Origin of the sequence: Bacillus sp. SDLI1 (assembly GCF_001553895.1) — a bacterium.
GTDB lineage: Bacteria > Bacillota > Bacilli > Bacillales > Bacillaceae > Bacillus > Bacillus siamensis.
Genome location: NZ_CP013950.1, coordinates 57,672 through 169,506, shown reverse-complemented (window position 1 = coordinate 169,506; position 111,835 = coordinate 57,672). Strand labels below are relative to the sequence as shown.

131 protein-coding genes, 1 other RNA gene and 8 pseudogenes (2 of these 140 only partly in view) are annotated in these 111,835 nt (G+C 42.4%); 39 read left to right on the top strand and 101 right to left on the bottom strand.

Annotated features, from left to right (window positions below; translation table 11 throughout):
* The 22 genes from gp17 to AUL54_RS00980 form a co-directional block, all read right to left on the bottom strand.
* Positions 1-205 carry the 5' portion of a tail completion protein gp17 gene (gp17, locus tag AUL54_RS01080; RefSeq protein ID WP_060962596.1) on the bottom strand. It extends 182 nt beyond the left edge of the window, so the window shows 205 of its 387 coding nt (coding positions 1-205); the start codon lies at positions 203-205; its stop codon lies off the left edge, out of view.
* Positions 202-588 carry an HK97-gp10 family putative phage morphogenesis protein gene (locus AUL54_RS01075; protein ID WP_060962595.1) on the bottom strand — a complete coding sequence of 129 codons (387 nt, stop codon included), beginning with the start codon at positions 586-588 and terminating at the stop codon, positions 202-204. Before AUL54_RS01075 ends, gp17 begins: the two co-directional genes overlap by 4 nt.
* Positions 588-914, bottom strand: coding sequence for a phage head closure protein (locus AUL54_RS01070; protein ID WP_060962594.1), 327 nt, complete (start codon positions 912-914; stop codon positions 588-590). Before AUL54_RS01070 ends, AUL54_RS01075 begins: the two co-directional genes overlap by 1 nt.
* On the bottom strand, positions 895-1,167 hold the full coding sequence (locus AUL54_RS01065; RefSeq protein ID WP_041482598.1) for a head-tail connector protein: 273 nt from the start codon (positions 1,165-1,167) through the stop codon (positions 895-897). The genes AUL54_RS01070 and AUL54_RS01065 overlap by 20 nt, the downstream gene beginning before the upstream one ends.
* Positions 1,148-2,446 carry a phage major capsid protein gene (locus AUL54_RS01060; RefSeq protein ID WP_060962593.1) on the bottom strand — a complete coding sequence of 433 codons (1,299 nt, stop codon included), beginning with the start codon at positions 2,444-2,446 and terminating at the stop codon, positions 1,148-1,150. The genes AUL54_RS01065 and AUL54_RS01060 overlap by 20 nt, the downstream gene beginning before the upstream one ends.
* Complete coding sequence (locus AUL54_RS01055) at positions 2,446-3,048, bottom strand: HK97 family phage prohead protease (RefSeq protein WP_060962592.1); 603 nt, start codon at positions 3,046-3,048, stop codon at positions 2,446-2,448. The genes AUL54_RS01060 and AUL54_RS01055 overlap by 1 nt, the downstream gene beginning before the upstream one ends.
* A complete protein-coding gene (locus tag AUL54_RS01050; RefSeq protein ID WP_060962591.1) occupies positions 3,008-4,219 on the bottom strand; it encodes a phage portal protein in 1,212 nt (403 codons plus the stop codon). The genes AUL54_RS01055 and AUL54_RS01050 overlap by 41 nt, the downstream gene beginning before the upstream one ends.
* Before the next feature lie 12 nt (positions 4,220-4,231).
* Positions 4,232-5,938, bottom strand: coding sequence for a terminase large subunit (locus AUL54_RS01045; protein ID WP_060965033.1), 1,707 nt, complete (start codon positions 5,936-5,938; stop codon positions 4,232-4,234).
* Positions 5,939-5,982: 44 nt separating this feature from the next.
* Entirely contained in the window at positions 5,983-6,402 is a 420-nt protein-coding gene (locus AUL54_RS01040; RefSeq protein ID WP_060962590.1) for a P27 family phage terminase small subunit, read from the bottom strand.
* A gap of 50 nt (positions 6,403-6,452) precedes the next feature.
* Positions 6,453-6,692, bottom strand: coding sequence for an HNH endonuclease (locus tag AUL54_RS21865; RefSeq protein WP_335339311.1), 240 nt, complete (start codon positions 6,690-6,692; stop codon positions 6,453-6,455).
* Between the two features lie 140 nt (positions 6,693-6,832).
* Positions 6,833-7,024, bottom strand: coding sequence for a hypothetical protein (locus tag AUL54_RS01030; protein WP_060962588.1), 192 nt, complete (start codon positions 7,022-7,024; stop codon positions 6,833-6,835).
* Between the two features lie 5 nt (positions 7,025-7,029).
* A complete protein-coding gene (locus tag AUL54_RS01025) occupies positions 7,030-7,371 on the bottom strand; it encodes a hypothetical protein (protein WP_060962587.1) in 342 nt (113 codons plus the stop codon).
* Positions 7,371-7,745, bottom strand: coding sequence for a hypothetical protein (locus AUL54_RS01020; RefSeq protein WP_060962586.1), 375 nt, complete (start codon positions 7,743-7,745; stop codon positions 7,371-7,373). The genes AUL54_RS01025 and AUL54_RS01020 overlap by 1 nt, the downstream gene beginning before the upstream one ends.
* Position 7,746: 1 nt before the next feature.
* Positions 7,747-7,998: a hypothetical protein gene (locus AUL54_RS01015; RefSeq protein WP_060962585.1), complete on the bottom strand. Its 252-nt coding sequence runs from the start codon at positions 7,996-7,998 to the stop codon at positions 7,747-7,749.
* Positions 7,999-8,002: 4 nt separating this feature from the next.
* Entirely contained in the window at positions 8,003-8,299 is a 297-nt protein-coding gene (locus AUL54_RS01010) for a hypothetical protein (RefSeq protein WP_201025257.1), read from the bottom strand.
* A 4-nt stretch (positions 8,300-8,303) separates the two neighbouring features.
* Entirely contained in the window at positions 8,304-8,483 is a 180-nt protein-coding gene (locus tag AUL54_RS01005; protein WP_060962584.1) for a hypothetical protein, read from the bottom strand.
* Between the two features lie 59 nt (positions 8,484-8,542).
* On the bottom strand, positions 8,543-8,797 hold the full coding sequence (locus AUL54_RS01000) for a hypothetical protein (RefSeq protein WP_060962583.1): 255 nt from the start codon (positions 8,795-8,797) through the stop codon (positions 8,543-8,545).
* A 159-nt stretch (positions 8,798-8,956) separates the two neighbouring features.
* A complete protein-coding gene (locus AUL54_RS21040; RefSeq protein WP_145912979.1) occupies positions 8,957-9,148 on the bottom strand; it encodes a hypothetical protein in 192 nt (63 codons plus the stop codon).
* 3 nt (positions 9,149-9,151) lie between these two features.
* Positions 9,152-9,688 carry a hypothetical protein gene (locus tag AUL54_RS00995; RefSeq protein ID WP_060962582.1) on the bottom strand — a complete coding sequence of 179 codons (537 nt, stop codon included), beginning with the start codon at positions 9,686-9,688 and terminating at the stop codon, positions 9,152-9,154.
* A gap of 2,311 nt (positions 9,689-11,999) precedes the next feature.
* Positions 12,000-12,914, bottom strand: coding sequence for a hypothetical protein (locus AUL54_RS00990; RefSeq protein WP_060962581.1), 915 nt, complete (start codon positions 12,912-12,914; stop codon positions 12,000-12,002).
* Between the two features lie 322 nt (positions 12,915-13,236).
* Entirely contained in the window at positions 13,237-13,371 is a 135-nt protein-coding gene (locus tag AUL54_RS21035) for a lysogeny pheromone AimP family peptide (protein WP_021495004.1), read from the bottom strand.
* Between the two features lie 46 nt (positions 13,372-13,417).
* Positions 13,418-14,380 carry an AimR family lysis-lysogeny pheromone receptor gene (locus tag AUL54_RS00980; RefSeq protein ID WP_060962579.1) on the bottom strand — a complete coding sequence of 321 codons (963 nt, stop codon included), beginning with the start codon at positions 14,378-14,380 and terminating at the stop codon, positions 13,418-13,420.
* 238 nt (positions 14,381-14,618) lie between these two features.
* Between AUL54_RS00980 and AUL54_RS00975 the strand changes: the two genes are divergently transcribed.
* Positions 14,619-15,170: a helix-turn-helix domain-containing protein gene (locus AUL54_RS00975; protein ID WP_060962578.1), complete on the top strand. Its 552-nt coding sequence runs from the start codon at positions 14,619-14,621 to the stop codon at positions 15,168-15,170.
* 462 nt (positions 15,171-15,632) lie between these two features.
* On the opposite strand, the gene csaA is transcribed toward AUL54_RS00975, so the two are convergent.
* From csaA to AUL54_RS00955, 4 genes are all read right to left on the bottom strand, one after another.
* Positions 15,633-15,965 (bottom strand): chaperone CsaA, encoded by a 333-nt coding sequence (gene csaA, locus AUL54_RS00970; protein ID WP_060962577.1) that lies wholly within the window; start codon positions 15,963-15,965, stop codon positions 15,633-15,635.
* Positions 15,966-16,033: 68 nt separating this feature from the next.
* Entirely contained in the window at positions 16,034-16,744 is a 711-nt protein-coding gene (locus AUL54_RS00965; RefSeq protein WP_060962576.1) for an AraC family transcriptional regulator, read from the bottom strand.
* Between the two features lie 50 nt (positions 16,745-16,794).
* Complete coding sequence (locus tag AUL54_RS00960; protein WP_060962575.1) at positions 16,795-17,361, bottom strand: TetR/AcrR family transcriptional regulator; 567 nt, start codon at positions 17,359-17,361, stop codon at positions 16,795-16,797.
* Positions 17,361-18,080 (bottom strand): MBL fold metallo-hydrolase, encoded by a 720-nt coding sequence (locus AUL54_RS00955; protein ID WP_060962574.1) that lies wholly within the window; start codon positions 18,078-18,080, stop codon positions 17,361-17,363. Before AUL54_RS00955 ends, AUL54_RS00960 begins: the two co-directional genes overlap by 1 nt.
* A gap of 224 nt (positions 18,081-18,304) precedes the next feature.
* On the opposite strand from AUL54_RS00955, the gene AUL54_RS00950 reads away from it, so the two are divergent.
* Complete coding sequence (locus tag AUL54_RS00950) at positions 18,305-18,826, top strand: CcdC protein domain-containing protein (RefSeq protein WP_060962573.1); 522 nt, start codon at positions 18,305-18,307, stop codon at positions 18,824-18,826.
* Positions 18,827-18,855: 29 nt separating this feature from the next.
* Here the strand turns inward: AUL54_RS00950 and czrA are convergent, their stop codons facing one another.
* Positions 18,856-19,188 (bottom strand): Zn(II)-responsive metalloregulatory transcriptional repressor CzrA, encoded by a 333-nt coding sequence (gene czrA, locus AUL54_RS00945; RefSeq protein ID WP_060962572.1) that lies wholly within the window; start codon positions 19,186-19,188, stop codon positions 18,856-18,858.
* A 191-nt stretch (positions 19,189-19,379) separates the two neighbouring features.
* Here czrA and AUL54_RS00940 point away from each other — a divergent pair, with 191 nt between their 5' ends.
* Positions 19,380-20,045: a lysozyme family protein gene (locus AUL54_RS00940; RefSeq protein WP_060962571.1), complete on the top strand. Its 666-nt coding sequence runs from the start codon at positions 19,380-19,382 to the stop codon at positions 20,043-20,045.
* A 63-nt stretch (positions 20,046-20,108) separates the two neighbouring features.
* Here the strand turns inward: AUL54_RS00940 and AUL54_RS00935 are convergent, their stop codons facing one another.
* Complete coding sequence (locus AUL54_RS00935) at positions 20,109-20,645, bottom strand: DUF420 domain-containing protein (protein WP_060962570.1); 537 nt, start codon at positions 20,643-20,645, stop codon at positions 20,109-20,111.
* A gap of 144 nt (positions 20,646-20,789) precedes the next feature.
* Positions 20,790-21,570, bottom strand: a pseudogene (locus tag AUL54_RS00930) (VLRF1 family aeRF1-type release factor).
* Between the two features lie 189 nt (positions 21,571-21,759).
* Between AUL54_RS00930 and AUL54_RS00925 the strand changes: the two are divergent.
* Both AUL54_RS00925 and AUL54_RS00920 read left to right on the top strand, forming a co-directional pair.
* On the top strand, positions 21,760-22,263 hold the full coding sequence (locus AUL54_RS00925; RefSeq protein WP_395941011.1) for a hypothetical protein: 504 nt from the start codon (positions 21,760-21,762) through the stop codon (positions 22,261-22,263).
* A gap of 65 nt (positions 22,264-22,328) precedes the next feature.
* Positions 22,329-23,306 (top strand): S66 family peptidase, encoded by a 978-nt coding sequence (locus AUL54_RS00920; protein ID WP_060962569.1) that lies wholly within the window; start codon positions 22,329-22,331, stop codon positions 23,304-23,306.
* Between the two features lie 33 nt (positions 23,307-23,339).
* Here AUL54_RS00920 and AUL54_RS00915 read toward each other — a convergent pair whose 3' ends face one another.
* The 7 genes from AUL54_RS00915 to AUL54_RS00885 all read right to left on the bottom strand — a co-directional run bounded on the left by AUL54_RS00915 (position 23,340) and on the right by AUL54_RS00885 (position 29,020).
* Positions 23,340-23,732, bottom strand: coding sequence for a hypothetical protein (locus tag AUL54_RS00915; protein ID WP_060962568.1), 393 nt, complete (start codon positions 23,730-23,732; stop codon positions 23,340-23,342).
* A gap of 163 nt (positions 23,733-23,895) precedes the next feature.
* Complete coding sequence (locus AUL54_RS00910) at positions 23,896-24,762, bottom strand: 3D domain-containing protein (protein WP_060962567.1); 867 nt, start codon at positions 24,760-24,762, stop codon at positions 23,896-23,898.
* A 235-nt stretch (positions 24,763-24,997) separates the two neighbouring features.
* Positions 24,998-26,776 (bottom strand): DNA helicase RecQ, encoded by a 1,779-nt coding sequence (gene recQ, locus AUL54_RS00905; RefSeq protein ID WP_060962566.1) that lies wholly within the window; start codon positions 26,774-26,776, stop codon positions 24,998-25,000.
* A gap of 107 nt (positions 26,777-26,883) precedes the next feature.
* A non-coding RNA gene (ssrS, locus tag AUL54_RS00900) (6S RNA) lies at positions 26,884-27,069 on the bottom strand.
* A gap of 224 nt (positions 27,070-27,293) precedes the next feature.
* Positions 27,294-27,920, bottom strand: a complete 627-nt coding sequence (locus AUL54_RS00895; RefSeq protein ID WP_003153791.1) for an FMN-dependent NADH-azoreductase — start codon at positions 27,918-27,920, stop codon at positions 27,294-27,296.
* A gap of 144 nt (positions 27,921-28,064) precedes the next feature.
* Positions 28,065-28,556, bottom strand: a complete 492-nt coding sequence (locus AUL54_RS00890; protein WP_060962565.1) for a TraR/DksA family transcriptional regulator — start codon at positions 28,554-28,556, stop codon at positions 28,065-28,067.
* Between the two features lie 83 nt (positions 28,557-28,639).
* Positions 28,640-29,020, bottom strand: coding sequence for a hypothetical protein (locus AUL54_RS00885; RefSeq protein ID WP_060962564.1), 381 nt, complete (start codon positions 29,018-29,020; stop codon positions 28,640-28,642).
* A gap of 92 nt (positions 29,021-29,112) precedes the next feature.
* Between AUL54_RS00885 and AUL54_RS00880 the strand changes: the two genes are divergently transcribed.
* On the top strand, positions 29,113-29,346 hold the full coding sequence (locus AUL54_RS00880) for a hypothetical protein (RefSeq protein ID WP_045926173.1): 234 nt from the start codon (positions 29,113-29,115) through the stop codon (positions 29,344-29,346).
* Here the strand turns inward: AUL54_RS00880 and AUL54_RS00875 are convergent.
* Entirely contained in the window at positions 29,333-29,815 is a 483-nt protein-coding gene (locus AUL54_RS00875; RefSeq protein WP_060962563.1) for an Hsp20/alpha crystallin family protein, read from the bottom strand. The two genes, AUL54_RS00880 and AUL54_RS00875, sit on opposite strands and share 14 nt — an antisense overlap.
* Before the next feature lie 73 nt (positions 29,816-29,888).
* Between AUL54_RS00875 and AUL54_RS00870 the strand changes: the two genes are divergently transcribed.
* Both AUL54_RS00870 and AUL54_RS00865 read left to right on the top strand, forming a co-directional pair.
* Entirely contained in the window at positions 29,889-30,161 is a 273-nt protein-coding gene (locus AUL54_RS00870) for a hypothetical protein (protein ID WP_060962562.1), read from the top strand.
* Positions 30,158-30,391 (top strand): hypothetical protein, encoded by a 234-nt coding sequence (locus AUL54_RS00865; protein ID WP_003153785.1) that lies wholly within the window; start codon positions 30,158-30,160, stop codon positions 30,389-30,391. The genes AUL54_RS00870 and AUL54_RS00865 overlap by 4 nt, the downstream gene beginning before the upstream one ends.
* A 44-nt stretch (positions 30,392-30,435) precedes the next feature.
* Here AUL54_RS00865 and AUL54_RS00860 read toward each other — a convergent pair whose 3' ends face one another.
* Both AUL54_RS00860 and AUL54_RS00855 read right to left on the bottom strand, forming a co-directional pair.
* Positions 30,436-30,780, bottom strand: a complete 345-nt coding sequence (locus AUL54_RS00860; protein WP_003153783.1) for a PH domain-containing protein — start codon at positions 30,778-30,780, stop codon at positions 30,436-30,438.
* A 373-nt stretch (positions 30,781-31,153) separates the two neighbouring features.
* A complete protein-coding gene (locus AUL54_RS00855; protein WP_007407979.1) occupies positions 31,154-31,357 on the bottom strand; it encodes a DUF6501 family protein in 204 nt (67 codons plus the stop codon).
* A 182-nt stretch (positions 31,358-31,539) separates the two neighbouring features.
* Between AUL54_RS00855 and AUL54_RS00850 the strand changes: the two genes are divergently transcribed.
* From AUL54_RS00850 to AUL54_RS00840, 3 genes are all read left to right on the top strand, one after another.
* Entirely contained in the window at positions 31,540-33,027 is a 1,488-nt protein-coding gene (locus AUL54_RS00850) for an aldehyde dehydrogenase family protein (RefSeq protein WP_060962561.1), read from the top strand.
* A 95-nt stretch (positions 33,028-33,122) separates the two neighbouring features.
* The gene (locus AUL54_RS00845; RefSeq protein WP_060962560.1) at positions 33,123-35,006 is read left to right on the top strand and encodes a terpene cyclase/mutase family protein; all 1,884 of its coding nucleotides are present in this window, start codon (positions 33,123-33,125) and stop codon (positions 35,004-35,006) included.
* Complete coding sequence (locus AUL54_RS00840; RefSeq protein ID WP_060962559.1) at positions 35,003-35,848, top strand: superoxide dismutase; 846 nt, start codon at positions 35,003-35,005, stop codon at positions 35,846-35,848. The genes AUL54_RS00845 and AUL54_RS00840 overlap by 4 nt, the downstream gene beginning before the upstream one ends.
* Before the next feature lie 39 nt (positions 35,849-35,887).
* Here the strand turns inward: AUL54_RS00840 and AUL54_RS00835 are convergent, their stop codons facing one another.
* Positions 35,888-37,225 (bottom strand): sodium-dependent transporter, encoded by a 1,338-nt coding sequence (locus AUL54_RS00835; RefSeq protein ID WP_060962558.1) that lies wholly within the window; start codon positions 37,223-37,225, stop codon positions 35,888-35,890.
* A 204-nt stretch (positions 37,226-37,429) separates the two neighbouring features.
* Between AUL54_RS00835 and AUL54_RS00830 the strand changes: the two genes are divergently transcribed.
* Complete coding sequence (locus AUL54_RS00830) at positions 37,430-38,401, top strand: bile acid:sodium symporter family transporter (protein ID WP_060962557.1); 972 nt, start codon at positions 37,430-37,432, stop codon at positions 38,399-38,401.
* A 27-nt stretch (positions 38,402-38,428) separates the two neighbouring features.
* On the opposite strand, the gene AUL54_RS00825 is transcribed toward AUL54_RS00830, so the two are convergent.
* The 9 genes from AUL54_RS00825 to cdaS form a co-directional block, all read right to left on the bottom strand.
* Positions 38,429-39,175, bottom strand: coding sequence for an MBL fold metallo-hydrolase (locus tag AUL54_RS00825; protein WP_060965032.1), 747 nt, complete (start codon positions 39,173-39,175; stop codon positions 38,429-38,431).
* 73 nt (positions 39,176-39,248) lie between these two features.
* Positions 39,249-40,496, bottom strand: coding sequence for a 2-oxoglutarate dehydrogenase complex dihydrolipoyllysine-residue succinyltransferase (odhB, locus tag AUL54_RS00820; RefSeq protein WP_047474626.1), 1,248 nt, complete (start codon positions 40,494-40,496; stop codon positions 39,249-39,251).
* Between the two features lie 14 nt (positions 40,497-40,510).
* Complete coding sequence (gene sucA / locus AUL54_RS00815; protein WP_060962556.1) at positions 40,511-43,345, bottom strand: 2-oxoglutarate dehydrogenase E1 component; 2,835 nt, start codon at positions 43,343-43,345, stop codon at positions 40,511-40,513.
* A gap of 227 nt (positions 43,346-43,572) precedes the next feature.
* Positions 43,573-45,489 carry a vWA domain-containing protein gene (locus AUL54_RS00810; protein ID WP_060962555.1) on the bottom strand — a complete coding sequence of 639 codons (1,917 nt, stop codon included), beginning with the start codon at positions 45,487-45,489 and terminating at the stop codon, positions 43,573-43,575.
* A 10-nt stretch (positions 45,490-45,499) separates the two neighbouring features.
* On the bottom strand, positions 45,500-46,390 hold the full coding sequence (locus tag AUL54_RS00805) for an AAA family ATPase (RefSeq protein WP_060962554.1): 891 nt from the start codon (positions 46,388-46,390) through the stop codon (positions 45,500-45,502).
* A gap of 77 nt (positions 46,391-46,467) precedes the next feature.
* Positions 46,468-47,058, bottom strand: a complete 591-nt coding sequence (locus tag AUL54_RS00800; RefSeq protein WP_060962553.1) for a superoxide dismutase family protein — start codon at positions 47,056-47,058, stop codon at positions 46,468-46,470.
* A gap of 78 nt (positions 47,059-47,136) precedes the next feature.
* Positions 47,137-48,378 (bottom strand): C40 family peptidase, encoded by a 1,242-nt coding sequence (locus tag AUL54_RS00795; RefSeq protein ID WP_060962552.1) that lies wholly within the window; start codon positions 48,376-48,378, stop codon positions 47,137-47,139.
* Between the two features lie 322 nt (positions 48,379-48,700).
* Positions 48,701-49,912, bottom strand: coding sequence for a macrolide family glycosyltransferase (locus AUL54_RS00790; protein ID WP_060962551.1), 1,212 nt, complete (start codon positions 49,910-49,912; stop codon positions 48,701-48,703).
* A gap of 118 nt (positions 49,913-50,030) precedes the next feature.
* A complete protein-coding gene (gene cdaS / locus AUL54_RS00785; protein ID WP_060962550.1) occupies positions 50,031-50,657 on the bottom strand; it encodes a sporulation-specific diadenylate cyclase CdaS in 627 nt (208 codons plus the stop codon).
* Between the two features lie 277 nt (positions 50,658-50,934).
* On the opposite strand from cdaS, the gene AUL54_RS00780 reads away from it, so the two are divergent.
* A complete protein-coding gene (locus tag AUL54_RS00780) occupies positions 50,935-52,296 on the top strand; it encodes an MATE family efflux transporter (protein WP_060962549.1) in 1,362 nt (453 codons plus the stop codon).
* 13 nt (positions 52,297-52,309) lie between these two features.
* Positions 52,310-53,146 (top strand): STAS domain-containing protein, encoded by an 837-nt coding sequence (locus AUL54_RS00775; protein ID WP_060962548.1) that lies wholly within the window; start codon positions 52,310-52,312, stop codon positions 53,144-53,146.
* 37 nt (positions 53,147-53,183) lie between these two features.
* Here the strand turns inward: AUL54_RS00775 and bshB2 are convergent, their stop codons facing one another.
* From bshB2 to rarD, 4 genes and pseudogenes are all read right to left on the bottom strand, one after another.
* The gene (gene bshB2, locus AUL54_RS00770) at positions 53,184-53,849 is read right to left on the bottom strand and encodes a bacillithiol biosynthesis deacetylase BshB2 (RefSeq protein WP_015417637.1); all 666 of its coding nucleotides are present in this window, start codon (positions 53,847-53,849) and stop codon (positions 53,184-53,186) included.
* Between the two features lie 17 nt (positions 53,850-53,866).
* The gene (locus AUL54_RS00765) at positions 53,867-54,217 is read right to left on the bottom strand and encodes a YojF family protein (RefSeq protein WP_016936618.1); all 351 of its coding nucleotides are present in this window, start codon (positions 54,215-54,217) and stop codon (positions 53,867-53,869) included.
* Positions 54,214-54,492, bottom strand: a complete 279-nt coding sequence (locus AUL54_RS00760; RefSeq protein ID WP_060962547.1) for a hypothetical protein — start codon at positions 54,490-54,492, stop codon at positions 54,214-54,216. Before AUL54_RS00760 ends, AUL54_RS00765 begins: the two co-directional genes overlap by 4 nt.
* Before the next feature lie 67 nt (positions 54,493-54,559).
* Positions 54,560-55,358: pseudogene (gene rarD, locus AUL54_RS00755) on the bottom strand (EamA family transporter RarD).
* Between the two features lie 151 nt (positions 55,359-55,509).
* On the opposite strand from rarD, the gene AUL54_RS00750 reads away from it, so the two are divergent.
* Positions 55,510-55,974, top strand: a complete 465-nt coding sequence (locus tag AUL54_RS00750) for a hypothetical protein (RefSeq protein WP_016936621.1) — start codon at positions 55,510-55,512, stop codon at positions 55,972-55,974.
* A 34-nt stretch (positions 55,975-56,008) separates the two neighbouring features.
* Here AUL54_RS00750 and AUL54_RS00745 read toward each other — a convergent pair whose 3' ends face one another.
* Complete coding sequence (locus tag AUL54_RS00745) at positions 56,009-56,245, bottom strand: hypothetical protein (RefSeq protein ID WP_049628635.1); 237 nt, start codon at positions 56,243-56,245, stop codon at positions 56,009-56,011.
* A 102-nt stretch (positions 56,246-56,347) separates the two neighbouring features.
* Here AUL54_RS00745 and AUL54_RS21605 point away from each other — a divergent pair.
* Positions 56,348-56,506: pseudogene (locus AUL54_RS21605) on the top strand (hypothetical protein); the annotation flags it as partial.
* 25 nt (positions 56,507-56,531) lie between these two features.
* Here AUL54_RS21605 and AUL54_RS00740 read toward each other — a convergent pair.
* Positions 56,532-56,876: a transcriptional regulator YodB gene (locus tag AUL54_RS00740; protein WP_060962546.1), complete on the bottom strand. Its 345-nt coding sequence runs from the start codon at positions 56,874-56,876 to the stop codon at positions 56,532-56,534.
* A gap of 129 nt (positions 56,877-57,005) precedes the next feature.
* On the opposite strand from AUL54_RS00740, the gene AUL54_RS00735 reads away from it, so the two are divergent.
* Positions 57,006-57,614: a nitroreductase family protein gene (locus AUL54_RS00735; RefSeq protein ID WP_060962545.1), complete on the top strand. Its 609-nt coding sequence runs from the start codon at positions 57,006-57,008 to the stop codon at positions 57,612-57,614.
* Positions 57,615-57,659: 45 nt separating this feature from the next.
* Here the strand turns inward: AUL54_RS00735 and AUL54_RS00730 are convergent, their stop codons facing one another.
* Together AUL54_RS00730 and AUL54_RS00725 are read right to left on the bottom strand one after the other, a co-directional pair.
* On the bottom strand, positions 57,660-58,262 hold the full coding sequence (locus AUL54_RS00730) for an alpha/beta hydrolase (RefSeq protein ID WP_060962544.1): 603 nt from the start codon (positions 58,260-58,262) through the stop codon (positions 57,660-57,662).
* Positions 58,263-58,264: 2 nt separating this feature from the next.
* Positions 58,265-59,188: a ring-cleaving dioxygenase gene (locus AUL54_RS00725; RefSeq protein ID WP_060962543.1), complete on the bottom strand. Its 924-nt coding sequence runs from the start codon at positions 59,186-59,188 to the stop codon at positions 58,265-58,267.
* Positions 59,189-59,373: 185 nt separating this feature from the next.
* Between AUL54_RS00725 and AUL54_RS00720 the strand changes: the two genes are divergently transcribed.
* Both AUL54_RS00720 and AUL54_RS00715 read left to right on the top strand, forming a co-directional pair.
* The gene (locus tag AUL54_RS00720; RefSeq protein ID WP_003153716.1) at positions 59,374-59,574 is read left to right on the top strand and encodes a DUF3311 domain-containing protein; all 201 of its coding nucleotides are present in this window, start codon (positions 59,374-59,376) and stop codon (positions 59,572-59,574) included.
* Positions 59,574-61,064, top strand: a complete 1,491-nt coding sequence (locus tag AUL54_RS00715) for a sodium:solute symporter family protein (RefSeq protein ID WP_060962542.1) — start codon at positions 59,574-59,576, stop codon at positions 61,062-61,064. Before AUL54_RS00720 ends, AUL54_RS00715 begins: the two co-directional genes overlap by 1 nt.
* Positions 61,065-61,096: 32 nt before the next feature.
* Here the strand turns inward: AUL54_RS00715 and AUL54_RS00710 are convergent, their stop codons facing one another.
* Both AUL54_RS00710 and bglA read right to left on the bottom strand, forming a co-directional pair.
* A complete protein-coding gene (locus tag AUL54_RS00710) occupies positions 61,097-62,575 on the bottom strand; it encodes a glycoside hydrolase family 30 protein (protein WP_060965031.1) in 1,479 nt (492 codons plus the stop codon).
* A gap of 99 nt (positions 62,576-62,674) precedes the next feature.
* Complete coding sequence (gene bglA / locus AUL54_RS00705) at positions 62,675-64,117, bottom strand: 6-phospho-beta-glucosidase BglA (RefSeq protein WP_060962541.1); 1,443 nt, start codon at positions 64,115-64,117, stop codon at positions 62,675-62,677.
* Between the two features lie 241 nt (positions 64,118-64,358).
* Here bglA and AUL54_RS00700 point away from each other — a divergent pair, with 241 nt between their 5' ends.
* Positions 64,359-65,084, top strand: a complete 726-nt coding sequence (locus AUL54_RS00700; protein ID WP_060962540.1) for a GntR family transcriptional regulator — start codon at positions 64,359-64,361, stop codon at positions 65,082-65,084.
* Between the two features lie 54 nt (positions 65,085-65,138).
* Here AUL54_RS00700 and ctpA read toward each other — a convergent pair whose 3' ends face one another.
* Positions 65,139-66,545 carry a carboxy-terminal processing protease CtpA gene (gene ctpA, locus AUL54_RS00695; RefSeq protein ID WP_060962539.1) on the bottom strand — a complete coding sequence of 469 codons (1,407 nt, stop codon included), beginning with the start codon at positions 66,543-66,545 and terminating at the stop codon, positions 65,139-65,141.
* Between the two features lie 146 nt (positions 66,546-66,691).
* On the opposite strand from ctpA, the gene AUL54_RS00690 reads away from it, so the two are divergent.
* Together AUL54_RS00690 and AUL54_RS00685 are read left to right on the top strand one after the other, a co-directional pair.
* On the top strand, positions 66,692-67,393 hold the full coding sequence (locus tag AUL54_RS00690; RefSeq protein ID WP_060962538.1) for a class I SAM-dependent methyltransferase: 702 nt from the start codon (positions 66,692-66,694) through the stop codon (positions 67,391-67,393).
* 92 nt (positions 67,394-67,485) lie between these two features.
* Entirely contained in the window at positions 67,486-67,740 is a 255-nt protein-coding gene (locus tag AUL54_RS00685) for a hypothetical protein (protein ID WP_060962537.1), read from the top strand.
* Between the two features lie 44 nt (positions 67,741-67,784).
* Here the strand turns inward: AUL54_RS00685 and AUL54_RS00680 are convergent, their stop codons facing one another.
* Both AUL54_RS00680 and deoD read right to left on the bottom strand, forming a co-directional pair.
* On the bottom strand, positions 67,785-68,603 hold the full coding sequence (locus AUL54_RS00680; RefSeq protein ID WP_060962536.1) for a M15 family metallopeptidase: 819 nt from the start codon (positions 68,601-68,603) through the stop codon (positions 67,785-67,787).
* An 83-nt stretch (positions 68,604-68,686) separates the two neighbouring features.
* A complete protein-coding gene (gene deoD / locus AUL54_RS00675) occupies positions 68,687-69,385 on the bottom strand; it encodes a purine-nucleoside phosphorylase (RefSeq protein WP_047474591.1) in 699 nt (232 codons plus the stop codon).
* 136 nt (positions 69,386-69,521) lie between these two features.
* On the opposite strand from deoD, the gene AUL54_RS21030 reads away from it, so the two are divergent.
* Positions 69,522-69,647 carry a hypothetical protein gene (locus tag AUL54_RS21030; RefSeq protein WP_003153701.1) on the top strand — a complete coding sequence of 42 codons (126 nt, stop codon included), beginning with the start codon at positions 69,522-69,524 and terminating at the stop codon, positions 69,645-69,647.
* Positions 69,648-69,687: 40 nt separating this feature from the next.
* On the opposite strand, the gene AUL54_RS00670 is transcribed toward AUL54_RS21030, so the two are convergent.
* The 3 genes from AUL54_RS00670 to AUL54_RS20330 form a co-directional block, all read right to left on the bottom strand.
* A complete protein-coding gene (locus tag AUL54_RS00670) occupies positions 69,688-70,008 on the bottom strand; it encodes a YodL domain-containing protein (RefSeq protein ID WP_003153700.1) in 321 nt (106 codons plus the stop codon).
* Between the two features lie 59 nt (positions 70,009-70,067).
* A complete protein-coding gene (locus AUL54_RS00665; RefSeq protein ID WP_060965030.1) occupies positions 70,068-70,679 on the bottom strand; it encodes a phosphatase PAP2 family protein in 612 nt (203 codons plus the stop codon).
* Between the two features lie 75 nt (positions 70,680-70,754).
* A complete protein-coding gene (locus AUL54_RS20330) occupies positions 70,755-70,928 on the bottom strand; it encodes a YozD family protein (protein WP_013352563.1) in 174 nt (57 codons plus the stop codon).
* A 119-nt stretch (positions 70,929-71,047) separates the two neighbouring features.
* Here AUL54_RS20330 and AUL54_RS21430 point away from each other — a divergent pair, with 119 nt between their 5' ends.
* Positions 71,048-71,191 carry a hypothetical protein gene (locus AUL54_RS21430; protein ID WP_014418137.1) on the top strand — a complete coding sequence of 48 codons (144 nt, stop codon included), beginning with the start codon at positions 71,048-71,050 and terminating at the stop codon, positions 71,189-71,191.
* Here AUL54_RS21430 and AUL54_RS00660 read toward each other — a convergent pair.
* The 14 genes from AUL54_RS00660 to cgeC all read right to left on the bottom strand — a co-directional run bounded on the left by AUL54_RS00660 (position 71,188) and on the right by cgeC (position 82,301).
* Positions 71,188-71,868 (bottom strand): hypothetical protein, encoded by a 681-nt coding sequence (locus AUL54_RS00660; RefSeq protein ID WP_016936639.1) that lies wholly within the window; start codon positions 71,866-71,868, stop codon positions 71,188-71,190. The genes AUL54_RS21430 and AUL54_RS00660 overlap by 4 nt on opposite strands.
* 147 nt (positions 71,869-72,015) lie before the next feature.
* Entirely contained in the window at positions 72,016-72,240 is a 225-nt protein-coding gene (locus tag AUL54_RS00655; protein WP_016936640.1) for a YozE family protein, read from the bottom strand.
* A 74-nt stretch (positions 72,241-72,314) separates the two neighbouring features.
* Complete coding sequence (locus AUL54_RS00650; protein ID WP_016936641.1) at positions 72,315-72,593, bottom strand: YokU family protein; 279 nt, start codon at positions 72,591-72,593, stop codon at positions 72,315-72,317.
* On the bottom strand, positions 72,590-74,011 hold the full coding sequence (gene ablA, locus AUL54_RS00645; RefSeq protein ID WP_049628641.1) for a lysine 2,3-aminomutase: 1,422 nt from the start codon (positions 74,009-74,011) through the stop codon (positions 72,590-72,592). The genes AUL54_RS00650 and ablA overlap by 4 nt, the downstream gene beginning before the upstream one ends.
* A 12-nt stretch (positions 74,012-74,023) precedes the next feature.
* The gene (gene ablB, locus AUL54_RS00640) at positions 74,024-74,866 is read right to left on the bottom strand and encodes a putative beta-lysine N-acetyltransferase (protein ID WP_060965029.1); all 843 of its coding nucleotides are present in this window, start codon (positions 74,864-74,866) and stop codon (positions 74,024-74,026) included.
* Positions 74,844-76,145, bottom strand: a complete 1,302-nt coding sequence (locus AUL54_RS00635; RefSeq protein WP_060962535.1) for a peptidase — start codon at positions 76,143-76,145, stop codon at positions 74,844-74,846. Before AUL54_RS00635 ends, ablB begins: the two co-directional genes overlap by 23 nt.
* A complete protein-coding gene (locus tag AUL54_RS00630) occupies positions 76,117-76,812 on the bottom strand; it encodes a 3-oxoacid CoA-transferase subunit B (RefSeq protein WP_060962534.1) in 696 nt (231 codons plus the stop codon). Before AUL54_RS00630 ends, AUL54_RS00635 begins: the two co-directional genes overlap by 29 nt.
* Positions 76,797-77,486, bottom strand: a complete 690-nt coding sequence (locus tag AUL54_RS00625; RefSeq protein ID WP_060962533.1) for a CoA transferase subunit A — start codon at positions 77,484-77,486, stop codon at positions 76,797-76,799. The genes AUL54_RS00630 and AUL54_RS00625 overlap by 16 nt, the downstream gene beginning before the upstream one ends.
* Positions 77,487-77,492: 6 nt before the next feature.
* Positions 77,493-78,827 carry an aspartate aminotransferase family protein gene (locus AUL54_RS00620; RefSeq protein ID WP_060962532.1) on the bottom strand — a complete coding sequence of 445 codons (1,335 nt, stop codon included), beginning with the start codon at positions 78,825-78,827 and terminating at the stop codon, positions 77,493-77,495.
* 231 nt (positions 78,828-79,058) lie between these two features.
* Positions 79,059-79,505 carry an AraC family transcriptional regulator gene (locus tag AUL54_RS00615; RefSeq protein WP_060962531.1) on the bottom strand — a complete coding sequence of 149 codons (447 nt, stop codon included), beginning with the start codon at positions 79,503-79,505 and terminating at the stop codon, positions 79,059-79,061.
* A gap of 129 nt (positions 79,506-79,634) precedes the next feature.
* A complete protein-coding gene (locus AUL54_RS00610) occupies positions 79,635-79,772 on the bottom strand; it encodes a YjcZ family sporulation protein (protein ID WP_047474574.1) in 138 nt (45 codons plus the stop codon).
* 76 nt (positions 79,773-79,848) lie between these two features.
* Positions 79,849-80,628, bottom strand: coding sequence for a GNAT family N-acetyltransferase (locus AUL54_RS00605; RefSeq protein WP_060962530.1), 780 nt, complete (start codon positions 80,626-80,628; stop codon positions 79,849-79,851).
* Between the two features lie 38 nt (positions 80,629-80,666).
* Complete coding sequence (locus tag AUL54_RS00600; RefSeq protein ID WP_060962529.1) at positions 80,667-81,938, bottom strand: glycosyltransferase family 2 protein; 1,272 nt, start codon at positions 81,936-81,938, stop codon at positions 80,667-80,669.
* A 63-nt stretch (positions 81,939-82,001) separates the two neighbouring features.
* A complete protein-coding gene (gene cgeC / locus AUL54_RS00595; protein WP_060962528.1) occupies positions 82,002-82,301 on the bottom strand; it encodes a spore maturation protein CgeC in 300 nt (99 codons plus the stop codon).
* Between the two features lie 208 nt (positions 82,302-82,509).
* Here cgeC and AUL54_RS00590 point away from each other — a divergent pair, with 208 nt between their 5' ends.
* Positions 82,510-82,941: a hypothetical protein gene (locus tag AUL54_RS00590; protein WP_016936653.1), complete on the top strand. Its 432-nt coding sequence runs from the start codon at positions 82,510-82,512 to the stop codon at positions 82,939-82,941.
* 6 nt (positions 82,942-82,947) lie between these two features.
* Positions 82,948-83,904, top strand: a complete 957-nt coding sequence (locus AUL54_RS00585; RefSeq protein WP_060962527.1) for a CgeB family protein — start codon at positions 82,948-82,950, stop codon at positions 83,902-83,904.
* Between the two features lie 49 nt (positions 83,905-83,953).
* Here the strand turns inward: AUL54_RS00585 and phyC are convergent, their stop codons facing one another.
* On the bottom strand, positions 83,954-85,105 hold the full coding sequence (gene phyC, locus AUL54_RS00580; protein WP_060962526.1) for a 3-phytase: 1,152 nt from the start codon (positions 85,103-85,105) through the stop codon (positions 83,954-83,956).
* A 319-nt stretch (positions 85,106-85,424) separates the two neighbouring features.
* On the opposite strand from phyC, the gene AUL54_RS00575 reads away from it, so the two are divergent.
* Positions 85,425-85,850, top strand: coding sequence for an SDR family NAD(P)-dependent oxidoreductase (locus AUL54_RS00575; RefSeq protein ID WP_016936656.1), 426 nt, complete (start codon positions 85,425-85,427; stop codon positions 85,848-85,850).
* A gap of 33 nt (positions 85,851-85,883) precedes the next feature.
* On the opposite strand, the gene sprB is transcribed toward AUL54_RS00575, so the two are convergent.
* The 4 genes and pseudogenes from sprB to AUL54_RS00565 all read right to left on the bottom strand — a co-directional run bounded on the left by sprB (position 85,884) and on the right by AUL54_RS00565 (position 88,623).
* The gene (sprB, locus tag AUL54_RS21025; protein ID WP_101605453.1) at positions 85,884-86,060 is read right to left on the bottom strand and encodes a recombination directionality factor SprB; all 177 of its coding nucleotides are present in this window, start codon (positions 86,058-86,060) and stop codon (positions 85,884-85,886) included.
* A 2-nt stretch (positions 86,061-86,062) separates the two neighbouring features.
* A pseudogene (locus AUL54_RS21895) lies at positions 86,063-86,188 on the bottom strand (hypothetical protein); the annotation flags it as partial.
* Between the two features lie 332 nt (positions 86,189-86,520).
* Positions 86,521-87,921 carry an MFS transporter gene (locus AUL54_RS00570; RefSeq protein WP_235588391.1) on the bottom strand — a complete coding sequence of 467 codons (1,401 nt, stop codon included), beginning with the start codon at positions 87,919-87,921 and terminating at the stop codon, positions 86,521-86,523.
* Positions 87,922-88,050: 129 nt separating this feature from the next.
* Positions 88,051-88,623: a cysteine hydrolase family protein gene (locus AUL54_RS00565; protein WP_060962525.1), complete on the bottom strand. Its 573-nt coding sequence runs from the start codon at positions 88,621-88,623 to the stop codon at positions 88,051-88,053.
* A gap of 114 nt (positions 88,624-88,737) precedes the next feature.
* Between AUL54_RS00565 and AUL54_RS00560 the strand changes: the two genes are divergently transcribed.
* A complete protein-coding gene (locus tag AUL54_RS00560; protein WP_060962524.1) occupies positions 88,738-89,346 on the top strand; it encodes a TetR/AcrR family transcriptional regulator in 609 nt (202 codons plus the stop codon).
* Between the two features lie 138 nt (positions 89,347-89,484).
* Here AUL54_RS00560 and AUL54_RS00555 read toward each other — a convergent pair whose 3' ends face one another.
* A complete protein-coding gene (locus tag AUL54_RS00555; protein WP_060962523.1) occupies positions 89,485-90,321 on the bottom strand; it encodes an SDR family oxidoreductase in 837 nt (278 codons plus the stop codon).
* Positions 90,322-90,417: 96 nt separating this feature from the next.
* Between AUL54_RS00555 and AUL54_RS00550 the strand changes: the two genes are divergently transcribed.
* Together AUL54_RS00550 and AUL54_RS00540 are read left to right on the top strand one after the other, a co-directional pair.
* On the top strand, positions 90,418-90,798 hold the full coding sequence (locus tag AUL54_RS00550) for a MerR family transcriptional regulator (protein WP_060962522.1): 381 nt from the start codon (positions 90,418-90,420) through the stop codon (positions 90,796-90,798).
* A gap of 802 nt (positions 90,799-91,600) precedes the next feature.
* A complete protein-coding gene (locus tag AUL54_RS00540; RefSeq protein ID WP_060962520.1) occupies positions 91,601-91,975 on the top strand; it encodes a YoqO family protein in 375 nt (124 codons plus the stop codon).
* A 218-nt stretch (positions 91,976-92,193) separates the two neighbouring features.
* Here AUL54_RS00540 and AUL54_RS21600 read toward each other — a convergent pair.
* Positions 92,194-92,674 (bottom strand): annotated as a pseudogene (locus AUL54_RS21600) (hypothetical protein).
* A gap of 330 nt (positions 92,675-93,004) precedes the next feature.
* Here AUL54_RS21600 and AUL54_RS00535 point away from each other — a divergent pair.
* From AUL54_RS00535 to AUL54_RS00525, 3 genes are all read left to right on the top strand, one after another.
* Complete coding sequence (locus AUL54_RS00535; RefSeq protein ID WP_060962519.1) at positions 93,005-94,120, top strand: Rap family tetratricopeptide repeat protein; 1,116 nt, start codon at positions 93,005-93,007, stop codon at positions 94,118-94,120.
* Complete coding sequence (gene phrK, locus AUL54_RS00530; RefSeq protein ID WP_016936664.1) at positions 94,117-94,239, top strand: phosphatase RapK inhibitor PhrK; 123 nt, start codon at positions 94,117-94,119, stop codon at positions 94,237-94,239. The genes AUL54_RS00535 and phrK overlap by 4 nt, the downstream gene beginning before the upstream one ends.
* Positions 94,240-94,309: 70 nt before the next feature.
* Positions 94,310-95,329, top strand: a complete 1,020-nt coding sequence (locus AUL54_RS00525) for a hypothetical protein (RefSeq protein WP_060962518.1) — start codon at positions 94,310-94,312, stop codon at positions 95,327-95,329.
* 60 nt (positions 95,330-95,389) lie between these two features.
* Here the strand turns inward: AUL54_RS00525 and AUL54_RS00520 are convergent, their stop codons facing one another.
* Both AUL54_RS00520 and AUL54_RS20320 read right to left on the bottom strand, forming a co-directional pair.
* Positions 95,390-95,749, bottom strand: coding sequence for a hypothetical protein (locus AUL54_RS00520; protein ID WP_045926142.1), 360 nt, complete (start codon positions 95,747-95,749; stop codon positions 95,390-95,392).
* Between the two features lie 5 nt (positions 95,750-95,754).
* Positions 95,755-96,162 carry a DUF4879 domain-containing protein gene (locus AUL54_RS20320; protein ID WP_082761584.1) on the bottom strand — a complete coding sequence of 136 codons (408 nt, stop codon included), beginning with the start codon at positions 96,160-96,162 and terminating at the stop codon, positions 95,755-95,757.
* A gap of 282 nt (positions 96,163-96,444) precedes the next feature.
* Here AUL54_RS20320 and AUL54_RS20315 point away from each other — a divergent pair, with 282 nt between their 5' ends.
* A complete protein-coding gene (locus AUL54_RS20315; protein ID WP_076982784.1) occupies positions 96,445-96,534 on the top strand; it encodes a putative holin-like toxin in 90 nt (29 codons plus the stop codon).
* A gap of 257 nt (positions 96,535-96,791) precedes the next feature.
* Here the strand turns inward: AUL54_RS20315 and AUL54_RS00510 are convergent, their stop codons facing one another.
* From AUL54_RS00510 to AUL54_RS00495, 4 genes are read right to left on the bottom strand one after another with little or no spacing between them, the layout of a single operon-like run.
* Positions 96,792-97,388 carry an SMI1/KNR4 family protein gene (locus AUL54_RS00510; RefSeq protein ID WP_060962516.1) on the bottom strand — a complete coding sequence of 199 codons (597 nt, stop codon included), beginning with the start codon at positions 97,386-97,388 and terminating at the stop codon, positions 96,792-96,794.
* A 55-nt stretch (positions 97,389-97,443) separates the two neighbouring features.
* Positions 97,444-97,902, bottom strand: a complete 459-nt coding sequence (locus AUL54_RS00505) for an SMI1/KNR4 family protein (RefSeq protein ID WP_060962515.1) — start codon at positions 97,900-97,902, stop codon at positions 97,444-97,446.
* 14 nt (positions 97,903-97,916) lie between these two features.
* Positions 97,917-99,716 (bottom strand): T7SS effector LXG polymorphic toxin, encoded by a 1,800-nt coding sequence (locus tag AUL54_RS00500; RefSeq protein WP_060962514.1) that lies wholly within the window; start codon positions 99,714-99,716, stop codon positions 97,917-97,919.
* 36 nt (positions 99,717-99,752) lie between these two features.
* Positions 99,753-100,187 carry an SMI1/KNR4 family protein gene (locus tag AUL54_RS00495; RefSeq protein WP_101605609.1) on the bottom strand — a complete coding sequence of 145 codons (435 nt, stop codon included), beginning with the start codon at positions 100,185-100,187 and terminating at the stop codon, positions 99,753-99,755.
* A gap of 268 nt (positions 100,188-100,455) precedes the next feature.
* Between AUL54_RS00495 and AUL54_RS21890 the strand changes: the two are divergent.
* Positions 100,456-101,426, top strand: a pseudogene (locus tag AUL54_RS21890) (thermonuclease family protein).
* A 137-nt stretch (positions 101,427-101,563) separates the two neighbouring features.
* Here AUL54_RS21890 and AUL54_RS00485 read toward each other — a convergent pair.
* Both AUL54_RS00485 and AUL54_RS00480 read right to left on the bottom strand, forming a co-directional pair.
* A complete protein-coding gene (locus AUL54_RS00485; protein WP_060962512.1) occupies positions 101,564-101,884 on the bottom strand; it encodes a hypothetical protein in 321 nt (106 codons plus the stop codon).
* Between the two features lie 23 nt (positions 101,885-101,907).
* Positions 101,908-102,510 (bottom strand): hypothetical protein, encoded by a 603-nt coding sequence (locus tag AUL54_RS00480; protein ID WP_235588390.1) that lies wholly within the window; start codon positions 102,508-102,510, stop codon positions 101,908-101,910.
* A 736-nt stretch (positions 102,511-103,246) separates the two neighbouring features.
* On the opposite strand from AUL54_RS00480, the pseudogene AUL54_RS00470 reads away from it, so the two are divergent.
* Positions 103,247-104,931: pseudogene (locus tag AUL54_RS00470) on the top strand (recombinase family protein).
* A pseudogene (locus AUL54_RS00465) lies at positions 104,907-105,527 on the top strand (polysaccharide biosynthesis protein); the annotation flags it as partial. The pseudogenes AUL54_RS00470 and AUL54_RS00465, both read left to right, overlap by 25 nt.
* Positions 105,528-105,568: 41 nt before the next feature.
* On the opposite strand, the gene msrB reads toward AUL54_RS00465, so the two are convergent.
* Positions 105,569-106,003, bottom strand: a complete 435-nt coding sequence (msrB, locus tag AUL54_RS00460) for a peptide-methionine (R)-S-oxide reductase MsrB (RefSeq protein WP_060962507.1) — start codon at positions 106,001-106,003, stop codon at positions 105,569-105,571.
* Between the two features lies 1 nt (position 106,004).
* A complete protein-coding gene (msrA, locus tag AUL54_RS00455; protein WP_047474523.1) occupies positions 106,005-106,538 on the bottom strand; it encodes a peptide-methionine (S)-S-oxide reductase MsrA in 534 nt (177 codons plus the stop codon).
* A gap of 128 nt (positions 106,539-106,666) precedes the next feature.
* Here msrA and AUL54_RS00450 point away from each other — a divergent pair, with 128 nt between their 5' ends.
* Positions 106,667-107,092, top strand: coding sequence for a MarR family transcriptional regulator (locus AUL54_RS00450; protein WP_060962506.1), 426 nt, complete (start codon positions 106,667-106,669; stop codon positions 107,090-107,092).
* A 51-nt stretch (positions 107,093-107,143) separates the two neighbouring features.
* Here the strand turns inward: AUL54_RS00450 and AUL54_RS00445 are convergent, their stop codons facing one another.
* From AUL54_RS00445 to ilvA, 5 genes are all read right to left on the bottom strand, one after another.
* Complete coding sequence (locus tag AUL54_RS00445; RefSeq protein WP_016936676.1) at positions 107,144-107,707, bottom strand: YpmS family protein; 564 nt, start codon at positions 107,705-107,707, stop codon at positions 107,144-107,146.
* A gap of 9 nt (positions 107,708-107,716) precedes the next feature.
* A complete protein-coding gene (locus tag AUL54_RS00440) occupies positions 107,717-108,472 on the bottom strand; it encodes an SGNH/GDSL hydrolase family protein (protein WP_060962505.1) in 756 nt (251 codons plus the stop codon).
* A gap of 77 nt (positions 108,473-108,549) precedes the next feature.
* Complete coding sequence (locus AUL54_RS00435; protein ID WP_029575231.1) at positions 108,550-109,131, bottom strand: SCO family protein; 582 nt, start codon at positions 109,129-109,131, stop codon at positions 108,550-108,552.
* A 98-nt stretch (positions 109,132-109,229) separates the two neighbouring features.
* Positions 109,230-109,481: a DUF2535 family protein gene (locus AUL54_RS00430; protein WP_016936679.1), complete on the bottom strand. Its 252-nt coding sequence runs from the start codon at positions 109,479-109,481 to the stop codon at positions 109,230-109,232.
* Between the two features lie 92 nt (positions 109,482-109,573).
* Positions 109,574-110,842 (bottom strand): threonine ammonia-lyase IlvA, encoded by a 1,269-nt coding sequence (gene ilvA, locus AUL54_RS00425; protein WP_016936680.1) that lies wholly within the window; start codon positions 110,840-110,842, stop codon positions 109,574-109,576.
* A gap of 184 nt (positions 110,843-111,026) precedes the next feature.
* On the opposite strand from ilvA, the gene AUL54_RS00420 reads away from it, so the two are divergent.
* On the top strand, positions 111,027-111,835 hold the 5' portion of the coding sequence (locus AUL54_RS00420; RefSeq protein ID WP_060962504.1) for a sigma 54-interacting transcriptional regulator. It continues 178 nt past the right edge of the window; the window shows 809 of its 987 coding nt (coding positions 1-809); it begins with the start codon at positions 111,027-111,029; its stop codon lies beyond the right edge, outside the window.

Sequence of the window (111,835 nt, the reverse complement as noted above, 5' to 3'; positions counted from 1 at the left end):
TAATATCACTAGCTATAGCTTTATTATCTGTGTAATCGTCATTTATGTTATTTAACTCACAAACTCTTATGTATGGATAAGACATAGGATTTCCTTCTGAATCTTCATCAGGAACAGTCTGCCTATAAATCCTGCCTCCTACTAAATCAGTAACAGCTTTGTCACTCTCAAGTGCCGACATCACTATTACTTCCATATCAATCATAGCCCCAGCCCCTTCAATAATTCTTGCCGCATTGCTTCTCTGATTTCCCCTTTAGCTTTTTCCATGGATCTCGACATAAAGGGGTTAGGCGGTTGTTTGGATGTGCCTTTTTCAATAAACTTGGCTCTCCAGTTAGTGTCTTTACCTGGAGCAATAGCAACTTGACGTTTTCCGCCTACCACCTCTACATCAAATACTTCGATATCATCCCTTATGTGCATGTGATTAATATCAGATACAGGAACTTCACTTTTCATTGATTTCTTTGCGACGTTCCCACCAGCGAGTAAGACATTTTCCTCTACACTGTCGTACCTGTATCCAATTTCTTTTATCTTTTTCTCAATGTCCATATCACCTTCAATTCGTAAGAATGCACTCATTAGATCACTTCCTTGCATTGAAGCATGATACTTTTCTTAGTTTTCAGATCAGGCTTTACTAATTCAATTGTGTACATAATGCCTTCAAACTCAACTTCATATCCACTTTTGATTTCGACATTTCTTATGTAAGGTATCTTAAAAAGAGTTGCATACTCCAAATGAGCAGCGGCCGCTTGGAAGAACATTTTAGCTGAGGTATCAATAACTTCAGCCCATGTTTTCGTTAGGAACTCTGTGATTTTTGTTGGCAGTTTTGTCTTTGGATCTTTTTGATTTAGAACTTTATAAATAGATATTCTTGTATTAAACGTCGCTGGATTCATCTTCTTCACCACCACAAATTGCAGATTGAATAATTAAGGGGGTTATTGATGCTAACGCTTGCCCCATACTTTTTTCAGTCACTCTATATTCTGCAAAAATGCCAGCCACAAGGATGGTTAGATACTCATCCCCGTGACCATCAGCGTTTTTTGTGTATTTTTCAGCTGCATTTAAATAAAACGAAAGAAGATCATCCTCGTCTTCATGTTCAATTTTAAGATGTCGCTTTAATTTATCCAGCAGCCTGTGCATCAGCGTTCAACTCCATTTTGTAAACGGAAGGTTCAAATGGAGAATAAACAAGTTGACCATCATTTAGATTCCAGATTTTAAATCCGATGTGGTTTGTATCTGAATATTTTTCAACTAGTTTAGTAATTTCCATTGTGCCAATAACATCTTGAATGTGGAAATCAGAGAAATCACCAAAATACAAACGTGAAACATCAGGAGTATCACCGTCTACATAATCAGAAACCTCCACAGGGAATCCAATTAAACGATAACCAAACCCATTTTCAATACCTTGATCTGTACGGAGTAGAGGGAATCCATCTGGAGTTTTCAATGTTTCAATATCTGTTAATGCTGCACGGTTAATCAACCAGCGGGCATTCTTAAGCTTCTCAGTCGGTACTGTATTTTTGATCTTGACAAATTTATTGTACATGTCAGTTTCAGTTGTTTTGAAATCAACTGCTTTATTTATTAATGATCCTGGATTGTCAGTTGCGCTAAACATAAACTCTGCTTCTTTACGAACATACATCTTCTTAAGTTCATCAATAACAACTTTTTCAACAGGCATATCTGTCATTTGAAGGAGCTTCTTGGTAACAATAATTAGAGCGTCTGTTTCGGAAGGGTTTAGGTAAACCTCATCAAAGCCAATATCTGATTCCGGAATTGGATTATCAAGCTTACGTTCATCTTTATGTCTAGAAGCTGTCCCTTTCTTAACAAGGATTGGGAAACCTTGACGACCTTTTGTAGTATGAGTAGTTCCTAATCTCCGTAACGGATTTTCTTGTTGTGCATATGTAATGATCTCTTTAGCAAGAAACTCTGGAACTAAGATGTTACCAGCACCATTTTCAATTCCTAGTGCACGGGCTTCGGCTGGACTAATTCTATCCAGTAATAGGTTTGCAAATGCTTTACGCTGTTCTTGTTCTTTAACACTTTTACGCTTTTCTGTTGTTAAACCCTTCATAATATTACCAACCATAGCATCACGTTTTTCTCCTGATAAAACACCGCTACGTTGTTCTTCATCTCCCTTACTTTTTTGTTCTTGTTGTTCAGATTGCTCAGTTTCTTCTTTACCTTCATCTTTTTGTTCATCATCACCAGTTAGTTTATCTAACTCAGCTTTAACACTTTGCAATTCGGCAGTTAAATCTTCAATTTCTTTCTCTAGAGCTTCAACAGCTGATTCTTCAACCTTGTCTCCTTCTAAATCTGAACGAATTTCCTGCATTCTTGCTTCAATTGTTTCTTTTCGTCTTTTTAGGATTTCTGTTAATTTCATTAATTTGTTGCCTCCTGTATTGTTTGGATTAATTTTTGTTTTTTCTTTCGTAGTTCATGATCTTTCTTAGCTTTTTGATAAATTTCTTCCCCTGAACGGAGGTGTGCTTCAGTATCTTCATAAGCTGGGATTGCTACAACGCTAATTTCAAATAGTTCAACTTCCTTTATAGTCCTTACGTTTGGTTGGGATTCGTAATCCCACTCCTCGCTAACAATATTGAAGCCAAAACTACATTGATTGATATCACCCCTCTCCATACTCTTTTTCAAATCCGAAACCCATTGAGTATCTGGAGGTGTCACTGTAAATTTAAGACCTTTTTCATCTTCTTCAAGTGATAAAGTCCCGCTCCTAGTACGTCCAAGAACGTAGTCCCAGTTATGATTAAACAACGCTCTGACATCTGATTGATTAGACAAAGCTTTTGAAAACGCTCCAGGAGCTATAACCTCAGTAAAATAACCCCCGATATCTGCAGGGCTATTAAAAACAGCCCCATAACCAGTAATCTGTGGGGCTGTTTCTCCTTCATTATTTTGTTGTCTTATTTCCAGCCCATTAATTTGAAAGGTTCTCTGTTCCTTCTTCAGAATTTTCACCTCCTTCCAAGGCTGATTCAGTTACTTTTTCTAACTTGTCAAGTCCGATTAAATCTTTACTTATGTAAAGCTTACTTGACTCTTCAGTTCCTAATCGTTCGAATCCAATCATTTCCCTCGAATCATCAGGAGTAGCAATTGAAGTTCGAACTAAATTGTAAGCAATATCAGTTTTCTGCTTCATTCCAACGTAATCAAGCAAGTTATGCTTAAATTTCACTTTCAAATTGCTGTCTTTACCGAACAAAAGTATGCTTAAGTGTTCCTCAAAGTTTTTAAATATCGGTTTTAGGCAACTATTAAATAATTTCATCATTGCTTGTTCCATATCTTTTTGTTCCAGCTTGTCCAACAAATCAATATCAAGTCCAAAGTATTTGCCCAAGTCCTTTTTATAGACGTTTAGATATTTTAAAATCTTTTCATCATCAACCGGAGACTCTAATGCTTGAATGTCATACCCTTTTCCAAGTGGAATCAACTTTGTTTTATTCGATGTAGGGATCTCTTCTAATTGGTTAAGAATAGCTTTAACTGTTTTATTCTGCATGGTATTTGTTGGAGTTAAATGAGCATCTAATTTAAGCAAAAATGCAATTAGACCGCCCTTCTTATACTTTTCAGTTAATGCACCTTCAGCATTCATTACACCTTCAAGTGTTTCTTTAGCTAATTCAAGAAGACCAACCCCATTAAGATGATTCAACCCAATATTTTTAATGTGACGAATCATGTAATTTGGGATTATTGAACCTGAATATGAAAAACATTCTGTTCCTGCTGCTGTTAATTCATATTGTGTGCCTTCCAGTATATGAAGTTGGTTTTTTTGGTCATCATAGAATGGAAATACGTCTCCTCTAAGTAAATACACATTGGTCAGAAGCTTTTTAAATTCAAATCCCGTTAAATAGTCGTTAGGATTATTAAGAGCTATTAGAGCCTTTTGACTTCTCCAATCGTTCACCGGCTTACCTGTATACTTATCCTCAACAATAAAGTCTGTCATGGCAATTTGATCACTAATTAATTTCATTAGGTTATAGGTATCTGATGACTTTAAAATGTTGTCATCGTTAAGAAAATGCCCGTAGGTGAAGTAACTGCTTCCTTGTATATCGAAGCTACGTTTATTGCTAATTTTATTTAGAAAATTTCTTATTAAACCCACTAATTCACCTCCTTATCTATAAAGGTCGTCTAACATTTCGTCGTATTCGTCTTCATTAAAATCTGTAAGCATCATCATGGTTTCTTTGTGAGCTGCAAGGAATGCAGAAAAACCATCTATTTTATTTTTACTCTGTTTTTTAGAAGGTCGTTTAAGTCCTTGAGAGTTCTTATCAGCAACTACATTTTCGGTGCAATATACAAATAACGGGTTATCTGTTTTAATCCTCTCTTCATACATTAGAACTTCAACATCATCAAACGGTGAATTTAATACTGTTGAATATTGTTTAACTTCAACACATTCGACTCCCTCGTTCTCCAAGGCCTCAACTAGTTTCTCAGATAACGCAGGGTCTAAATTCACCTGAAGAACTTCATAATTTCTTGTACATTCTATTATGAAATCTTTAACCATATCCTGATCAATGGTTTTACCAGGGCACAACGTTAAAAATCCCTTTTCGACCATTTGGCGATAAGGAATTCCTTCTAGCTTCTCTCTAGCTTCTAAATTATGCTCTGGAAGAAAATACATTTGCTTAACCTTTAGAATGGATTTTCCGCTTGAGTCATGCGTTGGGATATTGATTGAAACACAGGTTAAGTCAGTAGTCCTGGCCAAGTCTATACCTAATACAGCTTGTTCACCAGACAAGTCGCCTAAATCAGTGATAAGTTCTCCTTTATCATCTTCAATCATTCGTTGAACGATATCCTTTTCAAAATATGTTCCAGTTGTTCTTACAAAAATGTTCAGATACTTTGACAGAAATTCATCCTTCCGCTCAGCGCTCATCTGTGCTGTTTTAAACTCACTTTCTACAAAGGTCGGTTGAACACTAATTCCCCAGTTTGGATTTACTTTTTCCCAAACCTTACGATCATCCCACTTATCACCTTTATCAGGCTCTGTTATGTAAGTGAAATAAGACACATCTTCATCCTCTTCAGATTTATTGGTAAGCAAGCTTTTAGCATAATCATAAATCTGTAAACCAACTGAAGTCGTACCTTTACCGGCAGTTGAAATTATAAACATGAGTGGCTGTAAGCGTGAGCCCATTCCAGATTTCAATACGTCATACATATCTGCATTGTTTTGGGCGTGTACTTCATCGAGGAGAACAAAGTGAGGGTTCTTACCGTCTAACCCTTGAGTATTTTTAGACAGAGGAAGAAGACTATTTTCAAATTTCTTGTTATCAATCATGTATCTGTAATAAATAGCATTCACATGACCTTTTGGCCCTTTGTAAATCTGAGTATTCAATTTAAGATCAGGGCTGTTCTCAATTGTCGCAGCAATTTGTTTGGCAGCAATGTTAGCTTGCTCGGAATCAGTCGCAGCTGTAAAACACTCAGCACCTACTTCACCATCTGCATACATAGCATAAGTAGCAGCTCCTGCAGCTAAAACAGTTTTCCCATTCTTACGAGGAATTTGAACATACACCGTTCTAACAGCCCTAACAATATTTCCGAATTCATCTTTTCTATAAAAACCATAAATGTTTGTGAAGATGAATTTCTGCCATAATTCTAATTCAATTGGCTTTCCCGCTAAATTACCTTTAGAATGCTTACAGAATGTTTCTACAAAATCCATAACTTTGTTAGCTTCATCAATATCTAACCATATGTCTGACCTTTTTTTCATTCTCTCATAGCGTTCAATTACCTTAATTACTGATTTGCAATGTCTTTTTTTATTCTTCATGACATAGTCAACATACAAATCAGCGTAGTTCACACCCTTTTCAATCACTTATCAGACCTCCATTTCTTGTTGTAATTATGGAAGCCTTCTGACCTTTTTTGTTTATTAGCATCATCAGTATTCTTATTTTGAATCTTGGGTGTCAGTGATAGCTGTTCTAACAATTTTGCCTTTTTATCATTCCAATCTTTAACCTGCTGTGCTAATGGATGCTTCATTTCATTGGTAGCTCCTGCTTTATTCGTATGAACAGAAGTAGCAGGAAACCCTTCATCACGCCATTCTTCATACATTTGCGTGTAAATAACATGAGCATCCAGATAAGTTTCAATTAAAGAATTGAACTTAACAATGGATGCTCCCTCTTCTTCCAATATAGGCACTATTCTTTTTTTCTCTTCTAATCGTATCTTGTTTAGTTTTTTTGTTCTTGCTGATTTTTGCTGTGGCGTTAGCTCATTCAAACTGACACCCCCCTTACAAATTTTTCACCTTTCGATACACAAGACTCCCCCTACGATATCCCCAAACTAAAAAAATTTTTGAAAAATGGATGGGGGGGTTTAATTTTCGTTTCGTTTTCAATCTTCGCATGACATTTTGGACAAAGGAGAATTAAATTTTCCTCATCTAGTTTTAAACTCGGATCCTCTGATATTGGAACAACATGATGAACGTGTGCACTCTTTCCATAAGTGAATTTCTTACACTCTCTGCATCTAGCTCCATCACGTTGATAAATGTAATCCCTCATCCCTCGCCAAGCATCTGTCCTATAGAATGACTTATTAGCTGATTGGAACTTACCTTGTCTCTTCTTTTTTCTTTGATGATCCTTACAGTAATAGCTCCCATCTATAGCTAAGTTAACACAGCCATCTCTAATACAGTATCTCACTTTTCATCATCATTCTTTTCTTCATTCTTTTTAGTGTCATTCTTTTTAGCATCATCTTTCTTCTTCCCTGGTTTAGGATTAGTGTTATTCTCAACAAACACACTGGCTTTCTTCTTACTATCCCAAACTAATTTGCCATGCGCTGTTTCAATTGTTACTTCACCTTTCGCTCCAAACTTTACACCCATTATTATTACACTCCTTTCCTTTTAGCTTGAATTCTTTGTCGCTTTCTCTTTGAAATCACATCTTCGTATGAATAACCATCAGTATTATTTAGGTGTTTTCTATCTAAAAACAATAGCTCACCAAGTCCATACTTACTATCATCAAACTTCGGTGGGAAGTAAGACGTAGTGAAATCAAACTTAATACATGCTGCTCGTACAAAGTCTAAGCTCTCATCCAACTTCTTCTCAAGCATCTCTTTTCTTTTATTCATCTCTTCAAGCTCTTTCTTAATTCTAGGTACATTTTCCTCAAGCTCATAGCAAGCAACATCAAAAACTTTTTCTCTGAGTAAGTCCTTCCCCATTATTCAACCACTCCTTTATTAGTTCTCTTGTTATCAGCATATAGATCATAATAATAAACACCATCACGCTTACTCTTCTCTATTGCATTCTGAGTTGCTATATCAACGAGAATGGCTATCTCACTATCTGACAATCTATTAGTTTGGTTCTCGTACTCTAATCTTACATATCCATCATCACCGAACTTAGTAGCAAGTGAATCCTTAAATTTCTTTTCATTGAAGTTCACATTAATTCCAATCTCAATGAATGAATAGTTTTGTTCAATTGCTTCTAGCCGCATCTTCACGTCTTCCATTGCTTCATTGAAGTTGCTTAGTGTTTGAGATGCTTGTGTTGTATCAACAGTGATTCCCAAATGATTTGTCTTCAAGTTAAATCCCATCCTTTACATCTTCATATTGTGTACCAAACAAACGTACTCCAATTGAATACTTTTTATCTGGGTCTTCCACTTCATCTAATAGTTCTAAAGTTAAAACAAACTTATCTTCCTTAGAAAATAATGCTTCTCCTAAATCTCTTATAGCTTCTTTTGTTTGTTCGGATTCATCATTGAGTCTTAGGTAAAACTCTTTTCTCAAATCCATTATTTTATCCGCTACATCACTTAATTTTCTACTCATTTATTCACTCCTCAGAAAACGGAAATGTATTTATAAATTGCCTCAGTATCTCCATCTTTTCACGCTTTGTTACATCTATCATTAATGGCTCCATTCTTGCTTCTACATTGCTTGTCTCAGCCCACTGATTGAACTCTTCAACTCCAATGTTAATTCTCTCTACATGCAATTGTCTCTGTTTAATATTTAGTTCAATTTTCTTTTTACTCGTCTCAATATCGCCTTCAATTTGTTTTAACAATAAATCCATTTCCTCACGCCAAGACTTGAATTGTTCAATGTACATTTCTTCTTCTGTCATTTGCTCACTCCCCTTTATAAGCTCTATAGGCTTCTCTAAGATCCCAAATGTCTTTACATGAAACATCAGTCCAATAATCTTCTCTACCTGCTTTACTACCACACCGAGAGTTCTTTTCCAAAAAGGCTTCAATCATTAACTCTAAATTTTTCTTTAATACGTCCTCTTGCTTTTTATCATCCATTCAATCTCCTCCTAAAATAAAAAAGAAGATACCAAATGGCATCTTCCTAGTTTGCTAATTTATTTTTGTAAAGTGATTTCATTATCACTAATACGTCGTATTAAGTAAGGGCCATTAAAAGCACCTGATGCCCCATTTGTGTCTTCAAACTTAATACTAGTGATAATTACCTTTTGTTCAAACAAAGAGTCAAATGTTTGTTCTATATTGCCTGAATCAGCTTCAATAATTAATTCATCATCGTACCTCTCATAATAACCTTCACCATTAATTACATTCCCATTATTAATAACCATCTTACTGAAACTTTTCATAATTATCCCCCTATTACTGTTATTACTTAAATTGTAACAGGATGGACTTTTAAAGGGAATAGATTGGGATCGAACACCAATTAGGCTAATTAACCACTACTGTTATGTATGTTGTTTTCTGTCCTTGTTTAGATATTTATAGTCGCTCGCGAATCGACTTTATTTAATACGTTGCTTTTCTCGTTCATTCTTCTCACCATCACGCACTCCTCGCCAATAACCTATAGAAGAGATTAATGAAAAAATAGCGCAGAGTATCCCTAGCCTTACTCCTTCTAATAAGAAACCACCGATAAAACACAAGACTGCCATAGTAAGACAAGCAAGAGATTCAGCAATTAATCTATTCACAGTCTACTCAACCTCCACCTTGTGAGTTTTGTTATTGATGATTGATTGAACCGTCTGAAACGCACATCCATAAACACTAGCCATTTGCTTGCAGAAAGCTAATTTCGCATCTTCCCAATATGTAAATGCTTTTCGAATTTCTTGTACTTCATCTTCAGTAAGTAATTTTCTCTGGCTCATCTTCTCTCTAACACGCTTATCATATTGCAACGCCCGTGTAGTGAATTTAAGGTTAGCAAATGAATTGTTCGCTTTATTCATATCAATATGGTCAATTTCAAGATTCTTTTCTCGCCAAAAGTCTTTAGTGACTTCACATGCAGCCATCATTACAATTTCGTGCATGTAATAAGGTTTTCTTTTCCCATCATCGGATTTAAGTCCTGTCATTACATATCCAATATCGTTTGGTTGTGGGTTTAACCATTTATTCGTTACGGTGCTATACACTTTCCCTTCTTCGATATCACAGAAATATTTCGTGTGTCCTGGTACAACCTTTAAATTTCTTAAATCAACCTTCTCTGAAACTTTAATCAAATTTGTTTTCCTCCAATAATTTTAATTTTGTGTGCAAGCAGAAAAAAGCCCTTCAACCTGTAAAGGCGGGCTTAATCTCTCGCATCATCTCAACTAAAATTCAATTGGAGAGGTGTCATCACGACATGCTCATAGTTCCAATTTCCATTCACCCATTAAAAATTAATGAGTCAATGCAGATTAGAATTGTTGATTTGATCATCTTAAGTTATAATCAAAATTAAAAATGGCGTAAGTATGCTTAAATTTAGAATAAACGAGTGGGATTAAGACTGTTTAAAGGTTTCCCTTCCCACTGAAACGTTCCTTTCCTCCAATGCTCATGTGCACCTGAACACCTTTGGCGGTCTGCAACTACCCAATTGAAAAGCTTAAGGGAGATAGCGTACCGATCTATTGACCAATACGCTGGAGAATAAAAGGAGAAATGTATTTGATCTGGAGGTCATAATAACCCTTCATGTGTAAATTAAGCTTTCGACCTCCCTTAAGCTTTCCCTTATGGCATTTATCTCTGAAACACGGTTGAGCCCAGTCACAGCAAGGCTTCAAGCCACCTTTTTCACTAAACTTTTTCCGGTAAAACTGCTGTATCGCTTACCAGGCAAGGGATTGACGGGTTTCTAAAGGTGGTAGCAGACTTTGTTCCCTTATGGCGATTATCCAAAAAAGTACTAGAACATCAGTAATGACAAGGCTTCAAGCAACCTTTTCATAACTACAAAATTCGGTAAATCTTCTCTATCCCTTGGGAGAGTAAGGCTCACAGCACTTTCTATTTCGCTACCAGTTATTTTCTCTTGCTATTCCCTTATGACGATTAACTATAAAGAGGCTTTCAGTCCAGTCATATCAAGGGTTCAAGGCGCTTTATTTGTCAAACTTTTTCCGATGAAAACGCCGAATCCATTGATACGATTGGGTTCAAGGAACTTTTATTACCGTTACATTCATTTCTCTCCCTTATGGCGATTATCTCCCGAACCCCCTTCAGACCTTACGGGGCAAGGGCTCAGGGCACTTTTTCCAGCAATATTTTTTCAGCAAAATCGCTGTACCCATTGGTGGAGTAAGGACGAAGGCAGTTTCTATTTATCTCCTTTCGGTTTTTCAATTCCCATTAAATCCATTTATTGTATATTTTGTTGATATTCTTCTTCATTCCCTTATGGCGATTATCTTGAAATCACCCACGAGCCTATATGTGACAATGGCTCACGGCTCTTTTGCAGCTCATCTTTTTCCGGTAAATCGGTTACACCTGTTGGGAGAGTAAGGTTCATGACACTTTCTAAATGCTAACAGAATCTATTTCCCTTATGGCGATTACGTATTTTTATACCTCCAAGGGGTATTAACCCCTTATGAGAGTAAGAATAAATAGTCTCTTATTCCATCACAGAAGTAACTATAGACTCAAAAACTCAGCAATGTCATAGTCTCAAGGCACTTTCTATTTTATCGCTTTTTTACATACCCCCACCCTATACTTGTATATTTTCACTCTACTTAATCATTTTTCTCTCCTTTAAGGCGATTATCTTTTTTAAAGGATTAATGCTCCAAACGCTTGTGGCACAAGAGGAACAAGAGCATTGGAATAAATAAGAGTACAAACTCAAGCGGAATTTCTCTTCTTCATCCCCTTAAGGCGATTATCTCATAAATAGCCATGAAGTCAGATGTACCAAGGGCTAGAGATACTTTTTTGTTGAAACTTTTTCGGTTAAAATCGCTGTACACCGCACCACGTAAGGCGTGAGAGCTGTTTCTATTCTAGGACATTCTCGTTATCCACTCTGATAAATGGCGTGCTGTTTTCCTCTGTACCATAACTAGAAAATTTATAAATGTCCTTCAAACCCTTATGTATCAAGGACTTCAGCGTTTTTCTATTTTATTAACATTTTTAGAGCGAGTCTTTCTCATTGATTCTCTAGCCAAGATTCCCTCTACCATAACTAAAAAATTATTGAATGTGTCTCAAACCCTTACCAGTCAACAATTTCAGCGTTTTTCTATTTTTCTTCCTTTGTTCCCTTATGGTGATTATCTCTGAAACCCTTGTGAAGTCACGTGCACCAATGGTTCAAGCCACCTTTTCACAATTATAAAATTCGGCAGAAACGCTACATTCCTTGATATACGTGGCTTCAGACCACTTTCTATTTTCCTAAAATGTAAAACCATATCATTTGGGGATATACACAATAAGAGTATATATTTATTATTTTATTTATTATTAAATATATATATATTAATAGTGTAATACTTATTAAGTGTATCCCCATTTCGTATGGTTTTACATTATTCATTTAGTTTGACTCTTCAGATACTCCCCTTTAGTCATCCTTTTAGCCTTCTCATAAGTAATCATTTTCGTTGTAAATAAGCTGTGATGGTTGACTTTGTATCCATTTGCCTTACGCTCACTCTTTGGAACTGCAACAGACACGACAGGCATATTTAATACTGTCTCAATCATGTTGAATGACTTTAACACGTCAAGCAGCCTTTCAAGTGATGTTTGGGGAATCTTAATCTCTTTGCTCAGATTCGCCACTGAGACGTCATACCGTCCCTTCTGAGAGCCGTAAATGTCATTCATATGTCGTAGGTATCCGTAGAGGTAAAACCCCTTATATCCAATTTTGGAGTTACTGACACAGAACAGGAAAACTTCAAATGGAATTAGGTGAAAATCATGCGCATCAAAAAACGTTCCGTCCTCATGATTATCTTCATAGCTTTCTCTGCTGCGATAAAACCCCTTAACTGGAAATTTAACTTTAAAATTTCGTTGGTTTTTAAAGTATTCTTCTAACTCCATTCCTTTAAATTCACTAATCATATGAAAGATCGGTTCTGCTACCGGCTTATCCGTTGAAAGCTCTACAGCGTAGGGATAATCAGAGACAGTTTCTAAGTACCCTATCGCTTCCATTACGCCGTTTTTCTTAATAAGATAGTCATAAGCTTGGGTCTTCTTTCCAACCCCTAGAATACCCCTTAAAACATCTTGTGTGAGGGCTTCTTTACTTTCTTGATATTTCGCTTGTCGATACAGCCAGCTGGTAAGGTAGTAGTAGCTGTAACAAAAAGCAATGTGATTAGCATTTTTGATTGATGGTTCAGACTGCAAATCCTTAAATATTTCATTTGGTAAGATGTGATTACTCTGCCTTTCACTATATAGCAATAGCGTTTTGATTTCTTCAGATGTCAAATGACATTACTCCTCTGCTTAAAATGATTGCTTAAAATTAATGGCAACTACTTATTCAAATTATCTAATAGGTTTGTAACTTTGTCACTTCTATAATAGAGCCAAAAAATACGGTCATTAGATGATTTACCGGAACAAATGTAGCTGATCCCTTTCTTTTGAAAGTGTTTGTGTATATTGAAATCATAGCAAAAATAAAAGTCTTTTCTTGTTAACTCTTGGGTCATTTTCATTCGATCAATCTCCCTTTAATTTTTATCCTTAAATATGTATTAAAAAGGAGTGAACGAATTGCTCACCCCTTCAAATGGATATGTAATGCTTACGCACCACGTCCAAAACCTGCTACATGGAATGTTTCTTCCCCTGATGCGCTGTGAATTGTAGTTTGTTGACCCGCAACGAAACCAACAGCCAATGAAGCTACGATTGTAAGACCGATAAATACTTTTTTCATATTATGTTCACCTCCTTTCAAGTAATATCGCGCGACGTCGCGCGTTTTAGAGTGCAAGTAAATCCAAAATCTGCTCGTCCTCACCCATTTCTCTTAATTTATCCAAAGGCAAGCGTACGCTGTATAGATCACCAGACAGCTTAAAGTGTTTTATAGACTCATAAAAGAATCTCTTATCTTCATAAGCTAGTCCCTTTAGATAAAAGTGAATGCCAAAGTCATTATGAATATTCGGTTGCTTCTCTAACTTCTCCAATATTTCTTTAGCCTGTTGCAAGTTGTTTTTCTTGATGTGATAGTGTGCAATTTCTTGGATATCTGTAACTTCATTTGAATCAGGGTTTAACCAAAAGTTCTCTTGATTCCAATGGTTTTCCAAGAAACAAAGGCTTCTAGTTAGCTGTAATTTCGCCAAGGGGTTATTCTCAGTATGTTTTAAACCGGCCAGGTAATATTCCTTTGCTTTTTCATAATCATCAAGCAAATAAGTATTTCCCAAAGTTAGATAGCTATAAGCGACAAGCCTATCAATATTCGTTACATTAATGCCGTATGAGCAATAAAAACGAGCTTGAGTCATTTTATTCTGACTGAATGCTGAAGCGCCCAACAAAGCCATCAGACGGTAATAAAACGAACTTTTAATCTGTTCATTGTTTTCAATAAAATCAAGATCTACAATCATTGACATTTCCGCAAGGTTTGAGTATTCAGCCATTCTAAGGTAGTAATACAACGGAATTATGTAAGTGAATACACGCATTTCTTGAGACTTGGGATCAAGCTTCCCAATCGCTTTAAGCGCCTGATGTGCGTTTATTTCGCCTCTGTCTTGCTTACGTTTGATCTGATACACTGCTGCCCATTCACGTTCAATCGAACAGGTACTATTGATTAATTGATTAATTAATGTGTCAGTCAGTTCATACTGTTCATTAATATCTGACATTTCAAGACGTACCTTTGCATCTACTTTTGGTTTATTAGCTTCTCTCTCTTTAACTGTCAATGAAATAGCCCCCTAATTAAATCGCTCTGATAGAACATACGATCCCATTATAAATTAATTGGCAGGAATATGGTATAGGTTTTTATCGGATTATCTGGGATTGATTCAAGTATAACTTATTCAATTTTATTAATCAATATCTTTTATCTTATAATTTATAATTTATTCACTTTATTTTAATAACTTATTATTTGTGTTATCATAAAGGCAAAATTAGTCTAACCGGAGGAACAGAATAATGAGTGAACAAGTGATTCAAAAAATCGCTAAATTAATAAAAACTCATAGAAAAATGGTTAAGCAATTCTCTACTACAGAACTCGCTAACATGGTTGGGGTGAGTCAGGCTACAATTTCAAATATAGAGAATGGAAAGTTTGGCAAAAGAGCAAATAGTATAGCTACTGTTAAAATAATATTTGAAGTATTAGACATTCCCGATACTGATCCAGAAATCAGATCATTTCTGAATATTAAAGATGATGAACTTTCCAAAGGCGCAGTTAGAGGATCTGGATGGACAGTTCCAATTACCAGAACAACTAAAGTTAGGTTTGATGTAGCTGCAGAAGTAAATGCGAAGCAACTTCAATACCAACACCTAACAGATGAAGAACAGTCAGAAATAAATGAGATATTTAATTTTGAAAGTGAAGTTTTAATAAGAAGTGTCATGGACTATATTCAGGAGAACTTTGATGAGATTCAAAAAAGAGCTGTTTCAAATGTTAAAGAGAAGGTTCAGAAACTTAGCAATAAGATAAATGAAGACATCAGTAATAACATTTAATGCCTATATGATCTCTTCGCATGCATTTTTTTACACAAAAAGACCCGGATTTTAATTCCAGGTCACACTTACACCTTGCATTCACTTGATTTTCAGTACGTTTTGATTGCTATAACAATGTTTTTAACAGCTCATAAAAGTGCATTGGGGTCACACTCAGGTCACACTTCGGGTCACAGTTTGCTCTAATTCCCTCTTTCATTTGTCGCACTGTTTTATGCAAGATCATAGAATTTGAACAAAACCTTACACCAAGTAGTCATGATGATTAGCAAAACAAAGCCAGATATAACATATATTAAAATATCTCTTGCATTTCTACAGCCGCCATGCTATATTCATATAGCGATGAGCTGAATTGTGTAAGCCGATGCACATGCCCTTGCGGCGCACACGAATGTGGCGTGTGGTGTATCGCCTCAATACGCAAAAGACGTTTGCTTCTGCAAACGTCTTTTTTTATTATCCGATTTTCGTTCCGTTCGGTACGGTCTGCTCAGGCGTAAGCAGGACGACGTCTCCTTTTTCCGGGATGCCGCCGAGAACGAGCACCTCTGACTTGAATCCGGCGATCCGCCGCGGCGGAAAGTTGACAATAGCGGTAACTTGCCTGCCTGTTAAATCACCTGGCTCATACCGTTTTGTAATTTGGGCGCTTGATTGCTTTATGCCGATTTCTCCGCCGAAATCTATCGTCATCTTAATGGCCGGGACCTTTGCTTCCGGAAATACTTCTGCTTTTACGACCGTTCCTATTCTGAGATCAAGCTTCATAAAATCTTCGATGACTGCCATATCAAAAACTCCTTTTTTACAATCATGATACCAAAAAAAGACACAGTTTATTTAACCGGCCTTTGGGCTTATTTATCTGTTTGAAAGGTGTTTCGATAGGCGCGCGGCGTAATTCCCTTATGTCTGACAAACCATCTGGTAAAGGAAGACAAATTTTGAAAGCCGACCTCATGACTGATGTCTGTCAGCCGGCATTTTGTTTCAATAAGCATTTGTTCCGCTTTCTTCAGACGGAGCTCGGAAATATAAGCTTGCGGGCTTTTCCCCGTCTGACTTTTAAACCAGTCTGAATAATAAGCCGGGTGGTAATGTTCGATTGCGGCAAGCTCTTTAATAGTAAAAGTCTTTGAGAGATTTCGGCGGATATATGTGATTGAATCATTTGTACGGCTTTCTTGTATCTTTTCAGCAATATATTCTGCGAGCAGACTCAATGAATGAGACGACTGCTGCTTTGCCTCTTCTGTCAGCAGAAACCGGATCGAAGTCCAAAAGGAATCAAGCTTATTGATCACACCGGGGTCAAATGGGCCTTTTAAAAAGTATGCCGGCATGTCAAGAACGAGACATTCATTTCGCTCCAAAGAACGGAACCGGTGTTCATGTCCTGGCGGAATATACAGCATTTGATCCGGTTTTAATCTCACCTCACGTCTTTCTGTCTCCAAGTCCAGCTGTCCTTCGAGAGGAAAGAGCATTTGACAGTATGTGTGAACATGGGAATCAAAAATATGTGAATAAGTGCGCCGCTCACAAACGATGTTCTGTAATGAATCCATTTGCCCCTCCTTTAGAATAATCTGTTCCGTTTTTAGTTTACATAATAATATTATTGTTTATCTAGTTGTAAACCTCTTAAAAAAGCAACAACGGCAAACTTCCGGCTTTCCTTAATTGATTCAGTCAATTCAAATGCACTCTGTTTCCGAAGCGCAGCAAAACCGTGAAGCAGGCTTCTCAGTCCTCTTGCGGCATGGATTGCGTTTTCGGGACGTGCATAACCGTTTGCTGTCAGCAGCCTGACAACAAGATTCACAAGCCGGCTGGACAGATTCTCCATTCGGCCGTCTTTTATTTTTTGAAATGTTGCTTCATATAATCCGGGATTGGCTTCAGCGAAATTGATATAGGCATCAGCAAGTGAAAGCATGGCCCTTTCACCTGTCAGTCCTTCTGAGGATGCCGCCATGTTTTCATATAACATGGTTAAACCGGAGACGGCCAACTCTGTCTTAATTCCTTGAAGACCATTGACAAAATTATATAGGGAAGGCGGTTTTACGTTTAAGGACTTTGCCACGGCCGCAAGCGTCACTTCATTCAGCCCTTTTTCGTCAGCGATGCCTGCTGCGGCTCTCAATATCATGTCCAGGCTCATTCCGACTCTCGGTGACATTATAATCGGCCTCCCGGCAGGCTTCGTTCGGCTTCATCAGCAGCCTCAGCCATCATTTCAGCAGGATGATAGAGAACATTTCCATGACCGGCGGCCAGACAGCTTGGTTGATGAGCGATAAGCGTTCTTGCTGTTTTTACAGCAACTTCTTTATTCCAGGTGGCAAAGGCGGGAAACGGAAATCTCCATTTCAGCTTTCCTGAAACCGCAAGGCCGCCCCGTACTTGAAAGGCATCTCCGACGATCAGCATATCATCTCTCAAATCTTTAAAAGCAAGACTCCCCGGCGTATGACCGGGAGCGGGAATGACAAGCAAAGATCCGATCCGCTCGCCGCCTTTCAACAGACGATCAGGTTCGGTCTGAATATTTTTCGGCACTCCTCCCTTTATCGGCGTTTGTGCTTCATGCTCAATTAATGAAGTGTCACCTTTCAGCAAGAAAGAATCACGTTCAGAAATACAGACATCAGCATCCGGAAATTCCGCAGATAATGAGTCAAGCGAACCGATATGATCTCCATGCGCGTGGGTGAGCAATATGGTATTCAGCGGTTTCCCAAGCTGCTGCAAAGCTTGTTTGATTCCTTTATGGCTGTTGGGAAGGCCGGCGTCAATCAGGGTTACCCCTTCTTCCTCCTCAACCAAATAACAATTCACCGGGAAAAGCGCAGGAAAAAAGGTCAGCTGCCAAACGTTTCCGTATTGTAAAATTCTCATCAATATCCCCCTAAAACTAATGTTATTAGTTTCATTATAACTAATACCGTTAGTTTATCAAGCATTTTCCGTTTAAATCTTGAAAAAGGCGCGGGCGCTTCTCTCATGCCAAAAAAAGAAACACGCATACTGTGATAAAAGATGCTTTCAGCCTGCGAATAATTCAGACTACTAAAACCAGCCGGATAAGCATACACTACTCAACGGAGGGGGAGTTCCACATCATGCATATCACACTTCAAAGCATCTGCCCTGTCTTAATGATTGCCTTTTTTCTGTATAAAAAGGTGAAACGGTCCGTCGGCTTTCAGCCTTTGAAACCCCGCTGGCTTTATACAAGAATGATTTTATTTTCATTGCTGGCCGCCGCTCTGGCGTTTTTCAGCATCACACACCCGGCTTTATACGGGTATCTTATATCCGGCACTTTTTGCGGCTGGCTTCTGGTTCTGTTTGCCAAACGAAACATTTCTTTTGAAGAGCGCCGCGGAAAAATGTATTTTCGGACTCATCTGTGGATTGAACTTATTCTATTAACGTTATTCCTATCGAGATTTGTTTATCGGGTTATTGAAATTTACCGGGTCACAGCGGATTTTACCCATCCGGAGGCATACAGCCAAACGGTCGGCGCCGATCCGCTGACCATCAGTGTCTTTTATTTCATCGCTGTTTATTACAGCGGCTTCTCTTTTTATGTTTTAAAAACGAGCAGAGACCAGACAAATAACAGTCAATATGGCTGACATCCCTGCCTAAAAAGCAGGGATGTTTTTTAATCGTGCCGCGTATGATGAATCATTTGCTGAAGCACATCTAACACATGTTCATCCTCAGGAGAATAATAGATGGATGTTCCTTCTCTGCGTGATTTGACGAGGCGCAGATTTTTAAGAAAACGCAGCTGATGAGAAACGGTAGACTGCAGTAAATTCAGCTTTTCTGCGATATCATTTACCGCGTGCTCACCCAGTGACAGCAAATGGAGAATTCTGATTCTGGTCGGATCAGACAGCGCCTTAAAAGTCTGGGCAACCAAAAATAATGTTTCCTCATCTAAATCGATAGCGGGGTCATTCGTGTTTCCGGATTCGTGAAATTCAGTCATATACCTCACCCTTCTTTTCTCAAGTAGCCCAATTATACCAAATGTCAATTGATGCAGATACATCCTGCGCCTGACAAAAGAACCGTTATTTTAAATTTATGTTTCAAATACGGGTTTCTGCTTGGTTTCGCGCATTCATCTGTGTCATAATGAAAAAGTCATAATGCTCCTGAAATTGAGGGTGAAACACAGTGGAGAAAAAGAAAAAAGGCTGTTTCGCTGCTGCGGGTCTTATGATGATATGTGTTTTTGTCATGGTGTCCTTCTTTCTCATCCTGTTATTTTCAAATAATGAATGGCTCAAAAGTCTTCCGTTTGATGTCAAACCGATCGTGCTTGAACGGCTGACGGATTACAAACCGCTTGTGGAGGACGAGCTGGATGAAAAAGGGCTCACTAGATATACATCGCTGGTACTCGGCATGATATATCAGGAGTCAAAAGGAAGAGGAAATGATCCCATGCAGTCTTCAGAATCTCTGGGTTTAAAGCGAAATCAAATCAAAAACCCTCAAACCAGTATCAAACAGGGAATCAAACAATTCACTCTCATGTACCAAACAGGCAAGAAAAAAGGCGTAGACTTGGATACGATTATACAAAGCTACAACATGGGAGCCGGCTATATTGATTTTGTGGCTGAACATGGAGGATCGCATACTGAGGAACTGGCAAAACAATACTCCGAGCAGCAGGTCAAAAAGAATCCGAAACTTTACACTTGCGGAGGGAACAAAGGCAATTTCCGTTATCCCTACTGCTATGGTGATTACACGTACGCAGAAAAAGTAAAAGCAAAAACAAAAACCGTTGAACAATCCTTAAATGTAACAACACTTGAAACGCTTGAAGAGTAAAAGGCGCCCTGTATGAGGCGCCTTTTTTTCAATAGAAAAAAACCGCGCGAAGCACGGCTTTTTTTAATAATACGGCGATATCATTAAGTATACAATGACACCCGTCAGACTGACATACAGCCAGAGCGGCATCGTCCATCTGGCGATTTTTTTGTGGCGCTCCACCTGCATGCTGAAACCTCTGATCAGCGTAAACAGCGCAAGCGGCACGATGATGGCGGAAAGGCAAATATGCGTAATCAAAATAAAGAAATAAATCCCCCGAATGATGCCGTGGCCGCCGAATAAAGTATTCTCAGCTATCGAGTGATACACGACATAGCAGATCAAAAACAGCAGAGTCGTCGTAAACGCCGCTAAAATAAAGCGTTTATGCGCTTGAATATTTTTTTGCTTAATCATAAAGAGCGCTGCCAGCAAAAAGATAAAAGTAAAGCTGTTAAAAATGGCATTTAACATCGGCAGAATATGAATATTGGCAATGCTGACCTGACCTGATTTCGGCATAAAAAACAGCACCGCAATTAACCCGTTGATCAAAACGGTCAATGTCAGCACGATACCGGTATAACTTTTAGGTTTGTTTTCTGTCTGATTCATCTTATGACCTCTCTCAATTTTACTGACTATCCAAATGGTATGAGAATTCAGCTTTGATGTCAACGGTTTCGCCCGCTTCGTCAGAAATTAGACAAACTTAAGCCCTAAAAAGACCGGGCGTTTGAGGCCCGGCCTTTCGTCATATTAAGCTTCCTTCAACAGTTCTTCTATCACCTTATGTTCGTTTTCATTCAACAGATTTTTTGGAATGATCCGATCAATCGGTTTGTTCATATGCTGATCGAGAATATCGGCTGTTTCCTTATCCCCGCGATTACGAGGCGCTCCCATTTATGTGATGCGGCCTTTTGATCAAGGTTTGAAGCCAATCGTTTATACAGCCTGTTTTGATTTTCTTCGACGTGGGCTTTAGCAGCATCTTCGGCCATTGATGCGGAGCTCTCGCTTACATCCTGCGGTTTCCAGGATTCATTGATGACGTCGTATTGATAATGCTCTACACCTTCAATTTTTCCGAGTACGGTTTCGATAATCTTCACTTCATTTTGCTGGGTGAGAATAAAAGCCGTGCTCGGATATTGTTCACGGAGAAGTTCCAATTGGTCAAGGACGGCCGTTTCTTCCCAATAAAACCGTGTTTCGACAGGCACCTGCAGCTCAATCGTCTCCCAAATACCGCTTTCTCCCGATGCAAAAAATACGAGACTTCGCGGCATTTCTTTACCGAGCCCATCGATATATTGATAGACACGTTCCATGATGCGGACGAGGGATTTTTCTTCTTTTGGATCACTGACAGTCAGATACTCCTTTAATCTCCGAAAACCGGTTTTTAAAGCGATTTTCCACTCTCCCCCTGCTGATCCGGATTTCTCATATCCGTATTTACATATAAGGAAAGTATTTTATCAGGAGATTCCGTCATGACGTACTTCAATTTGCCGATGAGTGAATCAATTGCCATCATAGATTCCTCCTTTTTCCGCTGTTCCCTGTTCCTTTCCCTATCCCGGCCTCCTTAAAAACGTCAATCTGCATATATACGGCAGACTTTTCTAAAAAAGTTTTTGCAAAACCCATTTACAAACCAAGACATCATTTACTACAATGGATACTTGTGTTTGACTAAGACGTTTTACGCTGTGAAAGGAGTATGATTTTGTTTACTGCAGAAGAAAGAGATCAGAAAGAGCTGGAAAAAGAGCTTCATAAGCTTGAATTTCAGATTTTCAGAATGCGGGAGAATCTGATAGATGTATCAAAAGACGCGCGAGTGCTTGGTATTGATCAATCGAACAATGACGATTGGATCATTGTTTCCTCGATTGATGATGGCCAAACATGTAAGATTATGCTGACTGACTGTGAATCAGCCTACCGGGGAAGAGGATGTTTTTCACTGATTGCTTCCTATTATGAAAATGCCATTCATATCGGGGACATTAAAGGCCCGCCGAACCACGGCTACGGTTCGATCTGCATGAAATTTTTAAAACATATCGCCAGGGAGCAGAATATCCCGAAAGTAACGGGCGACATCGCTAAGCGTGATTGGGATCATGTCGACAGACTCGTTCATTTTTATGAAAAGCATCAATTTGATGTCTGGATTGACAAGGATACACAATCAGGCGGCATTAAATGGGTCGACCTGTAAAAAAGTGATAGAAAAACCCTCTTTTCTATGGTGTAATAGATAAAACCATATAAGGAGGGTTTTTTTTGTATCCGGAAAAACTGAAAAAAGGTGACGGCATTCGCATTGTTTCTCCGGCAACGAGCATGTCCGTTATGACAGATGAAAATATAAATGCCGCAAAGACAAAATTGGAGGAGCTGGGTTTTTGTGTCTCTTTTTCAGAGCATGCGAAAGAAATAAATGAATTTGATTCGTCATCCATTGAATCGCGTGTCCGGGATCTGCACGAAGCTTTCGCTGATCCTGACATCAAAGCGATTTTGACGACACTCGGCGGGTTCCAATCAAATCAGCTGCTCCGTTATCTTGATTATGAAAACATCAAGCGGCACCCGAAAATCCTTTGCGGCTATTCAGATATTACCGCCCTTGGCCATGCCATTTATCAAAAAACCGGGCTTGTCACATATTCCGGCCCCCATTTTTCTTCATTCGCCATGAAAAAAGGATTGGACTATACGATTGACTCTTTCTTAGCCTGCTGCGCTTCTGATAAGCCGTATGAAGTAAAGCCTTCGGCCGAGTGGAGTGATGATAAATGGTACATGAACCAGGAGGACAGACGTTTTTATCGGAATCCGGGTCCGCTCGTCATTCAACCCGGTTATGCGGAAGGAACACTGATCGGAGGAAACCTATGCACCCTGAATCTTCTGCAAGGCACGGAATACTTTCCGGAGATGGAACAAGTGATTCTGTTTATAGAAGATGATCATATGTCTGACATTCATATGTTTGATCGGGATTTGCAGTCACTCATTCATCTTCCCGCTTTTTCAGCCGTGAAAGGAATTGTCATCGGACGGTTCCAGCATGCTTCAAATGTGTCTGAAGAGGCTCTCTGCGCCGTCATCCGTACAAAAAAAGAACTGTCGTCTATGCCCGTTATCGCAAACGCTGACTTCGGCCATACTTCTCCTCTGATGACTTTCCCGATCGGAGGAGCATGCAGAATAGAAGCCAGCTCAGAAGGCGGACGGATATGGATCGGCCGGCATTAACACAAAAAGACGGGAAAACAGCCCCGTCTTTTATTATTTCGGTGTCTTATGCCCCGACGTGCGCGGAGCGATCATGAACCGGCCGTCAGCCGCTGTCGTCACCCATACGGGCGCACCTTCATAAAAACAGCTGATTTCTTCATGACACGCGGCATGTGACAGTTCACGTTTATCATGCGTTCCGTCTTGGTTTGTTACGTTTAAAATAAGTACAAGCTCGTGTCTGCCATTCTTCATCACGCCAGTACGTCTCACCTTTTCAATAACGGCGGGCCTTCCCTTCCCTCTTTCAAGCGCCTGAAACAGCCTGACAGCCGGCATAGACAATCCGATGACCAGCACAACGGCACAAGCGGTGTACATCCCTGCTTGAAATACCGGTGATTCTGTGAAGGTATTCCATAAAAATATAAGTTCGGGCTCCATTCAATTCATCCCTTCAGATGCCGCTTTCAAACTCATTCTCTCTATATCCTATTCGGGGAACGCTTTTTCTTTTTCAGCATATAACGATTATGCACAGACAAAAAAGGGAAGAAAAAAAGAACACAAAGCATTTAGCCTTGTGTCCTTTACTCTCTATATGAAACTAGTCTAACACTTTAACATTTACTGTTCTGACGCCCCAGTTGTTAGCGTCACTTTTCTTTGCAACAAATACGTCAATTTTATTTCCTTTAATTGCGCCGCCTGTATCTGCTGCTGTTGCCACTCCGTAACCTTCAACATAAACCTTGGAGCCAAGCGGAATGACACTAGGGTCTACCGCGATGACTTTTGCATCAGGGTTTTTGTTTAAGTCAACACCGGTTGCCGTTACACCGGAAATGCCGCCGTCGTTAGCGGAGTAAGCAGTTGCAGTCATTGTCAGCTGCTTTTTAGGCTCTTGTTGGTTTGTATTTGATTGAACAGGCTGCTGTTTTGCTTCGACAGCCTTCACTTCTTGTTTAGGTTGTTGTTCTTGAACAGGTTCTTGTTTAGGCTGCTCTTTTTGGACAGCTTCTTGTTTCGGCTGTTCTGTCTCGGCAGCTGGTTTTTGTTCAGGTTGCGGCTGGCTGGCTTGAGCCGGCTGTGCAGCCTGCGCCTGACCTTTCACCTTTAATGTTGTGCCTGCGTAAATGATATCTGATTGCAAGTTATTCAAGCTTTTCAGATTACCGACTGATGTTCCGAATTGCTGAGCAATTTTCCAGAGGCTGTCGCCCTGCTTCACTGTGTACTGCCCAGATGTGGTTGTTTCTACTGAAGAAATAGTCAGTTTCTCTCCTTCAATGATTAAATCAGAAGATAACTGATTCCATTCTTTTAAGTCCTTTAGGTTCACTCCGTTTTTTTGCGAGATCCCCCAGAGCGTGTCACCCTTTTGCACCGTGATTTCTTTAGCAGAAGCGTGAGCTCCGAATGCAGTTGTTGAAATTGCTGCAACTGCGACAAAGGACATAATCGTCTTCTTCATAAGTAAATCCTCCCTTGTTAGCTTTTTATTGGCGGCTAACAGGTGATATCGTAACATATGAAAATGTCAGTTCAATAACAAAACGATTTGAATTAGATTACAGTTCCTTTACATGAAACATTTCTCTCACTTGGTAAGTCTTGCTGAAACCTTGATACAGCAAGGGTTTTCAAGCTTCTGATTTTTCCGGCGCGGCTGTAAAACACAATGTGCAAATTTCTAAAAAAAGTTTTTTTCACTCTGTTTCTCTTACATAATTTCGGATTTCTTCTAAAAAAAGCGCTCCGTATTTCAATCGTTTTTGTTCCCCTACCCCTTTTACAGAAAGAAGATCATGATCCGTTTTCGGAAGTTTCGCCGACATTTCTTTTAACGTCTGATCTGAGAACACGACAAATGGAGGCACGCCCTGTTCCGCTGCGATCTCTTTGCGGAGACGCCGGAGAATCTCAAATAATTCATCATTTTCGGTGACGGCGGCGGCCTGTAAGGCTTCTTTTCTCGCGACTGCGCTCTTTCCAAGCAGAACGTCCCTTCCTTTTTGGGTGACCATAAGCGTCGGAAAAGTCCCATCTGCCATTCTGATGTATTCATCTGAAATAAGGAATTCGATAAAATCACTGATTTCCGCTGCGGTTTGATGCTTCATAATGCCGTAAGTGGACAGGCTGCTGAAGCCGTTTTCCAGCACTTTTTTATTTTTTGACCCGCTAAGCACCTGCGCCACCATCGTTTTTCCGAAACGCTCATTCATTCTGATGATGCATGACAATACCATCTGCGCTTCTTTAGTGACGTCATGCGCGCTTCTTGTATCAGTGCAATTGCCGCATGCTCCGCAAGCTTCCGCCTCATTCTCGCCGAAATATTTCAGAATAAACCGCTGCAGGCAATCTTCGGTATGACAGTAATCCACCATCTGCCTCAGTTTTTTGAGATCCTGCTTTTGTTTTTCTTCTCCGGCAGCCGATTGATCTATCAAAAAACGCTGCACCATAATATCCTGCGCCGAAAACAAGAGCACGCACTCGCTATTGAGGCCGTCGCGCCCGGCCCGTCCGGCTTCCTGGTAATAGCTCTCCATATCTTTCGGAATCTGCGCGTGCAGAACGAATCTGATGTTGCTCTTATCGATTCCCATTCCGAAAGCGGACGTAGCAACCATCACTTGTATCTGATCGTTAAGAAACCGCTCCTGCTGATCTTTTCTGTCATCATCCGCCAATCCGCCGTGATAACGGCCGGCATTGATGCCGCTGCGTTTTAATTTCTCATATAAACGGTCCGTTTCTTTTCTTGTTGCTGTATAAATAATGCCGGCTTCGTGTTTATTTCTTTCGAGGTACTGCTCGATAAACCGGTCTTTGTTTTCGCCCTTTACGACTTTGAATGTTAAATTCTCTCTGGCAAAGCCGGTATACACAGTTTGTTCTTTATTGATGTGAAGCTGCTTGCAGATGTCATCATGAACCTCAGGCGTAGCCGTCGCCGTTAGCGCGATGATGACGGGCGGTTCTTTTAATTCATTAAAAAGAATTTCGATATTCCGGTAACTCGGCCTGAAATCATGCCCCCATTGCGATATACAGTGAGCTTCGTCAATGGCGACAAGAGGAACCGTAATATTCTGCAGGATGTGAATGAATTCAGGAGAAGTCAAACGCTCCGGCGTGATGTAAAAGAGCCGGTAAGCCCCTTCCTTCAAACCGTTCAGGCGCTCATGAATGTCACGGCTTGTCTGAGTGCTGTTAATATAAGCTGCCGCGATACCCGCTTCTTCAAGCGCGTCGACTTGGTCTTTCATTAAGGAAATAAGAGGGGAAATAACAATTGTGGTTCCTTCAAACAGCAGTGCGGGAATCTGATAGCAGATTGATTTTCCGCCCCCCGTCGGCATAATGCAGACCGTGTTTTTTCTCTCCTCTGCAACTGATTGTATCGCCTGTTTTTGCCCCGCGCGAAGGCTGTCGTAGCCAAAATAATGCGCCAGAAGGGATTCGGCTTGATCCAGCATATGTCGTAAAACCTCACTTTGTCTTTGATTCTTTTATTTTATCATACTGATAAAGTACGCTGCTCAAGGTCAAGTCAAAATAAAAAGCCATCTCCGCAAGGGAAATGGCTTTCGCTACGTATGCCGTACGCAAGTAAGAAAGTTTTAAACCACCACTCCTCAAAGTGGGTGTTTGCAGAAGCGTTCCTGTCGTCCTCTGCAATGGAGGCATGACATTCCGGCTTCGATATAAAACTCCCTATTACAGCTTAAAGGTTAAAACTTAATTAACAATACGAACAATGTAGCTTCTCTTATATCCTACACCATCAGTCGTATTTTGGCAAGGGGGTTAATTCTTTTACAGAAAACCTTTTTTCTGTGCAAAAAATGCTTTTTTCTCCATAAAAGTTGTTTTTTCGACAAAATATCAATATATCAATATAAGATTGCTGCGAAAGCTGTCACCAGTTTCTTCTATATATAATAGAAAAAACTCTCACACCCTATAGGGGTGCAAGAGTTTTCGGCAATTAGATTAGAATTTTGCAGCCAGATCTTTCGCTTCTTGCAGTCCTTTTTCAATGATCGCTTGAGCGTTATCAGGCGCAGCATTGTGGCCTTCAACGACAACAGTGTGAAGATCTTGAACTCCCCAGAAGCCGAGAACAGTTTTCATGAAGTTTAATGACATTTCAAGAGAAGCCATCGGTCCTTCAGAATATACTCCGCCGCGTGCGTTTAAGAGCGCTACTTTTTTATCTCCCATCAGACCTTTAGGGCCTTCAGGCGTGTATGTGAAAGTAACCCCTGCGCGAGACAGGTAATCAACATAAGTATGAAGCACAGCAGGCACTGTGAAGTTCCAAAGCGGGAATGCAAACACGACTTTGTCAGCTTTGACAAATTGGTTTAAGTAAATGTCAGCCGTTGACGCTTGTTTTTTCTCTTCGTCTGTCATTTCAATTCCTTTTGAAGCTTTGAATGTTCCGTTAATCATATCTCTTCCGAGGTAAGGAAGGTTTTCTTTATGAAGATCAAGTTCGATCACTTCATCATTCGGATTGTTTTCTTTATAAGCAGCCAGAAACGCTTCGTATAATTTTACGGATACGCCTTCTTCAGCCGTACGGTCACTTGATTTTACAAATAATACTTGAGACATTCTAAATTCCTCCCGGTAAACTTTTAATATTTACTTACAAATAGTATGTTACTTTCTTTTTTATATAAAGTCAATGATTTTATTTCGATTCTGAGATTTTTTATGGAATAAAAAAACAGGTACATATGAATGTACCTGCTGATATTATTGTGAATCCTGCTCGCGATCCAGGATTTCGTAAGTTTGTGAGCTTTTTTGATCAACGGTTTCTTTATTTGAGAGGTCTTTCACCTGCTCGTGAAATTCCCTTTCATATGAAGGGGCGTCTGTTTCCACATCCCCCTCTGCTTCCCGCTGCGCTTCAACGGTCATTCTGGCGTACGGAACGGCTTCAAGCCTTTCATAAGGGATTTCTTTTCCCGTTTTTTCGCATATCCCGTATGTTCCTTTATCCATCCGCTCAAGCGCGGCATTCACCTCATCTAAAAGATTCTGATCGACTTCATCCAAAGTCTGATTCGTAACCCTGTCCAAATAAATGCTTCCGTGATCAGCCAAGTGATTATCTACTCCGTTTGACAGTTCTCCCGTGTCTTCGCTCATTGAATGTTTTTCTTTTGATTCTCCTTGAAGACCGTCCTTTAAATCGATTAATTTATGATAAAGGCTGTCCCACTGTTCTTTTGATAATGACATATTCAGCATCTCCTTTTTCGTCTGTATTCCTGCTGCTCTCAGTTATTACATACCCTCGAAAAAGGCGGCTGAAACAATGGGTCTCAATGTGTTCTCCCCCTGATGTTGACACTCGGTGTCTGCTGTTTTGTCTGTCTTTTTTCTTTCACAGAATCATTATCCTGGTTGTCCCTAAATTCTTCAGCGCCGGCTTTTTTAAGCTGGTGCTCCGGCGTATGGTATGTGGCGCCGATATTCAGCACACCGCTCATCTCTGTTATACTCAGCTTTTCAAAGTCAATGTTGTATTCCACTTTGTCCACTTTGACGCTCTCGATATGGACATACGTTTTTTCCCCTTCAACCATTTGGGGTTCAGAATGACATTTATTCTGAAGCTCATCAAGCTGCTCTTCCACTTTCTGAAGCCTGTCTAATTCTTCTTCACATACTTTTTTGAAAAGCTCTTTCATTATTTTTTTCAAAGAAAATCACTTCTTTCCCCGTCACTCTTGGAAAGTTCTAGGCGTCCCTCATTGCGAATATATAAACATGGTATACAAAAAGGAGGTGAATGATGATGTTTTTTCCATCCGTTATTAACTTTGAGCATATAAAAATGAACGGAATCAGCAGCGGAGCGACTTTTAACACCGGTTCTTCCGTTATACTGAGGCGCACTGCCGCTAATAAAAGAAATGAAGGATATGGTGAACAAAGCGGAGATTGCACTGTGGTCGCTATCCCCATCATGAGTATTGATGATTCAGATCTGATAGACGGCACCGCAAATAAGGTCAGCCTTCGATAATAATATGGTTTGCATCCCCCAAATGTTTAGCAATTGATATATATAAAATTCCGTCTTTGAATACCGCCTGCATCCCCTTCGTTCCCTGAGCGGAATGAGGAAGATCGAGTTTTTTTTCGAAATCGCCGTATTTTCCGGCCTTCTGTTTAAAATCCTGTTCATTGAAGTAGGATTTTCTCGTGCCTTTTACGACAATGTATTCTCCGTAGGACAAAAGCTGAACATCTTGTTTCCGATAGCCGGGCAGATACAGCAAAAATTGAAGTTCATCATGGGTTTCCACTATATCTATAAGAGGAAAAGCATCCTCATTTCTTCTCATTTGCCCATCTCCCTGTTGAAAGGGAAAATGAGAATGACCGTTTTGAAATGTTTTCAATTGCTCATCATCAAAAATGTTTTTCCAAAAATCACCGCCGGACATGTTTTGCGCCATTTCCATCCATTGCTTCATCTTGTCGAAATCCATTTTTTTATCGCCCTCCTGTCTAAGCATACGGTCATAACAGCCGGCATACACCTGTATTAAAGGAGGTTTGCCTGTGGTTCAACCAACTCCATATATCAATATTAATATTTTCATGTTGAAAATTAATTCCTTTGAAAATGCTTCAGCGGTGAATGTCGGACAGAATTTACTGGCGGAATGGCAGAATTCCGATAAAAAGAATCAAGGATACGGACAGAACTTCGGGGATGCAAGCGGCTTCATCGGCACGAACGGCAAAGTGGATGACAGAGATCAAATTGATTCTCCGTCTGCCTTCGAGTCAGCATGCGGCAAAATCCCCGCCGGGAAAGGAGACCCATTATGATGTTTTCGCCGGTTTTGGTAAATGTAGGAGGCTTTAAAGTGAATGCGGTCGACCGGGGCTCTTCCATTACGATCGGCCCGTATCAGCAAATCGATTATTTTTTATCAAATAAGATTAACTATGGATTCGGTGAAGAAAATGGTGATTTGGCGCCGATTTATATCCCCATCAGTTCTATTGCTGATCCGGATCTCATTGATTCGAACTCCGGAAAAACAAGCATTATCTAATAAAAAAGCCATCCGCCTGCATTCGGATGGCTTTTATGTCATATTTAGCTGCATAAGTATTTTGTTAAAATGGCTTGAACCTCGGTCAAGTCCGTTTCTTTTGCAAATTCCAATTCGAATGTTTTTCCCCTTGTCATTAATACGAGGCCCGTATCAGGATCAAACATCCCTGCTTCTTGAATGGCGAAGCTTTCAATTGTTTTATATGGAAGGAAGACGCGCACTTTCTTTTTGGAGAACATTTTATTATCAAAGAAAATCACTCGTTTATTTGTAAAGCATATTTGGTCAACCCGCAGTTTATAAATCGTTTCAATCCGTTCTCCCTCAACGAGCAAAGCCTCCAGCTTTTTTGTGTCGGTTGATCTGCTGACAGAAAAAATTCCCAATGAAGAACCCCACTTTCTGCTTCTATACTATATTTTATCAAATACTTAAAAAAATAAGTTCTTTATCCCTATATAAGAATACGACATAGACAGCATTTAAACCATTACGAACAGATTACATTTTCAGAACGTTCATCGGATAAGCCTTTTCGCGAAAGGTGCTCTGTTATGAAGTAATACGGTTTTGCAGAAGAAAAGGTTTCAAGAAAACCACATTTTTTTCGAAAAGTCAGTTTTTTCTTACCGCTGTAAAAAACCGCGGCCTCTGAATGCCGCGGTTTCAACAAAACATCAACGATCCGTATCTTCAATTGTTCCTTATTTGTCCGTGCCTTTTTCCGAACATGCTGAAGCAAAATAAATTCATTCAGCTTTAGACTTCTTCAAAATACTCTTTGTAGAAGCCGCCGACTTTATTTGTATTGTCCACGACAAAAATAAATTCTTCTGTTTCATTTTTGACTTCATACTCTTTGCCGGGCGTCAGTACGTTTTTGACAATGTATTTTTTCGCATCTGTATGTACGCATTTTACCTTTTTAACGCTTTCTTTTGTCTGCCAATTATTATGAATCATCTGTAAAACTCCTTTTCTTCATCGATAAGCTTATTGTAGCCGTTTTTTCTTGTGAATTGCAATAACGGTTATCAATTGATTTTACCTGGGTCTGTATTATAGAATGACTGTATGCGCTTACTTTGCGCGGACATCAAGATGCTCAAAACAGACCATAAAAAAATTCGGGAGGTTTGTTACGAATGAGTTCTTTAACGATGCAGATCACAAAAAGGCTGGAAACATTTTTGCAAGGCACGAAGAAGCTTTATATTGACGGAAAATTTGTTCCGAGCGCTTCAGGATCAACCTTTGTCACACCGAATCCGGCAACCGGAGAAACTTTGATGACGCTTTACGAGGCACAGGCAGAAGACATTGACAGTGCAGTGAAAGCGGCACGCAAAGCCTTTGATCACGGCGAATGGCGCACTATGCCGGCCGCTTCCAGAAGCAGGCTGATGTATAAGCTTGCCGATTTAATGGAAGAGCACAAAACTGAACTCGCGCAGCTTGAAACACTTGATAACGGAAAACCGATTAATGAAACGACGAATGGAGATATTCCGCTGGCAATTGAGCATATGCGTTATTATGCCGGGTGGTCCACAAAGATAACCGGACAAACGATTCCGGTCGCCGGCTCATATTTTAATTACACCCGCCATGAGCCTGTCGGCGTCGTGGGGCAAATCATCCCTTGGAACTTCCCGCTCCTTATGGCGATGTGGAAAATGGGCGCCGCCCTTGCCACAGGATGTACAATCGTTTTGAAACCGGCGGAGCAGACACCGCTGACCGCCCTCTATTTAGCTGAATTAATTGATCAGGCGGGCTTCCCTGACGGCGTTATCAATATTGTTCCCGGGTTCGGCGAGACGGCCGGGGAAGCGCTGACCAACCATGACGATATCGATAAACTTGCTTTTACCGGTTCTACAGAAATCGGCAAAAAGATTATGGAGAAAGCCGCGAAAAGTATCAAGCGCGTAACGCTGGAGCTTGGCGGTAAGTCACCTAACATCATTTTGCCTGACGCCAACTTGAAAAAAGCCATTCCCGGCGCTTTAAACGGGGTCATGTTTAATCAGGGGCAGGTATGCTGTGCCGGCTCCCGTGTCTTCATTCACAAAGATAAATATGATGAGGTCGTAAGCGAAATGGTTTCATATGCGAAATCGCTTCGGCAGGGAGCCGGTCTTCACCAAGATACGCAAATCGGTCCGCTCGTCAGTAAGGAACAGCATGAACGCGTGCTTTCTTATATTGAAAAAGGAAAAGCAGAAGGCGCCAAAGCTGTTACAGGCGGAAGCTGTCCGTTTGAAGAAGGGTATTTTGTCTCCCCGACAATATTTGCGGACGTGGATGACAGCATGGCCATCGCAAAAGAAGAAATTTTCGGCCCGGTTTTAGCCGCTATTCCGTATGATACAGTAGATGAAGTCATTGAGCGTGCGAACCGCTCGGAATACGGCCTTGCAGCCGGACTTTGGACTGAGAATGTAAAAAACGCCCATTACATTGCTGACCGTCTCCAGGCCGGCACCATCTGGGTCAACTGCTACAATGTATTCGACGCGGCCTCTCCTTTCGGCGGCTATAAGCAATCCGGCCTCGGACGGGAAATGGGCTCTTACGCACTGGATAATTATACAGAAGTGAAAAGCGTCTGGATCAGTCTGGAAGATTAATAAAACGAGAAACTGCTGCCTGCCAGCAGTTTCTTTTTTGTGTCATGCCGCCTTTTGCATATGAATATATATGCTTCTGAAGGAGTTGAGCGAGTGTGAGCACAATTCGTGAAAAAGTCAGAAGCCGTCAAAAGAAAACCATCTCCCTATTAAGAGAAAAGCAAAATGCTGACGGCTCATGGTCATTTTGTTTTGAAGGCCCGATTTTGACAAACGCCTTTCTGATCCTCCTTCTCACTTCTCTCGGAGACAATGATAAAGAACTGATCGCTGAGCTTGCAAAAGGCATCCGCGCAAAGCAGCGTCCGGACGGAACATTTGCCAATTATCCCGATGAACGGAAGGGAAATGTGACCGCCACTGTACAGGGCTATGTCGGCTTGCTGGCTTCCGGCTTATATAACCGTTCTGAGGCGCATATGATTCAGGCCGAACGTTTTATCATCTCTAACGGCGGCTTGCGGAACGTTCATTTCATGACAAAGTGGATGCTTGCGGCAAACGGCCTTTATCCGTGGCCCGCACTGCACCTGCCATTATCTTTCTTAGTGATTCCCCCCTCTTTTCCGCTGCATTTTTATCAGTTCAGTACATACGCGCGGATCCATTTTGTGCCGATGGCTGTGACGCTTAATAAAAGATTTTCACTGAAAAATCCCAACGTCCCGCCTCTCGCGCACTTAGATCGGCATATGACCAAAAATCCGTTTACATGGCTTCGTTCCGATCAGGAAGAGGACAGAGATCTCTCTTCTCTATTTGCGCATTGGAAACGGCTTTTGCAGATTCCCGCCGCTTTTTATCAGCTTGGTCTCCGTACGGCCAAAACGTATATGCTTGACCGGATTGAAGAAGACGGCACATTGTACAGCTATGCGAGCGCCACTATTTTTATGGTGTACAGCCTGCTCGCTCTTGGTGTATCACGCCACTCCCCCGTTATCAGAAAAGCGCTTGCCGGCACGAAAGCCTTACTCACGTCTTGCGGCAATATACCGTATCTGGAAAATTCAACATCGACCGTTTGGGATACGGCGCTTCTCAACTATGCGCTCATGAAAAGCGGCATTTCAGATAACGATCAGATGATAACCAGCGCCGCCCGCTTTCTGCGTGAACGGCAGCAGACGAAAGTGGCGGATTGGGCCGTCCACAACCCGCATGCAGAACCGGGAGGATGGGGTTTTTCAAACATCAATACGAATAATCCTGATTGTGATGACACAGCGGCAGTGCTCAAAGCCATCCCGCGAAAACTTTATCCCGGCTCATGGGAACGCGGACTGAGCTGGCTTTTGTCCATGCAAAACAGTGACGGGGGCTTCTCTGCTTTTGAGAAAAATGTCAATCATCCGCTGATCCGCCTGCTCCCGCTTGAATCGGCTGAGGAAGCTGCCATTGATCCTTCAACAAGCGACTTAACCGGACGGGTGCTTCACTGTTTAGGGGAAGCGGGGCTTTCTTCTGATCACCCCCAGATTGAAAAAGCCGTTCAATGGCTGTTCCGCCATCAAGAAGAGGACGGTTCATGGTACGGCAGATGGGGTGTGTGTTATATTTACGGAACATGGGCTGCGCTGACGGGCATGAAAGCTTGCGGTGTCAGCCAAAACCACCCGGCCGTAAAAAAAGCGATCCGCTGGCTGAAGTCTATTCAAAATGAGGACGGAAGCTGGGGAGAATCCTGTAAAAGCGCAGAAATCAAAACGTATGTGCCCCTTTCTTATGGAACGGTTATACAGACGGCCTGGGCTGCGGAAGCTTTGCTGCAATACGAAAAACCGCATCACCAGGCCATCACAAAAGGCATATCTTTTCTTATTGAAAACCGGCATTACGAGGGAGCTCCTTTCAGCTATCCGACTGGAATCGGCCTTCCGAAACAATTTTACATCAAGTATCACAGCTACCCGTATGTATTTTCTTTGCTTGCGCTCAGCACTTTTATGAAAGTGAGTGAAAAGGAGGAAGAAAAATGAAACGGCACGCTTATCAAACCGAGATGCTGAATTGGTGTGAAACCTTGAAGGAACAAGTCATTCAGCAAGGCCGGTTCGATCGCTTCGCGGCACAAATCGACCGGATTTTTCACACTCTTCAGGATGATGGATTAACGGAGGCGGAATGGTACGAACAGGCATCAGGACTTTACCGGGACATTACCCAATCGGAAGAGCCGGATGAGCGCAGAGCTTTTGTGCCGATCGGCAAGCATGTACTGCCTAAACTGCCTTACAGTTATTCCGCACTGGAACCGTATATTTCAAGGGAAATCATGAAACTTCACCATACAAAACACCATCAGACCTATGTTGACGGCCTGAATCATGCTGAACTGGAGCTGAAAAAAGCGCGGCAGATGAAACAGTACGACTTAGTGGCGCATTGGGAGCGGCAATTGGCGTTTCACGGCGCCGGCCATTATTTGCACAGTATTTTCTGGTTTTCCATGAACCCAAACGGAAAAAGACGGCCGACGGGGGCGCTCTTTCAAATGATTGATGTGTCATTCGGAAGCTACTCCGCTTTTAAAGAGCAATTTTCTCAAGCGGCGAAAAAAGTCGAAGGAGTCGGCTGGGCTATCCTAGTCTGGGCGCCGCGCGCCGGGCGGCTGGAGATTTTGGCCGCTGAGAAGCATCAGCTCTACAGCCAGTGGGACGTCATTCCTTTGCTCCCTTTAGATGTGTGGGAACACGCCTATTATTTACAATATAAAAACGACCGAGCGGCTTACGTGGATCAATGGTGGAATGTCGTTGACTGGCGGGAGGCGGAGAAACGGTTCGAGCAAGCGCACCGCGTAATGTGGCCGCTTTATTAAAAAAGCCCCCGTTTTGAACGGGGGCTTGCTTCTTTTCATTTAAAAAATACCGAGCACGTGCAGAAAAACGATAATAATGGCTACAGGAGACACATAACGGATTAACAGGAGCCAGACTGCAAACCATTTCCGTTTAATCCCTGAACCGCTTTTCAGTTCATCAAACAGCGCCTGTTTCGGAATTTTCAGCGGGACGAATACGGCAATTAAAAGCGCGCCCAGCGGCATTAAGACATTGCTGACGAGAAAGTCTGCGGCGTCAAAAATACTGCGGTGAAAAATTGAAACATCACTCAATATTCCGTACGACAGCGCAGAAGGCACGCCGACAATAAAGATGGCAAGTCCCCCAATCCATGCATACCGCTTTCGTTTTGCCGAATCGCCTTTTGACAAAACGGCAACCAAAATCTCAAGCATTGAAAAAGCCGATGTCAGCGTCGCAAATAAAAACAGCAGCAAAAAGGCGAGTAAAAACACGATGCCGAACGGCATATGGTTAAAGACGGTCGGCAGCACGTTAAACAAAAGCTGCGGGCCCTGATCCGGCTTTAGGCCGAATGAAAACACCGCCGGAAAAATCGCCACGCCCGCCATCACGGCAACAAGGACATTTAATACCGTCACTGATACAGCGGATTGAACAATATTTTCTTCTTTTTCTAAATACGCACTGTATGTAACCATTACGGATACTCCGACGCTTAACGAGAAAAATGACTGTCCCATCGCATATAAAATGGTATTGGCGTCCATCGCGCCGAAATCGGGCATGAAGAAGAATTTTAATCCCTTCGCTGCATCATGAAGCGTGACGGAGCGGATCATTAGAAGAATAAAGAGAATAAACAGAGCCGGCATCAGCACCTGGCTTACTTTTTCGATACCGCTGCTTACCCCCTTTGCAACAACTAAAATCGTCAGCACGATAAACAGCAGCTGGCCGAAAACCGCTGCATAAGGGTTTGAAATGGTATCGATAAATAACGTATCAAATCCGGATGTGAGCGATAAACCGCCTGTAAAGCCCTTTATAATGTAGATTAATATCCATCCCCCCACTACGCTGTAGAAGGATAATAGAATAAAACACGTAATGATTCCGAGATATCCGATCCAATGCCACTTTTTCCCCGGCGCAAGCGCCTTATAAGATTCAACGGCGTTTTTTTGCGTTTTTCTGCCGATAATAAATTCAGCAAGCAGAAGCGGCAGTCCGATTAAAACAGTAAATAAAATAAAAACGAGCAGAAAAGCGCCGCCTCCGCTGGTTCCCGCTACGTAAGGGAACTTCCATATTGCGCCGAGCCCTATTGCAGAGCCGGCCGTAGCTAAAATAAATCCCAGCTTAGATGACCATTGATTAGCTTCTTTCACTTCAGCACTCCCAATTCATTTCAGTATAAAAATCAATTGTAAGAATATATGTCTGAATAGTCAAGAAGATATTAGTTGACATAATATAATTATAAAAAACTTATATTTAATATTGAATTATTCAGAATATTATTTATAATGGAATACAGAAAAGTCAGTCAGATTTTCTGACTTGATTGATTGGATGAAAAAGGAGCTGTGTTTATGGAATGGATGAAAAAAATAAGCGGGTTTGCGGGACAAACTTTCGGCTTATGGGTGATCGTCTTTGCTGGTTTAGGATTTGCCTATCCTGATTTGTTTTCTTGGATCAGTTCTTATATGACGGTTTTTCTAGGTATTATTATGTTTGGAATGGGGCTTACTCTTCAAACAGACGATTTTAAGGAATTAATCAGAAAACCTTGGCATGTCATCATCGGAGTCGTTGCTCAGTTTACGATTATGCCGCTTACGGCTTTCTGTTTATCAGCCGGGCTCCGCCTCCCCGCAGAAATTGCAGCGGGCGTCATTCTGGTCGGATGCTGTCCGGGCGGCACCGCCTCAAATGTCATGACCTTTTTGGCAAAAGGCAATACGGCGCTTTCAGTTGCGGTCACTACAATCTCAACATTGCTTGCTCCTATTGTAACGCCGGCACTTATTATGCTGTTTGCAAAAGAATGGCTCCCTGTTTCTTTCGGCTCACTTTTTGTTTCCATTATTCAAGCCGTGCTTTTACCGATCATCCTCGGTGTGATTGTGAAGCTGCTCTTCAAAAAACAAGTCGGCCAAGCCGTTCACGCGCTTCCTCTCGTGTCGGTAATCGGCATCGTAGCGATTGTTTCCTCTGTTGTAAGCGTAAATCGTGAACATCTGCTTCAATCAGGACTGCTGATTGTGACAGTCGTCATCTTACATAACGGAATCGGATATTTGTTAGGATTCCTGACTGCAAAGCTGTTCAAAATGGATTATGCTTCGCAAAAAGCGATTGCGATCGAAGTCGGGATGCAAAACTCCGGACTGGGCGCGGCGCTTGCGACAGCACACTTCTCCCCTCTGTCAGCCGTACCTAGTGCGATTTTCAGCATATGGCACAATTTGTCAGGATCTGCTCTTGCCACCTATTGGTCTAAGAAAAAAGGAAAAAACAGCGCAGAAGAGGATGAAACGGCAAAGATTCCGCTTTCATAACTGAACAAGGATAGGGCGGCTGCCGCTCTATCCTTGTTTTTTCTGCAGATCACGAAACAGGCGCAAAAGCGCTTTTTTTACATTCCCCTGAAATAAACCTCCATGATAACAAATCAATTGGCGGATATCGTAATCGAGCAGCCGCTCTACGGAACGGACCGCATCTCCCATATGTAACGTATAGCCGGGATGAGCAAGATTCAGCTTTCCGTCTTCAATAACGACCGCATCGCCTGTGATCATTATTTTTTCGGCAGGCAGATAAAGGCTGATATGGCCGGGTGTATGACCCGGCGTGGCCACAATGCGAATGCCTCCGCACCAAGGCAGCAGCTCGCCGTCAGTAACTGTCCGGTGAACCGGAGCCGATTCGGCTGATTGAAGCGAGCGGATGAACTGTTTTGCATGAGTTTTTGCTTCCTCTGGCAATGAACAAAACGTTGATTCAGCCTGCTCAAGCCGTAAAGATTTTTTTGAGCCGTCAATATACGGCGCTTCATGTTCGTGTGCTGTCACGCTGATATCCGGATACAATCGGAGCAATGCAGCGAGTGAGCCGATATGGTCTATGTCGTGATGCGTTACAATGATTTTCGTCAATGAATGAAGCGGCATACCGCGCCGGGCAGCAGCATGTTGAAGATGGTTTGTAAAACCGGGATATCCGCAGTCTATTAAAATCGTGTCATGTTCGTCTTGCAGAAGAACCGGCGTGATAGAATGCCATTCTCCATTATGTTCAAATTCAATCTCAAGCGGATAACAGTTTTTCATCTGCATTTCTCCCCTTCCTCAATAAAAAAAGTACACCGCTTGTAAAAGCAGTGTACTTTTCATCTGACACAAATTACCCTTCCAGCAACAGCTGTTCCGGATCTTCAAGCAGATTTTTAATGGTGACAAGGAATCCGACCGCTTCTTTACCATCTACAATTCTGTGATCATATGATAAAGCGATGTACATCATCGGACGGTTTTCAGAGCGCTCGGCATCAATCGCTACAGGGCGCAGCTGAATTTTATGCATACCTAAGATCCCAACCTGAGGGCTGTTTAGGATTGGTGTTGACATAAGCGAGCCGAATGTACCTCCGTTTGTGATCGTGAAGGAGCCTCCTTGCAGCTCACCTAATGTTAATTTATTGTTTCGCGCTTTCTTCGCGAGTTCGCCGATTTCTCTTTCTATGCCGGCGAATGTCAGACGATCAGCGTCACGCACGACTGGGACGACAAGCCCTTCTTCAGCCGCAACAGCGATACCGATATCATAAAACTTTTTCACGATCAGCTCATCGCCTTGAATTTCAGCGTTAAGGAGCGGATATTTTTTCAATGCTGCCACGACGGCTTTTGTGAAGAACGACATGAAACCGAGTTTTACTTCATTTTGCTCAAGAAATTGGTCTTTACGGCGTTTTCTTAAATTCATAACGGCCGTCATATCCACTTCATTAAACGTCGTCAGCATCGCAGAAGTCTGCTGCACTTCAACCAATCGTTTCGCGATCGTTTGTCGGCGGCGGGACATTTTTTGCACTTCGACAGGTTTGTCAAAGCTTTGCTGTGTTTTTTGAGCCTGCTGTTTCGGCTGTGCCGCAGGTTTTGGAGCCGGCTTTTCATAAGCTTCCACATCATGTTTGCGTACGCGGCCGAGCGGGTCCCCCGTCGGAATTTGTGAAAGGTCAATTCCTTTTTCCCTTGCCAGCTTGCGTGCAGCCGGAGACGCAACCGTTTTTGATTTTGTTTCTGATTGTGCTTCCTGGCTGACTTCTTGAGCAGCCGGTTCAGCTTTTGCTTCCTCTTTCGTTTGTTCATTGGCTGGAGCACTTTCTGAAGGGGCAGGTGCAGAACTTTCGCCAGCGCCTTCTGTAATGGTGCCGATAATTTCTCCTACTTGGACGGTATCACCCGAATCTTTCAATACCTCTTTTAGAACACCCGATTCTTCTGCTGTCAATTCAACATTTACTTTGTCCGTCTCCAGTTCAAGCAAATACTCACCCTGTTCTACATAGTCACCGGGCTGCTTTAACCATTGGGCTATAGTTCCTTCTGAGATTGATTCTGCTAATTCAGGTACCTTAATTTCCGCCATTTTACATTTCCCCCTTAGTTTTTGCGAGTCAAGCTATCAGATACAATGCGTTCCTGTTCTTTTTTGTGGACTGTCGGATCTCCTTCTGCGGGACTGGATCGTCTTCTTCGGCCGATGTATTGAACATTTACTCCTTTCGGCGCGATTTCCGTCAGATACGGGCTGATATAACTCCAAGCCCCCATGTTCTGCGGCTCTTCCTGAACCCAAACGATCTCTTGCAGGTTCGGCAGTTTGGCGAAAAGTTCTTTCGCGTCTTTTGCCGGGAACGGATACAGCTGTTCGATTCTGGCAATATGAAGCCAATCTTTATCGCCTTCCATTTTGTTAAAGTGATCGCTGATGTCAATTGACACTTTTCCGCTTGATAACACGACGCGAGTCACTTTTTCGTAAGCGTGGGAAAGACCGGATTGCTCATAGACCGGCTTGAATCTGCTTTCGCTCAGTTCCTGCACTTCAGATACCGTATTCGGATTGCGCAGCAGGCTCTTCGGCGTCATGATCACAAGCGGACGGATTTCCTCACGAAGCAGCATTTTCGCTTGTCTTCTTAAAATATGGAAATATTGAGCCGCACTTGTCAGGTTGGCCACCGTCCAGTTGTTTTCTGCCGCCAGCTGCAGGAACCGCTCGACGCGGGCGCTGGAGTGTTCAGGCCCCTGTCCTTCGTAACCGTGAGGGAGAAGCATGACTAATCCTGATTTTTGTCCCCATTTTGCCCGTCCTGCAGAGATGAATTGATCAAAATAGACTTGAGCCGCATTGGCAAAGTCCCCGTACTGCGCCTCCCACATCACAAGCGTTTCAGGCGAATACACGTTGTACCCATATTCAAAACCGAGAACCGACCCTTCAGAAAGCGGGCTGTTATGCACCGTAAATGAAGAAGCACAGTCGTCTAAATGATGGAGCGCAACAAATTCTTCTCCTGTTTCGCTGTCATGCAGCACAAGGTTTCGCTGAGCGAACGTTCCGCGCTCTGAATCCTGTCCGGTCAGCCGGATCGGCGTGCCGTCTTTCAAAATGGAAGCAAACGCAAGCGATTCAGCCAATGACCATTCCACTTTACGATCATCATCAAACGCTTTGGCTCGTCTTTCCAAAATTCTTTTCAGCTTGCCGAACACGTTAAAGGATTCCGGCCAGTTGATGAGTTCGCCGTTCAGCTTGCGGAGAACGTCAAAATCAATGGCTGTGTCAACGTCAGGAAAACCGTTGGACACCGGTTCCGGCAATTCGATTTCCCGTACGGCGTCTTCTTTTTTGGCGGGCACCTTTTTATAGGCGTCTTCGATTCGTTTTGTCACTGCCGTTTCAATGTTTTGCGCTTTTTCCTCGCTGATCAGGCCTTCACTTACGAGTTTTTCCGCAAAGATCCGCTTGACAGTCGGGTGTTTTCTGACGGCGTCATACAGCATCGGCTGTGTCGTGGACGGCTCATCCATTTCATTGTGGCCGTACCGTCTGTAACCGATTAAATCGATTAAGAAATCTTTATTGAAACGCTTCCGGTATTCGACCGCAAACTTAACGGCTGACAGGCATGCTTCAGGATCATCCGCGTTGACGTGAACGATCGGTATTTCATAGCCCTTCGCCAAATCACTGGCATATTTTGTAGAACGGGATTCATCGCTTTCAGTTGTAAAGCCGATCATATTATTGGCGATGATATGAATGGCCCCCCCGACCTGATAGCCTTTCAGAGAGCTTAAGTTCAGCGTCTCAGCGACAATTCCTTCTCCCGGGAACGCTGCGTCACCGTGAATTAAAATGGCGAGCGATTTTGTTTCGTCTTGAACCGGGTACCCCTTTTGCGTTCTTGTTTCCTGTGCCGCCCGCGTGCTTCCTTCAATAATCGGATTGATGAATTCCAGGTGGCTCGGGTTATTCGCGAGCGTAATCCGCGCGCTTTTGGTTTCAGCATCCTGAAGCTGTCTGTCTGCACCGAGGTGGTATTTTACATCTCCCGTCCAGCCGTAGCTGATTCCGGTCGAGCCTTCAGACGGTACAAGATCTTTATTCGGCGCGTGCTGGAATTCTGAGAAAATAATTTCATATGGTTTTCCGAGCACATGCGCGAGGACATTTAAACGGCCTCTGTGCGCCATTCCGATATTGACATTGGTTGTGCCTGCTTTCACAGACTGGGCGATAATGTCGTCAAGAACCGGCACAAGCGCGTCTAATCCCTCAATTGAGAAACGTTTCTGACCGACGAATGTCCGGTGTAAAAATTGTTCAAATCCTTCTACTTCCGTCAGTCTTTCTAAAACGGCTGACAGTTTTTCCGGTGAATTTTTCCGGAACAGTTCTCCGGATTCGACCATTTTTGTAATCCATGCGCGCTCTTCGAAATCATGCACATGGTCAAATTCAAAGGAGATGGTTCTTTTATACGTATTGCGTAAATGCTGGATGGCTTCTAAGCCGTTCGTTATATTGGCAGGTGCGTCTTTACAGATGACAGACGCGGGTATTGCTTTCAGTTCTTCTTCTGTAAGCCCGTACTCGGATAACGGAAAGAGCTCGCTCTTTATTTGATCCTTTCTGAGCGGATTGACGGAAGCGTTCAGATGGCCATAGGTTCGAATATCTTCTGCAAGTTTAACTGCTGCTGCGATCTTTTGAATCAGATCTGCGGTGACGCGTCCCTGTTCCTTTGTTCCCGATGCCTCTTTTATCTGGCTTGGCGGAGCGCCGAGTTCGTCAAACATGTCTTTCAGATCCGGATCAATGCTGTCTGGATCTTCAGCATATTGGTCGTACAGCTCCAGTGCGTAGCCGAGGTTCGGTCCGTAAAAATCTTCCCAATTCATTCTTTGTTTCATATTATTTTGAAACATTTGAATATTACCCCCAACCTAGATAATCAAGTGATCATTTCACTATCTTGAAATAACTTTTGAACGCTGTGCCCAAAATTATGTAATAAAAACGCTTCCAAGGATATTTTACCACTGATTGTGTTTGGATTCTACCTTGATTGTTCACAAAATAGTAAAAAAAACAGATCCATAACGAAAAAATTAAATCATTTTAAAATAAAAAGCGAAAAAGCATAGGAAAAAGCTTATCCTATGCTTTTATGAAGCAGTTTTTTCAAGAGCGGATACAGCACATCGGGGAGCTGATCGACGTCCGGAACAAAAATACTGTACTTTCCGTACATATCCTGAATGGTTTTCATCTGGGATTCTTCTATCGCGGTATTGGACAGAAAAACATTTATGACTTCTATCCCTCTTTTTCTCGCTTCGATGACAGCCTCGCTCGTATCGACGATGCCGTTTTGTTCGTAGCCGAACGCTGCGGGCTCCCCATCTGAAAACACGATTAAAAACTTTTGTGCCTCACTCCGCCTCATCAGCTGTTTTGTCATTTGTCTGATGGCATATCCGTCTCTGTTATCTTCTTCCGGCGCAAGCTGCATGATCAAAGGACCCGCCGCCTGCAGCAGCGACTCTTCAAACGGAATCACCGTATTGAAGAAGTTCGGCTGGCTCGTTTCGGTCGCTTCGTTTGTATCCTCCCAAAAACCGACGATCTGGTGCGGAACGGACACTGATTTCAATGCTTCATGAAAAAGGACGATCCCTCTCTTTGTTTCATCCATTTTGTCGAACATGCTGGCCGAACAATCGACAAGCAATGTAAACACAGCGTCAATTTCTGAAGACGGGTCCTGCTTTTTATAGAAAAGGCGCGGATTCTGTTCTGTAAAGTAGCGGAGCAGCTTGCGATTCAGCCTGCCTGCATGAAGATCGGTCCGCGGGAGCGTTTTTTTGTGTTCAAGTGTTTTTTGTATCATCTGCTTCAGGCGCTTTTGATATGATTCTATCGTTTTCGCCTGCTCTTTATAGGACTGTTCATCTTCCAGAGACGCTTTGTGCGGTGTTTGGTAAACCGGGAAGGCAAATTTGTTTTCTTTTCCGTCAGCCAGTCCCGCTCCCTCGTGTTCATCCTGCCTGGATTCAAGCGCTTCCAGCTGGGAATAATCCTCTCTTTTTGTCTGGCGTGCTGAGCCTTGAACGGAGGCGAGCGCCTGATCACCGTCATCGCCTTCTCTGGCGGCGTCATTCCCAAGGTCTGATTTCGCGCCGTGTTCAATATCAAATTGAAGGAAACTTTTTGACGGCGCTTCAGTTTCCCGGTGCCACGTATTCATTTTCTCTTCATGGATATCTTCATCTCCGTCGGAAGACTCAGGAAGCGTGATATCGTCGCTTAATGACGGCGCTCTTTTGATGCTTTCGAATAAAGGCTCTTCAGCTGCTTTCTCGTAATCAAGTTCCGGCAGAAAGAAGTAGGTGTTCAGCATATCTTTCTCCAGCACTTCATCAAGGCCTTCCATGAGATCTTCTGTTATTTTTGCGATCTGCTGCGTAGATTCGGCCTCATACACCCGGATGAGCTGGCGTTCAATATACGGTATCATCATATCAATATCTTCCTGCATGGAGGGAATGCCTTCAAGCGGAGACTCAGCCGTCAGTTTGACAAACATCGCGCAATACAAAGCGTCGGTGAAAATACTCCGTTCTAAGTTCAATGTCAGCTGTGTTGTGAAGTATTTCCTGTACATTTCTCTCCGCTTCTGAAATACACGTTTCGTTCCCGGCCGCTCTTTTTTGATCAGCTCTTCAATTCTGATATCTTCAAGCAGCATGAACAGCTGCTTTGCAAAGCTTTGGCGTTTGAAGTGCCGGCGGACATCATTTAAAAACCCGGCAAATCCACGGAATGAGCTGCTGCGTGTTCCGACAGCGCGCAAATACACATCGCTTTTCAAGCCGGCTTCCATATCCCCGGCTGATCTGTCTTTCCAAAAGTGGCTCATGTAAATTTTCTTTTCAAAGGGATTGTAGTAAGACTGCACGCCGTATTCCACTTCCACTTCACTGCTCCTGGTCAGTGTTTTGGCCAGATCAGTCAGCATCATGAACAAAAATGAATCGATCGTGCTGTCGTTAAATTTGATAAACTTCATTGTATATCCCTCATTCGAACAGCGTTTCTGCAATATTTCTGACAGCGGCTTTCTCCCTGTCATCATCAAGCTTTTCCACGATGCCTCTTTCAATCGCCCGTTTCGGCGGAATATACGCAGCCAAGTCGCACGTATCAATGAGAGCCCTGATTGACGCCGCTTCCTCTGACACTTGTCCGTTATGCGCTTGTGCGATTAAATCAGAAGACAATGTCATGAAACGCTCAATTAATTTCTCATCTTTTAAGACAGACTGAGAGGTCAGAACCTGCTTCAGAAGGCTTCCTTTAATATACGGAACATCAATAATGACAAAGCGGTTTTTAAGGGCTTCGTTCAGCGGCACGGTGCCGACGTAGCCTTCATTAATGGCTGCGATGACACCGAATCCTTCGCTCGCCTTAATCACTTCTCCTGTAAACGGGTTTGTCATCATTTTTCTGTAATCAAGCACGCCGTTTAAAATCGGAAGGGTTTCAGGCTTTGCCATATTGATTTCGTCAATGTATAGAAAATGCCCCTCGTTCATTGCCTTTGTTACCGGTCCGGGAACGAATTCAATTGTCGCCTGCCCGTGTTCATTTTCAATCGTTTTATAACCGACAAGCGCTTCTGCATCAAGGTCTACAGAGCAGTTGACGCTGTGCATCGGTTTATGAAAATAGTTCGAAAGCGTTTCCGCCAATTTTGTTTTCCCTGAACCCGTAGGTCCTTTTAATAAGATATTTTTTCCCATTGTCAAAGCGATGATCGCATCAAATATAATTGCTTTATCTTCGGCCTCATAGCCCGATGATCCGATTAACTCCTGAAATTCTTGGGAAACGGGATGATTCTGATAAGCTTGCAGTTTGTTTTGTATATCTTGGGGCAGTGATAAGTGCTGTAATTCTGAAGTCATAGGTGATGTTTCCTTTCCATTCATATTCCATAACCGAGTATACTAAAAAAGCCCTTGTATACTCAATACAAAAGGGCTCATTCCCTGCGGGCGCTTTTTGTCAGAGGAGCGCAGGCGATTCTGGCTCCGGAATTTCCGCTCGGGTTTGTTAAATAATCATCCGTATGTTCATGAATGACAAACGCGCTCCCGTCCCGGTCAAGCAGGCTGAGTCTGCTTCCTTCTTTTAAAGAAGTCTGCGGCGCGTTCATAATGACATCCACTTTACCGTCAGCCCCCACTTCAAGATTGGGGAGATCCCCGGCGTGATGCCCCATCGGATTGTTGAAGCCGTGCTCTTTGTTCAAAGGGTTGAACGGGCCGCCGGCTGATTCGAAATCAGGTGTCTGGCATACCCCTTTTTCATAAATATGAAACCCGAGAGAAGCGCCCGGCGGCAGATGTCCTGCTGATATATGGATGTCTGACCCTTCCTCATCAGAATCTTTCACTTCAATATATCCGATGTTTTTACCTTTTTGATTGATGAGTCCGGCATGCTCGCGGTATGCTGACGCTTCCAGTGCGCGGCTTTCTTCATGTTTTTTGGGAGGAACTGGAGCGGTCCTGCCTCCGCAGCCGCCAAGCGTGATTGCTGCGAGCATGAGAAAAAGCAAGAGACGGTTCATGCTTTCTCCCCCTTATTTTTACCCATCAGTCTTGTCAAAACATAAATATGGTAAACAAAAAAAGCCCCGAAAGGCTTTTTAAAAATAACTGCGCGCTCCTAAATAAGCTTTTTTCCAATATGGATTGCTTAAGTTTGAAATTTCAACCCCGGAGGAACTTGCGTGAATGAAATCTCCTCCGCCCAAATATATTCCCATATGAGAAGGACCTGATTTATATGTCGTAAAGAAGACGAAGTCGCCTGCTGACGGCTGGCTGATTTGTTTCATTGTATTCCAGTATCCGGCGGTGCTCAGACGTGAAACAGAGCTTACCTTATTTAAAAGGTAATAGATATAGCCGCTGCAATCGAATCCCGCAGGCGTATTGCCTCCCCATCGGTAAGGCACGCCGACATATTTTTTTGCTTCGCCTATCATTCTGTCAATCTTTGACCCTGTTACCGGGGGTTCAGGAGTATGAGGTTTGTTTGGCTTTTCCGGGTTGTTTTCCGGCTGACGCACAGGGTCTTCTGTTTTTTCCGTCCCGTTTATCACGAGAACTTGTCCGATTTGCAGCACATCAGTTGTCAGTTTATTTTTTTCTCTGATGAGCTGGGCGGTGATGCCGAACCGATTGGCAATTTTCCAGAGGGAATCGCCTGCTTTTACTTTGTATGTGGACGGCTTCTCAGAAGGGTTTGGATGAGATGGCGGTGTTGTGCCGCTGTTTCCGTTATGTGGAGAGCCTTTGGTTTTTAACACTTGGTTCGGATACAGCAAGTCTGACGTTAATTGATTCAGCTTTTTCAGTTCAGCGATGGTGATGCCGATTTGATTGGCGATTTTCCAAAGCGAATCACCCGGTTTTACAGTGTAAGTCCCTGATGCGGCTTTATCAGGTTTTGTCTCTTTGCCGCCTCTGTCCGTGCCGGGGGCAGACCCTTTAATTTTCAGTTTTTGGCCCGGATAGATGACATCTGAGCTCAAACGGTTCAGGTTTCTCAGCTCCGAAACACTCATGCGGTATTTTTTTGCGATCACCCATAAGGAATCTCCGTATGTAACCGTGTAAGCGCCCGTGCTTCGTTTTTCCTTTTGATTTGTTTTATGTGTGCTGCTGCCGTCAGGAATGTTCAGCCGCTGTCCGGGGTAAAGGATCGTTGATTTCAATTTGTTTTCCGCCTGGAGGGCTGAAATGCTTGTATGATATTGTCGGGAAAGCTTCCAAAGAGAATCGCCGTTTTTTACTTGAATGGTTTTTGCTTCAGCGGGATGCACGGCGAAGGTTGAAGTCATTACTGCAGATACAGCCAGACCGGCTGCGATTTTTTTCTTCATATAACGAAAAACCTCCTATTTATCATTACTGAAAGGGGCATTCCTTTTCTTCAAACGCCGCCTGTTATACAGGATTCATGCAGAAGTCGACATCATTTCCGTTTCATTTACACCTTAAATCATCACTAATGCCACACATTTTACATAAATAGAGACCAATTCACAAAAGACTTTGGAATCATTTTCATAACATGGCTTTTTTCCGCGACATTCCACCTTTCTTGTCTGTTTTTCATACAATTCTCTTTGCGGCAGGAAAAATCCTCCCCGAAAAACAAGCAAAAAAAGCCCGCTTCCTTTAAAGGAAGCAGGTAATGAGCGATTACAGCACCCGGGTCACGGCAGTTTTCACGTCTTCTAATATCAATTCCGCTGCACGCTGTGCTCCGCCGGCCGCTTTCAAGGATTCTCCGATTTCATCAGCTTTTTTCTGGTATTCAGGATTTTCATTCAATTCTTTTATTGCTTCAGTAAGCAATTCCACTGTCACATTTTCTTTTTTAAACATCTTGCCCGCTCCCGTGTTTTCCACTTGGCTTCCGACGGCGAACTGATCTGCGCCCATCGGAATGACGATCATCGGGGTTTTGTAATAAAGCCCTTCGCTCGTACTGTTCATTCCGCCGTGCGTGATAAATAAGTCCGCTCTCTTTAAAATCTCAAGCTGCGGAACATAAGGCTTTACAATGACATTCTCCGGAATTTCATCCAGTTCATCCGGATCAAGATGTTTGCCGATTGACATGATGGCTTTCCCGTTAAAGCTTCTGGCTGCTTTTAAGCATTTATTAAACAATTCCTTCTGGTTGTTAAAAATCGTTCCCATTGAAATAAACAGGACGTTTTCCCCTTCAAGCTGTTCAAACGGGAAATCATGGGACGCCGCCCTGTCGGTTATGGACGGACCGACAAAGAGATAGGAATCTCCGAACTCTTCTTCTTTCGGCTGAAACGCTCTTGAAGTAAACACGATGGTTTTTCTGCCGTCATTTGAGAAAATATCATACGGCGTTTTAATGTCTGCACTGAATTCTTCATTGAGCTGGCTGACCGCTTCAGTATAAGCCGGATAATGGGATGATTCCTCTGATACAAGGTTTGTATTTGAGAAGACTTCTTTAATAAATGCTTCATTCATTGCAAATGTCGTACAAAGTGAATATGCCGGCAGTTTCAGCATGTTTCTCACAAGCCTGCCTGCCAGAAAATGATGATCGTACATGATGTAGTCGTAGGATTCATCTTTTACATCCTCAAGAATGCGGAGTGCGGCTTTTTTAGAGGTCTCAATCATTAATAGTAAAAACTCTGTAGCGTCCCGATGTTCATCACCCGTTGCGTTTTTTCCGAATTCATCTTTTCGGAAATCTTCGTATTCACGGAATTCCGCTCCGCTTGACGCGATTTTATTCTCATATTCCTTCACGCCGTAATATACGACATGTTCGCCCTTCGCCTTTAATTCCTTTACAACGCCTAAAGACGGATTGATATGGCCTTCTCCCGGAAAGCCGATCATCAATACATTTGCCATCTTCCCACTCCCTGTTCTTTTAAATTTTATGTATATTTAAACAATAACATCGATACAGAAAAAGGTAAAGATGTTCACCTTATTAATATTAAATGGGTACAATATTCCCATTTTCTTATTATTTCGTATGAAGCGCCCGCGGCGAAACAAGCGGATACAGCCCGCCGTCTTTAGCAAAGGACATTTTCCCCGTTTCTTCTGAAACAACGAGCACGAGCGCATCAGTCACGGCCGAAAGACCCATCGCGGCTCTGTGGCGCGTCCCGTATTTGACGCCGACATTTTTTGTTGTGAGCGGAAGCACATTGGCGGCCGATACAACCCGGTTTTCTCTGACCAATACGGCTCCGTCGTGAAGCGGATTGCCGGGGTAAAAAATACTCTCAATTAAAGCTGAACTGATTTCAGCATGAAGACTTGTCCCTTTTTGTATCATTCCGTCCAGCGGATCTGCCCGTTCAATCACAATCAGCGCTCCGTGCTTCTCTTCTGCCAGATGCTGCACGGCTCTCGCCAGCTCTGTATAAGAAGGCGTAAAATGTTCGATATATGTCTGCAGGTAAAATGACGAAGCGACAGCCTGCATTTCCTGAAACGTATGTCCAAGTTCATCTAGTTCGCAAAGCAGGCATTGATCTTTTTCATCCAATGTCCGCAGTATCATTGCGGCATCCTCCGTAATTTGTTTCAGATACGTTTGAACGGCAGCGGTAAACGCACTTTCCGTCATTTGAGTGTGGCGCATGTCACATCAGCTCCTTTTCCTTATTTTCTGCATCGCGCGCATGGATATGCGCCGCAATGCGCACGATAATCAAGAAAGGAGGCGGGATTTGTATGGAACTCACAAGGCTGTTGCAGTATATCTGCACCTTTTTAGGTGTCATTTCACTTTCATTCATTTACGCAAAAATGTTTAAAAAGCCGAAGCCGGATAAAAAAGAGTAGGCCGGGTTTCATTGCTTTTTATACATAAAATGTTATAATTTCTCTCGTTAAAATAAAGAAACGGGGAACCTAACTTGAGAGAAACGAACACGATCGGCCAAAAGGTCAGACAGCTGTTACATATCTTCATTCCGATTTTGATTACACAGGCCGGTCTTTCTTTGATTACCTTTTTGGACACGGTGATGTCAGGGAAAGTGAGCGCCGCGGATTTAGCCGGCGTTGCAATCGGTTCAAGCCTGTGGACACCGGTTTATACGGGACTGGCAGGAATTTTGATGGCCGTTACGCCCGTTGTGTCGCAGCTGTTAGGAGCAGGCAGACAAAAGGAAGCGCCGTTTTCCGTCATTCAGGCCGTTTACGTAGCGGCCATTCTCAGTGCGGCGGTCATCCTTATCGGCTTTTTCACTGTTGATGTGATTTTGGGTCATTTGGGCCTGGAGCCTCGTGTCCGGACGATCGCCAAACACTTTTTAGGGTTTTTATCCCTTGGCATTTTTCCTTTGTTTGTGTACGCCGTTTTGCGCTCGTTTATTGATGCACTGGGCAAAACGAGAGTCACTATGCTTATTACGCTCTGCTCACTGCCCATCAATTTTGTCTTGAATTATGTGTTTATTTTCGGGAAATTCAACATGCCGGCATTGGGCGGAGTCGGTGCGGGGCTTGCTTCCGCCCTGACTTACTGGTGTATTTGCGTTATCAGCTTTTTTATCGTCTCAAGATTTGAGCCGTTTGCCGGGTACTCTGTATTTCGGAAACTGTACCGGTTTTCTCCGTCTGAATGCAGAAAGCTTTTGAAAATCGGTTTGCCTATCGGTTTTGCCGTATTTTTTGAAACGAGCATTTTTGCGGCTGTCACACTGCTTATGAGCCATTTCCAAACGGTGACGATTGCAGCCCACCAAGCGGCAATGAATTTCGCTTCCCTCTTGTATATGCTGCCGCTCAGCGTATCCATGGCGCTGACCATATTAGTCGGCTTTGAAGCAGGGGCAAAGCGCTACAGGGATGCCCGGTCATACAGCTATATCGGCATTGTGATGGCCCTTTGTTTTTCTTTATGCACGGCTGCTTTCATTTTGCTGTTCAGACCGCAAATCGCCGGAATGTATACATCAGAACCGGACGTGCTTATGTTGACGCAGCACTTTTTAATCTATGCTTTGTTTTTCCAGCTTTCTGATGCCGTGGCAGCTCCGATACAAGGCGCTCTGAGAGGATATAAGGATGTCAATTATACACTCGGTGCGGCTTTTGTTTCGTATTGGATCATCGGGCTTCCTCTCGGTTACGCAGTCGGCACTTATACGAGCCTCGGGGCATACGGCTACTGGATCGGTTTAATTGCGGGACTCGCCGCAGGAGCTGTCGGATTATTCTTCAGACTGCTCAAGCTGCAAAAGCGTGATGTGAAAAAAATGATGATTTCATAGAGGAGGAACAGAAATGCCAACACATAAACTGCTGTACGATTATTTAACCGAACGGGCGGAAGAAATCAGTCAGACATGGTTTGATACCCTTCATGATACGGATCCTGATTCTGTTTATGCTTCTTCTGACCCGGCGGTAATCATGAATCTGAAAAAACAAAATCTGACGTTTAATTATCAAATCAATCGGATTTTTTCTGAGAAGAAGGAAGTTTATACAGCGGCATTGGAGAAGTGGGCGTTCGAAGCCGCACAGGATAAAGAACATTTAAAAACTCCTATCCATTACATCATTCGCGAGTTTATCAGAGTTCGTGATTTGTATGTCGGCCATGTAAAGCAGTTTACCAAACTGCATTCAGACACCGTCACAGAAGAAGATGCTGAAGATATATTCCATACGCTGATTAAATCATTTGATGTGGTCATTCATATTTTCATAGAAGAGATGTATAAAAACACACACATTCAGCTTGAAGCGCAAAAGGAGTTGATCACCGAGCTGAGTTCGCCTGTCATAGTGCTTTTTGACAATGTCGGACTGCTGCCGCTGATCGGGGATATTGACACGGCAAGAGCCAAAATGATCTTAGAAAATACGCTGCACCAATGTTCAGAGAAACGGATCACGCAGCTGTACATCGATTTATCAGGCGTGGCCATGATTGATACGATGGTTGCCCAACAGCTTTTCACTTTAATTGAATCACTCGGAATGCTCGGCGTGAAAGCGACATTATCCGGAATCCGGCCTGAAATTGCCCAAACCGCGGTGCAGCTCGGCCTGAGTTTTTCAAATTTGTCAATACGGTCTTCGCTTGCGGAAGCGATCGCTTCCGATCTGACATAAAAAAGGATAAGGCTGAAACGCCTTATCCCTTTTTTTATCAGTCTTTCCACGGATATGTCCAATACACTTCTTCTTCAAACCAGGTTTGGAGAACCGGCTCGTTATTTTTTATTTTTTCTTCCAGCTCTCTCAGCATACCTTCTGTTTGAGTGCGATGCGCTTTTAAGGCATTCATTTTAATATCGGCGACCTCTTTAATATCAAGAATGACATCAGGCTTGCCGACGGCTTCCTCCCTGTTGCGGGTGATTGCCATGCAAAGCGTGCGCGGGCGGTCCTCTTTTTTCTTTCTGTAAAGCGCTCTGATGACCGCTTCGCCGCATGCATCATGATCCGGATGGACGCCGTGTCCCGGATAGAATGTGACAATCAGACTCGGTTTTACATCGTCGATAATCTCTTCCATCATATCCGCGAGCCACTCGTCATCTTCAAATTCAAGTGTTTTATCACGAAGCCCGAGCATTCTCAGGTCAGTGATGTCCATTGCTTTACATGCGTCAATCAGCTCTTGCTTTCTTAACAGCGGCAGTGTTTCACGGTTTGCGAAAAAGGGATCCCCCATGTTTCTGCCCATTTCTCCAAGCGTTGCGCATGCATACGTAACGGGAATATCTTTTTGTCTGTGTAAAGCAATCAGCCCTGCCACTCCGTATGATTCATCATCAGGGTGAGGCAGGATGACGAGTACGTGTTCTTTCATGATTTTCACCCTTTTCTTTAAACTGTAAACGGCTTTTCGCTGATTTGAAGCGAAATCGCCAATTTTCCGCCCGGCAGATGCCCTGCCATTAACAGACGGTCTTCGTCATCTACTGTATATTCAGTCAGGCCTTCTGCATAAATCCAGCCCTCTTCAGTTTTCAAACCGACGCGGTACGGGCCGTTCCCTTTGATTTTCGCCTGATGGTACGTCACTTTTGCATTGCGTATATAGGCTACAACCGTCATATTTTTCTCATTCAGATGTGCTGAATAAGAACCGGTCGTTGTTTCCAAATGGATATATACAGGACGATCGGCAAATCGTTCTAAAGAAGTTTGCACATCTTCTTTTATGATCGCTTTCATAGCTGCTCCCCTCTTTCTTCTTTTAAAAATTGCAATCGCTTCGTATGTAGTTCAACCAATTCATATTTCTCAATCGGCTGCAGCCGGGAATCTACAATTCGCTGCACCGCCAGAGCAAACTTTTCCTCGGGCGTCTTTCGGAGCCTCGGATGTGTTCTTTGATCAAGCAGTTCCAGATCAATTGCCTTCTCCGCTTCTTCAAGGGTTGAAGCCGGGAGTGTGCGATTGTTCCACAGCGCCTGATAGGCTTTTGCGATGTCTTTATCAGTGCCCATTGTACAGCTCCTTTACATACTCGTAATGATTATACATAATTTAAGCTATCACTGGAAAGCGAAAGGCTTAGCGGCTTTTTAACGGCCGTTTCCATTTTATCTGTGAAAAGGTAAATAAGAGCAATGCTGCCCATATACAAATGAAGGTAAACGCTTTTTGCCCGGAAAACGGCTCATGATATACAAATACGCCGAGCATAAGGGTAATGGTAGGCGATATATATTGCAAAATGCCGACTTGATACAGCGGCAGTCGCTTTGCCCCCTCTGCAAACAGCAACAGCGGCAGGGCTGTAAATACGCCTGCGAAAAAAAGGAGCGCCCATGTTTCTGCACCCAAGGACCCGTAAGCGCTCCCGTCAGCGTTCCAAAGTCAGTCCGATTGTGCTGGACATGCGGGTTCTTTTTTTGCATAGGCCGTACAGGCCGAAACTGAACGCAAGCAGCAACGCGATATAAGGAACTGCGCCATACTGAAACGCCGATATGATCACGGCCGCTCCGGCAATCGAAACGGCTGCTGTTTGCAGTCTGTTCAGCTTTTCTTTTAAAAATAGGATGCCCAAAAGAACGGAAACGAGCGGATTAATATAGTAACCGAGACTTGCTTCAAGCAAAAAGCCGTGGTTAACTGCCCATATGTACACAAACCAATTAATGGATATTAAAACAGAAGCGAAAAAAAGCGCCAGCAGGCCCCCTTCAGATTTTAAAAGACACAGTTCACGCCATCCGGTTTTCCACTTTTTAAGCACAGTTAAAAGCACACACATGAAAACAAACGACCATAAAATCCTGTGAGCTAAAATGTCCAATGCGGGTATATGTTCAAGCAGCTTCCAATAGACCGGAAACAGCCCCCACATGGCAAATGAACAAGCGGTATAAATGATTCCTTTTCTTGCGGTATTCCCTTGCACGGCCTTCCCCTTCCTTTCTGTAAACAGATTATATTATATCACGGGAAGGTTATGGCGGGCATATACTATGTTGTCCGTTAAGAAAGGGTGAGATGCCGTGTTTGATTGGAACAGATATTTTCCCTTCCAAAATCAGTTCTCTAAAGAAACGTTTAAAAATGCAGATCCGAAAGATGTCGAGACATATGTCAACCGAGTAATGGAAAGCGTATTCGGCGCCGGTTATGCCGGGCAGTTCCCTTTTCGCGACCCGATGTCCCAAAAGGCCGAGCCGGTCGAAGCAGAACCGCCCAAGCCGGAAATTGACCTGTTTGAAACATCCGATCATGTTTTTGCAAAAATTCCCGCTGAGCAGGATGAACTCGACCGGATCAGGATTAAGCATACGTCACACAGCCTCGTGGTAGAGAACAGCAGTCTGGCGGAAGGAAAAAAAGAAATTGTTCTTCCGAGCCTCGTCAAACGGAAAGGAACAAAAGCAGTCTATAAAGACGGGATGATTGAAGTCATGTTTTCAAAACTGGAAGACTACAATTTATCGGAAGTGGAGATTTTAAGATAAAAAAACGGCCCGCGTGATGCAGGCCGTTTTTTCTTTAATAAAATGGCGGGTAACCGCCGACTCCCGGCCCGAAACCGCCATATGGGCCTCCGTATCCGTAACCGGCGAAACCGTACGGATACCGGGGTCTCGTAAAACCTGTGGCAATCACGCCTCCGAGAAGACCGCCTAAAAAACCGCCGAATAAAGGAGCGCCGAACAGAAAAGGACTTCTCACCGGAAATCCGGCAGGTCCGAAATTCCCGCGATACAACGCATGACGAGGGTACATGTTTTTCCTCCTTTATGTCTGACTATTCTTAAAGGCATTCATAAAGCGCGGAAATTGATTGGGCGATAGTAAAAGTGATGGATGTTGGTTAGTGAGTTGTAATGCGGATTTAAAAGATTAGATAAAAATCCTGTTTGCAATAGCGAATATCATAAAACATTTGATATTTGCTCCTGCTGCGGGTTTGAGTTCGGCTGCAGTGAGGACTATGATGTAAGATTAGGGTTTATGGTTTTGACAAAGATTGACCATTTCATTAAGAAAAGGCTGCCTTGGGCAGCCTTTGTTATTCATGACATGATTCGTCTTTGACAGGCCCCCCGGGCTCGCAAAAACTGTCTGCCCATTTTTGCATTTCCTGAAAAACGGCTTGCAGGGCCATGCCTTTATCAGTCAGCTTATAAATGACTTTGACAGGCGTTTCAGGCAGCACCTGGCGCTCGACGATTTCATTTTGTTCCAGCTCTTTGAGCCGCTCCGCAAGCATTTTTTGGCTGATCGTCGGTATGGTTTCGGTCATATCTTTAAAACGTTTCGGCCCGTCCATCAGTACATGGATAATGAGGCCGTTCCAGCGCTTTCCCAAAAGAGAAAAAGCGGATTCCATTTTAGGACACATTGTATATCCCACGTGAGTTCATCCCTTCATCTATGAATTGACAAGTTTGCTGTAATCCATTAAAATTAGTTCCCGAGTTACATTTAGTAAGCTTCTAACTTTTCTATTATAATAACACGTTTATCCGAAGGAGGAAACAAGATGACATCCGTATTAGACGTTTTGAAAGAACGCGCATCCGTTAAAGAATACGATAAAGATGCGGTCATTACTAAAGAGGAATTAACAGAACTTCTGGACATTACGACGCAAGCCCCTTCCGCCTGGAACCTTCAGCATTGGCATTTCCAAGTATTCCACAGTGATGAAGCAAAAGCTGCCCTTCTTCCGGTTGCCTTTAATCAAAAACAGATTATTGAATCTTCAGCTGTCATTGCCGTATTAGGCGACTTAAAAGCAAACGAAAATGGTGAAGACGTTTATGCTGAACTGACTGAGCAAGGCAATATTACAGAAGAGATCAAACAGACGCTGTTAAGCCAGATTAACGGTGCATACCAAAATGAACAGTTTGCCCGTGATTCAGCATTTTTAAACGCTTCTTTAGCGGCGATGCAGCTGATGATTGCTGCAAAAGCTAAAGGCTATGACACTTGCGCGATCGGCGGATTTAATAAAGAGCAATTCGTGAAGGAATTCGACGTGAGCGAACGTTTCGTTCCCGTCATGCTGATTTCAATCGGTAAAGCCGTTAAGCCTGCGCACAAAAGCAATCGGATCCCTGTATCACAAGTGTCAACTTGGCTGTAAGATGAAAGAAACCCTTAGTCCGCTTAAGCAGACTAAGGGTTTTTTTTATAGGAATCGCTCACTGTACCAGGTTCGTGCCTGCTCGGCTTCCTGCTGTGTGAGCTGATGGCCGCCCTCCTGCCAAACAAGAGAAACAGATGCATCAGCATCAGTCAGATACTGATAAAGCTCCTCCGATTCTTCTTTTGTACAAAGCGGATCCCGCTTCCCTGCACCGATAAAAACAGGAAGCCCTGCCATATCTGGGAGCTTCACTCCGCGAATCGGCACCATCGGATGATGAAGAACCGCCCCTTTCAGTACGTCTTTATAATGAAACAAAAGACTTGCCGCAATGTTGGCGCCGTTTGAATAGCCGGCAGCAATCACGTTTTCTCTGCTGAATCCGTACATTTGCGCCGCTTCATCAATAAAATTCTTTAATTCTTCCGTCCGTTCAATTAAATCTTTCTCGTCAAATACGCCTTCTTTCAGCCGCTTAAAAAAACGGGGCATGCCGTTTTCAAGCACTGATCCTCTGACCCCGAGCAAACTTGCTTTCGGATCGATAAAACGTCCGAGCGACAGAAGATCGTGTTCATTCCCCCCCGTTCCGTGCAATAGCAGCAGAACATTTTCTGACGTTCCCTGTTCAAATACATGTTTCATCATCATTCTCCTTTCTCCATTTTGGGAAGAATAGCGGTAATTTGACCGCGGTGCTCTTCCAGCCATTCCGGAAGTTTCAGCTCTGTACCGAGATTTTCAAAGGATTCATCCGTCATAAATCCCGGTTCATCGGTTGCCATTTCAAATAAAATGCCGCCGCTTTCTCTGAAATAGATTGATGTAAAGTAAGATCTGTCAAGAAAGTCAGATGAAGCAAGATGAGAATCAGCAAGAATATTCTTCCATTCCGCCTGCTCATTCTTAGTAGTGCGGAATGCGACATGATGAACTGTCCCGTAACCGCCGACACCTGCTTCTTTCGGCGCAAGGTCAACATCAATGATATGTCCGATCCGTGCCTCCGATTGCAGTCTGACAATCTGATTTTCTTCCCCTGTCTTTGAATAGCCGAAGCGTTCCATTAGAAATTGAATGGTTGCTTCAGGACGGTACGAGTACAAAAGAACACCTCTCATGCCTGTAATCGCTTCTTTTTCAGTAATGCCCGAAGGAGTCCATTCACTCTGTCCGCTTCTTTCATCTTCCATTATGGCAAGCGGCAGGTCTTCTGTATCATCAAAGAGAAGCACTTGTTCAGAAAGCATAGTCTGCTCTTTTACAGGTATGCCGTTTTCTTCAAGCCGGCGCTGCCAAAACGCGAGTGCCCCTTTCGGCACAGAGAAATAAATTCTTCCGGCCTGCCCTTTTCCCACGGTTCCCGGGCGGCTGCCCTGAAAAGGGAAAAATGTTATAATCGTGCCGGGTTCTCCGTTTTGGTTGCCGAAATAAAAATGATATGTGGCCGGGTCATCAAAATTAACGGTTTTTTTAACGAGCCGCAAGCCCAATACTTCAGTATAAAACCGCAGATTTTCAGCAGGATCTTTCGCAAATGCGGTAACATGGTGCAATCCTTGAGTAATCATTGTATTCACTCCTAAATATCTTGATTTCGAGATATTAACTATTCTAATTTACTATGAATGAAGTTGCAACTAAAGTGTTTCGGTTAAAAAAGTAATAGAATTCTTTTTTTTCTGAAAAATATCTTGTGATCTTATCTGACAACTGCTATGATAAGGAGCATTATCAGGTTTCAGGAGGAAAGTAAATGGTCAGAAAAGCACTAATTTTCGTTCTTATTTTAATCCCTTTCAGCCAGCTGGCCCTTTTGTCAGTCGCTAATCGGGTTCATCCAATCATCATCGGGCTGCCGTTTTTTCATTTCTGGCTGCTTTTATGGATCGCAGTCACTCCATTATGTTCGTTTCTTATTTATAGACTGCAGAAGAAACAAGGAGGACTGGACTGATGCCCGCAAATATAACAGCATTGATCATTACAGCCGTCATCGTTTTAACCGTTGTCTGCATCGGCTTTATAGCCGGGAGAGACAAATCATCACGCACTTCTGTTGAAGAATGGTCTGTCGGTGGCAGACGGTTCGGCGGGCTGCTCGTCTGGTTTTTAGTCGGCGCGGACCTCTATACGGCTTATACGTTTTTAGGCTTGACAAGCACCGCCTACACAGGGGGAAGCGTAGCTTTTTTTGCAATTCCGTATTCTGTTTTGGCGTATTTTATTGCTTATTTCTTTCTGCCGAAGCTGTGGAAAGTGGCAAAAATCCATAAATTAACGACGCTTGCCGATTATGCCCGTGAGCGTTTTGACAGTAAGCTTTTGGCCAGTCTTGTCGCCATTGTCGGCGTTCTTATGCTCATTCCTTATATCTGTCTCCAGCTGAGCGGCATTCAGGATACGCTTCAGGTGGCCGGAACGGGTGTCATTAATGTTAATATGGTCGTTATCATCTCCTTTATTCTTGTAGCGCTGTATACCTTTTTCAGCGGAATTAAAGGGCCGACGTTTACGGCAATTATTAAAGACATTCTGGTATGGGTGATTATGCTGTTTATGGTCGTGTCGCTCCCGCTGATCCATTTTCACGGGTGGACACCGATGATTCACACCTTGGCGGAAAAAGCGCCGCAAATGCTGACGATCCCAGACTCGGGGCCGAAAGGAATTCCTTGGTTTATCACCGCTTCCATCGTATCTGCCTTGGCGCTCTTTATGTGGGCGCATGCGGCAACTGGTGTATTCACGGCAAAAAGCGCGGAGGCCGTCCGCAAAAACAGCATGTTTCTTCCGCTTTATAATATTGTTTTGATTCTTGTTATTTTTCTCGGCTTTATCGCATTTCTTGTCCTGCCGGAAGATACTAACCCGCGGCTCGCTTTATTGAAGCTGATTCAAACGTCATACGGCGGGGTCGCCCAAGGCTTTGCTTATTCCACGATCGCTCTTGCGTCTTTGATTCCCTGCTCTATTATGGCGATCGGAGCATCAAACTTATTTGCGAATAACTTATATCGGGATTTGATTCACCCGAATGTGTCACCAAACAAGCTGACGATGATCACCCGTTCAATGGTATTTGTCGTCATCGGTCTCGCGCTTTTATTCGGCATGCTGTTCCCGACTGCGCTCGTTACGCTTCAGCTTCTCGGCGTTTCCGGCATGGTGCAGATCTTTCCGGCGATCGCCGTCAGTCTGTTTTGGAAGAATCAAACGAAAGAAGCGACAATTATCGGCCTTCTCGTCGGTCTTATCGTGACATTCACGGTAAATATCACCCAATCCGCCCACGGTATATATGAAGGCTTTTGGGGTTTGACCGCTAACATGGCAGCCGTTATTATCCTTAACCCGTTTTTTGTAAAAAAAGCAGCCTCAAACGCCGTCAAAGACGGTTTATTCAAAAAAACGCCCTCTGATAAACTGAATCAAAAAGGCGCTTAACCAAAAGCCGGCACATCGATGTGCCGGCTTTTTTACTTTTTGTGCTGCCATTTGTAGGTGGCGACGGTTTTTGCCGGGATGACGGCTTCGAACTGCCGGTTCCCTGAAACAATGCGGAATTTTTGGTCGGCGGATGTCTGGTTGATGACGATTGTTACAATAGATTGATCAGGATTAAGGAACGAGACATTCGTGACGGTGTTTTTGGAGCCGTAATTACTTTCTATCCGTTTGGCTCCGCGCTCGACAAATTCTGAAAAATTGCCCGTCATATGATAGATCGGGATATTCCAATAGCGGTCGGGGTTTTTAGCATCCTGAATAAACAGCGTCGGATCCGGGGTGCCTATCCAATGGTGCGTCTTGATTTGACTGTCGAGCATCGTCACCCACGCATTGTAGCTGGACGTGCCATTGCGGAAATACTGCGCGATCCGGTCCGCCCCTGCCGTCCCCCAGACGGACCGCTCCGTTAAGTGAATGGATTTATCGGGGTACCTTCTTCCGATTTCCGACATAACGGAAAGGTCCCCGTCATAATCATGGAAAGCAATGCCATCTGCCGCCTGATTTCCTTTTTTATCATCTAAAATCGGCGGAATGTAGTTCCACGCCCCGATTGCATTATGATCATAAATCCAAATTTTCGTGTCAATTACGTGTTTTTTCAATTCCTTTTTCACGGCTATCGCCAGTTTACGCTGCTGAGACGGCGGCATGTACATGCTCGGATAGTCGATTTCCAGCAAAGGTTCATTTTGAAGGGTCATCGCATAAATGGGGATTCCCTGCTTTTCATATGCTTCAATAAATTTGCGGAAATAAACGGCCAGCTCACCGATATATTGATCTTTCAGCTTTCCCCTTTTGAGGTTTTCATTCGTTTTCATCCATGCCGGCGGGCTCCACGGTGAGGCAATGATTTTCAGCTTCGGATTGATCGCCAGCGCTTCCTTGATGGTTGATGTAATGTGTAAATCAATATCCTTTTGAATCGAGAAATTTTTGAGTTGTGGATCTTTTTGGCCCTCAGGCATATCGTCATATGTGTAAAATTCCTGTGCCGTAAAATCTGATGTCCCTATCGTTATGCGCATGACGTCCATGCCGACGCCTTCATTGGGATCAACCAGTTTTTTTAACACTTCTTTTCTTTTTCCGGGAGACATTTTCGATAAATTATGGATGGTCGATTCTTCCAAAGATGATCCTATGCCTAACACACTTTGATAACGGTGCGATGGATCAATATACACGGCAGCGGAGTCAGAAGGCTTCTTTTTTGTCAATGTCAGGGGTGTTTGTTCGTCTAAGGCATAATTCACTTCTTTTGGCCCGTCATACCACGTACGGGAAGCCGGATCTTTTTCCGAGCTGTACCACACCCTGACTTTATTTTTGTCCGGAGCCTTCCGATCAGCCGCATGGGCTTCGGTTTCCAAGCTGCTTGAAAATAGAAAGGAAAGAAAAAGAAAAGCAACCGTAATGGACAGACCTTTTTTAATAAACATGATCATCATTCCCTTCCCGGTTTATGAATGCGCTTTCGAATATACTGATAAACAGAAGGCTTCACACAGTTGTGAAGCCTTCTCTTTTAACATACACCTTTAGGATACAAATGAGCCGTTTGTTTCAATCACTTTTTTATACCATTCAAATGAATCTTTCTTGAATCGCTTCATTGACCCATTGCCTTCATTATCCCGATCAACATAAATCATACCGTAGCGTTTTTTCATTTCACCGGTTGTAAATGATACGATATCGATAATTCCCCATGGTGTATACCCCATTACATCCACACCATCATATGTGACCGCTTTTTCCAAAGCTTTTATATGTGACGCTAAATATTCTATTCTCGCTGTGTCATGGATTGAACCGTCCTCTTCTAACGTGTCAATAGCGCCGAATCCGTTTTCCACGATAAATAACGGTACCTGGTAGCGGTCGTATAAGCGGTTTAATGTGTACCGTAAACCGGTCGGATCAATTGCCCATCCCCAATCACTCGCTGTAATATAGGGATTTTCCACACCGTTTGGCAACCCTCCGTTTACGACATCCCCGGTATTATCGTTTATCACGTCACTTTTTACGGTAGTGGACATGTAATAACTGAATCCGAGATAATCCACCCTGCCGTTTTTCAAAATCTCTTCATCACCGTCTTCAAAGCGGATCCGGTAGCCCTCTCTTTCAAACTCTTTTAACGCATAGCTCGGATAATATCCGCGAACCTGCACATCCGGGAAGAAAAAGCGCTGCCTCATCGTTTCCTCAGCCAGCATCACATCTTCCGGATTGGATGAGTAAGGATAAATCGGGACATGTGATACCATCGCTCCGATCCTGAAATCGGGGTTGATCTCCTTTCCCTTTGAAACAGCCAATGCACTTGCCAGCAATTCGTGGTGGCCGGCTTGGTACATGACTTCTTTTGCGTTTTCGTTTTCTTTGACGGCGACACCTGAGTTCGTCCATAAAAAGATCGGATTATTCACATCCATCTTGTTGTTGATTTCGTTAAACGTCATCCAATACTTCACTTTATGTTTATAGCGTTCAAAACACACTTCAGCAAACTTTACAAAAAAGCCGATTGTTTTTCTGCTTCTGAAACCCCCGTATTCCCTCGCCAAATGCAGCGGCATCTCAAAATGAGACAACGTAATCACCGGTTCAATCCCATACTTCAGCAATTCATCAAACACCCGGTCGTAAAAAGCCAATCCTTCCTCGTTAGGCTCCGTTTCATCACCTTTAGGAAAAATTCTGCTCCAGCCGATAGAGGTTCTTAAACATTTCAGGCCCAGCTCGCTGAATAATGCGATGTCCTCTTTATAACGATGATAAAAATCGATGGCTTCATGATTCGGGTAAAATTCCCGCTCTTCAATTGTATCTGTTATTTTCCGGGGCACACCATGCGCGCCCGCCGTCATAACGTCCACTACACTCGGCCCTTTACCGCCTTTGTTCCAGCCCCCTTCAAATTGATGGGCGGCTAGAGCGCCTCCCCATAAAAAGTCTTTTGGCAATGTTCCCATCGTTCATGTCCTCCTTTTTTGACCGCCGCTTGTCAAACCGAATGAATCCGCTTTGCAAGATTGGAAGAATGCTTTGCATTTACATGAAAAGTCAGTTTTCTTATTATACATAAACATTATAATTGTACCGGTACAATTTATCAATGCATAAACAATCATATTTATTTCACAAAATGGCTTTTCAAAACGTTTATGCTATAATTCTGAAAGAAGCGGGACAATAAATGAATGAGGAATGTATATGTTAAAATACCAGCAAATTGCGATGGATATTGAAAAATACATAGAAGAGCATCAGCTTCAGCAAGGGGATAAACTGCCTGTGCTGCAAACCTTAATGACCCAGTTTAACGTGAGCAAAAGCACGATCACAAAGTCCTTGGATCTATTAGAAAAAAAGGGAATTGTGTTTCAAGTCAGAGGAAGCGGCATTTTTGTCAGGCGGAACAAAAGAAAAGGGTATATCAGCCTGCTTTCTAATCAGGGATTTAAAGAATCGCTTGAAGATTTTAATGTCACCTCCAAATTATTGGCGCTGGAAGTGAGAAAGCCCACACCTGAGGCTGCGCAAAATCTGAATATGCCGTCTGACGGCGAGGTGTATTATGTCAAACGTATCCGGTATATTGACGGGAAGACATTATGTATCGAGGAGTCATTTTACAACAAATCGATTATTCCGTATTTGAATAAAGAGATCGTATCAGAATCAATATTTGATTATATTATGGAAGGTCTCGGATTGAAGCGCGGTTTTTCGGATCTATATTTATATGCGGGGATGTTAAATGAAGAAGAAGCGGAGTACTTAGGACTGTTTACAGGAGCCCCTAAACTTTGCGTTGAAACGATTTTTCATTTAACCAACGGCCAGCCGTTCGACTTTTCAAAAGTCACCTATCACTATGAACAATCGCAGTTTTTCATACAGGCGAACAGCTACCTTTTTGAACAGGAAACGACGTAAGCAGGATTGCAAACAGAAAACACCCAATGCGTGACAGACGCACTGGGTGTTTTTTTACTTCTTCATGTTCTGATTTAATGTTTCAACGGCTTTTTTCATTTGTGTATCGTTGTCTGCAAGCTGTTTTTGCAGATCTGTCATCAATTTTGCCGTTGTGTCTCCTGTTAAAATGCCTGTTTCTTTCAGTTTCTCTTTTGCCTGAAATTGTTTGACGGCCTGTTCAAATGCTTTGTCATATGTGCCGTTTACATTCACGCTGTATCCCAGCGCTTTCAGCATTTTTTGCGCATTGGTGACGTCCGTTCCGGAATCCCCGTATTTGTACGTTTTTTTCGCATCTAAAAACGGCAGGTTCGCATAATCAGGCAGCTTAACCTGATATTGCGGTTTAATGCCTTTTTTATGAATCCACTCTCCGTCCGCTGTCAGCCATTTTGCGATTGTCAGTTTAACGGTTGAACCGTCGCTGTAATCTTTTGCTGTCTGAACGGTCCCTTTTCCGAACGTTTTCTCTCCGATCAGCGGAATCCCCGATGATTCATGCAGCGCAGCTGACATGATTTCCGCGGCGCTTGCGGTGCCGTCATTGACGAGGACGACTGTCGGTTTTGTCACTTTGCGCTCTTTCGTTGCTTTCATGACCTCTTTCGTGCCGTCTTTGTATTCGACCTGCATAATATTTTTCCCTTTATCGATAAACATGTTGCTCATTTTGATGGCTTCATCCATCAGGCCGCCCGGGTTGCCTCTTAAATCCAGAATGTATCCTTTTGCTCCTTGTTTTTCGAGTTTGTCAATGGCTGAATTCAGCTCTTTTGCCGTCGATTCGGAGAAAGATGTGATTTGGATTTCGCCGATGTCTCCTTTTTTCATTTCAGAGTACACCGTTTCAACCGGAATGGTGTCACGTTTGATCGACAGGTTCAGATCGCCGACACCCGCTCTGTGCAGCACAAGCTTGACGCTTGTCCCCTTTTTGCCGCGGATTAACGCGACGGCTTCGTTTACATTCAAGCCTTTGACGCTTTTGCTGTCAACCTTCAAGATCTGATCATTCGGTTTAATCCCCGCTTTTTCCGCAGGAGACCCTTTGATCGGTGATACGATCAGAATGCTGCCGTCCTTTTCTTCCACTTGTGCGCCGATACCTTCAAACGAAGCGGAAATTGTTTCTTCAAACGACTTTCCTTCCTGAGGGTCCATATAAGAAGAATACGGATCATCCAGGGAACTGATCATGCCTTTTATCGCTCCGTCTACTAATTTGCTGTCATCTGTTTTTTGATAGTAATCACTTTTAATCTGCTCATAGGCTTTATTGAATTTCTCAAATTTGCTGTTCGTCAAAGCAGCCGAGCCTTGTCCGAAAATGGTCGTATTGCCCGTAATAAACAGCGTAAGCGCCGAGGCTGCGACCGCAGTGATCAATATGATAAAAAACAGTTTAAATTGCCGCTTCAAGAAAACACCACCTTTTTATTCTTACATTATTATCATAGACGAACGCTCATTCGTCAACTTCAAACGTGAGGCGCCCTTCTTTCCCGTTTACCCAAACCTATGCTTTTCTCCCAACATATGCTGAGGAAGAAAGGAGGATTCGGACTTTGAGCAAATATTTAGAAATGCTGTCCTTATTCGGAGTCGGAGGGGCTCACCCCGGCGGACTCGCTTTTTCTAAAGCTGTTCTCGCAAAAGCGGCTCCTCCTCCTGGCGAGCCGATCCTTGACGCCGGCTGCGGAACTGGACAGACGGCCGCTTATCTCAGCCACCTGCTGTATCCCGTCACCTGTGTTGATAAGGATCCCCTTATGCTTGAAAAGGCAGCAAAGCGATTTGCCGCTGAAGGCTTAACCATTCAAAGCTATTTGGCTGAGCTTGAGCGGCTTCCGTTTGCTGAAAATCAGTTTTCTGCCGTTCTCTCTGAATCAGTTCTCACCTTTTCAAAGCTTGATTCATCGCTGTCTGAAATACTGCGGGTCCTTAAACCCGGGGGCATGCTGATCGGCATTGAGGCAGCTTTGAAGAAAGCCCTGCCGGAAAACGCTGTCACGCAGTTAAAAGACTTCTACGGTTTTACCGTATTGCAGGATGAAGCAGCATGGAAGCAGAGATTGCTTCAGCAAGGCTTTCAAAAAGCGGATTTCATTCCCGCTTTCTATGAAAACAATGCGCAGGAACCGACTACAGAAATGGATTTATCGCCCGTTATCCAGCCTGCTCACTACGATACGCTGACGGCTCATTACGATCTTATGCAGAAGTACGGTGAATATATGGGACACTGCGCTTTTATCGCTTACAAGTAAAACGGCGATTGTCCTCCTGTTTTCGTCCAACCTTTTTTGCGCACTCTATCATAAGCTGACATAGAAAGATAGGTTGGATAGGAGGAGAAAAGATGCAAAACTATTATCATCTTTGCCGGCAGCACCATGGAAAAGTAGCAAGAATTACAGAACGAAACGGCAGAGTCCACGTCGGTAGAATCGTACGGGTGACAAACACTAAAGTGTATATCGCCCCTGTCGGCGGCCGTCACAGAGGGTACGGATTCGGTTATTGGGGAGGAGGCTGGGGAGGCTGGGGAGCAGCCTACGGTATCGGCCTTGGTTTAATTACCGGATTTGCGCTTGGAGGTTTGCTCTTCTGGTAATAAAGAAAGCCCGCTAAATCTTTTTAAAAGCGGGCTTTTTCTTATTATACTTTCTTTACTTCATTAAAATATTCTTCAAGTGTTAACTGATGGTCATGGATGGCTTTTGCCGCTTTTTTGCCTACATAACGCAAATGCCATGGCTCATACTCATACTTTGTTACATTTTCTTTGCCTTTAGGATAGCGGATGATAAAGCCGTATTCATACGCATGGTCTTTCACCCATTTGCCGTCAGCCGTGTTTCCGAACGCTTCATTCAGCTCATATCCGTTGCTTTTGCTGGAAATATCCATGGCAAGCCCCGTCTGGTGTTCGCTTTGCCCGGGGTATGCGACGGCTTCTTTCGCTTTCTTTTCACCTTTCAGACTGACTTCATTATCGAAAATAACTTTTTGTCTGTCATAAGAGCGATATCCAGAAACGGCAACCAGGTCATAGCCTTCTTTTTTCCCCGCGTTGAACAATTCCGCCAAAGCATCGGCGGCAGGTTTGCGGATATATCGTTTCTCAATTTTCTCAGTGAAAGAAAATTCAACTTTCGGGATGACGAGATCCTTCGGTTTATAATCTCCCGGCAGCGTGTATGTCTTATTCACGAGCGCAAGTGTATTTGTCGGGTTTTGAATGGTTTCAAGCCCGTTCACTTCTTTAATGTCATTAAAATATTTGCTCTCTAATACAAAATCGCTGTCTTCTGTCTTCGTTGTTTTTTTGCTTGATGTGTCATCTGATTGTTTTGTTTGAGCCGTTGTTTTTGTGTCCTTATGGCTGTCGCCGCCTGAAATGCTGCAGCCGGTGCCCACGATTGCGGTTACGCTGAGAGCAGCAGCAAGCGAGAACCATTTAGTGGATTTCTTCATTTTACCCGTACCTTTCTTTTTTTGAATCAGAGCGTTGCATAAAGAAGAGGGCTGCTTTTATCAGCATGACCCTCATCTCAAGTTTACGATACAGTATGCAGCGCCAGTTTTATCATATCATGAAAAGTCGTTTGACGCTCTTCTGCCGTTGTCTCTTCTCCTGTTAACACGTGATCGCTTACAGTCAGGATAGACAGCGCTTTTTTGCCGTATTTTGCGGCAAGCGTATATAAAGCAGTCGTTTCCATTTCTACGCCGAGGACGCCGTATCTCGCAAGCTTTTCGATTTGCGAGTCTTCATTGTAAAACTGATCGGCGGTGAATACGCTTCCGACGGCTACAGGAAGGTTATTTTTTTGCGCTTCCTGGTACGCTTTATGAAGAAGGTCGAAATCTGCGCAAGGCGCATAATCTACACTTCCGAAAGCGACACGGTTCATCTGTGAATCGGTTGAAGACGTCATAGCCAAAATTACGTCTCGCACCTTCACGTCATTACGGATGGCTCCGCATGAACCGACTCTGATCAGGTTTTGAACATCATAGCTTTGAATCAGTTCATTCACATATATAGAGATAGACGGAACACCCATGCCGGTGCCTTGCACTGATATTTTTTTACCGTTATATGTACCCGTAAATCCGTACATTCCTCTGACTTCATTATAGCATTCCACATTTTCAAGGTAAGTTTCCGCAATAAATTTCGCTCTCAGCGGATCTCCCGGCAAAAGCACTGTATCCGCAATCTGACCTTTTTCTGCGTTTATATGTACACTCATTTCCATTTCCTCCTGCCTATTCAAACTCCCACCCATTGTACACTGAATAACGGTAAGAGACAATCATCAGCATTGATCAGAGCGATCTTGGGCAGAATATGCGGGATGACAGCCTAAGAAAAAGGAGTGAGCATAAATGGGCAAAAAACAGCGCAACCGGGTGACCGGCCAGAAAAAGAACAATCACGTACCCGTTTCAGACGTGATTGCGGCTGATGAAGCGCATGGAAAAGAGCATTCCGCCGCTAAACGGAAGCCTTAAAACAAAACGGAAGCCGGCTGAACATTCAGCCGGCTCCGTCTTACCTCGGCTGGACGAGCAAACGGTTGATTTTGCTCCATCCCGCAGGGTTAAGCCTGTAATAGGTCTTTCCTTTTCTTCCTTCGTCTATAAGTATGACATCTCCGGTCGCTATGAATCTGGCTTGATAGTCGTTTGGAACCGTATCAGGCACATTAAATACAGAAAATGCCCTTTCCAGTGCGTCTTGATGATTGTCAGCGGCCAGCTCTGTCCGATAGACGACCCTGTATCCCTTTTTCTCGCCGTAGCGGGGTGTTTGAAAAATCGTCACATCATAGGCACAAGTCTTTTTTTTAAACACGGGCAGCGATAACAGCATCAAGATCCCTCCCTCTTATTTCTTAATAGTATTAGCGTTTTTTCTCATTTTTCCTGTCTCTATTTTTGTCGAAACGGGTGATACTTTTCGTCAAAGAGCGCAAATAGAGAGACGAGGCAAAGTCCGAGACTGAATCCGGCAAGAACATCCGTCGGAAAATGCGCGCCTAAATAAATTCTGCTGAACCCGATCAGGATGACGAGAACTCCGGTAAAGACGGAGACGGCCCGCTTTCTTCTCGTGAAGAAAGGAACGTGCTTGATTAAAAAGTAGGCGATGACGGGATATATCACTGCCGAATTCATGGAGTGGCCGCTCGGAAAGCTGTATGAGGTTTCATGGACGAGCGGCTCAAAAGCGGGTCTGGCTCTTTCGATCAATTCTTTTATTTTTATGTTTATTATTCGTTCAATGAGGAAGAGAAGCGGCAAAAACACAACATCAGGCGTTTTTTTGTACATATACAGGGCTGCTCCCGTCAATAGAAGAAGCGGTAAAAGCACCGCGGTCGTGCCGAGCTCTGTTATCCATAACATCCATTCATTCAGCCAGGCAGCCCTGATCCTGACCGCCGCTTCTATCACCCTCTCGTCAAAAACCCGGACAGCATCGATCCGGATGGCTGCTGCGAGCAGAATAAACAATGCGAAAAGACCTGCTGGCTTGTACAACGTTTTCCCCCCCATTTTTCATTCTCCCGAGCCGATTGAAAAAACCGAAGCTTTTTTCACTTCGGTTCCGCAGTTTCAGTCTTCATCAAGCTCTTCGTCTATCATACATTTTTCTAATAAATAATCAAAGGTGATGTCGGCTATTTCAAAGATCTCCTCTTCACTCGGTATGTACCCGCGCATAGCAAGCTGACTGTAAAAAAAATCGGCTATCTCTTCTGTGTCAATCACAAGATCTATTTCTTTCATGCAAACACCGCCTCCTTTTTTATGTTTTATGAAAAAACCCTTCAAATTATACCCGAAAGTTCTAATCGCTTTGTCCGCTCATATACTTTTAAAAAAACAAGCCCCCGGAGGGAGAAAAGATGATGACGAAAATGATGGCTTTTTTGGACGGAGATGGATTTGATATCGTATTGGAAAAAGTGCTGAAAGGAATGTCGTTTGTCATCTTTGCCGGCTGTCTGCCCTGGTTTTTATATGTCACCGTCCGTTTTTTTGCCGGCTAGCTGAAATGCTCCCGCAGGCTTTCCAGCACAAAATTCATCATATCTTTATATTCTTCGTCACCGAACATATCATAAAGAATCTTATAATCGTTATAAATATCAAGGAGCTCATCTACAATCGATACCGCCAGCACATGCAGGGTATCAAGATCATCAGCATCGCCTTCAAACTGAAGAAGAGCGGACGCGGCGGTATCCTCGCCGATCTCATGAGATGCTTCCCCAACATAGTGGACAAACAGCAGCTGATGCACAAACTGATCCATTTCATATTTTCTCAGAACCAGCGTGAGATCCTCTTCCTCCGTTTCAAGCCACTCTCCGTCTTTCAGCCGAGTCAGCTCATAAATAATATCCTCCCAGCCATCCTCTAAATATCTCCATATTTCAGTTCTGTGGCCGATGATACGGAATAATTCTTTTCCGTAGTCCTTTACATATACGACGTCGCCGATCAGAAACTCATATTCAATATCCAATTTTTCCATATCGACGATTACGCCCTCATAATCTTTATAAAGCTGGATGGACGATTCAAAATAAAGCACTTCATTATGGTTGACTTCGTAAAGATAATGTTTATCAATTTGATGAACCTTCGTAATGGTGCCGACGGTTCCGTACATCACGACGACCACGATATCTCCCACTTGAAATTTCGGTTTATTTGGCTTCATGCTGTCTCCCCCTTGCCGCGGACTGTCATACGCTATCGTATGCCGGCCGTCATTATTTCGCATGGGCATGAAAACTACAGGAAATATCCATTTCTGCACCTGTTCAACATGTCAAAAAAACCGCACAATGTCATGTGCGGTTTTTCGTCAGGCGTGATGCACCTCGGTCTCATATTTTTCCCAAGCCTCATCAAATGTCGACATCGTTTCTAAATAATCGGCGCTCAGTTCTAAATACGAACTGAGCTCATGATAATCGCTTGACGTTTTCGGAAAGCCATGGTCTTCGTATGCCTGATTCGCAAATCGGCTGATTGCGTCCTGCGGCTTAGGATGCCTGTATTTCATTAAATAGTGGTAAAAGGATTTCATGGGTTTCCCCTCCTGATGACTGTCTTTTGTTGTACTATTATACATTTCAAAAGTGAAATTACAACAAAAGAAGACTAGGAGAAGTCAAAATAATTCCGTTTCAATATCCGTTCTGTCTGCATCAGCTCTTGATATGTGAGTGTTTCCGGTAATTTTTTGGCGTCGACTAAAAAAAGCTGATTTTCGATTTCGCCTATGACCGCTTCCTCCTGATACGTCATGCCGCAGGAAGAACAAGCGAACGCGGGTGTGTCTGTAATTTCTATGGCCCTCGTACCGTCAGGAAGCTCCCAGTATACAGCCGACTGACAAGCTGACGCCTTCTGATTGCCGCACCACTCGCATGGCTTCACGGCGATTCACCTCCGACTTCCGAGCCTTCTTTTTGCTCTTTTTTCTGCTGTGCTATAAATTTCTTTTCTTTTAATTCATCTCTCTTTTCCCTCCGGTCTTTCAGCGTTTCATGATCAGGGTTAGAAGTAAACGCTTTCCTCCTGCTGATTCTCGATACATTTTCCGGTGTGAAAGAGACCTCTTTATCCGCGAAAATAGCGCTTAGTCCGACCGGTTCGCGTTTGGCCATCGTTCCCGGAAAAACAGATTCAAAATAGTCGTCGGCTTGATTCGGGATATAGTTTTCCGGTTCGGGATAAGATGTAATCACCCCTTCAAAGTTTCTGATCACAACTTTCTCCGGACTTTGGGAGAGCAAATAGTTCGGCTGCAGGGCAATTTTTCCGCCTCCGCCCGGGGCATCGACGACAAAAGTCGGCACGGCAAAACCCGTCGTATGCCCCCTCAGCCCTTCAATGATTTCCAGACCTTTTGACACGGGCGCTCTGAAATGACCGATTCCCTCTGACAGATCACATTGATAAATATAGTACGGGCGGACGCGGATTTTCACTAAATCATGCATGAGCTTTTTCATAATCGGCACCGAATCGTTAATGCCCGCCAAAATAACGGCCTGGTTTCCGACCGGAACACCTGCGTTGACAAGCTTTTCACACGCCTCAACCGATTCTTCCGTCAGTTCGATGCTCGTATTAAAATGAGTGTTCAGCCAGACCGGATGATATTTTTTCAGAATCTGACAAAGGTTATCCGTTATCCGCTGCGGAAAAACGACAGGCGCTCTCGTTCCGATCCGGATAATTTCGAGGTGAGGAATGTCGCGAAGGTTTTTCAAAATATATTCGAGAATCTGATCGTTAATTAAAAGCCCGTCACCGCCGGAAATGAGACAGTCACGTATTTCAGGCGTTTCCCGAATATAAGCGATCGCCGCATCAAGCTGTTTTTTCGGCACGCCCATCCCGATCTGCCCGGAAAATCGTCTTCTGGTGCAGTACCGGCAGTACATCGAGCATTGGTTTGTCACGAGAAAGAGAACGCGGTCGGGATAGCGGTGCGTAAGGCCGGGCACCGGTGAATCTTCATCTTCAAACAGCGGATCTTCGAGGTCATATTTCGTTTTGTGCATTTCTTCTGACAGCGGCACGGACTGCATGCGGATCGGACATCTCGGGTTATCGGGATCCATTAAGGAAGCATAATAAGGCGTAATGTTCAGAGGAATCGTTTTTACAGACATTCTGACGCCTTCTTCTTCCTCCTCTGTCAAATGAATGACTTTTTTCAGGTCATCGACGGTTCTTACAGTATGAGTGAGCTGCCACAGCCAATCATTCCACTTTTCTTCCGGCACATCCTTCCATAATTCAATCTCCTTCCAATGACGCTTCGGCTGAAACCATTTATTTGTCAAACGAATTCCTCCTTATGAATGGCTGAAACGTAATGTCTTGCACCATATATTCATATTTTCGAGTCCTTCTGAAATCCGGCAGTTGTTCACAAGCCTGCCTCTGTAGCCGTATCCCGCATGATACAAAACGGCATTCATCCCGTAAGAAGCTGCACGGGCCAAGGAAAAAAGATGAATAATTCCCCGGCCCGAAAGTTCCTGCTCCAAGGCTTTAAACAGGTGTGCCGTTACGGAATTTCCTCTGTAATCTGACAGAACTGCGCAATCGGTCATTTCAGCGTGCCCCAATACGGGATTGAGATCCGCGCTTGCCGCGCCGATAAGACGTTCCTGATCGAAGGCGGCATAATAGATGGTGTTTTCTCTCATTGTTTTTTTTATATAAAGGGGGTTAAAGACAGGAGTAGGATAGGTGAGAAAAACATGTTTATATAAGTGCGATAAGCGGTCTGCATCATCTTCATCTGCTTTTCTGAATATGAGCTTGCTTTCTGTCTGCGTCAGTTTCCGCCGCTGTGTCTCATATAAACGGTCAACAGTCGAATCTTCCGATACATATGAATCTGACTGTCTCCGTTTCTCTGATAAATAACGCACCATCACAGCAGCCTTATGTCCATTGTAATATCCGTCTATGACCCCCTCCTGAATAAAGAGATGCTTGACAAGTTCCGGCTCATCGCTGCGCTTGGCAAAGAAAATCACCTTTTGGGCCCCTTCTTGCTTCGCTTCTGCCAAAACAGCCGGAATAAGCGCCTCGGGCTGCCCGTCATAACGAATGACCCTGAGCCGCTCGTTGAAACGGTCTGCATCAATCTCGGCCGATCCGCTTTCAGCCCTCAGTTCCTTTATCAGCTCTGCCACCTCCATCTGCCACCCCGCACCATTCCATCATAAAAAGAGAAATGATTTTGACGGCATCAATTAACGCCCGGACTTCAATATATTCATTTGCCTGGTGCGCCGCTTTGACTTCTCCCGGCCCGAAGACAATGACCGGCGTCTGCCCCGCATGATGCAAAAGCCCCCCGTCCGTTCCCCACGGAGACGCTTCACGTATCGGTTTTGCCCCTTTCATTTTCTCAAAAGAAGATTCCAAAGCGGAAATCAGCGGATGGTCATCCGGGAGATCGTTCGGAAGCCACTGAGCTCCAAACCATTCAACTTCCGCCGGATGGTGTTTAAACCACTCATCCCGGTACTCCAAATCTTTGAGCCAGCTTGCGAGCTCTTCTTTTACGGCTTCAGGTGTTTCATCCGGAGCTATCCCGCACCTGCCTTCTATCACGACACGGTCAGCTACCGAAGATGGCCACGTTCCGCCTTGGACGGTGCCGATATTAATGGGAACCGGAATCGGAACATCCCGGTAAAGCGGGTCCGTGATGCGGGCGTTGCGGACGTGTTCCAGCTCTTTAAGCGCTGTGATGACATGCAGGCTTTTTTCAATCGCGCTCACCCCTTCATAGCGGGTGCCGCCGTGTGCGGATAATCCTCTTACCGTAATGCGGAACCACATAGACCCTTGCTGCTTCACAAACAGCTTTAAATTAGTCGGTTCCGGAATAAGCGCCCCGTCAGCCTTATAGCCTCTCATAACCGTCGAAAGCGTTCCTGCGCCGCCGCACTCTTCATCTACGACACTTTGAAACAGAACATCTCCTTTTAACGTAACCCCGCAGGCTTCAAGTGCTTCTAATGCAAACAAGAGAGCTGTATTGCCGCCTTTCATATCTGTTGAACCGCGGCCGTAAATTTTGCCGTCCTTTTCAACAGCGGTAAACGGTTCATACATCCATGCCGCGGGATTTCCTTCCGGGACAACATCAATATGTCCGTTCAGTATCAGTGATCTCCCGCCGCCGGCTCCTTTCTTTATGGCGGTAATATTCGGGCTTTCATGAAAGTCTTTACGTTCCGATACAAAATAAGGATGCTCTTTCAATTGTTTGACATTCGGTTCCCACACATCAATATCCATGTCAAACTGTCTCAGTTTTTCTAAAACGACTGCCTGTGCGTTAAATTCATGTCCGAACGTGCTTTTTTCCCCGATCAGCCGTTTCAGCAGACTTACCGCTTTTGCCGCATTTTCTTCCGCCCACTCAGTTATTTTCTTTTCTAATTGATCCATGGACAGGCCCCCTTTTCAGAAAACATTCTCCCAATCTGATTTCGGCATCCGTCGTTTGGATGACATCGTCTATCGTCGAACCATTCAGCAGTTCCTCAAGAACAAAAGTCCCATCCTCTATGCTGATGACGGCTTTCTCTGTAATAATGAGGTCTGCACAGCCCGAGGCCGTAAGCGGCAATGAACAGCTTTCGACTAATTTCGGCCGGCCCTTCTGATCGGTGTGGCTCATGACGACAACCACTTTTTTCGCACCTTGGGCAAGCTCCATCGCCCCGCCCATTCCCGGCACTTTTTTCCCCGGGACGAGCCAGTTGGCGAGATCACCTGTCCGGCTGACCTGCAATGCGCCTAAAATGGTAATATCAATCAGCCCTTTTCTGATCATGGCAAAAGACAGCGCTGAATCAAAATATGAGGCTCCCTTTACCGTACTGACGGGAAATCCGGCGGCATTGCATAAGAGTTCATCCTCCGCTCCGGGCTCAGGACTTCCTCCTATCCCAAGAACGCCGTTTTCCGCCTGCAGCATCACCCCCATGCCGGCCGGCAGAAAGTTCGGCACTAAAGAAGGAATGCCGATCCCCAGGTTGACAATCATACCTGAGGTAATTTCACTGGCGGCCCGCCTTGCGATACTCTCTCTTTCCGCTATTCCCAAGCCCATTTCCATTTCACTCCTTCACTTTGCACGACACCCTCCACAAAAACGCCCGGTGTTACAATATGCTCGCTGTCAAGTTCGCCGGCCTGCACAATTTCCGCCGCCTCAGCAAAGGTTCTTTCGGCCGCAGCCGCCATCAGAGGGTTCATGTTGCGCGCCGTTTTGTCATACGTCAAATTCCCGAATTCATCAGCAGTATGTGCCGACACAAAAGCAAAATCAGCCGTCAGCGCTTTTTCAACTAAATAGGGTTTTCCGTCAATCGTTACAGTTTCTTTGTTCTCGCAAACGGTTGCGTTATCAATCCCGATATCCGTTAAAATACCGCCAAGCCCCGCTCCGCCTGCGCGAATCCGTTCGGCAAGCGTCCCTTGAGGCGAAAATTCCACCTCCAGCGTTCCGTCAGTCATTTGACTGCCCGCTACTGGGTTTGAGCCGATATGGGAAGCGATCAGCCGTTTCACCCGTTTATGAACGATAAGCGGGCCAATACCGATTTCCGGAAAGCCGGCATCATTACAGATGACAGTCAGCTCTTTAACGCCGCTTTCTAAAATCGCTTCGATTAATGACGGAGGAGACCCCACACCCCCGAAACCGCCGAACATGATGACAGATTCGTCCTTGACATCGGCAATTGCTTCATGAATATCGATTTTTTTATGAAAAATAGACATGTCAGTTCAATCCCTCTTCATCATTTTTTCTGCTGCTTCTTCTGCAGCTAGTGAAAATAGATCTGACAGTTCATCCAGCTCAGCATGGGAAGCCGTCAACGGCGGCGCGATGATGACGGCGTCTCCTTCGCCGCTGTCAATACCGGGCTTTGCAGGGTAAATCAGCAGCCCCCGTTTTTTTGCTTCTGTTATCATTTTTTCTGTAAACGCCTGTTTTTTCGGAAAAACTTCCTTTGTCGTTTTATCTTTGACGAACTCCACCCCGATCAGAAGGCCTTTTCCGCGGACATCCCCGATCACCCCGCTGCGCTCTTTGATTTGTTCTAATTTCCGCCTCAGTATTGCGCCTTTTTCCTCTGCCTGCTGAAGCAGCCCATGTTTCTTGACATAGCGAAGCACCTCAAGCGCCGCTCTTGCACAGTATGGATTGGCGCTGTACGTATGCCCGCTCATAATGGCCCCGGAGCCCCGCTTGATCGTTTCAATGATGTCATCAGAGGCAACGGCTGCCGCAATCGGAGCGTAACCGGCGCCTAACCCTTTTCCGAGCACCGCGATATCAGGCACGATTCCCCAATGCTCAGAAGCAAGCATCCGTCCTGTTCTTCCGAGCCCCGTCATGACTTCATCCGCGATAAACAAAATACGGTGCCTGCGGCAGACATCCTTAAGCGCTTCATAGTAGCCTGCCGGCGGAGTGATGGCAGCCCCGGCCGCTCCGACAATCGGTTCTGCGACAAAACCGGCGATAAATGAGGCGCCGATCCGTTTAACAGCCGTTTCCAGCTCCTCTGCCGCAGCTTTTACAAATTCCTCTCCCTGCAGCTCCGAACGGTACATATTCGGCGCTGAAACGGCAGGAAACCGTTCAAGCAGCTGGGTGAAACGGTATCTCCGTTCATAAAACCCCGATAATGAAAGCGCTCCCAAAGTAATTCCGTGGTAACTTCCCCATCTTGATAAAAAGACGGATTTTTGGTATTGGCCTTTTTCCTGCCAATATTGAACGGCCATTTTCATCGCTGTTTCAACTGCCTCTGAGCCGCTGTTTACAAAAAATGACCAATTCAGCCCGCCCGGCAGATGATCAGCCAGAAATAAAGCCAGCTCCTCTGCCGGCGCACTGGTGAATTGCGAGCGATACACAAACGAAACGGAGTCAAGCTGCTCTTTTAAAGCTTGTATAATATCCTCCGTCCCGTGGCCGATATTGCAAGTGACCGCACCCGATGCCCCGTCAAGATACTTGTTCCCCTCCAGATCATACACATATGATCCTTTTCCATGGCTGACTGTCGGATAGATCCCGTCAAGCTCCGGTTTGATTAAATAACTCCCCATATCTTTCCACCTCAAAAACCCATTTGCTTCATTGTATGAACAGATGAATAACAGCATTCTTATCCTTCAGAAAGTTTTTTTGCAGAAAATACCTTTCTGTAAAACAGGCTGCCGGAGATATCCCGACAGCCTGAAGAGCGTTCTCAGTTCTGCTATTTATCTGCTCAGCTCATCATCACAGCAATTTTGATCGGAATCGGCATAAGCAGAAGGCGAAAATTCCCGTCTTCTTTACTGTATGGGAACCAATATTTCACACAATTGATCATTCACCTTTTGTAAGGTATACCTTTCGATAATGGGCTGATCTCTTACGATTAGATTATTTTTTTCGATCTCTGAAAAAACAGTTTTCCAAAATCCACTGACTGCCTCTTTCGTATGATCAAGCAAGAAAACAGCGTACCTGCCCCCGGAAAATGTGCCGATCCGAGCTGGTTCAGGCACATGATCTTGATGAATAACAGCACAAACATCATAGCGGCATTTCTCTTTAGGCGTACGATTCGGATGATCTTGCGGAATTCCTAAAATGACAGAATGATCAAGCAGTCCATTCAATTGCGCCCAATTTTTAAAAGACTCCATAAGTTCTTTATTTTGCTTTCCGCCATACTCCCCGACGTTTCGGAAATAAGCAATTCTTGATTCAGGCAATTCTTCAATTGTTATTTTCACATTTTCGCCCCCTTCTTCAGAAAGGTAATATGTATTAAAATGTTTTTCAAGCTGACTTTGAACATAACAAAAAGCCTGCAGGAAGTGATGTTCTCTGCAGGCTGATTTTCATTATAGGATTTTTTCAGTCTAACAAATAAAAGCCGCACCGACGATGATTAATAAAATAAACAATACCACGATCAGCACGAATGTACTGGTTCCGCCTCCGCAGCCGCCGTATCCAAAGCCATAACCGCCGCATCCCCCATATCCGTATCCGTACATACGAATCACCCTTTCTTCTTACGATATACGGCATTGTATGCGGGCCAACTCCCAATTGTTTTATGCGAATGCCCATCTATGTAAGAAAATAATGAAAAATTGTATGCACACGCCGAAATCTTTTGAAGCCGAGTTTCTCATAAAAGCGGTTTACACCGTCCATCCCGGACGCCACAAGGTATACGGTTTCCATGCCGTTCAGCTTTGCCGCAGCCATCAGCTCGTTCATCAATATCGTTCCGTAGCCTTTCCGCTGAAATTGATCCAGAATGGCAACTTCTTCAATTTTGGCGGTTTTATCCGCTTTGTTGATGAAAAGCTCTCCGCAGCCGATCGGAATCGTTCTGGAGGCATCGCTGTAGCACACAACAAGCAAAACCGTCCCGTCCTTATACAAAGGATATTTCCGCTCAAGCTTTTGTTCGGCCGCCGCCTCGCCAATGTAAAGGGCATCATAAATGTTCATAATAGATGACCCGTCAGCAAGACTTTTGTCCGTTCCCCAAGCGGTGAGAGGATGTCCGGCCTGCCGGTCCCCATTTTCCAGCTTCCTTGCGAAAAACAGTTCGTCCTCCACTACGTATCCCTGCTTTACCAATGTTTGTTTCAGAAGAAGCGGAAATGTGTGCTCCGGTGCCGCTTTCACATGAATATAATTGGTTTGAAGCATGTTCGGAACAGACGCAAAAAACGGAAGCAGTCCGTCTAACGGAAATGTACGGTGCAGCTGAACAAAGTTATGTGAAAAAATCTGCGGCAGCAAAGGGTCTCTATACACACTGTAATGCTCGAACCTCTGCATGCCGGAAGTAAGCTCAATATATTGTTTCTCGGTTTTAGCAAATTGATCGGTCATAAAAGCTCTCCTTTTCCTTACACATCCAACTGCATCTCTCATCCTTTTGTTATATTGAGATTTCTTATAATTTCATCGTACATCGGATAGAACGGCTTTCCAATTGGTAATTGTTTAATTTGCTGAAAGGAAATGGGTAGCGCCTTCTGATTTGCAAAAAAGCGTTTCACTACATCCTGACTGATCGGATGGAGAACCCCTCTCAAATAAACATAAAATTCACGTTCAATGCGCAACAGCATTCTTCCGGGAAGATGCTGAACACAGCCCGATCTCTCCCATCTGATCGGCGGACCGTCCGGCAGCGCTTGGATTTCATCCCGTTCTAAAGCCAGGATGCCGGGGCGTTTAAATTGGTAAAAGCGAAAGGCGTTAAGATCAATCAGCCTTTTCGTCCCGTCTTCTACAAAATAGATATGACACTGATCCGTGACGAGCTGAAAATTCGGAATACCGGCAGTGTTCTCTTCCTCGTATTGAAATAAAAAAGGATCCGGAATGACGACGGCTCTTCCTTCATATAACGGTCGCCAGCGCTCATTGACAAGCTTTCTTTTATTCCGGTCAAGCTGATATACCTTCTGATCCGTCCCCTTTACAAAAGACCCGTCAACCAGCTCTGACGGAAGCGATTGATACGTGTTCTGGAATGAGTGGGGTGTTTTATAGGTCGTATCCAACACTTCTTTTATCGGCAGAAATGATGTAAATGTGTTGAGCCTGCTCCAAAAAACAGAGTCTCCGTGATTCCAATGCATGACATCTTCGTCCCAAAAACTGCCGTACTTCTCCTTCACACGCCGAAGCAATGACTTCCTGTGCATCACTGAACAGTGATCAACGAGAAAAGCAGCCTGGTCAAGCACGTCATCAGCAAAACGATAAAAGTGGAATTGCTCTGTTCCGCGCTCGTTTACATGCACCACCTTCTGACTGGAATAGACGGCATCAAATTCGGTGCATTGATTAAGCGTTTCCGCCATGCGGCTGAGTCTATCCGGATGATATACGGTGTCATCCGTCAGATAAGTGACGTATTCACCTTTAATCCGTGAAAGCGCATCATTAATCAAAACGGCATACCGGGTCGATTTCAGCCGTTCAGCCGGATTGATAAAACTGTTGTAATAGTATATGCGGTGATCTTTTATATACGTACTGATGGCCGCCGAGGTTTCTTCATTTGAATGATCATCCATTACAAACAGCTCCCAATTGCTGTAGGTCTGTTGCAACACACTTTCAATCGCCTGTTTCACGAGATCGGGTTTGTTGTAACTCGTTAAGATAATCGAGATCTTCTTTTCCATCCCATCACCCCTTCTGAACACATAAAAAACGGCTCCGAAAATGACAGAGCCTGATATCTGTTATTAAAAAGCACCCCAGCTGACGATGCTTGAAATCGCGACATTTGATCTCGTATTATTGAGAGGATTTTGAAAAACGGCCAAATCTGACAGCACTTCTTTGACAATCACGTTCTGCAATGTGCTGCCGTTAACCAGATTGACACGTGAAACAGGAACTCCAAGCTCTTTTGCCATCACAAGCTGACGCCGCAAATCTGATTGATCTCCGGACGGCTGCCGCGATACCAAAAGAAGAAGCAGCAGTAAAAGGTGAAATTCCTCATCAAAACCCCCGTGTTTTACAGTTTCGTCTGAATCCAAAATAATTCCTCTCCTTCTTTTTTTCATCTATACAACGTATGTCGCACGCTTGCAATCCGCATAGACAGATAAAGCCTGATTCTAAATTCAGCGATTTTATTAAATATGAAAAAAATACGGCAAAACGGCATTCGACTTATACCAATCACATCAATCAGGAATATGAATAAACGTGAGGTTGAAATCGTTAAAGGAGGTGTATGATCCCATGAGCGAGGATCGTTTAGAGCTCAAAAAGAAGCTATTGAAAACTCTTTTGAACCCTATATTTGACAACAGCGCTTTATCTAGCGGCACAGATGGAGGAGATAACGTGGAAAACAATATAAAAGATTTATTAGAATCTGCAATTGATGCAAAAGTGGATGAAGCAGCTGCGCAAGACAGTCTCAGCGCTCAATCTGTTTTAGGAAGCGGCATTTCATTAGCGGCGAGATGGATTTTTGCGAGAGTTCAGCCCGGCACTGTTATCAGCATTGTGATGGATTCAGGAGACATGATCGGTCCGGTACAATTTGTTTTCTTTGACGAAGTTCACGGAATTGTTTATGTTACGCAGGAAAATTCCGTTACACCGGCAGGCTCTGCTACAACATTGCTTGACGTTGACAAAGTCGAAAGTGTCACCTTCACTTCGTAACAGCAGATGAACGTTCTATATATCCGTTCAGGATATAAAGGCATTTACACGTATTTTGACCGCTGGATCGAGGAAGGTTTTTTACAGTCTTCCGTCCGCTTTTTTTCTGTTTCTGATCTTCAGGAAGATACAATCAGCAGCATACGGGAATTCAAACCTGACATCAGTCTGATGATGGCGGGCGACCGTATTCCGTCAGAATGGCTTCAATGGCTGAGAACAGAGCAGATTCCCGTCTATCTATGGCTGACGGAGGACCCTTTTTATTTTGATGTGAGCGCAAAAATCGCCCCGCTCGCCGATGCCGTTTTGACCATAGAACAAAACGCTCTTGATGCTTACCGGCAAATGGGCTTACAGCACGTATATTATGTCCCGATTCCCGTTAATCAGCGGATTTTTACGAAACAAGCGCCTGACGCTTCTCTTCACACCAATCTGCTTCTGGTCGGATATCCGTATCCGAATCGTGTTGAACTCGTGAAAGCAGCGGCGAAGCTTCCGTATACGCTTCGTATCATCGGGAAGGGATGGCGCAGACATCTGCCTAAAACAATCGCCAGACAGAAAAATGTGCTCATAATGGATGAATGGATTGAACCTGAACATGCCGCATTGTATTACAACAGCGCAGACGTGGTCTTAAACCCGCACCGTTCTTACCGGTTTGCGCTCAATCAGAATGGACGCGGCATCCAAAATATCAGTTTAAATACGAGAAGCTTTGACATTGCGGCCTGTCAGACATTTCAGCTGACAGATCTATCTCCCGCGCCCCCTTTTTCATCCTTTGTTTCTTACAGCGGGCTTGCGGATTTTGCGGATAAGATCCATTTTTATATGACAAACCCAACTGAACGTGAACGAATTGCGGCGCTTAATTATCAAGAGACAGTGCCGGCTTACACGTATGACCAGCTTCCGGCCGTGCTTACGGCTATTCGCTCCGATACTTTCTCATGAAACGCTCTTCACATGAAAAAGCAGCTTATCCAAGCTGCTTTTTGTATGTTTATTTTCCGCTTCTGTCGGTCAGTTTTCGCGGGTCAACCTGTTTATTGACCTGCGGGCGGAAGCCAATTTTATCAGCAATTCTTTCCCATGGCACTATTTTAAAATTTTGATTTGCCTTTTGGCCGTGATCTATATTTTCCCCATCCTGTGCGACAAAAAGACCGAACGGATATTTTGGCCCAAGCCCGAAGCCCAGCACATCAATTCCGTCCGTATCGCTTGTGCCGTCTGTTTCAGGCCCGTCTGTAATGCGAAAATCCGCCACATATTTGTTCTGTCCTTGTCTGTCATAAATGGCATAGCTGCTGTTTCCCTGACTTGATGCCAGCAGATAGCCTTTACCGTCAGCAGCGTAGTAAATCGTCAATCCTTCAATGTCAGGCGTTAAATGCCTGCCGTCGGCTCGGTCGATAACCGTTCCGTTACTGCCGCCGTCCGGTTCGGCGCTGAACTTCCAAATGGCTTCATCTTCTTCCGCGATATAAAGACTGCCGTATTCATCGTCTGCTGCCATCCCTTCCGTCTGAGAATTCATTTTAAATGCCCTTACCTTCTTGCCGGATATGTATCCATTTTTGTCCGCCTTTAATTCATATTGCTCAAATTCGCCCTCTTTCCCTGTCACCATCGCGTAATATTTTCCCGTTTTTTGACTGTGGTACAAGCTGAAACCGTATACTTCATCAATTGCTGATGCAATTGGATTTTTTGGATCTGTAATGCTTTGCAATGTGCCGTTCTTTCCGTCAATGGCGTAGATCTCAACTGTATTTTTCCCTTCAGACCGGTTGGACGCTGCCGCAATATCAACTTTTTTTCCGTTTAACTGAAAATCATAGCGGATATCAACATTGTTCAGTTTCCCGGTATTATAGGCATGAAGCATCTTACCATCAAGGCTGTAAACGACTAAGCCTGATTTTTTATTGGTCGTAATCAATTTGCTGTTCTGAGGAGTTTTGGAATCCAGCCAAATCGCAGGATCGTCCGCCGCATCACCGGCTGTATCAACAGGTTCCGTTTCCGCCGCCGCATTGACAGTAAAATGATAAGGATCAGACAGCTTATGCTTGGCCTGAGAAGAAACGGCACCGCATGTGAGCATCAGTCCGGCTGCCGCGGTTAACAAAAGTGTTTTTGAATGATTCATTTTACTTCCTCCTTTTTTTAAACCTGCACTTCAATTGTAAAATACATACAGAATCATCAGTGTTAAGTTTTTGTGAAAATTGTAAGAAAGTGAAAATTCATGGTGAGAGAAGAAAAAAAGACGGGAGCAGAATTATGAGTGAATATTTAGTACAATGATTTGTTAGTAATTCTTTTTCTATTAATCGGATCAAGCGAAATGAAAGCGCATCAGATTAATGATTTTCTCTAATTTTTGATTTATTGGTTGCTTTCATTAACTCGCTGAAATTGTTCAACATATGATGCATGGTAGAGAAACGAGAGTTGGAGGATAAGCCATGCCTAAACAGCAAGCAGTAGAGCTAAAACCATTTTTTCACGATAAAACTGTTCTCGTCACCGGCGGGACAGGGTCAATCGGAAGCCAAATTGTTAAACGCCTTTTGCTCTTAACGCCTAAAGAAGTCATTGTATTCAGCAAAGATGACAGCAAACAATATGTGATGAAACAAAAATACGCGGATGAACAAAGACTGTCATTTGTGCTCGGCGATGTACGTGACTACAGAAGAGTAAACCAAGTGATGAAAGGTGTTGATATTGTCTTTCACGCCGCTGCGCTGAAGCAGGTTCCGACTTGTGAGGATCATCCGTTTGAAGCCATTCAAACCAACCTTATCGGCGGACAAAATGTCGCAGAAGCCGCTTTGCTGCAAGAGGTGGCGCATGTGATTAATATCAGTACCGATAAAGCCGTTTATTAAGATACTGACTACAAACAAATCAAAAAAAGAAGCTTACTCTGCACTCCTTTCCAAAGCAGCCTCCAATAAATGCTGAGCAAATTGTTTATAAAATTCATCTAAGTCATTACTTGCTTCATCCTGATCTATATAGCGGATACCGTAATTATCTTTATGGACAACCTTTATTGTTTTCTTCTTTAATTCCTCATAACGTTGGTAAGGTTCCAAAGCTACACCCCCGCTTTCACAGGAGTATTATATGTATGTAATGGTTCGTCTCTTGACTGTTCTTTCTTTATCAAAGCCTCGCAAAGCTTGTTCAAATATTAGGTATGGTTTACTTTTTTCTTTTCACTCTTGGTTAACTCGCCTAAAAACCACTCACCGACGCTCATTGAATCCCATTAAGTACTACTGCCATATCGCTTTATATATCACCTTCGCTTAGCTATTATGTTCTAAGCAGGAGGTGATATTTTGTTTGTATCGCCAATGTTATTGCACATTCAATCAAAGAGCCATTCGAGGAGGATAGTTATATTACCGAATTTCAGTTATCAATATCCATAAAAATCCACAAAAAATAACGGGTGAAACATATTATACATGGCTAATATGTTTCATCCGTTTAATTCTTGTTCAACAAATTGACTGATTGCTGACTATAGAAAAATGTAAAAATTCCTTTTCACAAATTCATGTGTTTTTTTCCAACTTTGCTCAATGATCGATCGAATAGGGTAATAATTAGAATCAAACAAATGACTAAACTGAATATTGCTGCATAGTGGAGACCATTTGTAATAGCTTCGGATTTTAAAAACAATCCGTTGGCAGCAGAAGCAAGCATAGCTCCCATGTACATAAAGGTTCTTAACAAACCTGCTGAAGCACCGATTTGTTTGGAAGCAGCCTGAAAATAGACCGCATTTTGATTAGCCAAATTCAATATGCCTTGAGGTATTCCGAAAAGTATAGCAATGACAACAAGATAAACAAGACTGCTTGAATGATTTGTAAATAACAGCAGTGACATAGCAATAAACTGAACGATACTCCCTACAATCAATTTCATATGGATTGCAGGATTTTTTCCGGTTGTTTTAGAAATGATGATCGACGTTAAAAACATCGGCAATAACAACAGACCAGAATGTGAAGGGGACAGCCCCCTGCCTGTTTCTAACCATTGGGTATATCCATAAAGGAAACTGTATGATACGGTAGCTGAAAGCAAACCTCTGGTATACGTTAATAACAAGGGGGTATTCCCGCCTAATAATCGTAAATCCATAAAAGGATTTTTTATTATCAATTCGAAGCCAGTAAAAATGACACCGGCGATGATTGCAATTATTAATAAATATACATTATGCCAATTCGGACTCATTAAGAAAAGGAGAGCAGAAATTAGGGTGATTCCAAAGAAAATGATACCAACAAAATCAATGGAAGTATTTTCCTCCTCTTTGCTAAGGGAATCTCCTAAACCCCTTGGAAACCGGTAGTAACCTAAGAACACACATGCTAATGATAAAGGAATATTTACGATAAATATACTTTGCCAACCGCCAAATTCAATAAGCAGCCCCCCTAAGGTTGGTCCAACAACAGCAATCGTTTGGCTAGAGATCGCTAATAATGTAAGAATACTCGTTGAACTTTCCTCACCTGTTCGTTCTGCTTCACTACGGATAAGATACATAGAGGCAGGATAACCAGCGCAGGTTCCAAAACCAAGTAGAACTCTTGAGCAAACTAGCCACCAAATATTAGGGGCAAAGATTGCGATTAAACTAGAGATACCCACTAATGATGATGCAATTAAAAAAAGAAGTCTTGGACCAAAAATATCAATTAACTTTCCTACAACTGGCTGTCCAATTGCCGTAGCAAGATATAAAGCAGAAACAAGCCATGCTGTTTGAGAAGGTGGTACTCCAAACGCCTGACCAATTGGAATTAAAGCAACTGAAATGATCGAAGAGTTAATAGGATTGAGAATGGAGCCTAAAACCATTGGAGCAACCAGTTTTTGATTAAAATGATTTTTATTTGCAGCCTTCCTCTTGCTACTAAATATAGACAAATGTATTCCTTCCTTCATTTCATCTTGAAAGGTTTCGGGAACCATAAAAAACGGCTGTGTAAATCATAGAAAAACTGAAGGCAAATTAGTCGGGTCTATTTCACCATAACGGAAACAGACCCTCTTTGTTTACTTCAATGCAGCAATCCAGGATTGGACCGTTAACACATCGGCTTGACGTGGAAATACCTTTTCCATTAGAACTCGGTGAACCTCTGGATCTGGATCAAAACAAGCGTCATTTAACACTTTAATTTCAAAGTCTTTGTCCGCTGCTTCTCTTAAAGTGGATAAAACGACCCCACTTGTAGATATTCCACTGAGAACAAGTGACTCAATTTGTTGCGCCCGCAAGATCATTTCCAGATTACTTCCACTAAAAGCACTAACTCTATATTTCGTAATAACAGGTTCATTTGCTTCGGGTTGAACGGATTCATAAATTTGTGTTGCATGATCATTGACCGTCATAGCACCATACTTACTTATAGCTGAAAAAGCCTTGTTTTTCGTGCTGACCTCCGGATAACCCTCACTAAATCCGACCCTGACAAAAATAATTGGAATAGAATGTTTACGGGCGGCTTTTATTGCCTTTTGAAATGGCATTAAAGCTTGTTCTAGATTTTCTCCTAAATGTGGTACGATTCCATTTTGCAGATCCATTACTAATAGTGCAGTTTTACCAATTTGATTTAACATATGTTGTAATCTCCTTTTCAATAGGATACAATAAGTGGAGAGCTCTCCTTTTAATAATAAACGGAGAATTCTCCGTTTGTCAATTATATGATCATTTTTTGGAGTGATATTTGCATGGTTAATGATAAAAAAATATTACATAAGCATACTGAACGTCGTGACGCAGCTGAGAATCGCCAACGTATTTTAGATGCTGCTTTTAGATTATTTGAACAAAATGGTGTTGAGAAGGTTAGCATGAATCAGATCGCAACAGAAGCAAAAATCGGTCCCGGAACTCTTTATCGACGTTATAAAAATAAGGGAGAATTGTGCCTTGATTTAATTAGGGACAACGTAGTTCTACTATTTGAGGATATAGATGCGTATTTAGAGGAGCATAGAGAAGAGTCACCCCGGTTACGATTTAAAGGCGTACTAAGTTTGTTTATCCAATTCAGAGAAAATAAAGCTCAATTGCTTAAAGGTGTTGAAGATGCTGCTCCAAGCAAAAGCCGCAATCCCCTATCAAGAGGTCCGATTTATAGTGAATTACACCAAATATTCGTCAATCTTTTTGAAGAAATATACGAAACCGGATTCCCGAAAGTTAACAATGTATTTAGATCGGATACGTTACTTCAAGCTTTAAGGAGTGATTTTTATTTATTTCAAAGAGAAGTTCGCGGTTATTCTCCTGAAATTATTTTGGAGCAAATCTACTCAACGTTTATATCTGATTAAGTAGTAATTGTGTTCGCCTTAGTTTCGGTCATTTACTCCGCCTCTATATTTTTTATGTTTTTTTCAATGTAGCATATAATCCTTCGTAAGCCTCAATTTTAACAAAACAGCCCTTTTCGTAATGAAAAGGGCTAAAGATTAATCCTTCTTTTTGAAATAGTGACCCTGCTCTAGGTCCGAGATAAGTGTTGGGTGCACAGGCCGCCATCCCAAGAGTTTTTGGGCCAGTGTGCTTGACTTCGGTAAGTCAAGAGCGGCAATTAAGCCAAGAAAGCCAAAGTGTGCATCTGCCTCTTCATGTGAAATGCTGACTACAGGCAAGTTCAGGTGCTTACCGATGACGCTTGCTATGTCTCGGAATGCTATACCTTCATCTCCGACCCCTTGAAGCCGTGTTCCTGCTGGGGCGGATTCCAAGGCCAAACGGAATAGGCGTGCCGCATCAAGCCGATGTACGGCTGACCAACGGTTGGATCCATCGCCAATGTAAGCAGAGACACCCTTTTCACGGGAAATGTTGATCAGCCTCGGCACGAAGCCCTTATCGCCCATGCCGTGGACGGACGGCGGAAGCTCCACAATCGATGTCCGCACCCCACGCTCAGTCAGTGCGATCACCGCATTATCCGATGCCGTTCCGTTTGCATGAGCAGTGGTCACGAACGGTTTGTTGGAGTCTTCGAGCACCTCCCCAATCGCCTCAATTGCACGTAGATCCGTTGCGAGCGAACCAGAGAAGTCCGAGAAGTCGTTTTTAAACGCCAGGTGAATGACACCATCCGCAGATGCGGCTCCGGTGCGAAGACTGTCGAGGTTGTCAAGGGTTCCATGGTGCACCTCAGCTCCAGCTTCCTTCAGTGCCATGGCACCATTGTCAGAACGTGTAAGGCCGACAACTTTATGACCAGCATCGATGAGTTCTCGGACGACAGCAGACCCGATGTAACCTGTTGCTCCTGTCACAAAAATACGCATAAAAATGCCCTCCTTGAGTTGTACTATTTCTTGAAACAAGTTGATTCTATACTATAGAGTTAACTCTAAGGCAAATTAAATCGAGGAGAGATTTTTATGAAGATTCGAGAATTATCAGAAAAGACGGGTTTATCAGTCCACACCATTCGTTTTTATGAAAAGGAAGGTTTATTAGACAGTCGGCATATACGGAGAGAGGAAAATAACTATCGTAATTATACAGAAAAAGCGATTGAACGTCTGAATCTGGTAAAGAAGTTTCAAGGGGTGGGTTGTTCACTAACGGAAGTGAAGGAAATTTTGCAAGATCGTGATTCAAATACACGTACCAATCAACAAGTAATTGAATGGATTCGCCAAAAGATAATAGAAATCGAACGTAAGAAGGACGAAATGGAACAGATGCTTGGAACTCTTAACATGATGTTGGAATACAGAATCACAATGATGAATGACCCAGAAAAGGCCAATTCCTAGTTAAAGCTTCGACATTCTGACTAAGTTGTTCATTGGCTTGACTTGTACATGTATTTAAAATCGTTTTTCACATAAATTCGCAAGGCTTCAATGGAAATTTCAGTATTGAAAATTGATTTGCAAATTGGTATATAGTTTCAATCCAAGTAACGCAATAAAACTTGATATAACAAAAAATGCATGCCAAATTTGCATGCATTTTCATATGTTTTTTATTTTTGCAAAACTGAACTAAGTTATAAATACCCAGCTATATGTTAATTTAAAAATCAACACGATTCTTTAACAGAGCCAAATTCTTATAGATCTTTTCACGAATTGGACTTTTGATAATGACCGGCTTGATTAATGCTTGTGCGCTACGATCACCTTTGCGAATTTTATACGTGCAACAAATATACTTCCATTACGATAATCATCAATATTGAAATCGAAAATCTCGTCCTTTTCGGTTTTTTCCCAACCACCATTAACGAAATGGTATACTGTATCTTCCTCACCAATTTTCTGTGCAATATTATCTACAACCACCGTGTTAAGCGTGATCCTAGTCAGCGGCCGAATCTGCATTTCGTATCCACTGGGATTTCACCAGGTTCAATAATTGTGTCCTCGGCTGCGATGAGAACCAATCCTGTGTTCATAAGTAGGAATCTTTGCAATGTTAATGTTCATTTTGTCTCCTCTTAATAAATAGTTAAAATCACGATTTTAATTTAACTTTAATATGTATCATCTTGAGAAAATCACCTTTAATTGGTAAGCTGACACCAGATCATACTTATCCAAAGCAGGTGAAATCATGAACAAAATAATCGGAATGACTGGATTAATTATCTCCTTACTTGTGCACGAGTTTTCAGCAAGAGATTCATTGACTCAAAAGATCGCTATGGCTTGTCTATTTTTGTTCTTATTGGTTTATAATTTTGAACATACTAAGGAGTTCTCTAAAAAGTCTCTGGCTATTATAGGCGCTTCCTTTATTGTACTAATGCTTGGAATTTATCAATTGCTCTTTTTTACTGGTGATTACTTTGAAAGTCGCGGTTTAAATTTTGGATTTATCCTTTTACTTGAAATTGTTTTAGTTATTGGATTAGTGACTGCTGCGCTTAGTTTAATTAAGCATATGGCAGACCGCTTAAGGAAAACACCTGATGGTAAAGAGCATTGACTCTTTGCCTTTTTTTAGCTAACCATTTCTTTTTATGCCGTCTTCTATGTACATAATCAAACGCAATATCGTCTTTTGCAGACTCTCTTCTGTCAATGATGAATTGATTCAGAACGATTCTTAATTCCTCATCATTTATACCGCTGTGTTTTGCACTCCATCTTAATAAACTCTTCTTCATTTTTCACCAAAACTCGATCCATTACCTTTTTGCCACTTTACAAAAGATAAAGTCGCATTGCTCTCTTTGATAAGAGCTCTACATTTCTAATACAAGATTGAATATTGTTTGTTAATACACTTGGCCCCAACTTTTGTGTCTTAGAATTTGAAAGGCGTACTTGTACTTTAATATTTGTCATTTCAGCCGATATGGAATCACCCCTCCAGAAATCTGGAGTTTCTCTTCCTTTGGGGTTGGATATAGTTTAAATCGCCAACTGATTTCCCCTGTTTTGGCGGCAAATCCTTCATAACCGTCGTAGCTTCTATAAGAAGATGGTTGAGGAAGGTGGACAGCAAGAATACTCATATTCGTTCTTGCTGCACATGGCGAGTATAACTGCCACCCTGGGCGTTTTTTGTTTTGATTCACCGGTTCGAGTACTGTGTACTACAAGGCATTGGACTTGCTTTCATTTGAGTTGGAGAGGCAATAACAGCAGCCAGTAAGGGGATAACCAAGATAAATCGTTTCAATTAAATTCCCTCACATTTTTTTGTAATTTCCCCTTACTCCCGCCTTGAATATTCATCATTGTTACTGGAGCTACTGGCGCTGCCGGTAAAGATGGAAATCAGCATATGAATTAGCTGTTCAACAAGGATTCACTGGAACATTAGATAAGTGGCTTGCTCCTCTGAAAGAAACAGCAAACTGATCACATCCCTTCTCTATCGAGGAGGGTATTTTTTTCGTTTTTTCAAATTAGAAACTCCAAAAGCTCTACATCCTTTTACAATTTTTTCAATGACTATGTTATGATTATTTTCAAGGGATTTTTGAAATTTTCAGAAAGAGGGGTTTGGATGAGCAAGATCGCTTCTGAAGTTGTTGCTACTACACTGAATGATTGGTACATTGCTATAAAGAAACAAAAGGTAATTGAGTCAATAAAATATTACTCAGAGATAAAGAGTCTGTTCGATTACATGGAAGAGGATCAAGAAGTTCTTGCATATTACAGTTTACTAGAAGAAAGACACAAAATGTTGCTGCATTCTTCACGCGGAGAGCCATTACAAAAGCACACTTATTTCACTGAAGAGAATGAAAATTTCATAAAAAGAACGAATGATAAATTGGAATATAACTTTTATTTATTCGAAGCAATGTACGAGGCATACAACAAAAATTATGATCGAGCAATTAACTTATATGGATTAGCTGAGAAAAAGCTTGCAGAAATTCCGGATGAAATTGAAGCAGCTGAATTCTACTCCAAGGTCTCCTACTTATACACTCTTGTTAAACAAAGTATTGTGGCACAACACTATATCAAGAATGCAATTACAATATATAAGCGACACCCTGATTATAAATGCAAACTGGCAACTTCAACAATGATTGCGGCTGCAAACTATTCCGATATGAAACGGTTTGAGGAGTCAGAAGCATATTATTTAGAAGCAATAGAAATTGCACAAGAAACAAAGGATGAATATTTGGAAGCTCAGTTATATCACAACCTTAGTATCGTGTATTCTGATTGGGACAAACCTGATAAGTGTATTAAATCTCTTGAAAAAGCTATTGGAAATGAATCTTGGAAGAATTCAAATTATTATATAAATTCTTTATTCATGATGATTAAGGAACTATTTAAAATTGACGAAAAAATGAAAGCCATTAATTTTTACAATAAAGCACAGGAAAGACTCATATTAATGGAGAATAAAATATACGAAGCCAAAATTAGCATTCTATATAACCTTTATTGCGGTGAATTAAAAAACAACTTCAATAATTGCATCCGTTATATTGAGTTTTTAAAACAACAAAATGACCTTGAAAGTGTAGATGAATTGTCCTACATAGCTGCAAAAAGGTTTGAATCAATAGGTGCTTTTGAAGAAGCAACCAGCTTTTTCAATGAAAAAATTTGGGCTGAACAGAAAATGAATCAGGTGGAGGGAATCTTATGAAAAAAATTGTGCTTTGCGTATCTATTTTAACTGTAATTTTAAGTGGGGTAGCTTTAACGCAATTGAGTACAGATTCACCATCTAACATCCAGGTAGCTGAAAGGCCAGTCGGAGGTTAAAAAATTAATTAACTTAGCCCTACTCATATGAGTGGGCTTTTTATTTTATATAAAAGATAAGGAGCGTTATATGAAAAAGTCTTATGTTTTATATGGGATTTCAGGAGTTCTAATTGGTGCAATAGTTATATTGTTGATCAGTGCATTCTTTATAAATAAAGGTGAACACTCTGTAAGTACTTCTAAAATTAATCCCACCGAGGATAAAATCTTTTTTATCTATTCAAATCCACTCATCAAGAAAAGCGTACTCATATCCACATCACAAGGAGAAAAATTCAATAAACGATACTTTAAGGTACCGGATATACCATATATCCAGAAAAAAACCCCCTCTTCTGACGATATCGTCTTGTTAGCTGAACATGAACCATATTATTACACATTAAAAAACAACACCATTAAAGAACATAAATTATCCAATCCATTTGCTTTTTGGCATCAAGGAGAGGATATTTCTGTAAAAGCCTATAATGTCGACACCAATGGAAATGAACTGAAAATAAATGATAAAAAGTTCAATAAAAAATATAGCCTGACTTTGCCCTCCCTAGTAACCATGGGAGAAAGCGATGATAAGTATATTTACGTCATTCAAGGAATGTTTATGTACGTCATTGATAGAAAAACAGAAGAGATTATTAAAACGATTGGATTAGCTTCCTATGGAGATGTATTTGATCACTCTGAAAAATATGTTGTAGCTAGCTCAGAACATGAACTAACTGTAATCGAAAAAGGATCATGGAAATCAAAATTCATAAAATATCCTGATGATCTCGAACAAGCGGACACTGTGTATTACGACAAAAAAAGCAGTAAATTTTACGTTACATATATTAATAAATCCGGATACGCCTGCTTACTTGAGTACGATAAAGATTTTTCTTTTGAAAAATTCGATTTAAAATTTCCGTATATGAATGCAAAATTTAAAGATCAAAAACTTTATGTGATTTCACAAGAGGAAAACAAAAAAGGCATTGGTGGCTATATGGGGATTTTTGATATCCGTACTAAAAAGAAGCTTAATGAATTTGATTTGCCCGAAGAAGAAACAAAAGTGCAGGACTTTATGGTTTTAGATTAAACATAAAGAATAAGTTACAAAGCAAAAGCCCCTTATTCAGGAAGGGGCTTTAATTTTAAATTAGATAGATGTTTTATATGCGTTAATTGCTTGATTTCTCAAAAGCATATTATCTTTCGTAACCATTCCAAGATTGTATGCTTGTTTGATGATATCCAACACTTGATTATCAGTTTCAGTTACAGCTCGTCCCCCCGTTATTCTGGACTTCCAGTAATCAAACTGGTGATTTAACTCTGAACTGCTTTTAAGGTTTTTATTATCAACTACTTTGCCATTCTCCAGCGCTTCTTTGAATTCAGTAAAACCAATTGAACATTGCTGATTCGAACTAATTCCTGCACCTTCTGTCGCTAAACTGCAAAACGCTAAAAACTTCGGATCTTTCGTGATATTGTAAGAGTTATTTAGACCTTCCATAACATTCACCCTCTCTCGAATTTTACAACGTTGCTATAAATGATTTTCATGTTTTTCCCAAGACCTTCAACTTGAATCTCATTTGAAGGAAGTTCGTTCATTGGAATTTCAATGTATTTGACCCATCCTATCACAACTTTGTTTTGTCCAAGTATAGGGTCATATTTGTATATGTTCGCTTCACCTTTGTATAACAAATTTCTTCCGTCTTTGGCTTTAATGACGGTTGAATTTGTATAGCCCATAAAGCGAACTTTAATATGTAGCTTGTCACCTTTCAAAACATTTGTTGCATTTGGTTTGCTGCTTGTAATGGGTTCCCAAGCAAATTTGTTGCCGTCTGATGTGACGGAAAGAACCTGGAGACTGTAAAGCGGTGTTGCTTCAACTGCTTTTGCTTTCGATGTGTTAATGGAAACATCGTTGTAACAGCAAGAAGTGTAATTGTTACTAAACTAAGCACTTTTTTCAATTCCTTAACCTACTTGGTATTATTTCTCATGTTATTTATCGGTAATTCCAGCAAGATATTTAATTTGAATTAAAAAAAAGAACCTAATTCTGACATGGTTCTTTTCATTTAGGTAACTGTATGAGGTTTCAACGACATATAAACGGAAGTAGTGTATAATATTTCCTGTTCATTAAGTTTGCTCACTCAAGGGAGTCTTGCTCATCCCCTACGAAAGGGGGTGATGCTTATGTCAACATTTCAGGCATTAATGTTAATGCTTGCATTCGGGTCGTTTATAATCGCCCTGTTGACGTATATAAATAAAAAATAGACCTCCCTTGAGACTGGAATCCTGAAGGGATAGGTCTATTATGAACAACATAACGCGAGCAAGCCCTTTGATGGGCAGCTTTTTGTACAGAGCCGAGGTGTTGGTAGCACCCTGGTCTTTTTATTTTATGTATTTCTTATTAAAGAAATACACTGTAACCGATCAAATACCTTACAGTTCTGATTATAACACATTAAGTGAAACCATTGAAATAATTTACAATACTTTTGCTTAAGGAGCTTTTTTAAAAATAAGACCTAGTTGTCCTTGCCAAAGAGCAATTTTCCAAAATCATTGTCTAAAATCTCAACTTCCACATCACTCCCATGTTCATCAGATTCAATTGGTTCATCTACTAAACTTAGAATAAACTCTTCAAAAGAGTTGGCAATTAGGAAAAAGTCTTTATCAGGGTGACTTAATTCATGATCCCAGAACAAAACCCTCTCATTATCGATGTCCATGCATATTTCATTACCACCTGCTGAGCTTGCTATAGGAATAATATTCCTAGGAAAGCGATCAGAATAGGTATTGATCGCTTCTTGAAGACTGTTATGATCGTTAGCTAAACCATAGAAGTTCTCTAATAATTGTGTATCATCTTCCTTGTCCATCCAAGGATCTTTCTCTATAGGTTTATAGCAAACGTCATACTCAACTTCATCTGTTGTTTTTTTACTTTCTAAATAACAGCCTCCATATCTCTTCAAAAAGTCCTTATAATCTGAAGGTAATTGATTGCCTATGTTGATTTCAAGCTCTTTGAGTTGTTCATTTGTATTAATGCTAGGATCTGTGCCAGAATCAATCGTAAACTCTTTCAACTTTTGTTCGATCTTAGTGAAGCTCATTTTAATACTCCTTCATATGCTATGGAAAAATAAGTTATAGACCTTCTTTTTAGTTTTAATCGTCCCAGTCCTCATCATCGATCCAGTCGTCTTTCGCTTCTTCCAGTTCTTCTATTAAAAACTCAAGGAATGTACTACCAACTTGTTTACCATATCCCTCTTGGTTGTCCCAAAGAATGACAGGGCATTCACCATTTTTCATCTTGTTAGTGTCAAGACAATAAGAAAATTCATCTACATATTCGATCACTACAAGACCATCGGAAAGATTATAATATTTTTTATATTCATTGGTCTGCTCTACAACTTCAGCACCGTGAGAGTCATATCCGAGTATCATTGTTCCATATGCTCCCCCTGAACCATACTCAGTTAAAAACCATTTATAGCTGTCTGGAAGAGTTACATTGAGATCCTCTTCTATTTCTCTAATTTGGTCTCCAGTGACTCCCCCCGTGAGAATTGAATTTTCTTTATTTTCATCAAAGTAAGTTTTTATTTTCGAATAATCCATTAAACTTTCACCTCTTATTCTTGATTCTCAAATTGCTGAGCTCTCCATCTCCAATACCTTCTTCTGAAACTTTTATATTGTTTATCAAGCACAGGATCATTTCTAAAACTCTGTCCATTCCCTTTTAATCCATGCAAAACATCACTGTACTTATTATGCCAGCTTTCAGGTATCTCCAGCATAGTACCAGGCTCTTCTTGAATTAAGTGATGTAAATTTATTTGCGTGCCATCTTTAGCAAACGGAGCATTGCCATTTTTCATCAGTTGAAGATTCGTAAGGCCTTTACGATTTTTTTGATTAAGATCGATATCTTTCATTGTATATACTCTACGGCTTACATCTCTAGGCTCTCCTTTAACTTTTACCTTACCGTCTATTTCGTATGCTTCATATTTTTCTTTATTTAACCAAGGGACATCAACTTTCTGACCTGTAAATGGCTTTCTTGTTTCATCTAATTTCTTTACATTGGTCAAAATTTCATTTTTAAGGTTTTGGCTATCAACCACATTGTATGGCACGTCCCCTGCCATCGCAAGATTATATTTAGAGTTATACGGAAGCAAATCTGAAATCTTGATGTCCTTAATTTTCTTCCCTGCTTGACTAGCTTTATTTATTACCTTCCCCGCCGCATCAGCTTTGTTAACGGCTCCTGCGCCTTTGGTTCCGACGACGGCCACAGCCACTGAACCGACCGCATATGTCACCCATCTAGATCTGGAGTAAGCATCTCCGTTCACCATATCCTTTTGATACGATTCTTCTATTGCTGTTGCAATAGCATCGTATGTTTCAACTGGATGAAGCACTGCATTCCCCAGTGCTGACAGCGTTTCTCCCGGATCGGTTATGAAATCCCATAAACCGGTTACCGTGTCTTTCCCGACATCATATAAACCAACGCCGGCTCCTTTTAAAATATCCCAAGTCACTTCCCCTGCTTCTTCCATCTGTTTTGCTTGTTCAAGCTGAATGACATATTGTTGCTGGGACGGTTCAAGATTCTCGTACCCGATCTTCTTCGCAATCTCCAAGTATTCATCCGGATCAGTTACTCCATCAGCGAGCTTTTTCTTCAAATCCTTGATTTCCCGCTCTTTCGCTTCTTCCTTCTTCATTGTCAAATAAGCATCTGAGTGTCTTGTAATCTCGCTTTTTTTCTTATGTATGTCACTTTCTCTGTACGCCTTAGCGTTATAGTGAAGTGGTGTTGCGTTTTTCCCTTTTCCCGTGGCATTTTGGAGCTGTTGAAAATCTGCTTGAATGAAATGTTCATTTGCCTCGGTTTCTGCATATTCCTTCGTTAGATCATGATCGAGCTTTCCGAGCTTGTGTATGGTATTGTCCCGTTTCTTGTCTGCTGAATCCAGCTTTTGATCGACATCCTCTGTTGAGAAAACCTGTATAGGGACAATATCGCTTATCTCGTTAAGAATATCTCTCATTTCATTCCGCTGCTCTTGCATGATGGCTTTTGATTTATTCTTCGCATGAATCAACTCATGTTCTAAAAATGACTCTTCCACAAACGAATCGACTAATCCTGCATCAGCTACTTTTCCTGAGATACTGTTTAGAAACGCAATCTTCATATCGATCAGATCAAGCCAGCTGTCTGTGACACCAGCGTGATCTTGGAAGAATGCTTTGATGTTATCAGCACCTTTACCTGAAAACTCACTGTCATCTAAATCAGCCATTCCCTGAAAAGCTTTCCTGAGATTGATAAATTGGTCTCTAACCTGATCATATTCTTTTGCTCGTTTCTCCGCTGCTGAGATTAACGAGTCTGCTTCAAATACCTTCATTTTCGTCTCCTTTCCACTTAATCTTATCTGAATTTTCTATTCTGAAACATATTTATAATACTCTTGAGTTTTCGGGGTCACTTCCCAATATTTTGTTCCATTTGAAGACACCAACATGTCAAACCATACTTCAAAGTTAGAGTCTAAATATACCGCATCTTCAATATCATCAATTGAATCTAGATACATCATATATCCTAATCCCTTATTTGATTTGTTTGTGTCAACAACATACCTGCCATCATAGTGGTATCCAATTAGGACATAGCCCTTAGGGAAGTCTTGAACTTCATTAAATTCAATTATCCCTTCTGTGCTAAGAAGCTCAACACCATTAAACATTTCCATTCCATTGTAATTGAATAGAAACTCTTTATAATCATTAGGTAAAGTTACCCCAAGCTTTTTTTCTAAACTGCTAACTTCTAGTGGACTGGCTGGGTCTCTGAATTGAAAAGCAGCATCTTCCATGACATGCCCTCCATGTTGGAACATAGGAAAAGTTCCGTATTTAGAAACAGCTTCCTTTATCCCATGAAGAGTCATGCGAATTAACTTTCCTTCTTCCATTTCAATTTCCTCCTCTAAGGTTATACTACCAAATTTCACCACACAACTGTATTTGATTGTCCTAAAATGCCAAAATGAATTTTACAATCTTTGGTTTTATAATTATAATTAGGAAGGTTTGTCCGATATATAGAGACAGAACAGAACAAACAAATTTGGGGGAATTACAATGAAGAAATGGATGTTAGGTATTTGCGCATTATCTTTAAGCTTTTCTTTAGCCGCATGTGGATCTGACTCTGCTTCTACACATTCAGATAAAGCTAAGACAACGTAGCAAGAAGAAAAGAATGCAAAAGAGACAAAGACCGACACTCAATCAAACGACAAAAGTACTAATGACAAGAATGAAAAAGTCGAAAATGCTTCAAAGAAGGATTCGTCGGATAAAAAGGCATCTGACAAGAAGAAAAAGCTGGTCGATGTAACACTTAACAGAACAGTTGATGGGGATACGATTAAAGTTAACTATAAAGGCGAAGTCAAAACTGTTCGTTATTTACTTGTTGACACGCCTAAAACTAAGAACCCAAACTCTTGCGTACAACCATATGGTGAGGATGCTTCAACAAGAAACAAACAGCTGGTTAACAAGGGAAACTTCAACTGGAGTTTGGTAAAGGAGATCGTACAGACAAGTATGGCAGAATGCTGGCTTACGTTTATGTAGACGGTAAATCTGTTCAAGAAACACTGCTTAAAGAAGGATTAGCACGAGTAGCTTATGTATATGAGCCAAACACGAAGTATTTAGACACGTATAAGAAAGATGAGCAAGTTGCGAAAGATAAAGACTTGAAGATTTGGAGTAAGAATGGCTATGCAACTGATAAAGGATTTAATGGTTGCGTAACTAAACCGAAGAAATCAGTAAGTGTATCTAAGCCGGCTCAAAAGTCAGTTACAACACACCAATCAGAGACACATAAATCGAGCTCAAACAGTTCACATTCAAGTAGCTCAGCATCAAGCAACTCTTCTAATTCTACACAAGCCTCACCTTCTGCCGCAGGAACTGAACACTTTGCAAACTGCACAGAGCTGAGAAAGAAATATCCGCATGGAGTACCAAGCACTCACCCTGCTTATACATCTAAGATGGATCGGGATAATGACAACTTTGCATGTGAGAAGAATTAATTATTTTGAAGTCCTCTGAGACTTCTTTTTTATTTGGGTATATTCCCTGTCTAAACAAAAAACCACAGAGCATGTGAGGGAGCTCTGTGGTCTATAGTGGCTGATTAAACCCCTATGATACATCAATTAGGATTTTATCAAAACTTTTCTTTTAAAGATAACATCATCTCCGTCTCAAATAATGCCTGCAGCAGTTCATCTATATTAATTTTGTCCTGCTTGTGATTATGCTTTTCATAAATACGAATAATCTCTTCATATTCTGATCGATGCTCTCCTTTAAGAGAGCTAATTCCAAGCTCTTCACCATATCGGTTAATGAATAATTGCTTACTCATTTCTTTTGCTTTATCATTTTCATAATTACAAAATGCACCTGACAACTGGACGAGAAAAGTTTCATCTTCAGAATTTAGGTTATTTTCGTTACACCAGTCTACAAAACGATTTCCAGTCATGTTATCACCTTTAATTTTAAAATTTAAAGAACAAGATAATCTGCAGCAAGGATGATATATTCTACTGCCATGCCAATTGTTTCAGCAACTCCTGCCCCAACAGCACCTTTAATTGCTGGTGGGATTTGTTTTCTTGCCATAGCAGCAACCTCTTTAGGAGCTCCGGTTATATCTTCGAGAACTTTACAAATTTTGTTTGTATTTTTAATTATCTTATTTACCGTAGATTTTCCGAACATTGTGCCTAATATGTCTTTTGCCCAAGCATTATTTGCCAGTCCTCTAATAACCTTAATCGCTTCTTTAGCGGCAGCGCTTTTAGCTCCCATAGTACTCATTTGATCTTGCGAACTACCATTTTCGAGACCTTTTAATTCTTCGGCCGCATTTAAAATACCTTTTTCTTTAACTGACGGGACTGAGTATTCTTTAGCAAGTTTTTGAAGCTCGGTTGGATTATAAGTAAATTGCACGTCCTGTTTAGAAGTACTCGCTTTTTTCACTTCTGAGGCCGAAGCTCCAACAGTCGGGATGGCTATAACCGCTGCAAGCAACATAAAAAGAATTTTAGCAAATAGACTTTTCAATTTGAACTCTCCTTTATCCCTAATTTTATTGTTTAACACATTGAACACCCTACCATAAAACATTTATATTTTTTCCTGTTATTATTATATTCGTTTAAAAAAGGTAAGGCAGTCCTACGTTTGAAACCGTCCAGAAATCACTACGGTGAACAAATATTCATTCACAATTTAAGATATATTTACTACACAAAAAAGACTGTTCTCAAAAACAGGCTTAGATGTTTTTAGAATTAATGCATCCGTTAATATATTTAATTCTTATTCTGATTTTTAAACGCCAAGTGTTTGATTCCTTGATCCTTAAAAACTTGACGGATATAGGGAGGTGAATAATCGTATTTCCGGCCAATTTCTTTTAGACTCATTTTTTTGTTGAAATGCAAATCGTATAGCAGATCAAAGTCCTTTGCTCTCCTCCTCTTTGACAATTCAGAGTAAGAAAGCTTGTCCGCTTTTTTTGCCTCAAATAGATTCAGAATACTCCAGTCTGGGATATTAAGTTCCTTTGATATTTCCCCCACCGTTTTAAGTTCTTTGCTTATTCTATTTAGTGTTCAAGTTATAGTCTCTCATAAGCGCTGCCATATGAAGATTAAATAAAAACCCTGTTAATGACAGTCGGCGTTTAATTAAAAAATGAATACGATTAGAATGGATCTCAAAGAATACAGCCCTTACAATTTATTAGGTTATTTTCGTATTCAATGTCAGACAGAATATTGTACGAATACTTCTGTTTTTACAGTAAATACAATAAAGAGGAGGTGCTGATTTTTTGGAGTTAAAAAACATCGTTCATTCTTACAACATTACAAATATTTTGGGTTATCTTAGACGCTCTCGTCAGGATATGGAGCGAGAAAAAAGAACAGGCGAAGATACGCTAACTGAACAAAAAGAACTCATGAATAAAATACTGAAGTCGATTGAAATCCCCTATGAATTAAAAATGGAAATCGGGTCAGGAGAAAGCATTGAGGGCCGCCCTGTTTTTAAAGAATGTCTTAAAGACCTCGAGGAAGGCAAGTACCAGGCAATTGCTGTTAAAGAATTAACAAGACTCAGCCGCGGAAGCTACAGTGATGCGGGACAAATTGTTAACCTTCTTCAAAGCAAGCGATTGATTATCATTACACCTTATAAAGTTTATGACCCTCGAAATCCTGCAGACATGCGTCAGATTCGTTTTGAATTATTTATGGCCAGAGAAGAATTTGAAATGACCAGAGAGCGTATGACAGGGGCTAAATACACATATGCAGCACAAGGGAAGTGGATTTCCGGACTAGCGCCTTTTGGATACAGGTTAAACAAAAAAACATCCAAACTAGTCCCCGTTGAGGAAGAAGCAAAAGTCGTTCAATTCATCTTTAACATCTTTTTAAATGGGTTGAATGGAAAAGATTATAGTTATACAGCGATTGCTTCTCACTTAACAAAATTACAAATACCTACTCCATCAGGAAAAAAGCGCTGGAATCAATACACAATTAAAGCAATTCTGCAAAACGAAGCGTATATCGGAACTGTTAAATATAAGGTTAGAGAAAAAACAAAAGACGGTAAACGAACAATGAGACCTGAAAAGGAACAAATTGTAGTACCGGATGCACATGCCCCCATAATAGATCAAGAACAATTTCAACAATCACAAGAGAAAATTGCAAACAAAGTCCCCCTGCTGCCTAATAAAAATACATTGGAATTAAGTGAATTGGCAGGCGTATGCACTTGTTCCAAGTGCGGTGAACCATTATCTAAATATGAAACTAAGCGAACGCGAGAAAACAAAAACGGCACCAAAAGTGTGTATCACGTTAAATCACTTTCTTGCAAAAAGAATAAATGCACTTATGTGAGATATAACGATGTTGAAAATGCCATTTTGGATTACCTCTCTTCTTTAAACAACTTAGATAATAAGACTTTAACAAAACATATCATTTCAATGATTTCTAAATACGAAGACGGAAATAATAATGTGAAAACAAAGAAGCAAATATGTGAATATCTTTCACAAAAAGAACAAGAATTAAAAAACAAAGAGAATTTTATCTTCGAGAAATATGAAAGCGGCATTTACACTGATGAACTTTTTTTGAAAAGAAAAGCTGTTTTAGATGAAGAATTTGAAGAACTCCAAATTGCCAAGAATGAGGTCAATGGAACTCAGGAAGCGCAAATAGAAATAGACAGTAATACAGTCAGAAACAACATAAATAAGATAATTGATCAATATCACATTGAATCAAGCACAGAGAAAAAGAACGCGCTATTAAGAATGGTCTTTAAAGATGTTATCGTGAATATGACACAAAAAAGAAAAGGGCCAATTCCAGCTCAGTTTGAAATCACCCCTATCCTAAGGTTTAATTTTTCATTTTCGATCTCACCGTCACTGATAGTCCCTCAACATGCAGTAAATATCTTAAAAAACCGATAAAGCCGTTTCTCCGGTGAACACAATGGGAGCTACGAAGCTGTTGTCCGAGAAGCTGTTTCATCAGGCAAATCATCATGTTCAAAACCGCGGTACAGTGTTTTGTTCGGTCCGCTTCGGCAATGTCCTCGGTTCACGCGGTTCTGTTATTCCTATATTATTTGAACAGATGATGGATGGCGGCCCGCTCACCATTACAGATAAAAATATGACGAGGTTTTTTATGTCGATTGATGACGCAGCAATGCTTACCCTGCAATCTGCAGCGATTACAAAGGGCGGAGAAACGTTTATTTTTAAAATGGAGTCCCTGAGGCTTGAAGAACTGCTTCACGGGTTTGAGGAATATGCGACCCGGCACGGACTGCCTCGCCCCGCCGCTGTTGAAGTAGGAAAACGCCCCGGGGAGAAACTTCACGAAGAACTGACCTCTCCTCATGAAACGGAATCTTTATATGAATGGGGCAATCTTTACGCGGTATTGCCGGACCCCGCCAAACACCCTGAATTCCGGAAGGTCAATCTCCCCAGATATCAATCCGATCAAGCGCCGCTCATCACAACAGACACAGTCGTAAAGATTATTGAACGATTACATGAAGAAAAAAAAGCATAGAAAAAAGGCCTGTCTAAATCGGCAGGCCTCATTGCTGAGCTCTATTTCTCAAATAAATGCTGATAGGTTTCATAGCCTTCTTCCTTCAGCTTGTCCTTCGGAATAAAACGGAGTGCCGCAGAGTTAATGCAATAACGGAGACCGGTCGGCCCCGGGCCGTCATTAAATACGTGACCCAAGTGGGAATCCGCTGTTTTGCTTCTCACTTCCGTCCGGATCATCCCGTGGCTTGTATCCAGTTTTTCGTCAACCTCTTCTTCCTCAATCGGTTTGGTAAAACTCGGCCAGCCGCAATGAGAATCGAATTTATCCAGAGAAGTAAACAGGGGTTTTCCTGAGATGATATCAACATAAAGCCCCTCTTCTTTGTGATCCCAGAATTCATTTTGAAATGGCGGCTCTGTTCCGTTGTTTTGCGTGACTTCGTATTGCATGCGGTTTAATGATTTGATTTTTTCTTCTTTATTTAGAGCCATCCTATCTGTCCCTCCAATGTTCATCCAGAAATCCTTGACGTCCGGAGCCTACACGGTAGCGCCCGTAGTGATCAGGATTTTTCTTATAAAAATGCTGATGATAGCCTTCCGCTTCATAAAAAGGCTCAGCCTTTAAAATGTCTGTCACGATCGGCTTTTTAAAAATGCCGCTGTCTTCAAGCTGTTTTTTTGAGGCTTCAGCAATCTCTTTTTGTTCATCATTATGGTAATAAATCGCCGCCCGATATGAACTTCCGCGGTCCGCAAACTGGCCGCCTGCGTCAGTCGGGTCGATCTGCTGCCAAAACAGCTCAACAAGCTTTTCATACGGGAAAATGTCTGGTTGAAATGTGATTTGAACGGCTTCCCTGTGGCCGGTCGTTTCACTGCACACTTCTTCGTAAGTCGGATTCTCAGTATGGCCTCCTGTATAACCGGACACCACTCTTTCAATTCCGGGCTGTTCGTCAAACGGCTTCACCATGCACCAAAAACAGCCGCCTGCAAATGTGGCGATTTCTTTTTTTTCTGACATACGGGTGCCCTCCTTTGTTCATACGTGGTATTATTATATTATAGCATGTATAAACAGAATAAAAATAATTCTGCTTTCAGGGGAAGCTAAATGAATGCCGCGCTGACTACATATTGGAGGTTCATGTTTTGAAAGTAAGAACACAAATGATGTATGATATGGAAGCTTTGCTTCGAAAAGTGTTTAAACAAATCAGAAATGAAGTTAATGAAATTCTAGATAAAGAGCTGTCCAGGAACGAATTCACCATTTTGTGGATTCTCAGTGAACAAGGACCTAAAAAAGTAACGGAATTCGCTCCCATTCTTGAGGTCTCCGCAAGCCACATTACCGCAGTGACTGACGCTTTAGTAGAAAAGGAATGGATTACCCGCATCCGTTCTAAAGAGGACAGACGAATTATCAGAATCCATATTACGGAAGATGGGGAGAAAATTGTCGATCATTTCAACCAGAAAAAAACAGAATACTTTTTTAAACGGTTTGACTGCTACTCTGATGAAGAGCTTGCAACGTTAATCAAACTGTTCAGCAAGCTGGATAAAAAACGCTGAAACGTAAAAAACACAAATCCCAGAAAGGATCTGTGTTTTTTTTATGAAAACTTATTGCTTCGGATGATAATAGGAAAATTCAATTTCATCCGTGTCGAGATTGATTTTATCAGCCTTAACATACATACCGTTGTCTAATGGCATTTCCGACAGACGGACCTCAATGCTTTTATCACTTGGATGAACGTGCACAAATGACGGCAGTTCGTAAAAGCTGTCCATATAATTCAGCACAAAGCTGATCGGAAGGCTTAATTCACCTAATGAAAACTTCGTCACTTTCAGAACCACATCTCCGTTCTTTTGTACGGACGGTTCAAATGTGACAACCGCATTAATAGATGTTGAGAACGCCTTGATTTTACCGGCTACGTGCACGTCGTTATTGATGTCCACTTTGTAGTCAAGCTGATTCGATGCCTTCTCTTTTAAGTACGAATTCACAAACCTGGCAAGTGATTCTTTGGAGCTGGTAATGTGAAAGCCGTACTCGCTTTTTGTCTCATCTTGTATTTTCGCCTGTTCTCCCGGCATAACCATCAATGTCACGATTACCGCGGCGGCAATCACATTGAGTGCAAGAAGAATAAAAAACAGCGATTTCCATTTCTTCATCATTTCACCCTATTCTGCTGGTAACCCTTGTTTTTCAATAGTGCCGTACAATCGATCGGCGATAAGTGCATACCCTTTTGCATTCGGATGAAAATCATCATCCTTTGAAATCCGGCTGCTGCCGCTTTTTTGACTGAACAAGTCTTCAACATTCACCGCGGCGGCGTGAGGATCTTTTTTCAGCTCTTTTGCGGCGATCTGGTTCCAATCAGTCACAACCCCGTTAATCTCTTTTAACTCAGGCAGCATAAATGTGAACGGATTGTACATGCTGACATACACCAGCTCAGCGTTTTGATTGTATTTGCGTATTTTTGAAATGATCGCCTTGAACCGTTTTTCAAAAGGTTTCTCTTCTTTTTGGAACGGCTGAACCGTCAGCTGCATAACGTTCTGGCGGAGCACCTTCATTAAATCATTACCGCCGATGGTAAAAAAGATATAGTCGGCGCCCTTCAATGATTTCTGCACTTTTTTATCATCAAGCTTTTTAAGCAGGTCAGACGTCTTGTCGCCCTGCACCGCATAATTTTTAATATCTACCGTTTTCACATGTCCCTTTTTCTTAAGGGAATCCGCCACCTTGCCGACGTATCCTGAACCGTCAGAATCTCCTACTCCTTCAGTCAATGAATCTCCGACCGCAGCTATGACAATATGATCTTTCGTTTTCGGTTCTTCAGCATCAGAACCGGTGCGCTGGACAGAACAAGCTGATAAAAGCAAGGCCAGTCCGGCGATCAATGAGAACATTCGCAGCTTCAATCTGGTTGCTCCTTCCCCGTCTACTAGTGGAAAGTGTAACATGTTTTTTCAGATTTGAAAATGTCTAATCTGCCAGTTTACTTGAGCTTCTCAGCCGCTTTGACATCTGAGAGGATGTCATCATACGGAACTTTCTGCACGCCGTCATAATCTTTGAGCACCTTGCCGTCAGGTCCGACTAAATAAAAAGAAGTTTTATGTATGACCTGATCTTCCCCCTTCGGCTTGTTGACGATTGCTTTAAAACTGTTCAGCGCAAAATCTTCAATGTCCTTTTGGCTGTAACCGGTCAGAAAATCCCAGTTGCGAAGTGAGAGCGGATATTTGGAAGCAAATGCTTTCAGCTGTTTAGGCGTATCATTTTCAGGATCTACACTGAACGACACAATCCGCACATCCGGGTTCTCAGCCTTCAGTCTTTTTTGCAGTTCAGTCATATGGGCTGTCATCGGCGGACAGACAGAATTACAATTTGTAAACATAAAATCCGCAATCCAGACATGCCCCTTCAGGCTTTTCAGTGACACTGTTTTTCCGTCTTGGTTCTGATATGAAAACGGCTCAATCTGATAGTTCAGCGGGTCTTTTATCGTCTTCCCCCCGCAGGCGCACAAGAGCAGCAAACAGATGACGGCAGCGAAGCTTTTCATTTTTTTCATTTCCATTCCCCCCATGGATAAAACGCTTACAGCATTCATCATAAAAAAATCCCCGCACCCTCCCTTATCAAAAGGAGGGCGCTAAGGAATGCGCGCCGTCATGCGTTATGTTTCAATATCTCTTGGTTGAAAACGGCCTCGTAATCTTTCCACTTCATACGGCGCTTAACATATTGTCGGAATGAATACACTGTTCTCACACTTCGTGAAGCAAAAACTTCTCTCAAATAAAGCTCAAGGTGCCGATGAATTTGAAAAAAATAATGTTCACCTTTCGTGACAACCGGTATTTCTGTCACTTTCACCTGAATCCCGTCCTGTCGTTTGAACTCTAGGCTTTTGAGTAACAAGATATCAATCCTTCTTTTTCGATTGTTTTCTTTTTATTATATACAATCTGAGAAAGCGTGTCTGTCATTTTGCGCGGCCGTTTTAAAAAAAGTCAGATTAACAGGTGGAACAGGTCCTGATCTTTATTCACTTCTACGTAATGGAATCCTTTTTGGTCCATCCGGGCAATGAGCGCGCCGTAATCTTCCCGATGTTTCAGTTCAATGCCGACCAATGCAGGTCCGCTGCTTTTGTTATTTTTTTTCGTATATTCAAACCGGGTGATGTCATCATCAGGTCCGAGCACTTCATCAAGGTATTCGCGAAGCGCTCCCGCCCTTTGCGGGAAATTAACGATAAAATAGTGCTGCAGCCCCTCATAAATCATGGAGCGTTCCTTCATCTCCTGCATTCTGCCGATGTCGTTATTCCCTCCGCTGACCACACAGATGACGTTTTTTCCTTTAATCTCTTCCTTGTACAGATCAAGTGCCGACACGGACAATGCGCCCGCCGGCTCAGCTACGATGGCGCATTGATTGTATAATTCGAGAATCGTGCTGCACACTTTTCCTTCCGGGACAAGAAGAATGTCATCAACTACGGTTTCAAGCGTCTGAAAAGTTTCCGCGCCGATTTTTTTTACAGCCGCCCCGTCAACAAATTTATCGATTTTCTCAAGTTCAATGACTTGTCCGGCTTTTTTCGATTCAAAATATGTAGCTGCGCCCTTCGGCTCCACCGCTATGATTTTTGTTTCCGGCGAAATGTTTTTCATGTACGTGCCCAGACCGGAAAGGAGTCCTCCTCCCCCTACACTCGCAAAGAGGAAATGCGGCTCAACGTCAATGTCATTTAAAATTTCAATGGCAGCCGTTCCCTGCCCCGCCATGACGTCCGGATCGTCAAACGGATGAATAAACGTGCGGTTTTCCTTTTCACAGCATTCCGCAGAACTCTTATATGCATCATCGAAAGTGTCACCCGTCAATATGATTTCAACAAATTCTTTTCCGAACAGCTCCACTTGAGATACCTTTTGTCTCGGTGTGGTTGACGGCATAAAAATCTTGCCGTGAATGCCGAGATGTTTGCATGAGAACGCAACCCCCTGCGCGTGGTTTCCCGCACTGGCGCAGACAATTCCGTTTTCAGTCTGCTCTTTTGAGAGCTGTCTCATTTTATTATAAGCCCCTCTGAGCTTAAATGATCTGACCACCTGAAGGTCTTCTCTTTTCAAATAGATATTGCAGTCATATCTCTCAGAAAGTCTGTCATTCCTCTGCAAAGGCGTATGTATCACAACGTCCTTTACGTTTTGGTGCGCTTTTAAAATGTCTTTTACCTGGATGAGAGAGTCTTCTTTAAGTAACGGTTTCATTTACAGAGTCCTTTCTTATTTAAATCCCTATTTAATATGCCATTATAACATGAATATTCAAATAATAAGATAATTATTTGAATTTCGTAAATAAAATTAAATAAACCGATTCATAAGAAAAAGATATTTTCAAAGGTGAAAACATGTTATACTTAAACCAATTAGAACCAAAAGGAGCCAATTCATGACTGTAATTGAACAATCTGATCCCTTTCATCAGCTAGCCGGCGAACATAAATCCTTTTTAGAAACGAAACGATTGGCCGCCAAATTCGCCTTATCGGATCTGCCTGTCTTCATCACGGGTGAAGTCGGAACCGGAAAAAAACAAATGGCCGCAGCGATCCACCATAAATCCCGCAGAAACAGCGAACTATTTATTACCGTTCACTGCAGCCAAAGCGAAGAGCGGCTCAATCATGAACTGTTCTGTGCTGAAGGTGCATTAAATAGGGCCCGCCGCGGAACATTATTCTTATATGAAATCGGAGACATGCCGCTGTCGGTACAGGCCCGCCTTCTTTCGGAGCTTGATGCCGGGCTTTCCGCCCGCATCATTGCAAGCAGCACGGCGGATCTTGCCGATACGGAAAACACGTTCAGCAAAGATTTATTTTACAGGCTTCACGTGTTATGCCTTCAGCTCCCTGCTCTATCTGAACGAAAAGGCGATATACCGCTCCTTCTTCAGCATATGCTGGCAGCCTCTGGGCAGCAATTGCATCTCGATCCGTCCGTTTATCCGCTGTTTGAGCGGCACACCTTTAACGGCAACATCAGAGAGCTTCAAAACGCGGCGCATTATATGGCTGCGGCAGCCTCCGGCGGTACGATTTATCCCGAGGATGTCCCGCCGTATATCAAAAACAGCCAGAAAGCGAAAACCGCCAAGAAAAAAGAAAAGCGCCTGACATTGATGGAGAAAGAAGAATTTTTGTTTATTTTGGAATCAATCAAAGGCTTAAATGCCAAAGGCGAACCCGCCAGCAGACG

Excerpts from the sequence above, each read along its gene's own strand:
- AUL54_RS00660 (WP_016936639.1), bottom strand. The coding sequence starts at position 71,868 with ATGAAGCCAAATAAACCGAAATTTCAAGTGGGAGATATCGTGGTCGTC.
- phrK (WP_016936664.1), top strand. The coding sequence starts at position 94,117 with ATGAAAAAAATTGTGCTTTGCGTATCTATTTTAACTGTAATTTTAAGT.
- bglA (WP_060962541.1), bottom strand. The coding sequence starts at position 64,117 with ATGGGAACATTGCCAAAAGACTTTTTATGGGGAGGCGCTCTAGCCGCC.
- AUL54_RS00625 (WP_060962533.1), bottom strand. The coding sequence starts at position 77,486 with ATGTCTATTTTTCATAAAAAAATCGATATTCATGAAGCAATTGCCGAT.
- AUL54_RS20315 (WP_076982784.1), top strand. The coding sequence starts at position 96,445 with ATGCTTATGTCAACATTTCAGGCATTAATGTTAATGCTTGCATTCGGG.
- AUL54_RS00950 (WP_060962573.1), top strand. The coding sequence starts at position 18,305 with ATGCATATCACACTTCAAAGCATCTGCCCTGTCTTAATGATTGCCTTT.
- AUL54_RS00700 (WP_060962540.1), top strand. The coding sequence starts at position 64,359 with ATGTTAAAATACCAGCAAATTGCGATGGATATTGAAAAATACATAGAA.
- AUL54_RS00680 (WP_060962536.1), bottom strand. The coding sequence starts at position 68,603 with ATGAAGAAATCCACTAAATGGTTCTCGCTTGCTGCTGCTCTCAGCGTA.
- ilvA (WP_016936680.1), bottom strand. The coding sequence starts at position 110,842 with ATGAAACCGTTACTTAAAGAAGACTCTCTCATCCAGGTAAAAGACATT.
- AUL54_RS00935 (WP_060962570.1), bottom strand. The coding sequence starts at position 20,645 with ATGAATCAGACAGAAAACAAACCTAAAAGTTATACCGGTATCGTGCTG.
- AUL54_RS00830 (WP_060962557.1), top strand. The coding sequence starts at position 37,430 with ATGGAATGGATGAAAAAAATAAGCGGGTTTGCGGGACAAACTTTCGGC.
- AUL54_RS21865 (WP_335339311.1), bottom strand. The coding sequence starts at position 6,692 with ATGAGGGATTACATTTATCAACGTGATGGAGCTAGATGCAGAGAGTGT.
- AUL54_RS00685 (WP_060962537.1), top strand. The coding sequence starts at position 67,486 with ATGCAAAACTATTATCATCTTTGCCGGCAGCACCATGGAAAAGTAGCA.
- AUL54_RS00790 (WP_060962551.1), bottom strand. The coding sequence starts at position 49,912 with ATGGCAAATGTATTGATGATCGGCTTTCCGGGAGAAGGCCATATCAAT.
- AUL54_RS00435 (WP_029575231.1), bottom strand. The coding sequence starts at position 109,131 with ATGAAAAAAATGAAAAGCTTCGCTGCCGTCATCTGTTTGCTGCTCTTG.
- phyC (WP_060962526.1), bottom strand. The coding sequence starts at position 85,105 with ATGAATCATTCAAAAACACTTTTGTTAACCGCGGCAGCCGGACTGATG.
- AUL54_RS00805 (WP_060962554.1), bottom strand. The coding sequence starts at position 46,390 with ATGACTTCAGAATTACAGCACTTATCACTGCCCCAAGATATACAAAAC.
- AUL54_RS21030 (WP_003153701.1), top strand. The coding sequence starts at position 69,522 with ATGGGCAAAAAACAGCGCAACCGGGTGACCGGCCAGAAAAAGAACAAT.
- AUL54_RS00730 (WP_060962544.1), bottom strand. The coding sequence starts at position 58,262 with ATGAAACATGTATTTGAACAGGGAACGTCAGAAAATGTTCTGCTGCTA.
- AUL54_RS00525 (WP_060962518.1), top strand. The coding sequence starts at position 94,310 with ATGAAAAAGTCTTATGTTTTATATGGGATTTCAGGAGTTCTAATTGGT.
- AUL54_RS00865 (WP_003153785.1), top strand. The coding sequence starts at position 30,158 with ATGATGTTTTCGCCGGTTTTGGTAAATGTAGGAGGCTTTAAAGTGAAT.
- AUL54_RS00890 (WP_060962565.1), bottom strand. The coding sequence starts at position 28,556 with ATGTCATTATCAAAAGAACAGTGGGACAGCCTTTATCATAAATTAATC.
- AUL54_RS00925 (WP_395941011.1), top strand. The coding sequence starts at position 21,760 with ATGATTTTGTTTACTGCAGAAGAAAGAGATCAGAAAGAGCTGGAAAAA.
- AUL54_RS00875 (WP_060962563.1), bottom strand. The coding sequence starts at position 29,815 with ATGGATTTCGACAAGATGAAGCAATGGATGGAAATGGCGCAAAACATG.
- AUL54_RS20330 (WP_013352563.1), bottom strand. The coding sequence starts at position 70,928 with ATGAAAGAAATAGATCTTGTGATTGACACAGAAGAGATAGCCGATTTT.
- AUL54_RS01075 (WP_060962595.1), bottom strand. The coding sequence starts at position 588 with ATGAGTGCATTCTTACGAATTGAAGGTGATATGGACATTGAGAAAAAG.
- AUL54_RS00495 (WP_101605609.1), bottom strand. The coding sequence starts at position 100,187 with ATGGAAGATGCTGCTTTTCAATTCAGAGACCCAGCCAGTCCACTAGAA.
- AUL54_RS00850 (WP_060962561.1), top strand. The coding sequence starts at position 31,540 with ATGAGTTCTTTAACGATGCAGATCACAAAAAGGCTGGAAACATTTTTG.
- AUL54_RS01070 (WP_060962594.1), bottom strand. The coding sequence starts at position 914 with ATGAATCCAGCGACGTTTAATACAAGAATATCTATTTATAAAGTTCTA.
- AUL54_RS00540 (WP_060962520.1), top strand. The coding sequence starts at position 91,601 with ATGAACAAAATAATCGGAATGACTGGATTAATTATCTCCTTACTTGTG.
- AUL54_RS01000 (WP_060962583.1), bottom strand. The coding sequence starts at position 8,797 with ATGAAAAGTTTCAGTAAGATGGTTATTAATAATGGGAATGTAATTAAT.
- AUL54_RS00915 (WP_060962568.1), bottom strand. The coding sequence starts at position 23,732 with ATGGAGCCCGAACTTATATTTTTATGGAATACCTTCACAGAATCACCG.
- AUL54_RS01045 (WP_060965033.1), bottom strand. The coding sequence starts at position 5,938 with ATGAAGAATAAAAAAAGACATTGCAAATCAGTAATTAAGGTAATTGAA.
- AUL54_RS00485 (WP_060962512.1), bottom strand. The coding sequence starts at position 101,884 with ATGACTGGAAATCGTTTTGTAGACTGGTGTAACGAAAATAACCTAAAT.
- AUL54_RS00555 (WP_060962523.1), bottom strand. The coding sequence starts at position 90,321 with ATGCGTATTTTTGTGACAGGAGCAACAGGTTACATCGGGTCTGCTGTC.
- AUL54_RS00585 (WP_060962527.1), top strand. The coding sequence starts at position 82,948 with ATGAACGTTCTATATATCCGTTCAGGATATAAAGGCATTTACACGTAT.
- czrA (WP_060962572.1), bottom strand. The coding sequence starts at position 19,188 with ATGACTGAATTTCACGAATCCGGAAACACGAATGACCCCGCTATCGAT.
- AUL54_RS00895 (WP_003153791.1), bottom strand. The coding sequence starts at position 27,920 with ATGTCTCAAGTATTATTTGTAAAATCAAGTGACCGTACGGCTGAAGAA.
- AUL54_RS00635 (WP_060962535.1), bottom strand. The coding sequence starts at position 76,145 with ATGGATCAATTAGAAAAGAAAATAACTGAGTGGGCGGAAGAAAATGCG.
- AUL54_RS00720 (WP_003153716.1), top strand. The coding sequence starts at position 59,374 with ATGGTCAGAAAAGCACTAATTTTCGTTCTTATTTTAATCCCTTTCAGC.
- AUL54_RS00910 (WP_060962567.1), bottom strand. The coding sequence starts at position 24,762 with ATGAAGAAGACGATTATGTCCTTTGTCGCAGTTGCAGCAATTTCAACA.
- AUL54_RS00605 (WP_060962530.1), bottom strand. The coding sequence starts at position 80,628 with ATGACCGATCAATTTGCTAAAACCGAGAAACAATATATTGAGCTTACT.
- cdaS (WP_060962550.1), bottom strand. The coding sequence starts at position 50,657 with ATGCGCCACACTCAAATGACGGAAAGTGCGTTTACCGCTGCCGTTCAA.
- AUL54_RS00505 (WP_060962515.1), bottom strand. The coding sequence starts at position 97,902 with ATGGATTATTCGAAAATAAAAACTTACTTTGATGAAAATAAAGAAAAT.
- AUL54_RS21035 (WP_021495004.1), bottom strand. The coding sequence starts at position 13,371 with ATGAAAAAAGTATTTATCGGTCTTACAATCGTAGCTTCATTGGCTGTT.
- AUL54_RS00535 (WP_060962519.1), top strand. The coding sequence starts at position 93,005 with ATGAGCAAGATCGCTTCTGAAGTTGTTGCTACTACACTGAATGATTGG.
- AUL54_RS00855 (WP_007407979.1), bottom strand. The coding sequence starts at position 31,357 with ATGATTCATAATAATTGGCAGACAAAAGAAAGCGTTAAAAAGGTAAAA.
- AUL54_RS21430 (WP_014418137.1), top strand. The coding sequence starts at position 71,048 with ATGATGACGAAAATGATGGCTTTTTTGGACGGAGATGGATTTGATATC.
- AUL54_RS00960 (WP_060962575.1), bottom strand. The coding sequence starts at position 17,361 with ATGTCACCGAGAGTCGGAATGAGCCTGGACATGATATTGAGAGCCGCA.
- AUL54_RS01015 (WP_060962585.1), bottom strand. The coding sequence starts at position 7,998 with ATGAGTAGAAAATTAAGTGATGTAGCGGATAAAATAATGGATTTGAGA.
- odhB (WP_047474626.1), bottom strand. The coding sequence starts at position 40,496 with ATGGCGGAAATTAAGGTACCTGAATTAGCAGAATCAATCTCAGAAGGA.
- AUL54_RS00725 (WP_060962543.1), bottom strand. The coding sequence starts at position 59,188 with ATGATTACTCAAGGATTGCACCATGTTACCGCATTTGCGAAAGATCCT.
- AUL54_RS00745 (WP_049628635.1), bottom strand. The coding sequence starts at position 56,245 with ATGTACCCTCGTCATGCGTTGTATCGCGGGAATTTCGGACCTGCCGGA.
- csaA (WP_060962577.1), bottom strand. The coding sequence starts at position 15,965 with ATGGCAGTCATCGAAGATTTTATGAAGCTTGATCTCAGAATAGGAACG.
- AUL54_RS00445 (WP_016936676.1), bottom strand. The coding sequence starts at position 107,707 with ATGAAGAAATGGAAATCGCTGTTTTTTATTCTTCTTGCACTCAATGTG.
- AUL54_RS00825 (WP_060965032.1), bottom strand. The coding sequence starts at position 39,175 with ATGAAAAACTGTTATCCGCTTGAGATTGAATTTGAACATAATGGAGAA.
- AUL54_RS00760 (WP_060962547.1), bottom strand. The coding sequence starts at position 54,492 with ATGGGCACTGATAAAGACATCGCAAAAGCCTATCAGGCGCTGTGGAAC.
- AUL54_RS00620 (WP_060962532.1), bottom strand. The coding sequence starts at position 78,827 with ATGGGGAGTTATTTAATCAAACCGGAGCTTGACGGGATCTATCCGACA.
- AUL54_RS01025 (WP_060962587.1), bottom strand. The coding sequence starts at position 7,371 with ATGGGGAAGGACTTACTCAGAGAAAAAGTTTTTGATGTTGCTTGCTAT.
- msrA (WP_047474523.1), bottom strand. The coding sequence starts at position 106,538 with ATGTCAGAAAAAAAAGAAATCGCCACATTTGCAGGCGGCTGTTTTTGG.
- AUL54_RS00565 (WP_060962525.1), bottom strand. The coding sequence starts at position 88,623 with ATGTTAAATCAAATTGGTAAAACTGCACTATTAGTAATGGATCTGCAA.
- AUL54_RS00880 (WP_045926173.1), top strand. The coding sequence starts at position 29,113 with ATGATGTTTTTTCCATCCGTTATTAACTTTGAGCATATAAAAATGAAC.
- AUL54_RS00765 (WP_016936618.1), bottom strand. The coding sequence starts at position 54,217 with ATGAAAGCGATCATAAAAGAAGATGTGCAAACTTCTTTAGAACGATTT.
- AUL54_RS00965 (WP_060962576.1), bottom strand. The coding sequence starts at position 16,744 with ATGGATTCATTACAGAACATCGTTTGTGAGCGGCGCACTTATTCACAT.
- msrB (WP_060962507.1), bottom strand. The coding sequence starts at position 106,003 with ATGGCTCTAAATAAAGAAGAAAAAATCAAATCATTAAACCGCATGCAA.
- AUL54_RS00655 (WP_016936640.1), bottom strand. The coding sequence starts at position 72,240 with ATGAAATCCTTTTACCACTATTTAATGAAATACAGGCATCCTAAGCCG.
- AUL54_RS00715 (WP_060962542.1), top strand. The coding sequence starts at position 59,574 with ATGCCCGCAAATATAACAGCATTGATCATTACAGCCGTCATCGTTTTA.
- AUL54_RS01065 (WP_041482598.1), bottom strand. The coding sequence starts at position 1,167 with ATGCACAGGCTGCTGGATAAATTAAAGCGACATCTTAAAATTGAACAT.
- AUL54_RS00590 (WP_016936653.1), top strand. The coding sequence starts at position 82,510 with ATGAGCGAGGATCGTTTAGAGCTCAAAAAGAAGCTATTGAAAACTCTT.
- AUL54_RS01010 (WP_201025257.1), bottom strand. The coding sequence starts at position 8,299 with ATGACAGAAGAAGAAATGTACATTGAACAATTCAAGTCTTGGCGTGAG.
- AUL54_RS00975 (WP_060962578.1), top strand. The coding sequence starts at position 14,619 with ATGAGTGAACAAGTGATTCAAAAAATCGCTAAATTAATAAAAACTCAT.
- AUL54_RS00710 (WP_060965031.1), bottom strand. The coding sequence starts at position 62,575 with ATGTTTATTAAAAAAGGTCTGTCCATTACGGTTGCTTTTCTTTTTCTT.
- sucA (WP_060962556.1), bottom strand. The coding sequence starts at position 43,345 with ATGTTTCAAAATAATATGAAACAAAGAATGAATTGGGAAGATTTTTAC.
- AUL54_RS00600 (WP_060962529.1), bottom strand. The coding sequence starts at position 81,938 with ATGGAAAAGAAGATCTCGATTATCTTAACGAGTTACAACAAACCCGAT.
- AUL54_RS01005 (WP_060962584.1), bottom strand. The coding sequence starts at position 8,483 with ATGGATGATAAAAAGCAAGAGGACGTATTAAAGAAAAATTTAGAGTTA.
- bshB2 (WP_015417637.1), bottom strand. The coding sequence starts at position 53,849 with ATGAAAGAACACGTACTCGTCATCCTGCCTCACCCTGATGATGAATCA.
- AUL54_RS00610 (WP_047474574.1), bottom strand. The coding sequence starts at position 79,772 with ATGTACGGATACGGATATGGGGGATGCGGCGGTTATGGCTTTGGATAC.
- AUL54_RS00775 (WP_060962548.1), top strand. The coding sequence starts at position 52,310 with ATGCCAACACATAAACTGCTGTACGATTATTTAACCGAACGGGCGGAA.
- AUL54_RS00735 (WP_060962545.1), top strand. The coding sequence starts at position 57,006 with ATGACATCCGTATTAGACGTTTTGAAAGAACGCGCATCCGTTAAAGAA.
- AUL54_RS00560 (WP_060962524.1), top strand. The coding sequence starts at position 88,738 with ATGGTTAATGATAAAAAAATATTACATAAGCATACTGAACGTCGTGAC.
- AUL54_RS00955 (WP_060962574.1), bottom strand. The coding sequence starts at position 18,080 with ATGAGAATTTTACAATACGGAAACGTTTGGCAGCTGACCTTTTTTCCT.
- AUL54_RS00500 (WP_060962514.1), bottom strand. The coding sequence starts at position 99,716 with ATGAAGGTATTTGAAGCAGACTCGTTAATCTCAGCAGCGGAGAAACGA.
- recQ (WP_060962566.1), bottom strand. The coding sequence starts at position 26,776 with ATGCTGGATCAAGCCGAATCCCTTCTGGCGCATTATTTTGGCTACGAC.
- AUL54_RS00630 (WP_060962534.1), bottom strand. The coding sequence starts at position 76,812 with ATGGGCTTGGGAATAGCGGAAAGAGAGAGTATCGCAAGGCGGGCCGCC.
- AUL54_RS00520 (WP_045926142.1), bottom strand. The coding sequence starts at position 95,749 with ATGGAAGGTCTAAATAACTCTTACAATATCACGAAAGATCCGAAGTTT.
- AUL54_RS00800 (WP_060962553.1), bottom strand. The coding sequence starts at position 47,058 with ATGAACCGTCTCTTGCTTTTTCTCATGCTCGCAGCAATCACGCTTGGC.
- AUL54_RS00840 (WP_060962559.1), top strand. The coding sequence starts at position 35,003 with ATGAAACGGCACGCTTATCAAACCGAGATGCTGAATTGGTGTGAAACC.
- AUL54_RS00795 (WP_060962552.1), bottom strand. The coding sequence starts at position 48,378 with ATGAAGAAAAAAATCGCAGCCGGTCTGGCTGTATCTGCAGTAATGACT.
- AUL54_RS00510 (WP_060962516.1), bottom strand. The coding sequence starts at position 97,388 with ATGAGCTTCACTAAGATCGAACAAAAGTTGAAAGAGTTTACGATTGAT.
- AUL54_RS00810 (WP_060962555.1), bottom strand. The coding sequence starts at position 45,489 with ATGAAGTTTATCAAATTTAACGACAGCACGATCGATTCATTTTTGTTC.
- AUL54_RS00575 (WP_016936656.1), top strand. The coding sequence starts at position 85,425 with ATGCCTAAACAGCAAGCAGTAGAGCTAAAACCATTTTTTCACGATAAA.
- AUL54_RS01060 (WP_060962593.1), bottom strand. The coding sequence starts at position 2,446 with ATGAAATTAACAGAAATCCTAAAAAGACGAAAAGAAACAATTGAAGCA.
- AUL54_RS01030 (WP_060962588.1), bottom strand. The coding sequence starts at position 7,024 with ATGGGTGTAAAGTTTGGAGCGAAAGGTGAAGTAACAATTGAAACAGCG.
- deoD (WP_047474591.1), bottom strand. The coding sequence starts at position 69,385 with ATGAGTGTACATATAAACGCAGAAAAAGGTCAGATTGCGGATACAGTG.
- AUL54_RS00670 (WP_003153700.1), bottom strand. The coding sequence starts at position 70,008 with ATGCTGTTATCGCTGCCCGTGTTTAAAAAAAAGACTTGTGCCTATGAT.
- AUL54_RS00550 (WP_060962522.1), top strand. The coding sequence starts at position 90,418 with ATGAAGATTCGAGAATTATCAGAAAAGACGGGTTTATCAGTCCACACC.